Annotated in this window: 103 protein-coding genes, 4 tRNA genes and 1 other RNA gene (2 of these 108 running past the window's edge); 65 read left to right on the forward strand and 43 right to left on the reverse strand. The window is 42.7% G+C overall.

Going from position 1 to position 115,343, the window contains the following annotated elements; genetic code table 11:
- The 3 genes from I6E84_RS05980 to I6E84_RS05990 all read left to right on the forward strand — a co-directional run.
- On the forward strand, window positions 1–145 hold the 3' portion of the coding sequence (locus tag I6E84_RS05980; RefSeq protein ID WP_197216797.1) for a type I glyceraldehyde-3-phosphate dehydrogenase. The gene continues 1,019 nt to the left of window position 1, outside the view; the window shows 145 of its 1,164 coding nt (coding positions 1,020–1,164); the start codon falls outside the window, past its left edge; the stop codon is at window positions 143–145.
- A gap of 165 nt (window positions 146–310) precedes the next feature.
- Window positions 311–401, forward strand: a tRNA-Ser gene (locus tag I6E84_RS05985).
- A gap of 83 nt (window positions 402–484) precedes the next feature.
- Window positions 485–575 (forward strand) — tRNA-Ser (locus I6E84_RS05990).
- A gap of 231 nt (window positions 576–806) precedes the next feature.
- On the opposite strand, the gene I6E84_RS14175 is transcribed toward I6E84_RS05990, so the two are convergent.
- Window positions 807–935 carry a hypothetical protein gene (locus I6E84_RS14175; RefSeq protein ID WP_265090851.1) on the reverse strand — a complete coding sequence of 43 codons (129 nt, stop codon included), beginning with the start codon at window positions 933–935 and terminating at the stop codon, window positions 807–809.
- Between the two features lie 364 nt (window positions 936–1,299).
- Here I6E84_RS14175 and I6E84_RS05995 point away from each other — a divergent pair, with 364 nt between their 5' ends.
- Window positions 1,300–1,470, forward strand: a complete 171-nt coding sequence (locus I6E84_RS05995; RefSeq protein WP_197216799.1) for a hypothetical protein — start codon at window positions 1,300–1,302, stop codon at window positions 1,468–1,470.
- Window positions 1,471–1,585: 115 nt separating this feature from the next.
- On the opposite strand, the gene I6E84_RS06000 is transcribed toward I6E84_RS05995, so the two are convergent.
- The 4 genes from I6E84_RS06000 to I6E84_RS06015 all read right to left on the reverse strand — a co-directional run bounded on the left by I6E84_RS06000 (window position 1,586) and on the right by I6E84_RS06015 (window position 4,454).
- Window positions 1,586–2,275: a hypothetical protein gene (locus I6E84_RS06000; protein ID WP_197216801.1), complete on the reverse strand. Its 690-nt coding sequence runs from the start codon at window positions 2,273–2,275 to the stop codon at window positions 1,586–1,588.
- A 389-nt stretch (window positions 2,276–2,664) separates the two neighbouring features.
- Window positions 2,665–3,399: a hypothetical protein gene (locus tag I6E84_RS06005; RefSeq protein ID WP_227681320.1), complete on the reverse strand. Its 735-nt coding sequence runs from the start codon at window positions 3,397–3,399 to the stop codon at window positions 2,665–2,667.
- Between the two features lie 435 nt (window positions 3,400–3,834).
- Complete coding sequence (locus I6E84_RS06010; RefSeq protein WP_110924297.1) at window positions 3,835–4,188, reverse strand: CopG family transcriptional regulator; 354 nt, start codon at window positions 4,186–4,188, stop codon at window positions 3,835–3,837.
- A gap of 190 nt (window positions 4,189–4,378) precedes the next feature.
- Window positions 4,379–4,454 (reverse strand) — tRNA-Asn (locus I6E84_RS06015).
- Window positions 4,455–4,993: 539 nt separating this feature from the next.
- Between I6E84_RS06015 and I6E84_RS06020 the strand changes: the two genes are divergently transcribed.
- The 13 genes from I6E84_RS06020 to I6E84_RS06080 all read left to right on the forward strand — a co-directional run bounded on the left by I6E84_RS06020 (window position 4,994) and on the right by I6E84_RS06080 (window position 19,511).
- Window positions 4,994–5,338 carry a DMT family transporter gene (locus tag I6E84_RS06020; RefSeq protein WP_197216803.1) on the forward strand — a complete coding sequence of 115 codons (345 nt, stop codon included), beginning with the start codon at window positions 4,994–4,996 and terminating at the stop codon, window positions 5,336–5,338.
- 1 nt (window position 5,339) lies between these two features.
- On the forward strand, window positions 5,340–5,915 hold the full coding sequence (locus tag I6E84_RS06025) for a TetR/AcrR family transcriptional regulator (RefSeq protein ID WP_197216804.1): 576 nt from the start codon (window positions 5,340–5,342) through the stop codon (window positions 5,913–5,915).
- Window positions 5,916–6,225: 310 nt separating this feature from the next.
- Window positions 6,226–7,740 (forward strand): betaine-aldehyde dehydrogenase, encoded by a 1,515-nt coding sequence (betB, locus tag I6E84_RS06030; RefSeq protein ID WP_227681321.1) that lies wholly within the window; start codon window positions 6,226–6,228, stop codon window positions 7,738–7,740.
- A 126-nt stretch (window positions 7,741–7,866) separates the two neighbouring features.
- On the forward strand, window positions 7,867–9,564 hold the full coding sequence (gene betA, locus I6E84_RS06035; RefSeq protein ID WP_197216805.1) for a choline dehydrogenase: 1,698 nt from the start codon (window positions 7,867–7,869) through the stop codon (window positions 9,562–9,564).
- A gap of 429 nt (window positions 9,565–9,993) precedes the next feature.
- A complete protein-coding gene (gene betT / locus I6E84_RS06040; RefSeq protein ID WP_110924292.1) occupies window positions 9,994–12,039 on the forward strand; it encodes a choline BCCT transporter BetT in 2,046 nt (681 codons plus the stop codon).
- A 196-nt stretch (window positions 12,040–12,235) separates the two neighbouring features.
- The gene (locus tag I6E84_RS06045; protein ID WP_197176029.1) at window positions 12,236–12,724 is read left to right on the forward strand and encodes a M48 family metallopeptidase; all 489 of its coding nucleotides are present in this window, start codon (window positions 12,236–12,238) and stop codon (window positions 12,722–12,724) included.
- Window positions 12,725–13,053: 329 nt separating this feature from the next.
- The gene (locus tag I6E84_RS06050) at window positions 13,054–13,476 is read left to right on the forward strand and encodes a tetratricopeptide repeat protein (RefSeq protein ID WP_110924290.1); all 423 of its coding nucleotides are present in this window, start codon (window positions 13,054–13,056) and stop codon (window positions 13,474–13,476) included.
- A gap of 68 nt (window positions 13,477–13,544) precedes the next feature.
- Complete coding sequence (locus I6E84_RS06055) at window positions 13,545–14,678, forward strand: flavin monoamine oxidase family protein (RefSeq protein ID WP_197216806.1); 1,134 nt, start codon at window positions 13,545–13,547, stop codon at window positions 14,676–14,678.
- 8 nt (window positions 14,679–14,686) lie between these two features.
- Window positions 14,687–15,616, forward strand: a complete 930-nt coding sequence (locus I6E84_RS06060; RefSeq protein WP_197216807.1) for a DMT family transporter — start codon at window positions 14,687–14,689, stop codon at window positions 15,614–15,616.
- 202 nt (window positions 15,617–15,818) lie between these two features.
- On the forward strand, window positions 15,819–17,579 hold the full coding sequence (locus I6E84_RS06065) for a potassium transporter TrkG (protein WP_197216808.1): 1,761 nt from the start codon (window positions 15,819–15,821) through the stop codon (window positions 17,577–17,579).
- 58 nt (window positions 17,580–17,637) lie between these two features.
- On the forward strand, window positions 17,638–18,342 hold the full coding sequence (locus I6E84_RS06070; RefSeq protein WP_197216809.1) for a potassium channel family protein: 705 nt from the start codon (window positions 17,638–17,640) through the stop codon (window positions 18,340–18,342).
- A 55-nt stretch (window positions 18,343–18,397) separates the two neighbouring features.
- Entirely contained in the window at window positions 18,398–18,940 is a 543-nt protein-coding gene (locus I6E84_RS06075; protein ID WP_197216811.1) for a DUF3124 domain-containing protein, read from the forward strand.
- A gap of 157 nt (window positions 18,941–19,097) precedes the next feature.
- A complete protein-coding gene (locus I6E84_RS06080; protein ID WP_197216813.1) occupies window positions 19,098–19,511 on the forward strand; it encodes a PaaI family thioesterase in 414 nt (137 codons plus the stop codon).
- 209 nt (window positions 19,512–19,720) lie between these two features.
- On the opposite strand, the gene I6E84_RS06085 is transcribed toward I6E84_RS06080, so the two are convergent.
- Together I6E84_RS06085 and I6E84_RS06090 are read right to left on the reverse strand one after the other, a co-directional pair.
- Entirely contained in the window at window positions 19,721–20,038 is a 318-nt protein-coding gene (locus tag I6E84_RS06085; RefSeq protein ID WP_197216815.1) for a hypothetical protein, read from the reverse strand.
- Window positions 20,039–20,167: 129 nt separating this feature from the next.
- On the reverse strand, window positions 20,168–20,521 hold the full coding sequence (locus I6E84_RS06090) for a hypothetical protein (RefSeq protein WP_197216816.1): 354 nt from the start codon (window positions 20,519–20,521) through the stop codon (window positions 20,168–20,170).
- 342 nt (window positions 20,522–20,863) lie between these two features.
- Between I6E84_RS06090 and I6E84_RS06095 the strand changes: the two genes are divergently transcribed.
- The 3 genes from I6E84_RS06095 (at window position 20,864) to I6E84_RS06105 (ending at window position 25,148) form a co-directional block, all read left to right on the forward strand.
- Entirely contained in the window at window positions 20,864–22,081 is a 1,218-nt protein-coding gene (locus I6E84_RS06095) for an acetamidase/formamidase family protein (RefSeq protein WP_197216817.1), read from the forward strand.
- 429 nt (window positions 22,082–22,510) lie between these two features.
- Complete coding sequence (locus tag I6E84_RS06100) at window positions 22,511–23,686, forward strand: M20 aminoacylase family protein (protein WP_265090852.1); 1,176 nt, start codon at window positions 22,511–22,513, stop codon at window positions 23,684–23,686.
- Window positions 23,687–23,834: 148 nt separating this feature from the next.
- Complete coding sequence (locus tag I6E84_RS06105; RefSeq protein ID WP_197216818.1) at window positions 23,835–25,148, forward strand: DUF3100 domain-containing protein; 1,314 nt, start codon at window positions 23,835–23,837, stop codon at window positions 25,146–25,148.
- A 181-nt stretch (window positions 25,149–25,329) separates the two neighbouring features.
- On the opposite strand, the gene I6E84_RS06110 is transcribed toward I6E84_RS06105, so the two are convergent.
- Window positions 25,330–26,004: a GntR family transcriptional regulator gene (locus I6E84_RS06110; RefSeq protein WP_110924279.1), complete on the reverse strand. Its 675-nt coding sequence runs from the start codon at window positions 26,002–26,004 to the stop codon at window positions 25,330–25,332.
- Window positions 26,005–26,332: 328 nt separating this feature from the next.
- Between I6E84_RS06110 and madL the strand changes: the two genes are divergently transcribed.
- The 10 genes from madL to I6E84_RS06160 all read left to right on the forward strand — a co-directional run bounded on the left by madL (window position 26,333) and on the right by I6E84_RS06160 (window position 34,576).
- The gene (gene madL / locus I6E84_RS06115; RefSeq protein WP_197216819.1) at window positions 26,333–26,734 is read left to right on the forward strand and encodes a malonate transporter subunit MadL; all 402 of its coding nucleotides are present in this window, start codon (window positions 26,333–26,335) and stop codon (window positions 26,732–26,734) included.
- A gap of 78 nt (window positions 26,735–26,812) precedes the next feature.
- Entirely contained in the window at window positions 26,813–27,571 is a 759-nt protein-coding gene (madM, locus tag I6E84_RS06120) for a malonate transporter subunit MadM (RefSeq protein ID WP_197099928.1), read from the forward strand.
- Window positions 27,572–27,592: 21 nt separating this feature from the next.
- Complete coding sequence (gene mdcA / locus I6E84_RS06125; protein ID WP_197216820.1) at window positions 27,593–29,248, forward strand: malonate decarboxylase subunit alpha; 1,656 nt, start codon at window positions 27,593–27,595, stop codon at window positions 29,246–29,248.
- Window positions 29,249–29,270: 22 nt separating this feature from the next.
- Window positions 29,271–29,588 carry a malonate decarboxylase acyl carrier protein gene (mdcC, locus tag I6E84_RS06130; protein WP_110924275.1) on the forward strand — a complete coding sequence of 106 codons (318 nt, stop codon included), beginning with the start codon at window positions 29,271–29,273 and terminating at the stop codon, window positions 29,586–29,588.
- Window positions 29,581–30,468 (forward strand): biotin-independent malonate decarboxylase subunit beta, encoded by an 888-nt coding sequence (locus I6E84_RS06135; RefSeq protein ID WP_197216821.1) that lies wholly within the window; start codon window positions 29,581–29,583, stop codon window positions 30,466–30,468. Before mdcC ends, I6E84_RS06135 begins: the two co-directional genes overlap by 8 nt.
- A 4-nt stretch (window positions 30,469–30,472) precedes the next feature.
- Window positions 30,473–31,189 carry a biotin-independent malonate decarboxylase subunit gamma gene (gene mdcE / locus I6E84_RS06140; protein ID WP_197216823.1) on the forward strand — a complete coding sequence of 239 codons (717 nt, stop codon included), beginning with the start codon at window positions 30,473–30,475 and terminating at the stop codon, window positions 31,187–31,189.
- Window positions 31,190–31,220: 31 nt separating this feature from the next.
- Entirely contained in the window at window positions 31,221–31,946 is a 726-nt protein-coding gene (gene mdcG / locus I6E84_RS06145; RefSeq protein ID WP_197216825.1) for a malonate decarboxylase holo-[acyl-carrier-protein] synthase, read from the forward strand.
- Window positions 31,873–32,760, forward strand: a complete 888-nt coding sequence (gene mdcB / locus I6E84_RS06150) for a triphosphoribosyl-dephospho-CoA synthase MdcB (RefSeq protein WP_197216827.1) — start codon at window positions 31,873–31,875, stop codon at window positions 32,758–32,760. The genes mdcG and mdcB overlap by 74 nt, the downstream gene beginning before the upstream one ends.
- Window positions 32,738–33,646: a malonate decarboxylase subunit epsilon gene (gene mdcH / locus I6E84_RS06155; protein ID WP_197216829.1), complete on the forward strand. Its 909-nt coding sequence runs from the start codon at window positions 32,738–32,740 to the stop codon at window positions 33,644–33,646. Before mdcB ends, mdcH begins: the two co-directional genes overlap by 23 nt.
- Before the next feature lie 126 nt (window positions 33,647–33,772).
- The gene (locus tag I6E84_RS06160; RefSeq protein WP_197099933.1) at window positions 33,773–34,576 is read left to right on the forward strand and encodes a sulfite exporter TauE/SafE family protein; all 804 of its coding nucleotides are present in this window, start codon (window positions 33,773–33,775) and stop codon (window positions 34,574–34,576) included.
- A 404-nt stretch (window positions 34,577–34,980) separates the two neighbouring features.
- Here I6E84_RS06160 and I6E84_RS06165 read toward each other — a convergent pair whose 3' ends face one another.
- Window positions 34,981–35,931 (reverse strand): EamA family transporter, encoded by a 951-nt coding sequence (locus I6E84_RS06165; RefSeq protein WP_197216831.1) that lies wholly within the window; start codon window positions 35,929–35,931, stop codon window positions 34,981–34,983.
- Between the two features lie 273 nt (window positions 35,932–36,204).
- Here I6E84_RS06165 and I6E84_RS06170 point away from each other — a divergent pair, with 273 nt between their 5' ends.
- The 3 genes from I6E84_RS06170 to I6E84_RS06180 all read left to right on the forward strand — a co-directional run bounded on the left by I6E84_RS06170 (window position 36,205) and on the right by I6E84_RS06180 (window position 39,712).
- Window positions 36,205–37,386, forward strand: coding sequence for an alpha/beta fold hydrolase (locus tag I6E84_RS06170; protein ID WP_197216833.1), 1,182 nt, complete (start codon window positions 36,205–36,207; stop codon window positions 37,384–37,386).
- Between the two features lie 137 nt (window positions 37,387–37,523).
- Window positions 37,524–38,744: an L-lactate dehydrogenase gene (locus I6E84_RS06175; protein ID WP_197216835.1), complete on the forward strand. Its 1,221-nt coding sequence runs from the start codon at window positions 37,524–37,526 to the stop codon at window positions 38,742–38,744.
- The gene (locus tag I6E84_RS06180; RefSeq protein ID WP_197216837.1) at window positions 38,741–39,712 is read left to right on the forward strand and encodes a dihydrodipicolinate synthase family protein; all 972 of its coding nucleotides are present in this window, start codon (window positions 38,741–38,743) and stop codon (window positions 39,710–39,712) included. Before I6E84_RS06175 ends, I6E84_RS06180 begins: the two co-directional genes overlap by 4 nt.
- Before the next feature lie 8 nt (window positions 39,713–39,720).
- Here the strand turns inward: I6E84_RS06180 and I6E84_RS06185 are convergent, their stop codons facing one another.
- The gene (locus tag I6E84_RS06185; RefSeq protein WP_197099938.1) at window positions 39,721–40,329 is read right to left on the reverse strand and encodes a Crp/Fnr family transcriptional regulator; all 609 of its coding nucleotides are present in this window, start codon (window positions 40,327–40,329) and stop codon (window positions 39,721–39,723) included.
- A gap of 637 nt (window positions 40,330–40,966) precedes the next feature.
- On the opposite strand from I6E84_RS06185, the gene I6E84_RS06190 reads away from it, so the two are divergent.
- Entirely contained in the window at window positions 40,967–41,644 is a 678-nt protein-coding gene (locus I6E84_RS06190) for a hypothetical protein (protein WP_197216839.1), read from the forward strand.
- A gap of 203 nt (window positions 41,645–41,847) precedes the next feature.
- Here the strand turns inward: I6E84_RS06190 and I6E84_RS06195 are convergent, their stop codons facing one another.
- Window positions 41,848–42,753: a LysR family transcriptional regulator gene (locus I6E84_RS06195; protein WP_197216841.1), complete on the reverse strand. Its 906-nt coding sequence runs from the start codon at window positions 42,751–42,753 to the stop codon at window positions 41,848–41,850.
- 182 nt (window positions 42,754–42,935) lie between these two features.
- Here I6E84_RS06195 and I6E84_RS06200 point away from each other — a divergent pair, with 182 nt between their 5' ends.
- Window positions 42,936–43,649 carry a pirin family protein gene (locus tag I6E84_RS06200; protein WP_197216843.1) on the forward strand — a complete coding sequence of 238 codons (714 nt, stop codon included), beginning with the start codon at window positions 42,936–42,938 and terminating at the stop codon, window positions 43,647–43,649.
- Between the two features lie 183 nt (window positions 43,650–43,832).
- Entirely contained in the window at window positions 43,833–44,441 is a 609-nt protein-coding gene (locus tag I6E84_RS06205) for a nitroreductase family protein (protein WP_197216848.1), read from the forward strand.
- A 210-nt stretch (window positions 44,442–44,651) separates the two neighbouring features.
- On the opposite strand, the gene I6E84_RS06210 is transcribed toward I6E84_RS06205, so the two are convergent.
- Together I6E84_RS06210 and I6E84_RS06215 are read right to left on the reverse strand one after the other, a co-directional pair.
- The gene (locus tag I6E84_RS06210) at window positions 44,652–44,930 is read right to left on the reverse strand and encodes a peptidylprolyl isomerase (protein WP_197216849.1); all 279 of its coding nucleotides are present in this window, start codon (window positions 44,928–44,930) and stop codon (window positions 44,652–44,654) included.
- Between the two features lie 266 nt (window positions 44,931–45,196).
- Window positions 45,197–45,273, reverse strand: a tRNA-Val gene (locus I6E84_RS06215).
- Between the two features lie 311 nt (window positions 45,274–45,584).
- On the opposite strand from I6E84_RS06215, the gene I6E84_RS06220 reads away from it, so the two are divergent.
- On the forward strand, window positions 45,585–46,562 hold the full coding sequence (locus tag I6E84_RS06220; RefSeq protein WP_197216851.1) for a glutathione S-transferase family protein: 978 nt from the start codon (window positions 45,585–45,587) through the stop codon (window positions 46,560–46,562).
- 91 nt (window positions 46,563–46,653) lie between these two features.
- Here the strand turns inward: I6E84_RS06220 and hemB are convergent, their stop codons facing one another.
- The 5 genes from hemB to I6E84_RS06245 form a co-directional block, all read right to left on the reverse strand.
- Window positions 46,654–47,661: a porphobilinogen synthase gene (gene hemB / locus I6E84_RS06225; protein ID WP_197099950.1), complete on the reverse strand. Its 1,008-nt coding sequence runs from the start codon at window positions 47,659–47,661 to the stop codon at window positions 46,654–46,656.
- A gap of 399 nt (window positions 47,662–48,060) precedes the next feature.
- Window positions 48,061–49,875 (reverse strand): efflux transporter outer membrane subunit, encoded by a 1,815-nt coding sequence (locus I6E84_RS06230; RefSeq protein WP_197216853.1) that lies wholly within the window; start codon window positions 49,873–49,875, stop codon window positions 48,061–48,063.
- Window positions 49,872–53,117 carry an efflux RND transporter permease subunit gene (locus I6E84_RS06235; RefSeq protein WP_197216855.1) on the reverse strand — a complete coding sequence of 1,082 codons (3,246 nt, stop codon included), beginning with the start codon at window positions 53,115–53,117 and terminating at the stop codon, window positions 49,872–49,874. Before I6E84_RS06235 ends, I6E84_RS06230 begins: the two co-directional genes overlap by 4 nt.
- A 35-nt stretch (window positions 53,118–53,152) precedes the next feature.
- A complete protein-coding gene (locus I6E84_RS06240) occupies window positions 53,153–54,580 on the reverse strand; it encodes an efflux RND transporter periplasmic adaptor subunit (RefSeq protein WP_197216857.1) in 1,428 nt (475 codons plus the stop codon).
- A gap of 737 nt (window positions 54,581–55,317) precedes the next feature.
- Window positions 55,318–56,343, reverse strand: a complete 1,026-nt coding sequence (locus I6E84_RS06245) for a polyprenyl synthetase family protein (RefSeq protein ID WP_197216859.1) — start codon at window positions 56,341–56,343, stop codon at window positions 55,318–55,320.
- 837 nt (window positions 56,344–57,180) lie between these two features.
- On the opposite strand from I6E84_RS06245, the gene rplU reads away from it, so the two are divergent.
- The 3 genes from rplU (at window position 57,181) to lolA (ending at window position 58,915) form a co-directional block, all read left to right on the forward strand.
- Window positions 57,181–57,492 (forward strand): 50S ribosomal protein L21, encoded by a 312-nt coding sequence (gene rplU, locus I6E84_RS06250; RefSeq protein ID WP_110922591.1) that lies wholly within the window; start codon window positions 57,181–57,183, stop codon window positions 57,490–57,492.
- A 91-nt stretch (window positions 57,493–57,583) separates the two neighbouring features.
- Window positions 57,584–57,841, forward strand: coding sequence for a 50S ribosomal protein L27 (rpmA, locus tag I6E84_RS06255; RefSeq protein ID WP_021813611.1), 258 nt, complete (start codon window positions 57,584–57,586; stop codon window positions 57,839–57,841).
- Window positions 57,842–58,231: 390 nt separating this feature from the next.
- Window positions 58,232–58,915 carry an outer membrane lipoprotein chaperone LolA gene (lolA, locus tag I6E84_RS06260; RefSeq protein ID WP_110922592.1) on the forward strand — a complete coding sequence of 228 codons (684 nt, stop codon included), beginning with the start codon at window positions 58,232–58,234 and terminating at the stop codon, window positions 58,913–58,915.
- A 137-nt stretch (window positions 58,916–59,052) separates the two neighbouring features.
- Here the strand turns inward: lolA and scpB are convergent, their stop codons facing one another.
- The 8 genes from scpB to mrdA all read right to left on the reverse strand — a co-directional run bounded on the left by scpB (window position 59,053) and on the right by mrdA (window position 67,133).
- Window positions 59,053–59,652 carry an SMC-Scp complex subunit ScpB gene (gene scpB, locus I6E84_RS06265; RefSeq protein WP_197216947.1) on the reverse strand — a complete coding sequence of 200 codons (600 nt, stop codon included), beginning with the start codon at window positions 59,650–59,652 and terminating at the stop codon, window positions 59,053–59,055.
- 216 nt (window positions 59,653–59,868) lie between these two features.
- Window positions 59,869–60,708, reverse strand: a complete 840-nt coding sequence (locus tag I6E84_RS06270; protein WP_197216949.1) for a segregation and condensation protein A — start codon at window positions 60,706–60,708, stop codon at window positions 59,869–59,871.
- A 28-nt stretch (window positions 60,709–60,736) separates the two neighbouring features.
- The gene (locus I6E84_RS06275; RefSeq protein ID WP_197216861.1) at window positions 60,737–61,822 is read right to left on the reverse strand and encodes a tryptophan--tRNA ligase; all 1,086 of its coding nucleotides are present in this window, start codon (window positions 61,820–61,822) and stop codon (window positions 60,737–60,739) included.
- A 124-nt stretch (window positions 61,823–61,946) separates the two neighbouring features.
- Window positions 61,947–63,038, reverse strand: coding sequence for a lipid A biosynthesis acyltransferase (locus I6E84_RS06280; RefSeq protein WP_197216862.1), 1,092 nt, complete (start codon window positions 63,036–63,038; stop codon window positions 61,947–61,949).
- 322 nt (window positions 63,039–63,360) lie between these two features.
- Window positions 63,361–63,747 carry a 30S ribosomal protein S9 gene (gene rpsI, locus I6E84_RS06285; protein ID WP_110922597.1) on the reverse strand — a complete coding sequence of 129 codons (387 nt, stop codon included), beginning with the start codon at window positions 63,745–63,747 and terminating at the stop codon, window positions 63,361–63,363.
- 10 nt (window positions 63,748–63,757) lie between these two features.
- Entirely contained in the window at window positions 63,758–64,186 is a 429-nt protein-coding gene (gene rplM / locus I6E84_RS06290; protein WP_010199223.1) for a 50S ribosomal protein L13, read from the reverse strand.
- 253 nt (window positions 64,187–64,439) lie between these two features.
- Window positions 64,440–65,129, reverse strand: a complete 690-nt coding sequence (gene rsmD, locus I6E84_RS06295; protein WP_197216864.1) for a 16S rRNA (guanine(966)-N(2))-methyltransferase RsmD — start codon at window positions 65,127–65,129, stop codon at window positions 64,440–64,442.
- Between the two features lie 24 nt (window positions 65,130–65,153).
- Entirely contained in the window at window positions 65,154–67,133 is a 1,980-nt protein-coding gene (gene mrdA / locus I6E84_RS06300; RefSeq protein WP_197216866.1) for a penicillin-binding protein 2, read from the reverse strand.
- 480 nt (window positions 67,134–67,613) lie between these two features.
- On the opposite strand from mrdA, the gene I6E84_RS06305 reads away from it, so the two are divergent.
- From I6E84_RS06305 to adk, 6 genes are all read left to right on the forward strand, one after another.
- Window positions 67,614–68,945, forward strand: coding sequence for a hypothetical protein (locus I6E84_RS06305; RefSeq protein ID WP_197099958.1), 1,332 nt, complete (start codon window positions 67,614–67,616; stop codon window positions 68,943–68,945).
- Between the two features lie 233 nt (window positions 68,946–69,178).
- Window positions 69,179–71,209: a heme lyase CcmF/NrfE family subunit gene (locus tag I6E84_RS06310; RefSeq protein ID WP_197216868.1), complete on the forward strand. Its 2,031-nt coding sequence runs from the start codon at window positions 69,179–69,181 to the stop codon at window positions 71,207–71,209.
- Window positions 71,209–71,868 (forward strand): DsbE family thiol:disulfide interchange protein, encoded by a 660-nt coding sequence (locus tag I6E84_RS06315; RefSeq protein ID WP_197216870.1) that lies wholly within the window; start codon window positions 71,209–71,211, stop codon window positions 71,866–71,868. The genes I6E84_RS06310 and I6E84_RS06315 overlap by 1 nt, the downstream gene beginning before the upstream one ends.
- A 65-nt stretch (window positions 71,869–71,933) precedes the next feature.
- Window positions 71,934–72,428 carry a cytochrome c-type biogenesis protein gene (locus I6E84_RS06320; protein WP_245905654.1) on the forward strand — a complete coding sequence of 165 codons (495 nt, stop codon included), beginning with the start codon at window positions 71,934–71,936 and terminating at the stop codon, window positions 72,426–72,428.
- Window positions 72,425–73,705 carry a c-type cytochrome biogenesis protein CcmI gene (gene ccmI / locus I6E84_RS06325; protein WP_197216874.1) on the forward strand — a complete coding sequence of 427 codons (1,281 nt, stop codon included), beginning with the start codon at window positions 72,425–72,427 and terminating at the stop codon, window positions 73,703–73,705. The genes I6E84_RS06320 and ccmI overlap by 4 nt, the downstream gene beginning before the upstream one ends.
- Window positions 73,706–73,924: 219 nt before the next feature.
- A complete protein-coding gene (adk, locus tag I6E84_RS06330; protein WP_110922605.1) occupies window positions 73,925–74,581 on the forward strand; it encodes an adenylate kinase in 657 nt (218 codons plus the stop codon).
- A gap of 234 nt (window positions 74,582–74,815) precedes the next feature.
- Here the strand turns inward: adk and secB are convergent, their stop codons facing one another.
- The 4 genes from secB to rsgA form a co-directional block, all read right to left on the reverse strand.
- Entirely contained in the window at window positions 74,816–75,268 is a 453-nt protein-coding gene (secB, locus tag I6E84_RS06335; protein WP_110922606.1) for a protein-export chaperone SecB, read from the reverse strand.
- Window positions 75,269–75,451: 183 nt separating this feature from the next.
- Complete coding sequence (gene grxC / locus I6E84_RS06340) at window positions 75,452–75,715, reverse strand: glutaredoxin 3 (RefSeq protein ID WP_197216876.1); 264 nt, start codon at window positions 75,713–75,715, stop codon at window positions 75,452–75,454.
- 268 nt (window positions 75,716–75,983) lie between these two features.
- Window positions 75,984–76,439, reverse strand: a complete 456-nt coding sequence (locus tag I6E84_RS06345) for a rhodanese-like domain-containing protein (RefSeq protein WP_110922608.1) — start codon at window positions 76,437–76,439, stop codon at window positions 75,984–75,986.
- Window positions 76,440–76,581: 142 nt separating this feature from the next.
- Entirely contained in the window at window positions 76,582–77,685 is a 1,104-nt protein-coding gene (gene rsgA, locus I6E84_RS06350) for a ribosome small subunit-dependent GTPase A (protein ID WP_110922609.1), read from the reverse strand.
- Window positions 77,686–77,913: 228 nt separating this feature from the next.
- Here rsgA and orn point away from each other — a divergent pair, with 228 nt between their 5' ends.
- Window positions 77,914–78,501, forward strand: a complete 588-nt coding sequence (gene orn, locus I6E84_RS06355; protein WP_197099964.1) for an oligoribonuclease — start codon at window positions 77,914–77,916, stop codon at window positions 78,499–78,501.
- 106 nt (window positions 78,502–78,607) lie between these two features.
- Here the strand turns inward: orn and I6E84_RS06360 are convergent, their stop codons facing one another.
- Both I6E84_RS06360 and I6E84_RS06365 read right to left on the reverse strand, forming a co-directional pair.
- Window positions 78,608–79,462, reverse strand: coding sequence for a UDP-2,3-diacylglucosamine diphosphatase (locus I6E84_RS06360; RefSeq protein WP_197216878.1), 855 nt, complete (start codon window positions 79,460–79,462; stop codon window positions 78,608–78,610).
- Window positions 79,463–79,564: 102 nt separating this feature from the next.
- Window positions 79,565–80,080: a peptidylprolyl isomerase gene (locus I6E84_RS06365; protein WP_194197192.1), complete on the reverse strand. Its 516-nt coding sequence runs from the start codon at window positions 80,078–80,080 to the stop codon at window positions 79,565–79,567.
- A 273-nt stretch (window positions 80,081–80,353) separates the two neighbouring features.
- Here I6E84_RS06365 and I6E84_RS06370 point away from each other — a divergent pair, with 273 nt between their 5' ends.
- The 5 genes from I6E84_RS06370 (at window position 80,354) to I6E84_RS06390 (ending at window position 86,298) form a co-directional block, all read left to right on the forward strand.
- Window positions 80,354–82,093, forward strand: coding sequence for a glutamine--tRNA ligase/YqeY domain fusion protein (locus tag I6E84_RS06370; protein ID WP_197216880.1), 1,740 nt, complete (start codon window positions 80,354–80,356; stop codon window positions 82,091–82,093).
- Between the two features lie 145 nt (window positions 82,094–82,238).
- Window positions 82,239–83,012 (forward strand): phospholipase D family protein, encoded by a 774-nt coding sequence (locus I6E84_RS06375; RefSeq protein WP_197216882.1) that lies wholly within the window; start codon window positions 82,239–82,241, stop codon window positions 83,010–83,012.
- 217 nt (window positions 83,013–83,229) lie between these two features.
- Entirely contained in the window at window positions 83,230–83,868 is a 639-nt protein-coding gene (locus tag I6E84_RS06380) for a peroxiredoxin (protein WP_197216884.1), read from the forward strand.
- Between the two features lie 337 nt (window positions 83,869–84,205).
- The gene (locus tag I6E84_RS06385; RefSeq protein ID WP_197216886.1) at window positions 84,206–84,868 is read left to right on the forward strand and encodes a glutathione S-transferase family protein; all 663 of its coding nucleotides are present in this window, start codon (window positions 84,206–84,208) and stop codon (window positions 84,866–84,868) included.
- A 440-nt stretch (window positions 84,869–85,308) separates the two neighbouring features.
- Entirely contained in the window at window positions 85,309–86,298 is a 990-nt protein-coding gene (locus tag I6E84_RS06390) for an META domain-containing protein (RefSeq protein ID WP_197216888.1), read from the forward strand.
- 89 nt (window positions 86,299–86,387) lie between these two features.
- Here I6E84_RS06390 and ruvC read toward each other — a convergent pair whose 3' ends face one another.
- Complete coding sequence (ruvC, locus tag I6E84_RS06395; RefSeq protein ID WP_045446965.1) at window positions 86,388–86,972, reverse strand: crossover junction endodeoxyribonuclease RuvC; 585 nt, start codon at window positions 86,970–86,972, stop codon at window positions 86,388–86,390.
- A 258-nt stretch (window positions 86,973–87,230) separates the two neighbouring features.
- Between ruvC and I6E84_RS06400 the strand changes: the two genes are divergently transcribed.
- Window positions 87,231–87,854, forward strand: coding sequence for an FxsA family protein (locus I6E84_RS06400; protein ID WP_197099972.1), 624 nt, complete (start codon window positions 87,231–87,233; stop codon window positions 87,852–87,854).
- 138 nt (window positions 87,855–87,992) lie between these two features.
- On the opposite strand, the gene ssrS is transcribed toward I6E84_RS06400, so the two are convergent.
- Window positions 87,993–88,188: non-coding RNA, 6S RNA (gene ssrS / locus I6E84_RS06405), on the reverse strand.
- A 245-nt stretch (window positions 88,189–88,433) separates the two neighbouring features.
- Between ssrS and gpmI the strand changes: the two genes are divergently transcribed.
- Both gpmI and I6E84_RS06415 read left to right on the forward strand, forming a co-directional pair.
- Complete coding sequence (gpmI, locus tag I6E84_RS06410) at window positions 88,434–90,092, forward strand: 2,3-bisphosphoglycerate-independent phosphoglycerate mutase (RefSeq protein ID WP_197216889.1); 1,659 nt, start codon at window positions 88,434–88,436, stop codon at window positions 90,090–90,092.
- A gap of 247 nt (window positions 90,093–90,339) precedes the next feature.
- Entirely contained in the window at window positions 90,340–91,821 is a 1,482-nt protein-coding gene (locus tag I6E84_RS06415) for a S41 family peptidase (protein WP_197216890.1), read from the forward strand.
- A gap of 174 nt (window positions 91,822–91,995) precedes the next feature.
- Here the strand turns inward: I6E84_RS06415 and I6E84_RS06420 are convergent, their stop codons facing one another.
- The 3 genes from I6E84_RS06420 to I6E84_RS06430 all read right to left on the reverse strand — a co-directional run bounded on the left by I6E84_RS06420 (window position 91,996) and on the right by I6E84_RS06430 (window position 96,332).
- Complete coding sequence (locus tag I6E84_RS06420) at window positions 91,996–93,660, reverse strand: sigma-54-dependent transcriptional regulator (RefSeq protein ID WP_197216891.1); 1,665 nt, start codon at window positions 93,658–93,660, stop codon at window positions 91,996–91,998.
- Between the two features lie 230 nt (window positions 93,661–93,890).
- Window positions 93,891–95,660 (reverse strand): sensor histidine kinase, encoded by a 1,770-nt coding sequence (locus I6E84_RS06425; protein WP_197216892.1) that lies wholly within the window; start codon window positions 95,658–95,660, stop codon window positions 93,891–93,893.
- Between the two features lie 36 nt (window positions 95,661–95,696).
- Window positions 95,697–96,332, reverse strand: coding sequence for a response regulator (locus tag I6E84_RS06430; RefSeq protein ID WP_197216893.1), 636 nt, complete (start codon window positions 96,330–96,332; stop codon window positions 95,697–95,699).
- Between the two features lie 414 nt (window positions 96,333–96,746).
- On the opposite strand from I6E84_RS06430, the gene I6E84_RS06435 reads away from it, so the two are divergent.
- The gene (locus I6E84_RS06435) at window positions 96,747–97,808 is read left to right on the forward strand and encodes a serine hydrolase (protein WP_197216894.1); all 1,062 of its coding nucleotides are present in this window, start codon (window positions 96,747–96,749) and stop codon (window positions 97,806–97,808) included.
- An 81-nt stretch (window positions 97,809–97,889) separates the two neighbouring features.
- Window positions 97,890–98,558 carry a thiamine phosphate synthase gene (locus I6E84_RS06440; RefSeq protein WP_197216895.1) on the forward strand — a complete coding sequence of 223 codons (669 nt, stop codon included), beginning with the start codon at window positions 97,890–97,892 and terminating at the stop codon, window positions 98,556–98,558.
- 28 nt (window positions 98,559–98,586) lie between these two features.
- Here the strand turns inward: I6E84_RS06440 and I6E84_RS06445 are convergent, their stop codons facing one another.
- Entirely contained in the window at window positions 98,587–98,916 is a 330-nt protein-coding gene (locus I6E84_RS06445; protein WP_197216897.1) for a TraR/DksA family transcriptional regulator, read from the reverse strand.
- Between the two features lie 389 nt (window positions 98,917–99,305).
- On the opposite strand from I6E84_RS06445, the gene I6E84_RS06450 reads away from it, so the two are divergent.
- From I6E84_RS06450 to ruvB, 5 genes are all read left to right on the forward strand, one after another.
- Complete coding sequence (locus I6E84_RS06450; RefSeq protein ID WP_197216898.1) at window positions 99,306–100,508, forward strand: phosphoglycerate kinase; 1,203 nt, start codon at window positions 99,306–99,308, stop codon at window positions 100,506–100,508.
- A 256-nt stretch (window positions 100,509–100,764) separates the two neighbouring features.
- Window positions 100,765–101,130, forward strand: coding sequence for a hypothetical protein (locus I6E84_RS06455; RefSeq protein WP_110922626.1), 366 nt, complete (start codon window positions 100,765–100,767; stop codon window positions 101,128–101,130).
- A 454-nt stretch (window positions 101,131–101,584) separates the two neighbouring features.
- On the forward strand, window positions 101,585–102,622 hold the full coding sequence (gene fba / locus I6E84_RS06460; RefSeq protein WP_197216899.1) for a class II fructose-bisphosphate aldolase: 1,038 nt from the start codon (window positions 101,585–101,587) through the stop codon (window positions 102,620–102,622).
- Window positions 102,623–102,704: 82 nt separating this feature from the next.
- Window positions 102,705–103,328, forward strand: a complete 624-nt coding sequence (gene ruvA / locus I6E84_RS06465) for a Holliday junction branch migration protein RuvA (RefSeq protein WP_197216900.1) — start codon at window positions 102,705–102,707, stop codon at window positions 103,326–103,328.
- A 175-nt stretch (window positions 103,329–103,503) separates the two neighbouring features.
- A complete protein-coding gene (gene ruvB / locus I6E84_RS06470) occupies window positions 103,504–104,484 on the forward strand; it encodes a Holliday junction branch migration DNA helicase RuvB (protein ID WP_110922844.1) in 981 nt (326 codons plus the stop codon).
- Between the two features lie 128 nt (window positions 104,485–104,612).
- Here ruvB and I6E84_RS06475 read toward each other — a convergent pair whose 3' ends face one another.
- The 4 genes from I6E84_RS06475 to I6E84_RS06490 all read right to left on the reverse strand — a co-directional run bounded on the left by I6E84_RS06475 (window position 104,613) and on the right by I6E84_RS06490 (window position 109,058).
- Window positions 104,613–106,274, reverse strand: coding sequence for an ABC1 kinase family protein (locus tag I6E84_RS06475; RefSeq protein WP_197216901.1), 1,662 nt, complete (start codon window positions 106,272–106,274; stop codon window positions 104,613–104,615).
- A 52-nt stretch (window positions 106,275–106,326) separates the two neighbouring features.
- Window positions 106,327–107,031 (reverse strand): SCP2 domain-containing protein, encoded by a 705-nt coding sequence (locus tag I6E84_RS06480; RefSeq protein WP_197216902.1) that lies wholly within the window; start codon window positions 107,029–107,031, stop codon window positions 106,327–106,329.
- A gap of 101 nt (window positions 107,032–107,132) precedes the next feature.
- Window positions 107,133–108,008 carry a bifunctional demethylmenaquinone methyltransferase/2-methoxy-6-polyprenyl-1,4-benzoquinol methylase UbiE gene (gene ubiE, locus I6E84_RS06485; RefSeq protein WP_197216951.1) on the reverse strand — a complete coding sequence of 292 codons (876 nt, stop codon included), beginning with the start codon at window positions 108,006–108,008 and terminating at the stop codon, window positions 107,133–107,135.
- Between the two features lie 336 nt (window positions 108,009–108,344).
- Window positions 108,345–109,058, reverse strand: a complete 714-nt coding sequence (locus tag I6E84_RS06490; RefSeq protein ID WP_110922632.1) for an FFLEELY motif protein — start codon at window positions 109,056–109,058, stop codon at window positions 108,345–108,347.
- 238 nt (window positions 109,059–109,296) lie between these two features.
- Here I6E84_RS06490 and I6E84_RS06495 point away from each other — a divergent pair, with 238 nt between their 5' ends.
- Both I6E84_RS06495 and I6E84_RS06500 read left to right on the forward strand, forming a co-directional pair.
- Window positions 109,297–111,009: an ATPase gene (locus I6E84_RS06495; RefSeq protein ID WP_197216903.1), complete on the forward strand. Its 1,713-nt coding sequence runs from the start codon at window positions 109,297–109,299 to the stop codon at window positions 111,007–111,009.
- A gap of 535 nt (window positions 111,010–111,544) precedes the next feature.
- Window positions 111,545–113,152 carry an inorganic phosphate transporter gene (locus tag I6E84_RS06500; RefSeq protein WP_110922634.1) on the forward strand — a complete coding sequence of 536 codons (1,608 nt, stop codon included), beginning with the start codon at window positions 111,545–111,547 and terminating at the stop codon, window positions 113,150–113,152.
- 99 nt (window positions 113,153–113,251) lie between these two features.
- Here I6E84_RS06500 and I6E84_RS06505 read toward each other — a convergent pair whose 3' ends face one another.
- Window positions 113,252–114,904 (reverse strand): aminotransferase class I/II-fold pyridoxal phosphate-dependent enzyme, encoded by a 1,653-nt coding sequence (locus I6E84_RS06505; protein WP_197216953.1) that lies wholly within the window; start codon window positions 114,902–114,904, stop codon window positions 113,252–113,254.
- Between the two features lie 365 nt (window positions 114,905–115,269).
- Here I6E84_RS06505 and msrB point away from each other — a divergent pair, with 365 nt between their 5' ends.
- Window positions 115,270–115,343 carry the beginning of a peptide-methionine (R)-S-oxide reductase MsrB gene (gene msrB / locus I6E84_RS06510; protein WP_194197216.1) on the forward strand. Its footprint extends 352 nt past the window's final position, so only the first 74 of its 426 coding nucleotides appear in the window; it begins with the start codon at window positions 115,270–115,272; its stop codon lies beyond the right edge, outside the window.

Genomic DNA, 115,343 nt, shown 5'->3' on the forward strand with positions numbered 1-115,343 from the left:
TATCATCGATGGGCAGCAGTTGATGCAAGTGGGTGAGCAATATAAGGTTTTTGCTTGGTATGATAATGAGTGGGGCTATGCCAATAGGTTGCTAGATATGTGCCTACATCTGGCATCTAATAAAAAACCTATAGTCAATCCTTGATAAAAGAGTAACAGCATCAATCTTGCTTGAAGTATCACCTATACATCTATATTCAGTTGCCTTGACGCTCTTTTAAACGGAATTAATGATAGCAGCAAAATAATTTAAATTCGTTAAATTAATTGCTTGCATTCTCATGTTATATCGCTATAATAGTCCACCAATGGAGACGTGGCAGAGTGGTTGAATGCACCGGTCTTGAAAACCGACAAGGGTTTGTAGCCCTTCGAGAGTTCGAATCTCTCCGTCTCCTCCAAATTTGAAAGCCGCAATCATTATTAATGATTGCGGCTTTTTTTGTTGCATTTTTATTTTATATCGTTATAATGATGCACCTATGGAGACGTGGCAGAGTGGTTGAATGCACCGGTCTTGAAAACCGACAAGGGTTCGTAGCCCTTCGAGAGTTCGAATCTCTCCGTCTCCTCCAAATTCGAAAAAAGCCCCAATCACTAATGATTGGGGCTTTTTTTATATGCTTTTATAATGATTTTCTCAATGACGTTGTGTAATTTGCGAATTTATTCTGCACTAATTTGAATCTCATTCTGCACTAAGTTTTTGTAATTAATTTTGCACTAGATAACCTACTAAAAATTAATGCAATGACGTTAGGAATGCCCGCACCATTATTGAGTATTGCACTACTGCTCCGTTCTATTTATGCTACTTGTTTCCAACAGTCTAATGTTTTAAATGGCTGCATCTTGTTGTGCGGCTGACCGTCGCCATTACAACCTACATAACCTTCTTCGTCATCTGTGGTATCTACTGTCACTTGATACAGCATCTTGCGATATAGGCCATCATCCAGCCCAGTTTATTTTTTCCGATATGCACAAGCTGTATCATCTTCTTTTTTTGAGGAGATTGTTTATTAGGAGCAACCATAGCAGACCTCACATAACCATATGATTCAATAGATGTTTATTATTATATCTAAAATGCAGTGTTTAGAGTTATGAGCACAAATCTTTTAAACTTTGATTCTAAACACAAAGAACCCGCTATCAGATGCGTGATAGCGGGTTCTTATGTATTAGGTGGTAGGCTTAAGTTAAGGCTTTACATTCATTGTGGTATGGCATAAATTAAAAACAGCTTATAAGCTCCAGTTATCGGCATCTTGTTCATTAAACTATAAGGAAGCAAGTATGAGCGATCCAAAAAATAGTGGTACAAATTCAGAAGGTAGAATAGGACCTGGTGTCGAGTCAGACCAAGGCGGTAAAATTCGCGTTTCTATAGGTGATGCTGCAATAGGGCAAAGCCCAACCACAAATAGACCAGCACCACCAACACCAGATCACAACCCAAATAAATAAATTTTTTAAAACTAGTAGGGTAAAAATATGAGCAATCCAAATAGTGGCAATTCAGATGTAGGTCGTAAAATAAAGTCAGACCAAGGTGGTTCCATTGGCAAGCCTAGAGCTGACACTACAGTAGGTCAAAGTACCACATCAAACAGGCCGCCACCGCCACTGCCAGACCACAACCCAAACAAATAAGTCCTTTTGATATTTCCTTTTTTGCATCTCGTATATATCTTAATTCTAGAAGGTGTACATCAGCACGAGGGAAATAAGTAATCATATTTCCATACTCAGGACCACGCTTAACGTCAGTAACCTCTAGCCACTCTGTACCGCCTATGCTTTTAGTATGTGTAACATAAAAAGCTATACCGTCATCGTCCATGATGAAAGGTGCGAATACGTCTCCATAAAAATCACTAGTATGATTGCATATATACTGTTTACCGTCTTTGTGGATTACCTTTATTAGAGTTGCCTCTATGCCTTTATAAGAAGACAATGTTTTCCATACATCACCTGAACTGATTGTATGACTAACTTTGCTACGATGCAAAAAATCCGTCCAGCCAGCTTCGGCAAATTTTACCCAAATAAAAGCAATAATCGGTCCAGATAGTACTGCTAAATAAGCCCAGTTTGAGTCACACAGTTGTATGGTAAGCGCCGTTGGCAAACCTAAGAGTAATACCAACATCCAAACATCAGTAAGCTTTTCAGTATTTCTATAGTCGCGCTTTAGTACAATATAGCCCCAATAACCTGCCACTAATGTGGCTTGTATTTGCAGTGGCAACTGTAGTAATTCTTGCATAAGAATCCCCTAACATTTGACTAGGGCGTGTCCTCAATTCAATTGATAGTTATCTAAATGGGTTAAAAATGGCTAAATCTTGCCAAATGGCGTCAAATAGCTGACTAATATCTCGATATTAGTCAGCTATTTTCCTTGTTTGACTGCGATTTATCTCATTTTTATCACCATTTTTAAAATGAGGACACGCCCTAGTATTATTGCACATACCGAGAGTACAATTTAAAAATGATACGCAATAAAAAAACCCGCTAACGAGTAGCGGGTTTTTTATCTTGATCGCTCGTCGCAATATTATCATAATTGCCTTGCCTATCCTCAATGCTGTAGCGAAATTGGTTACCCATTTGCCGTGTAATCACGATTATGCTCACTTGCAACGACATCCTTTATTTCATTAGCGACTCATCAAACTCCACGGTTTGTCCGTCCTCTAACTTTAAAACACCTTCGCTAATCATGATGGTCAAGTCCTTGGTGTTTTTTATGGCACGCATAACGTTGATGTCTTCTATGCTACTCTCGATGATGATTTTGCCAGACTGCTCGGGTTGAATGGGCGGAGCAAACTGTGTCGAGGGCACATTGAATCTTTTGCCTTTCGTCAGCTTCGCATCTTGCATGATTAGCGTCCCTTTAAAGCTTTGAATAGCGACCTGACCGTGGTTTGATAGCATGAACTGTAGTTTTACTTGGTTTAGGCTATCGTCGTCGCTGGTCTTGACTGGCAGTAGGGCGATAGGGTAATTCTGTGCATTAGCGGTTGCTGCTTGCTGACCCTTGACGATAGGGCTTTTCTTACCCGTAGGATTGTTTGGATGTAAGCGCTCGTATTCACGCTGCTGTATGAGAGCCTGTTTGATAGTGGTACGTGGCATCGCGCCTGACTCATAAGCGCCGCTGAGCTTCATTCGCAACATATAGCGGCTAAGGACTTGCTGATCAGCCTTGGGTAGCTGCTCAAAGGTAGTACCGAGCTTTTTTTGCCACTGGTCAGAGTTGGTCGGTATTGTTTTTTTGTTTGGATCGGTTTGTGGCTGTGAGCACGCAGAAACGACTGGCAGCACTGCCAAAGCAACCGCTAGTAACAACGCTTTGTCTACACGCTGATATAAACCCATCATCGTACACCTCCTTGTAAATCCCTATGAAAAATAAAGAGCGATAATATAGTCACGTTTATATAAATCTGCTACATCGTCATCTTCGCTTGGTTTTTTGATATCGACATTATATTGAACCGACTATAGTGGTCTTTTTATTAATATACCTCGTTTGAAGATTGCTTGTGTTTAATTATCGCTAAAGAGAGTATGGAAATAAAACAGATATGTTCTTATGTTTGTGACAGCAGAAAGGGGTAGGAAGAGTGTTAGTCAAAGCGGATGATGTAAGGACTAGCAAAGGATATGTTTACGATGCTCATAAAAAAAGACCGAGTGCGATTAGGCGGACTCAGTCTTTTTTTATTAAAAGCCGTCAAAGCTGACGATTAATAGTGGTTTTGAATGGTTGTTATTATTCAATACCCATTGGCATGTTGCTTTTAATGTAGCTGGCTAGTTATTAGTTTGGTCATTAGCTTGATCATTTTCTTGTAGCTCAGATAATGAGTGCGTAATATTATTATTATGCGTCACAACAATAGCTTCATCAATAATATGCTGGCTAACACCGCGCTTACGTAGTGTTTCGATAAAAACTTCATCATGGGCTAACGTATAATCCTGATGATCACGATCAAGACCCTGACGAATATATAGGCGGATAAGACCTTGAATACGTTTGAAACCTAAATCCGACGAAGTCGCTTCTAGTAGCGAAATCATTTCTTCAGACAGGCGAATGCTGACTGGACGCATGATTTTTTGTGGATGATCAGAAAATCTATTTTTTACACGTACAGGTATCATAATAAACCATTACTTTTAGTGAGTAGGAGTAAAGCGCTCAGACAAAAATTAACCCAATCAATACTTCACTTACCATACAACAAAAATGCACAAAAGAACACAGTAGCCATGCGAATATTATGACCATCACATATATAAATGGCGACCATAAAAAAACCTTCATCAAGTAATGATGAAGGTTTTCAGTATATGGCTCTCCAACCTGGGCTCGAACCAGGGACACACGGATTAACAGTCCGTTGCTCTACCAACTGAGCTATTGGAGAATAAGTTGTCATAACAGTAAGTTTAGTAAGCATTATATAAGAACAATTGCTTATCTTGTTTGCGTTATGTGGGGCGTATTTTAGCCAAGTCATCATAGGCTGTCAACCTTATTACGCCATTAATTATCAATATTGTTGTAATTAATTCAAAATAGCTCGTTATCGCCTGTTAAATGGGCAGTTCTGGTAGATAGGTGAGTCTCAAGTTGTTATTTATTGGCTCGGTCATCGATAATTTTATTAAGTGCCTTGACCAAAGAGAAAGGTGGTTCTAATAGTAGTCGAAGTAACCTTGCATCCGTCTTTGCGCTTAGGTTTCAAGCCTATATTTGATTAGACAACTCGCCTATCTTTTTGAATATTAACGCAATACATACATCACTTGAAACAAAAAACTTATGAGTTAGCCCTTCACATTGCTAGAATATGTCTATAGAATACCGACCGTACGGTATCTTTAATACATGCTCAAACAATTTATTATGACCAATTGATATTGAATCGAGAAATATGCTTGATTCGAAAAAGGTATGTTAAATATGAGTCCTACCACTATTGCTTATGGTTATTTGGCCATTGCCATCATTTGTGAAGTGATCGGCACTACTTTTTTGATGAAGTCAGAGCAGTTCACGCGTTTGGTACCGACGCTCATTATGGGTTTGCTTTATGTCATCTCATTTTACTTGTTGACGCAGACCCTGAAGACCATACCGCTTGGTATTGCCTACGCGCTGTGGGGCGGACTCGGAATCGTACTAACCTCGCTTGTTGGCTTGGTGTTTTTTAAGCAAAGCCTTGATACAGCGGCAGTGGTTGGTATTTCTATGATTGTAGGCGGTGTGATGGTGATGAATTTACTCTCTAATTCTGTGGTGCACTGATATGGAAATTGAAAACGCTCATAAACGTAAAAAACAACCAGAAGTTATTCGTCGCGCGCTGCTCGATCAGGCCGCACGAATAACGCTAGAGCAAGGGTTGTCGAAAGTCACTTTCCAAGCCGTGGCAGATGCAGTTGGGGTGACCAAAGGCGGCATCATGCATCATTTCGCCACTAAAAACGCGCTCATTCTTGAAGTATTTCATGATGCGATGGCGAAGTTTGAGGCAGAGGTGGATAGCGCAATGGCGAAAGATCCAGTGCGCTATGGCTCTTTTACCCGTGCTTATATAGATGCCACGATCAGTCTAGGCGAGAAAGGGCAGGAAGAATTTGACAGTCAAGCGACGCTATACGTATTGATGCTAGGTGATAGTGAGCTGCGTGAATTGTGGGCCAAGTGGTCAAATGAGCAATTGAAGAAGCATGAAGCAACCGATAATACTGAGACACTATGTATGGTGCGTTTAGTCGCTGATGGGATTTGGCTTTCTGATTTTTCAGGTATCAATATCTCGGATAAGAAATCGCTACGTGAGCGTCTAATAAAAATGACGCAACGTGGCTTTGATTCATAAGCATGATGTAGCACGTTAATTAAAGTGCCGCACCCAAAAATTTATTAAAGAACAATTGATAATCACATAACGATTTTTAATCACGTAACGATTTTTAATCACGTAACGATTTTTAATCACGTAACGATTTTTAATCACGTAACGACTTTTAATCACATAACGACTTTTAATCACATAACGACTTTTAATCACATAACGACTTGTCATCATACAACGATGCAACTTTTATTTTTAAAACTGAAACCATGACGAAATTATTCGGTAGGCGTGATTTTATAGCGCTTGTACCAGTCGTCGTAAGGAGCACTCCATGACAGCTACTCATACAAACTCAAATAACTTAACAGACATTATCGACTTAGAACAAATACAAACCGCTTATATCAATGGTCGTTATCTGGCTGTCGATGAGTCTTTGGCTACTTTTGAAGACATCAACCCAGCGACAGGTGAGTTGTTGGCTACCGTTCAACAAACGACCAATGAGCAAATCGACGAGGCTGTGAAAGCAGCACAAAAAGGTCAAAAAGTTTGGGCGGCGATGACATCAGTTGAGCGTGGTCGCATTCTATTAAATGCAGTAGCCATACTGCGCGAACGCAACGATGTACTGGCATTGCTTGAAACCAAAGACACAGGTAAAGCGTATTCTGAAACCAAGTATGTCGATATCGTTACGGGTGCTGATGTCGTTGAGTATTATGCGGGTCTTGCACCAATGATAGAAGGTCGTCAGATTCCACTACGTGATACCAGCTTTGTTTATACTCGCCGTGAACCACTTGGCGTGGTTGCTGGTATTGGTGCATGGAACTATCCAATTCAAATCGCGATGTGGAAGGCAGCACCAGCACTAGCTGCTGGTAACGCGATGATCTTTAAGCCGTCAGAAGTGACACCGTTAACGGCATTGAAACTGGCAGAAATTTTGACAGAAGCAGGTTTACCAGATGGCGTATTCAACGTCGTGCAAGGCAATTATAAAGTGGGTGAGGCATTAACTCAGCATCCTGATATCGCTAAAGTCTCGTTTACCGGTGGCGTACCAACGGGTAAAAAAGTCATGTCGAGTGCGGCAAGCTCATCTCTTAAAGACGTGACATTAGAGCTGGGTGGTAAATCGCCATTGATCATCTTTGATGATGCAGACATCGATACGGCTGCGGACATCGCGATGATGGCGAACTTCTATAGCAGTGGTCAGGTATGTACCAATGGCACGCGTGTGTTTATTCCTAAAGCGATGCAAGCTAAGTTTGAGCAGGCTATTTCAACGCGTGTTGAGCGTATTAAGTTGGGTGATCCAATGGATGAAAACATCAACATGGGCCCACTAGTCAGCTTCCCGCATATGGAAAGAGTACTTGGCTATATTGAGCAAGGTAAAGCCAGTGGTGCACGACTGCTAACAGGTGGTGACCGTGTGACAACAGGCGAATTGGCAAATGGCGCATTCGTTGCCCCGACTGTATTCACTGACTGTACTGATGAAATGACTATCGTCCGTGAGGAAATATTTGGCCCAGTAATGTCGATATTGACTTATGAGACTGAAGAAGAAGTTATTCGCCGTGCCAATGATACCGAATATGGATTGGCAGCTGGCGTCGTGACTGATGACTTGACCCGAGCACATCGAGTCATCGCTCAAATTGAAGCAGGTATCTGCTGGTTAAATACATGGGGCGAGTCAGCCGCTCAAATGCCAGTCGGCGGTTACAAGCATTCAGGTGTTGGCCGAGAAAATGGCATTGAAGCCCTTGAGCATTATACTCAGACCAAATCTATCCAAGTAGAGTTGGGTGCGTTTGAATCTGTCTTTTAATTACTTTTATTGAGAAAGTTTTTGATCAGTTTTTTAATCAGTAAAGTAGTTCAGTAGAGATAATTTGTTTTTTATTCGACTTTACTGATAGTAAATGATTTATTTTTCAATATTATGGAGCGTTTTATGACATCAACCACACCTGAGTATGACTACATCATCGTTGGCGCAGGATCAGCAGGCAATGTGCTGGCCACGCGTTTGACCGAAGATGCCAACATTAAGGTGCTGCTACTAGAAGCGGGTCGTCCAGACCATCGCTTAGATTTTCGTACGCAGATGCCAGCAGCGCTCGCCATGCCGTTGCAAGGAACAACCTATAACTGGGGCTACAAGACAGATCCTGAACCGAATATGAATAATCGCGTCATGGACTGCGGTCGCGGTAAAGGACTTGGCGGCTCGTCACTGATTAACGGTATGTGTTATATCCGTGGTAACGCACTAGATTTTGATGATTGGTCTAAGATTAAAGGCCTAGAAGATTGGACGTATCTGGATTGCCTGCCTTATTTTAAAAAGTTAGAAAACCGTGATGCTGGCGAGAATGACTATCACGGTGTAGGTGGCCCTGTTGAGATGACCACTTCAAAACCTGGGGTCAACCCACTGTTTCAAGCAATGATTGAAGCAGGCGTGCAAGCTGGCTATCCAAGTACCGACGATTTAAATGGCTATCAGCAAGAAGGTTTTGGGCCAATGGATCGTTTCGTGACGCCTAATGGTCGCCGCGCTTCAACGGCTCGTGGTTATCTTGACCGTGCTAAGCCACGCAGTAATATCACGATTTTGACGGGTGCGCTAACCGATGTGATCTTGTTTGATGGCAAACGCGCTATCGGTGTCAAAGTCGAGCATCAAGGTCAAACCAAGAACTTTCATGCCTCTCGTGAGGTGATTGTCTCATCTGGTGCGATTGCTTCGCCACAATTATTGCAGCGTTCTGGTATTGGCCCCGGTCAATGGCTAAAAGATTTAGGTGTCAATGAGATTCTGGATTTGCCGGGTGTGGGTAATAACCTACAAGATCATTTAGAGCTGTACATGCAGTATGAATGTAAGCTGCCAGTGTCGATTGCACCTGCCAATAAATGGTGGAACAAGCCCGCCATCGGTGCAGAGTGGTTATTCAATGGTACGGGTCTGGGCGCGTCAAATCAGTTCGAAGGTGGTGGTTTTATTCGTACCGATGAAAAATTCACCCATCCTAATATTCAGTACCATTTTTTACCACTCGCGGTACGTTATGATGGTCGTAGTGCGGTTAAATCGCATAGCTTCCAAGCGCACGTGGGCTCATTACGCTCGCCAAGTCGTGGCCGTGTCAAGCTGACATCGAAAGATCCAAGCGCTCATCCAAGTATCTTGTTTAACTATATGTCTCATGATCAAGACTGGCAAGAGTTCCGTGCTGCCATGCGTATCACTCGTGAGATTATGCATCAGCCAGCGCTTGACCCTTATCGTGGTCGCTCGATTGCACCAACCGATGATCTAGTGACCGACGCGCAGTTGGATGAGTATGTCCGTAACCACAGCGAGACGGCTTATCATCCATCTTGTACCTGTGCGATGGGCGAAGACAATGATTCGGTCGTCAATGGCGAAGGTCTGGTACATGGTATCGATGGTTTGCGAGTCGTTGATGCCTCTATCATGCCCAACATCATCAGTGGTAATCTCAACGCGACCACGATTATGTTGGCAGAAAAAATTGCCGATAAGATGCGCGGTGTGCAGCTACCACGTTCGACGGTAGATTATTTTACTGCTAATGGTGCACTATTGAGAGCTGAGCCGATGCGTGCTTATGGTTCTGTTTAAATTAAATATTAATAAACAACTGTCTAGATATATGATATATAGTCGATTTAATTCAAAAGCAGTACAAGGCAGCCGAGTGTAGATGTATATTAAATACTTCAAGCGAGGTTAACGCAGTAATACTTTTATAGTGAAATGACTATAGTGTTTATGAATAATGTTGATAAGAAGGCCTTTTGATAAAGGTCTTTTTTATCCCCTCTACTGTTTTAGAAAATGAATACGATTAAGATTGGTTTTTTAATCACTTACCTTGTTGCTTAAGTGCTAATTATTGAAGTAGCAATTACTGAAATGATCATTACTTAAGTAGCAAATCTTTATTTATTGGTACTGCTTTGTCCGTCATAATCTTATGACTGATAGTCATAAGATTATGACGGACAAAGCAATATCAGACCCTGTTTAATTTACCTATTGAGGTCTTTTATGTACAGCTCGCCATCAAAGGATGCGGCAAAACCCCTGACTCTAAATAAGACGGTTTTTTTAGGCTCAGCTATTATTTCTATTTTATTGATAATTTGGACGATTGCGTTTCCAACTTATAGTGAGACATTGTTAAGTTCGAGTATGTCATGGATATCAGAGAGCTTTGGCTGGTATTACATGCTGGTGGTTGCCGCTTACAGTATATTTTCCTTGTTTGTTGGTTTCTCCAAGTACGGTGATATCAAGCTTGGGCAAGACCACGAAAAAGCACAGTTTCCTTTCCTAGCATGGGCGGCGATGCTGTTCTCCGCTGGTATCGGTATTGATTTATTGTTCTTTGGTGCCTCTGAGCCTTTGATGCATTATTTGACACCGCATACTGGTTTAGAACCTGCCAGTGCCGAGGCCATGCGCGAAGCACTTGCGCAGACCTTTTTACATTGGGGGCTACATGGCTGGGGTATCTATGCCTTGATCGGTATGGCATTGGCATACTTTGCTTATCGTAAAAACATGCCATTGGCGCTACGTTCGCCGTTGACGCCTATCTTTGGTGAACGACTCATCAAAGGCTGGCTTGGTGATGGTATTGATACCTTTGGTGTTGTTTGTACCTTGATGGGTATCGCCACCAGTTTAGGTATTGGGGTATTGCAGGCCAATGCTGGACTGACCCATGTCTTCGGTATCGAGTCTAGCAAAACGGTTCAGACAATTATTATCGTCTGTGTTGTTGCGGCGGCAGCTGTCTCTGCGATGACAGGTGTTGAGAAAGGCGTACGCCGTCTCTCTGAATTCAACATGCTATCGTCGATATTGCTATTGATTGCGATATTAGTAATGGGTAATACGGTCTATTTGCTCAATACCTTTACTCAAAATATTGGACAGTATTTCCAAACCATTATTTTCAAAACCTTTGATGTTTATGCTTATGACGGTCAAGCTGGTGCTGATTGGAAGTCAGGTTGGACGATATTTTTCTGGGCATGGTGGGTCGCTTGGGCACCGTTTGTAGGATTATTTATCGCACGTATTAGTCGTGGTCGTACCTTGCGTGAGTTTGTCTTTGGCGTGATGTTTATCCCGCTCGGTTTCATCTTTGCTTGGTTCTCTATCTTTGGTAATTCAGCGATAGACTTGGTTGCCAATGGTGCCACTGAGCTTGGCGAAATCGCTGTTAATGATGCAGCGATGGGTATGTTTGCTCTGTTTGAGCACTTTCCTTACAGCGATATTTTATCATTCGCTGGTGTGATTATTGGCCTTATCTTTTTTGTGACCTCAGCGGATTCAGGCGCGTTAGTATTAGCGAACTTGAGCTCAAGAGGCATGACCAATGACACAGATGCCCCTGTTTGGTTGCGCTTGTTTTGGGCAGCGGCAACAGGTTTTATCACTTTAGGACTATTATTTGCCGGTGGTTTCGCCTCATTACAGTCAGTATCTGTCATTGCAGGCTTGCCATTCTCGCTCATTCTCGTGCTCTATATGGTATCGATGTGGAGGTCATTAAAAGAAGAAGGCAATAAACGTAAGGCCAGTACGATTGGTACAGCTAATGTGCTAGATAGCGGTAAGAGCTGGAAAGCACGCTTGCAACGTATTGTCAGTTTCCCTAAACATGCACAAGTGGAACAGTTCTTACAAAATGTGGTCAGACCTGCCATGACGGAAGTTGAAAAAGAGTTTGCGGCAGGCGGTCTAAAAACATCTTTGGATATCCGTAACCCTGCACATATCGGACAAGATATAGACGAAGGCATGGATGAGAGTAGCGGTCAAATAGATGGTCTAAAATTGCGAGTTGGACATGGCGATGAAGATGACTTTATTTATGAAGTTAACTTGATTAAAGCGGAACGTCCTAACTTTACATTGAGCACCTCAACTAAGAATGCAGAGTACTATTATCGTGCAGAAGTGTTCTTAAGCGAAGGCTCGCAAGAGTATGACTTGGTTGGCTATTCCAAAGAGCAAGTATTGGTTGATATCCTAAATCAATACGAGCGTCATTTACAGTATCTACACTTAGAGCGTTAATTGATTTATCAACACGTTCTGAATATTTAAGTAAATATATCGTAAAAAATAACCCCATAAGTTGAATTCAGCTTATGGGGTTTGTTTATGCCTCACAACCTAAATGATGACACGCTCTAATAAAGCGCACCAATATAAGGTAAAATTCATTTAGACCGCGTCGATACGTGGTAACGCATCAGTAAAGGATAGGTTCGTGACCAAATTAAAATACATCGCTCATTATTCTGAGCAAGTTCAAACCCAAGCCGCGCTACTCATTAGCGATGGTAACTTGGGCGCCTATCTAGAAAAAAAGTATCCCACTCAGCACCAAATAAAAAGTGATAAGGCTCTTTATCAGTATATCAATGATATTAAAAACCAGTATATGCGCAAAGTGGGACAGCTATCGAATGTCAGCTATAGCAGCAAGTTAAAAGTTCTCAAACATGCGCTAGGTATTCATACCACCCAGTCTCGTATACAAGGCAGCAAGCTCAAATCGCACAACAGCATCACGGTGGCCAGCTTGTTTCAAGAAGCGCCGCCTGAGTTTTTGCGCATGATCGTCGTGCATGAGTTGGCACATTTTAAAGAGCATGAGCATAACAAAGCGTTTTATCAATTATGCTGCCATATGGAGCCTGAATATCACCAGTTTGAGCTAGATACGCGGCTTTGGTTACACTGGCGAGAGTTGTAACCTGAATAGCAACCTTAATAAGATTCATAGCAATGCTAATAACAGCCATATAAATATTGTGTCCTTTTCTGCAGCAATCATCTGAGCCGCTAGTGTAGGGCGTGTCCTCAATTCAATTGATCATATCTAAACGGGCTAAAAATGGCTAAATTTTGCCAAACATCGTTAAATAGCTGGTTAATATCCCGATATGACCTGCGCTATTTTCCTTGTTTGACTGCAATTCATCTCATTTTTATCACCATTTTTAAAATGAGGACACGCCCTAGAATTACGTTATAATCCTAACCAAATAATCTATACCCCAAGTCAATAAAAGGTTGTAAGCAATGATTAATACCAAAATATATAAATCTATTTATAAATTGGCAGAAGAATTACTAGAGGCTGACCGTATCGGTAATCAAGAAAAATTTGATGCGTTTTATGCTGAGTTAAAAGCCGTCTGTACGGATAACGAAAACACAGACAAAGATCATCCAGAGCAGTGGGAAACGCTTGCTGACTTTACAGAAGATTTGGACGAAGCACTGGTCATTTATGACAAAGCACTGGCCAAAGCCACGGCGATCAATTCAAAGGATCATCTGTCGTCGATTGCTTTTTCTATGGCGGTGTTACAGCTTGAGACAGGTAACAAAGAAGCGGCTATTCAAAGTCTACAAAATGCCAAAATCACGGCAAATAAGATTGAAGATAAAGAGTTTAAAGTTGAGATAGATGAGATGCTGACTAAGTTGTTGGGTGAGTAGTTTCACTCGAACAATTTTGATCGAGTAGTCCTGATTAAATGTACTTGATGAGATAGGACGTATTTGATATGCAAAACGTACCAGTGGTGATAGTCGGTGGCGGATTAAGCGGATTGTATGCCGCCTTTTTGTTAGAACAAAAAGGTATCGACTATATATTGATAGAGGCTCGTGATAGATTGGGCGGACGTATCACTGTTGCCAAATCATCAGTAGCTCAGAATGCTAGCAGTCAAAGTGGCGATCATGAAAAATCAAACGATGGCTTTGATTTAGGGCCGTCGTGGTTTTGGCCAGAGTATCAGCCGCAGCTGAGCAGTCTTATCGAAGCATTAGGTTTACCACGTTTCGCTCAGTTCGAAGAAGGCGATATGATGGTAGAACGTGGTGCTAGTGAGTTGCCTATTCGTGCGCAAGGTTATCAGAGTTCGCCACCATCTATGCGCCTCGTGGGTGGACTGACGGCGCTAACTGATGCTTTATACGCTCGCTTGGATGCCAAGCGTATCGTAACAGGACAGACAGTAAGACGCTTAACCAAGACTGGTCAGCATATTAAAATAGACAGCGAATATGATTCTGAACATATCAACGCTGGTCAAATAATCACTTATCAAGCGCAGCATGTATTACTTGCGCTACCACCGCGGTTGGCTGTTAGTAATATCGTATTTGAACCTGCTTTACCGCAAGATTTAGCGATAGAGTGGCAAGAGACCGACACTTGGATGGCACCACATGCCAAGTATGTGGCAGTCTATGATTCGCCCTTTTGGCGAGATAACGGTCTCTCGGGTGCAGCACGAAGTGCGATAGGGCCGCTTACTGAGATTCACGATGCCTCACTAGTGGAAGGCGAAGGCGCTGTGTTTGGTTTCTTTGGTGTTCCCGTTAAGGTACGCCAAAACGTTTCAGAGATGGCGCTAAAAGCACATTGCCGAGCGCAGATGGTACGTCTATTTGGTGTACAAGCAGACAAACCAAAGGCTGAATATATCAAAGACTGGTCTCAAGATGTATTTACCGCGACAGCTGCCGATGCGAGTGGCTCAGGGCAGCATGCTGTAGCCCCGCCATCAAAACCAAAGACAGGCGAGTGGCAGGATTGTCTAACAGGTTGCGGTAGTGAGTGGTCAGAGGCGTTCCCTGGCTATGTCGCTGGGGCTATCGACGCGGCAAGCAAAGCGGTACAAAGCTTATAGGATCGTTGATGAGTGAGCCTACGGAACAGCAAATATCTCGCAATAGAAACACATGGCTGATTCCTTTCGCTTGCTTGTTGACTGGCGGTGCACTCACCGGTATCTCAACCAATTTGGCGAAATATGCAGGCGACATTGGCCTTACGCCATTAGGGTTTTTGTTTTGGTCGATCACTGGTGCGGCCTTCATTTTATCAATTGTTGCACTAGTAAGGCATGAGCCACCGCCGTTTAGCAAGCGTAGCTTTGAGTACTATTTTATCGCTGCACTGGTCAGCGTTGCAGGGTCCAATTTACTGCTGTTTTCTGCTATCCCTCATGTCGGGGCAGGTTTCGTTGCGCTGACTATCTCGCTACCACCACTTCTTACCTACCTCGGGGCACTGGCTCTACGCATAGAAAAATTCAACATCATTCGTGCTACTGGCGTGGCTACCGCACTGATTGGGGCTGGAGTATTGGCTGTGTATAAATTCTCTGCACCAGATGCCAGTATTTTTTGGATATTAATAGCGCTTTGTGGCCCTGTCTTACTCGCCATTGGCAATATATATCGCACGCTACGCTGGCCTGATAAGGCATCTCCTAGCGCACTTGCTCCAGGTATGCTGATTGCGGCGGCATTCCTGCTAGGCTTATTCAGTATGATGTCTGATTTTTCTATCGATATACCACGAGAAGGGCTGTTGCCACTAGGTTTAATCGCTGTCCAATCTTGTGTGTTTGCTGGTCAGTTTTTGTTGTTATTTCTGCTGCAAAAAACAGGCGGGCCAGTGCTATTAAGTTTGTTAGGCTCGGTAGGGGCCATTGTCGGTGTACCTGTCGCTATATTTCTGCAAGGAGAGCAGCCACCAGAAGGCTTATTCTTAGGGGCTACATTAATAGCCATTGGCGTAGCTCTAGTGACATGGGGTGGGGTGAAAATGGCACGACCGTAACAGGAAATAAAATTAAATAAATGCGTATTCAGCGACAGAGCTATTAAAGCCTCTATGTGCTTGCGAGCATTCTTTCACCTGCTTTGATTATCAGTACCTGCTATGGTTCAATAATTGGTTACGATTAACTTAAATCACTTTTTGTAGATACGATGAAAAAGGAGTATAAGTATCGTGGTTATTGTTGTCATGGACTCAGGCTATGAATGCAGCCACACGTTATCGCTTATTGAACAATTTTACGATTCTCATTAGTGTCATCGGAGTAGCTATTGCTCTATTCGATAGTGGTTTCACACTACCGACGTGGCTACAGCAAGTGTTCCATATTTTTTATCTGGTGATTATATTTTTAAGTTTTATAGTGACTGCTGGTCGCTATATCTACACAAAAAAACCGCTAACCTTCAATAAAGTTGCTGTCTTTGACACATTGACCAGCATCGCAATTATCATTCTATTAACCGCGCATTTCACAGACCTAGTGCGCTCGGGATTGTCCGCTGCGGTTGATGGATTTGTTGCAATCAAAATAGCCGTGTTCGTCACCTTTATCCGCGAACTCTCTGATCATAACTTCAATCTCAATCGTACCTTTCTGCACCCCGCACAGTTTTTTATTCTGAGCTTTCTCGTAGTGATATTGGTTGGCGCGCTACTACTAATGATGCCTAATGCGACGACGCAGCCACTGTCTTTTATTGATGCGTTGTTTACTGCGACCAGTGCGGTTTGCGTGACAGGGCTTATCGTCGTCGATACGGCTACCTATTTTACGACTTTCGGGCAAGTTATCATCATGGGGCTGATACAAATCGGTGGCTTAGGTATCCTGACCTTTGTGACGTATTTTAGTTACTTTTTTAAGGGTGGTGTCAGCTATGAGACGCAAGCAAGTATCAGCGAGATGTCTTACATGCGCGGTATGGGTAATGTGGTCTCGACACTCAAGTCTATCTTGTACGTCACCTTTGCCGTCGAGGCAGTGGCGGCAGCGTTGATTTATATTAGCATCTACGACATCCCCGATATGAATTGGTCTGAACAGTTATTCTTTTCTGTCTTTCATGCGATTTCTGCCTTTTGTAATGCTGGGTTTTCTACCTTTAGCGCTGGCTTGTATGATGATTCACTACGCTTTAACTATCCACTACAGCTGATCCTTGCGATGACATTTATCTTTGGTGGCATGGGCTTTACCATCGTGGTCAATGTTTTACGGTATTTGCGTCATCGTGCTCAGCGGCTGATATATCGTCATGACCAGCGCTACATTTATCAGCCTTGGCTACTCAATATTAATAGCCGCATTACTTTGATTACGACAGGCGCGTTATTGCTGGTCGGTCTGATCGGCGTGATGATATTTGAATACAATAACGTGCTCGCTGAGCATAGCAGCTTCTTTGGTAAGCTAGTGACTGGCTTCTTTACGGCGGCTACTCCGCGTACGGCAGGGTTCAATGTCATTGATATGGGTGAGCTTACGTTTCCAACGGTGATGCTGACGATATTTCTGATGTGGATTGGTGCTTCGCCAAACTCGACAGGTGGTGGTATCAAGACCAGTACTTTTGCTATTGCGCTATTAAATACGTTGAGTCTGGCGCGTGGGCAGACCAAAATAGAGATATTTAAACGGGAAATTGCGGAGATTTCTGTACGCCGCGCATTTTCTATTATGTGGTTGTCGCTACTGGTCATCGGTACGGGCGTGACACTCATTAGCTATGATCAGCCAGAGCTTGACTTGATTAAAGTGGTGTTTGAGTGTTTCTCAGCTTACAGCACAGTGGGGCTCAGTTTGAACTTGACGGCAGACTTATCAGATTTCAGTAAAATCGTGGTTTCGGTCATTATGTTCGTTGGGCGTGTCAGTATGCTGACGATATTTATTGCGCTGCTCAAAAATATGCGCCAACGCAATTATCGCTATCCCACTGAAGAGATTACAATCAATTAAACCGTCACGAACTGGCTGTTTTATGCTCAAAAAATACTAAAGAAAGGTCATAAATATTATGAGATATATCATCGTAGGGCTAGGAAATTTTGGTGCATCGCTAGGCGCGGCGTTGACCAGTCAAGGCCATGAAGTGATTGCCATTGATAGTAGTATGCAAAGGGTAGAAGCCTATAAAGAAGTCATCTCTCATACCCTCTGTATGGATGCCACTGACGAGTATGCTGTTAGTGGATTACCCATCGTTGATACTGATATTGTCATCGTAGCGATTGGGGAAGACCAAGGTGCGAACGTCATGGCAACGGCACTGTTTAAAACCTTAAAAGCCAAACGTTTAATCAGCCGTAGTATCAACCCGTTGCACGAAAAAGTCCTACAAGCTATCGGTGTGGATGATTTGATTCACCCTGAAAAAGAAGCGGCCAATCGCTGGGCCAAACGACTATCGCTACGCTACTTTGTTGATTCGTTTGAGTTGAGCGATAACTTCAGTATGGTAGAGATTAAGATTCCAAACGTTCTAATCGGTAACACCGTTGACGAGTTACAGTTGGAGCAAAGGTTCAATATCCGATTGCTTAGTACCATGCGCTATGAGTATTATGAAGACAGCTTTGGTCGTACGCAGAGTAAGCCTAGTATTCAAGGTTTGGCGACGCCTGAGCAAGTATTGCAAGAGCGAGATGTATTGGTTATTTATGGTGCCAATAAACACATCAACCAGTTCTTACGTAGTGTGGGTGTAAAAATAAAGGTGTAAAAATCAAATAACGGTTTGCCAATCGCAGTGATGCTGAGGCCACAGGGAAATTATTATGAATAAGCGCAGAGTATCCGTTCTATTGATTGCTGTGATGGCACTACTGTCAGGCTGTGATGAGTCCGCACAAGACCCGAACGTCCTTCTGTCCGAGCATCAAAAAGATCCAATTGAAGCATTAGAGATTACCTCAGACGTGGATCACAGTCAGTTCGGTTATAAACAAACCTTTTATGTGCCGATTTATTCTGATATTTATACCGATAGAGACGCTCGCAAAGTGTTACTGTCGGCGACGCTGAGCGTGCGTAATACGACGTTCAAAAAATCGCTGTATATCAATAAAATTGATTATTACGATACAGATGGTGCACTGGTAAAGTCATATCTAGACAAACCCATTGAGCTACCAGCGATGGCCACGCTCAATTATATCGTCGAAAAAGAAGAAGATAGAGGTGGCTCAGGTGCCAACTTTATTATCGAAGTCGAAGGCATAGATGAAACGGTGAGACCAGTTATCGAAGCCGTCATGATTGGTAACTTTAGCAATAAAGGATTTGCCTTTAGTACGGAAGGCACGCCAGTGGTACATTAGTGGATAAAGTGGGCAGGTCATCATCTATAAAACTAAAAGCGCGCAGTAGCAAAAACTGATGGGCTCTTTTGGTAGTCAGCGATAACGATATAAAGCTATTCAGTCAAATCAAGGTATTAAGTGCAGTAACAAGGACCATTCAATTCAAGGAAGAATTATGTCTGCAACCAAAGAAGAAATCAGTGCCTTTATGGCATTGGAGTTTCCACAAACCAAATGTGTCGTCGAGGCAGTCAGTGAAAAAGGCGCGATCTTATCGCACGAAATTGGTGTAGATGAGCTGCGCCCTGGTGGCACAGTCTCTGGCCCCGTCATGATGGCCGTTGCTGATGTCGCCATCTATGTGGCGATACTCGGAAGAATCGGCATCGTCCCACTGACAGTAACGACAAGCCTGACCATCAACTTTTTGCGTAAACCATCAGCAGATGCTCGTATTATCGCCGAATGTACCTTGATGAAAGTAGGGCGTATGCTGATAGTAGGTGAGGTGTCTCTTTATTCAGAAGGCTCTGATGATGCCGTGGCTCACGTAGTCGGCACCTATTCTGTACCGCCCAAACGTATTTAGCTCTTTTCATAGCAACCTATCACTTAAGAAACCTATCACTTAAGAAACCTATCACTTAAGAAACCTATCACTTAAGAAACCTATCACTCAAAAAATAGGTGCTCTTCCAATATTTGGATACTAGGGCGTGTCCCCATTTTTAACCCACTTAGATCACTATTGATTGAAGTGAGGACACACCCTAACCACTTATGACTTCTAAGAGGTTTTTAGTCATGTAGTATATCGGTGTTGTGTTTTTCAAGATCTCTAAACTGCTTACTCTCTCTAATCAACGTTGAAAATTTCGACTTATTACTAAAAGCAGTGAGATGTTCGTTCTCTCTCTTCAAATTGCCTTCTTTGGATAACGCTTTTTTAATCAATGCTGTTTCAGTAGTAGACGTGGTTTCAGATAACTCTGTCTGAAAAAACTCTGAGCCCAGTGGCAATATAGCAACCGCAGAAGTCACCGGCATGATGGTCGATCCAAATACGGCTAAGCCCAGTAGTAACTGTTGATTGGTACGAGTCAGTTTGTATTTCATGATAAAACTCCTTTTACACAGAAAATAGGCTACTACGTTGCTAGCAGAATATAGCGTAACCAGTATTAGAGCGTGATATTGGATGTCTGTTAAAGATACCTGATATCACAGTCGAGATTTTTTGCTTAATTAAGATTTATGATTTTTGTCGTATTTACTGTCTGTCGATTTATGGTCAGATGTTACGTTTTTAGACTTGCTAGGTTGTTGTTGTGCTGTAGATTTTTTTGGCGTGACAGCTTTTGTGTTTACAGACTGCTTTTTATTATTGGTCTGGTCAGCCTTTTTGACGACTTTAGCCGCTGGTTGTTGTTTGACAGTCTTTTGATTTGTAGATTTATTTTTCTGTGCAGACGTGTCGTCTTTATGGTTTTGTACTTGGACGCTATGCTTTGATGAGTCGTGTAGCGCCGCATTGGCTGATCCCATCATTGCAACGCAAGTAGAAGTCGCTAGCATTAGGCTTATTATTATTTTTTTCATTATTTTTATTTCCTATTGAGGTAAAACATAGTGGCAACGCGTTACACGTTCGATAGAAGAGATGATAAACGATTGCAATGTTACGTATATTTATGAAACTTAAAGAAAGGTAACGATTGTCATTAAGTATTGTTCGAACATACCATGTGGCATTTATATGGACATGCACTAAAACCATTCTTTTTATATATAAAAGCACCTCACTGGAGCAGTAAGTTGTATCAAAACAGTGCTTTTTCTACTCAAATTAAGCGATAAGACGGATTTTTCTGTGGCATAAAACTTGCGCTACCCTAGATGTAAGACAATGTTGTTATGTTTCATTTATCAAGGGTATATTCTATGTTTAAAAATACAGTTCTTTCATTATTCGTTCTCAGTGCACTAGGCGTATCAGCCGCTCAGGCAGAAGACTTTACTGTGCTTAAGCAGATGTCAGATAAACCCACGCAGCTAACAAATGGCGAATACAAAGGGAATTATTACGTACCTTCGACTCTAGATACGATAACGTGGGGATATTTGCCGAATAGAGATGCCAAACCTATCATTTCTGTAGCCTCTGGTAGCGTGGTAACGTTTGATACAGTCTCACATGAAGGCTTACTCGAAGATCAGGGACGTGATGCCGCCAAGTACTTTAAGTCCAAAGGGGTCAAAGATGACTTTATCTTGGATGAAGCAAAGAAAATCACGCAATCCAAATTAGATCATGACTTTGATAAAGATGGTCCGCATATTGTGACAGGACCGATTGAAATTAAAGGCGCGCAACCGGGCGATATTTTAAAAGTAGACGTCATCAAAGTTGAGCCGCGAGTGCCTTATGGCGTTATCTCTAATCGCCATGGTAAAGGCGCATTAGCAGGAGAGTTCCCAAAGACCCCAAAACAAGCCAATGCTTCCGCTGCTCATCCTGAGCGTTATGGCAATGTGTCCGTGTTTACCCCGATAGAAAAAAATGCCAAAGGCGACTATGAGGGTGTGCTAAAGACCGACTCTGGCAAATCTATCCGTTTTCCGCTTGAGCCTTTTATGGGTTTGATGGGCGTCGCAGCCAATACCTCAGATAAAGTACACTCTGTGCCACCTGCTATGTATGGCGGCAACATCGATATCAATGAATTGGGTGCAGGTTCAACCGTTTACTATCCTGTGCAAGTTGCTGGCGCGTTGTTTTACACAGGTGACAGTCACTTTGCACAAGGCGATGGTGAGGTTGCGTTAACGGCGCTTGAAGCCTCTGCGCGTGCTACGTTCAAATTTACCTTGTTAAAAGCTGGCAAGGATAAAATCCCTGGTAAAGAAATTGTTCAACCTTTAGCCGAAAATGCGGAGTTTTGGATCACACCAGGGCTAGATGAAGATTTGGATGAAGCGATGAAAAAGTCGACTCGTGAAGCCATCCGCTTTTTAAATCAAGAGTACGATATTGATGAAGCGACCGCTTATGCTTACCTCAGTGCTGCTACAGATTTTGAAGTATCACAGGTCGTGGATAAAACCAAAGGCATCCACGCTAAAATTCGTAAAGCAGATTTTAAAGAGTTCGATAAGTAATTTGATAAATGACAGCAAGGTTATCATCAGCTAGTTAGAACTCTTCTAGTTAGAGCCCTTGAAGGCAGCATGATAGCTCTCAAGGGTTTCTAATTGAGTGATTAACAAGCAGTACAAAGTCCAAGTTACTGGTTATTTGTTGACTATAAATCAAGCTAATACATTCACAGACGGGCATTTCGTCCAAAGTTGTGACAGTTAGGTTTCTCAATACGTGTAGATAGGCTAATATACTGTCTTTAGAAAAACAACAAAGCCACATCTATATCTGGTTATACAAAATAAGCCACTTTGAGTGGCTTATTTGTTTTTCTAAAAACTACTATCAGTTCGCGTATTTTAGCGTGGCTACTGTGATGTGAAGACAGCAATCGCCTGCATCAGTTTTACATGGTTTTTATCAATAAATAATCTCAAAGGAGAGAATCAATGTCAGTTTCAATGTCGGTTAATGACGCATTGCTGGACGAAGTCAAACAATGGCGTAAACAGATTCATAGCCAACCTGAGCTAGGATTTAAAGAATTCAAAACCTCGTCATTTATCGTTGATAAGTTACAGTCTTTTGGGATTGAGGTTCATCAAGGATTGGGTGGTACTGGCGTTGTCGGCACATTAAAAAACGGCACAGGACCTACCATTGGTATAAGAGCCGATATCGACGCTTTGCCCATCGAAGAGCAAAATGACGTTGAGCATAAGTCTACGCATGCAAACTGTATGCATGCCTGTGGCCATGATGGTCACACTTCAGTCTTGCTAGGTACGGCTAAGTATCTGAGTGAAAATAAGAATTTTAGCGGTACTATTCACTTAATTTTCCAACCTGCTGAAGAAGTCTTGGGCGGTGCCAAAGCCATGATTGATGATGGCTTATTTGATAAGTTCCCAATGGATGCAGTCTACGGGCTGCATAACTGGCCGGGTCTGCCTGTGGGTCAAATCGCCGTAAATGATGGACCGATGATGGCGTCTTTTGATACGTTTGAAATTACTCTAACCGGTAAAGGCACGCATGCTGCCATGCCGCATTTAGGCGCTGATCCTATTGCAGCGGGTGCCGCGCTTATTACAAACATCCAGTCGATTATCTCGCGCCGCATATCACCATTGCAGTCAGGCGTCATCAGTGTCACGCAGATGAATAGTGGTGACACGACCAATGTCATTCCTGATGTTGCGATTTTGAAAGGTACGGTACGTAGTTTTGATATGGATGTACGCCAGTCGCTACAGAGTTTGCTCACAGAAATGGTGACGACGTTGCCACCGTTATATGGCGTCACAGGCGAGATGGATTATCATATCCGTTATCCAGTGACCACCAATGACAGTCAGGCTTATCTCGAAATAAAAAATGCAGCGACCAAAGCATTGGGTGCTGACAAGGTAAACACGGACGTAGAACCATCAATGGCTTCTGAAGATTTCTCATTCATGAGTCAAGTCGTAAAAGGCGCTTATTTTTGGTTAGGTGTTGATGGCAGTACGCCGTCTAAACCTTTGCACAATGCAGCCTATGACTTTAATGACGATGCTATTGAAACCGGTATAAAGGTTTGGGTGTCTCTAGTTGAGTCTGAATTACCGAAAACATCTGCATAAGAAAAACTTTATAAAAACTCTTGATGGACATTTGCTTCATAAAAAGCGTCTTCGTAAAAAGTTGCTTCGTAAAAAATTTCTTCATAAAAAATCGCTTCGAAAGTTGAACGATTAAAATATACAGTAATCATATACAAAGAGAATTGATATGAATAATAATAGCGTGTTGTCACCGACAATGACAAAGCACCTACTGGATTGGAAGCTGCATTTATTGGTCATTGCTGTGTCATTACTGGCAGAATGGATCGGTATTATCAAGATTCCTATCGGCATTGGTATTTTGGTATTACTGCCTCTACTTTATGCTTTTATCTTTGCAATTCTACTCAACCCAAACGTCATTCCTTCTATGAAGGCGGTCATAACCAAAAAACGCGCCAAGTTTGCCAGTTATGCCATTCTTTTAAGCATCATGCCTTTCATTGCAAAGTTCGGTGTGGGCGTTGGTCCTAATATCGAAGAAATCATCGCGGCAGGTCCTGCATTGCTATTACAAGAGCTGGGTAATGTAGCGACTGTACTGATTGCACTACCGGTTGCGGTATTGGTCTTTGGTATGGGAAGAGAGGCTATCGGTGCAACACACTCGGTTGCTCGTGAGCCTAACGTGGCATTGATTGCTGATAAATATGGTCTCCAAAGCGCCGAAGGTATCGGTGTGATGGGCGTCTATGTGATGGGTACTTTGTTTGGTGCCATTTACTTTTCATTGATGGCGGGCATCATTGCCTCTATGGATATCATGGATGTTCGAGCGCTCGCTATGGCTTGTGGTATTGGTAGTGGCAGTATGATGGGTGCGTGTTCTGCTGCGTTGGCAGAGACAGTGCCAGATCAAGCTGAGACCATTACAGCATTTGCAGCAACTTCTAACTTATTAACCTATGCTACCGGACTATTCGTTAGCTTATTTGTCGCGCTACCTTTTACAGAGTTTTTATATAAGGTCGTTAGCAAATTTAAAAAGAACACTGCAGACGCTACTACCGACACAGATTTCGGTGCGGTTATGGAAGAGCCTGCCGTATTGTCGATGGGACAGACATTCATCTTGCTAGCTGTGATATGTGTGGTGCTGCTACTCAGTAACTGGGTAGGGCAAGGCGTTGATCCAATCGATGGATTACCTGCCATGCTGATTCTGTTTGCTTGCTGTGTGGTCGGCATATTACTCAAACGAGTCATCCCTTTCAACGTGCCTGCTATCGCATGGATATCGATTGTGGCTATCCTTATATCCTTGCCACAGTTTCCGTTTAACGCCTATGTGTTGGAAGAAACTGCGAAAATGGGTGTATTACAATTACTGACACCTGTGCTTGCGTACGCTGGTTTTGCTATCTCGCAAATGGAAGTGGATTTATTCAAAAAATCTGGATTTAAGATTGCAGTGGTTGCGATACTGACCTTTACAGGCACGTTCATCGGTTCGGCTATGATTGCACAAGTGATGCTGTAGTAAGTACTCACTTTTAGATCTGATATTGAACCGACTGTAGATTAATCGTTCAAACTAAAAAAACCCGAGGATTTAATGAACTTAAATCTTCGGGTTTTTGTTAAATAGATAATGGAGGTGTTTTTGCAGTGATTTTGGTAGGAATGTAGGAGCCTTTTTCTAGAAAAAATTATTAAATCGTCTAGTCTTTAGTATTATCAGGACTCATCGTTGCCACCAAGTCTGTAAACTTCTCTCCCTGAACTGACACGTGCTCTTTAATCAAACGCTCAGCCAAATCTTCATCAGAATTGATAACGGCATCCACGATGCTTTGATGTTCCTCAAAAGAGTGCTGCATTCGATTGTTTACTCGCAACTGTAGTCGTCTATAAGGGTGCAGTCGGTTATGTAAGTTGCTGGCTTGCTCTATCAGAAAACTGTTATGACTGAGTTGATATAGAAAAAAATGGAACTTTCTATTTGCTTCATAATAGCTTTCTGTATTCCCTTCCATCAAATACGCTTTACATTCATTATGCAGCGCCAATAGCTCAACTTTCTCTTCCTCATTGATTCTTCGAGCAGCCAACCGTCCACACATACCTTCAAGATACGCCATCACCTCAAACATCTCAAACAGCGTCACGATATTTAGTGTAGGGATAATTGCGCCTCTACGAGGGCGGATTTCTACCAAACCTTCAGATGCTAAAAGCTTTAGAGCCTCACGGATAGGTGTTCTTGATACCTCATATTTTTCACAAAGTTTTGCCTCATCAAGTTTAGTACCAGGTGGAAGACGACCGTAAATAATTTCATCTTCTATCTTTTTACTAACTTGTACAGATAAAGGTAAGTCGTCAATTAAACTCATAAATACTCCATTTGTATACAATAAGTGATTTAATAAATACAATATGGTTGCACTTTCAAACCAACTGTATTAGATTATATCAAACAAGTGGGTGGTAGGTGGTAGATCCTTACAAAGGTTTTGAGCTTTATCAAGGCTGATATTCTTTGTGAAGGGGAGGGGGTAGATAGGGAAAGTCAAAGAACCTCAAAAAGTATTACCAAACGACAGTTACCCGTACTTGGTTCTCTATCTGGTTGTTATCAATTGAGGTTTTTATTTTATGCAGCCCGTGTATCAAGTTAAATACTACTAAAGCGGCTGTCATTCATATCCAAGGAAGGTTTTTATGATCATATATGGTACTGCTTTGCTAGCAGTTTGTTATCTACTCGGGGTGTTCCTCGGTGGGCTATTGGGACAAATACTAGGTGTCCAAGCCAACGTCGGCGGTGTAGCAATCGCAATGATTCTATTAATTATCGGTAAAGAGCTGCTTGCCAAAAAAGGTATGCTGCCGAAATCTACGCAGTTTGGAGTTTTGTATTGGGCAGGAATGTATATTCCTATTGTAGTTGCAATGGCGGCCAAGCAAAACGTAGTCGCTGCACTATCTGGTGGAATGGTAGCAGCCGTTGTTTCTGTTATTGCGCTGACTGCGACCGTGTTCGTTGTACGTTGGCTTAATAACATAGCCAACGATTACGACACATTCACATGGGACGATGATAAAGAGGTAGTTGTCGAATAACTCTTATCTATAAATGAGAACTATTAATAATATACGAAAATCTACGCAACTAATTAAAGCGCGAAATGGAGTAATTAAATGGACTTAATTATACAGACGCTCACTAAAAACGCCTTCGTCACTGCTATTGCAGTAACAGGTCTGGTGATGCTTTTCTCTCAAATATTATCTAAATATCTAACTAGAGGCAAACTACAGTCATCTGCTATTGCTATCACCCTCGGTTTGATTGCCGCTTACTTTGCAGGTCTATATACAACTGGTAGCAAAGGCATTTCTGATATTGAAATTTTCTCTGGATTCACCCTCTTAGGCGGAGCGATGCTTCGAGATCTTGCTATCTCATCCACTGCATTTGAGGTAGATGTCAAAGAACTAAAACGTGCTGGAAAAATTGGCGTGATTGCCTTGTTATTAGGCTGCGTTATCCCGTTCGTGGTAGGCGCTGGTGTTGCATGGACATTAGGTTATAGAGACGCTATTTCTATGACGACTATTGGGGCGGGTGCGATGACCTATATTGTGGGTCCAATTACAGGTACTGCTGTTGGTGCAAGCTCTGATGTGATTGCCTTGTCTATTGCGATTGGTTTAATCAAAGCCGTATTTTTTATGATTTCAACGCCATTGCTTGCTAAGTTCATGCAACTTAAAAGCCCTCGTTCAGCCATGATTTTTGGCGGCTTAGTGGGTACGACGAGTGGTGTGGCAGCTGGGCTGGCAGGTACAGATGTAAGATTAGTTCCCTATGGCGCATTAGTGGCTACGTTCTACACAGGGCTAGGGTGTTTATTAGGGCCATCTATATTTTTCCTAACTTTAAATGCCATATTTTAATAAGTAGATAAAGGAAGTCTTATGAAAACGAATATTAAAGAAAAAACATGGGATATACAAAAAAAGCGACGGGCTACAAAGCTGAATGAAGCGAAGCATAAAGGCTTGGAAAAACTGGTACCGAGTAATAGAACGATTGAATTACTGGAAACGGTACTGGTGCCTGAAGATAAGGTCTGTATAGAAGGTAACAACCAAAAACAAGCTGACTTCTTATCGGAGTGTTTGTCTCAGTGTAATAATGAAGTGCTGAATGATTTGCACATCTTACAGTCCGTTTTAGCACTTCCGAGTCATATCGATATCTTTGAAAAAGGTATTGCGAGTAAGGTCGACTTTTCCTTTTCTGGGCCACAAGCATTAAGACTGGCAAAGCTGGTTCAGCAACAAAAAATTCAAATTGGCTCTATCCATACCTATCTAGAGTTATATGGTAGATATTTCATCGATTTAATACCAAACGTGTGCTTGATCACGGCACATTCTGCAGATGCTGAAGGTAACCTATATACGGGCCCAAATACCGAAGATACGCCAGCAATTGTAGAAGCCACAGCATTCAAAAGTGGTATTGTCATTGCACAGGTAAATGAGCTAGTAGATAACGTACCACGCGTTGATATTCCTGCGGACTGGGTGGACTTTTTCATTGTGGCACCTAAGCCCAACTATATAGAGCCTTTGTTTACACGTGACCCTGCTCAAATTACGGAAGTACAGATACTGATGGCAATGATGGTCATAAAAGGTATCTATGCACCTTATCAAATTAAACGCCTGAATCATGGTATCGGCTTTAATACGGCTGCCATTGAGTTGCTGTTACCTACTTACGGGGCAGAATTGAACCTTAAAGGTAAAATTTGTACTAATTGGGCGCTCAATCCTCATCCTACTATGATTCCAGCGATAGAAAGCGGGTTTGTCGACAGCATTCATAGCTTTGGCTCAGAAGTAGGGATGGACGAATACATTCAAAGTCGCCCTGATGTGTTTTTTACGGGCAAAGACGGCAGTATGAGATCCAACCGTGCTTTTAGTCAAACAGCAGGTTTGTATGCTTGTGATTTATTTATAGGGGCAACTTTACAGATTGATTTACAAGGTAATAGCTCGACAGCGACGGTAGATCGCATTGCAGGTTTTGGCGGGGCTCCTAATATGGGGTCAGATCCACATGGACGTAGACATTCTAGCTATGCATATCTCAAAGCAGGTAAAGAAGCGACAGACGGACGCGTGGTAAAAGGTCGGAAGCTAGTGGTGCAAATGGTAGAAACTTACCGTGAGCATATGGATTCTGTCTTTGTTGAAGAGCTTGATGCATGGCAACTACAAGAAAAGATGGGAAGTGATTTTCCACCTATAATGATCTATGGCGATGATGTCACGCATATCGTGACCGAAGAAGGGATTGCAAACTTACTATTGTGCCGCACTCCAGAAGAGAGAGAGCAAGCGATTCGCGGCGTAGCGGGGTACACACCTATCGGTATGCAACGAGATCATGAAAAAGTCAAAGAGTTAAGGCAGCGTGGGATTATCCAGAGACCAGAAGATATTGGCGTAGATGCTTCAAAAGCGACGAGAGATCTATTGGCAGCCAAATCTGTCAAAGATTTAGTGAAGTGGTCCAATGGTACTTACTCTCCACCAAGTCGTTTCAGAAACTGGTAAAAATAATACTAAGGATATAACTATGAATGTACTTAATTTCGACTTCATTTCACAACCCATCGAAAACATCAAAAAAGAAGTTATTTGCGGTGTGGTTGGGTCAGGCAACTTAGAAGTATTAGTAACACCGCTAGCGAACAATGAAAGTAGCAAATTCATTATTGATACCTCAGTCGCAGGCTTTGATCATATTTGGGAGACTGTGTTACAGGATTTCTCTAGTCGTTATGCAGTAGGCGGATTGGAGTTTAAGGTCAATGATATGGGCGCGACTCCCGCAGTAGTGAGTCTACGCTTAAGCCAAGCGATTAATATCTTAGAGGAAGAATCACATGGATAATTCAAATATTCAACAAAGCTTTTATGAAAAGACGGCACGTAATCGAATCGCCAGTATTGTTGATAAGAACAGTTTTCAAGAAGTTCTTAAGCCCAGTAGCATCCCTGTGAGTCCTAATCTTGCCTCGTTAGATATCGTAGGCAGTTTCGATGATGGTGTCATTATTGGGCAGGCAAAAATTCAAGATGAGCCAATATACATGATTGCTCAAGAAGGCAAATTCATGGGTGGTGCTGTAGGGGAAATACATGGGGCAAAAATTGTCGGCATGTTACTCAAAGCTATTCAAGAAAAGCCTAAAGCCATCATATTTTTGGTTGATTCAGGTGGTGTTCGCCTTCACGAGGCAAATGCTGGTTTGATTACGATTTCTGAGATTATGCGTGCGATGTTAAAGGTTCGCAATGCGGGCATTCCTATTATTACCGTCATCGGTGGTACGAATGGTGCCTTCGGTGGTATGGGTATATGTGCGTGTCTAAGTACACATGTCATTATGACAGAGGAGGGGCGTCTGGCTCTTTCAGGCCCTGAAGTGATTGAAACCATTAAAGGTGTAGAAGAGTTTGATTCTAAAGACAGAGCTTTAGTATGGCGAGTGACAGGTGGTAAGACACGTTATTTGCTCAATCATGTCGAATTTTTGGTAGAAGATGATGTAACTGATATTACTCAAGGGATTGTTGAGGCTCTGCAGCAACCTGCTATTGATTTGGACTTAGCGTATTTACAGCAACAGCAAGCCTCATTGCAAAGCCAATATGATAAATGGTTTGGTGAAAAAGACAGCATACCAATTTGGCAGTCGATGAATATAGACAACCCTGAATCTATTTCCATGCTGAGCGCTCAACAGATTAGAGCTATTAAAAAAGGATAATATCATGCAAACGAAAACAATTTTAGAAGCGTTGTTTCCTAACGAGCTTGAGTATCACATTGAGCATTCAATGATACGAGGTAGTGCAGAAACCAAAATGGGCAAGGTTGAAATCATTGGTACCGTTGATTCCGCTGCTATGAACCAACTGATTGCAATGACGCTCGCCAATGAGATATTAGATGTCATAGCACAAGGCAAAAAAACGCCTATCGTATTTATCGTAGATACGATGGGGCAAGACTCATCGAGAGCTGACGAGCTGTTATGTCTCAATAGAACGTTTGCTCATCTGGCATCTTGTGTTGATCTGCTCAAACGCAGCGGTCATCCAAATTTAGCCATTGTTTTGGGTGAGGCGGTCAGTGGTGGATTCTTGTCTTATGGTCTCATGGCAAATCAAGTATTTGCCATGCAATCAAGCCAAGTGAAAGTGATGGATTTAAATGCGATGTCGAGGGTGACTAAGATACCGTTAGATAAGCTGAAGTCATTATCACAGACATCTGCCATTTTTGCCCCAGGTGTAGAGAACTACTATGCAATGGGCGCCGTTAATGATATCTGGAAAGCGCTTGATGAACATTTGGTCGAAAACGCTCTTGAATCCCAACTGACACATATTGATGATTTTCTTACAGATAATCGCCGGCAAGTGGCAGAAGAAAGAAAAGGGCGTTTGTTATGCAATGATATTGTTCAGTCAGTTTTGACCGCTTAATATTAAACAGGTCTTTATAGAGGTGAGATGTATGCAACGTCATGATTTAGTTTACTTACAGCGCCATGAGCCATATGGCTTTATGAATGCATCTCTACCTTTATCGGTGACCATGGCTGTTGGTAAGATGATTGAGTCTCAACAACCACTGACGGCTTGTAGACAAGATATAAGCGATGTGATCAAGGTTGCGACCAGTTATATAGAGGACGGTCGTAAATATCGATTGGCACTAACGCTATCTACAACTCCTAAAGTTATCAAGCCATCTTTAGCGCTTGAGGCTTTGATACCTCAGTTACCGAAAGCGATTCAAAGGTCTACTCAAAAATTTATTGAACGCTGTGCTGATTTAAATTGTGATGTGCGTGTCTATGGCTCCTTTGCCAATCAATATTTTACGGGTTTACCTTTTGTGAAACCAACATCAGATTTGGATATTTTAATCGTTGCACACAGCAATAATATTGCACAAATATTATTAGCAGTGGAAGCCTTTAACCTGCTTGCGCAATCTGCCGTGGGTTTAAAGATAGATGGGGAGATAAGGTTACATGGATGTAACGACGTATCTTTTAATGAGCTAATCTACGCCATTATGTTTGATGTCCCAACCGTTTTAGTAAAAACCCTTTGTGATATCAAACTTCAAAAAATAGACGTATTACTAGGATGGAATACTGATGAATTTGAACACTTTATTAGATCGAACAAACAAGCCTTTATTGCCCACACAGGCAGTCTGGCAGCAGATTGATGAATTAGCATGTGAAGCTTTATATGATGAATTAAGTCTGGAGAATAAACCAGGATTGGTCTGTCCTTCGGGTAACGGTAGCCATACAGATATGAACCACCTTACCTTTATTAATAGTATCAACTCTTTGAAAGGGTATTTTTCCACGTTGAGTCAGTTTGGCCATGATGACAGACCGTTTGATGATTTAAAAAATATGGGAATTTATCAAGAAGCAAAAATGAGAGAGGCGACCAAAAATATTAATACTCATAAGGGTGCAATATTTAATTTAGGTTTTGTCTGTGCAGCGATTGGTAGATGTATACAAGCAGAAATACCATTAACCGCTAAGAATATCTGTGAGCAACTTGTGGATCGGTGGCAGTTTGATTTAACGACTCGTCTACAGCGTGAGCCAGATAGCCACGGTCAAAAAATGTTTAAGAAGTACGGCATAACTGGTGCTATTGAGATGGTTTCTAATGGCTTTGAGATTATTTTAACTGACGTTTTGCCATGCTTCTATGACACTATCTATAGCACTCGAGATTTTGAAAAAGCCAGCATGCAGTCATTAATGACACTGATATCCGTATTGTCAGATACTAATATCGTGTGGCGAGGCGGGATAAAAGACTTAGAAAATGCGCAAGTGTTAGCGAAGCAGTTTTTGCAAGCAGGGGGCGTACATCAATCAGATTGGCGCCAAAAAGTAAGTAATATCAATCAGTATTTTATTCATAATAACCTCAGCCCAGGTGGCAGTGCTGATCTATTGGCTGTCACGATATTTTTTTATAAGGTGGAAAATGAATTTAATTATCCTATTTAGTGGGCAAGGTCTACAAAGCCAAAAGCACGTAGATGAAATACTGGCCTATGCCTCGGAGCATGAGCAATCCGTTCTAAGCGCTATAGCACCAGAGTTATTCGATGAAAATTCTGATAGTGATAAGTTGTTTGATAACAAAGTTGCACAACCGTTTATTTATGCTTTGCAATATTATCGATGGCATCAGCTACGTCAATTGATTGCAGCACCAACGGCTTTTGCTGGGTATTCTTTGGGAGAGGCAAGTGCCTTTTGTTGTAGTAGCCAACTCACATTTGAGGGTGGGTTAGATTTAGTTAGTCAAAGAGCCAACCTCATGCAGCAAGAAGTGACAGAGTCTAGCGGGTTATTAGCAATTAAAGGTGTGCCTGATAGTAAGCTGGATCAATTGCTTGAAGAAAGTAAAACCTATCTATCTATCAAGATTAATAGAGACCAATTCATTATAGGGGGTCACAAAAAAAATCTTGAACAGGCTACACAAATTGCCCAGACATTGGGTGCGCAAAATGTGCAACTGCTAAATGTGTCAGTGCCGTCGCACACGGTAATGATGCAGGGTGCGTCGGCGAAGTTCCGTAAATATACAGAGTCATTGGCTTTATCTGCTATGACAACACCGATTGTTAGTGCGACTGAAGGTATAAGGTACAGTGAGACAAATCAAGGTTTAGATATCTTGTCACGTCAAATCGATCATGCATTAGATTGGTACTGCTGTATGGAAAGTATTAAAGAATATCAGCCAAGCATGGTGATAGAGATAGGCCCGGGAAATGCTTTGTCCAGAATGGTAAATAACTTGCTACCGCATGTGCCTTGTAGGAGTTGGGACGACTTTCGTAATGTAGATGGTCTAAAAGACTGGATAGAAAGAAATCGTTAATGTGCTAGCCGTAAATTTTAGAATACAGAGCCAGATATCTGGTTTTTAGAATATTGTTAATAAAGCTATCAGGTCAAAGTAAATCTTAATGATTTACTTTGACCATAATCAAGAGGTAGGATCTAGATGTTATATGTGTGGTTTATTATTGCAGGGGCATTCGCAGGCGTTAGTGCTGGCTTGTTTGGTGTGGGCGGCGGCATGATTATTGTCCCAGTACTCGTATGGATTTTTACGGCGTATAATTTTCCTCCTGAAGTTATTACTCATCTAGCGATTGGTACTTCTCTTGCGACGATTGTTGTGACCTCTATCAGCTCACTAACGGCTCATAATAAACGTGGTGGTATACGCTGGGAGGTCTGGCGTCATATGGCCTTGGGTCTAGTTATTGGAAGTTTGGTTGGCGCAGGCATTGCTGATATGATTGAAGGTCAGATGCTACAAATTATTATTGGTATTGGTGCATTACTAATGGCGCTAAAAATGTTGTTCTTCTCTAATCAAGAGTCAGTAGAGAAGCCATTACCACCTGCTAGTGTACAGTTTGGGGCGGGTACGGGTATTGGTATGGCATCGTCTATTTTCGGTATTGGCGGTGGTAGTTTGACCGTTCCATTTTTAAATTGGGCAGGCCTGCCAATGAAGCAGTCAGTTGGGACTTCCGCTGCCTGTGGTTTACCGATTGCTTTAGCTGGTGCGGTAGGCTTTGCATGGTTTGGTCAAGACGTGGCGAACCTTCCTGAAGGTACGATAGGCTTTGTGCATATTAGTGGCTTCTTATGTATTTCGGTGGCGAGCTTTGCGATGGCAAAAGTTGGTGCCAAGCTTGCCCATGTATTACCGGCCTTAATGCTTAAGCGTGCCTTTGGCTTATTATTGTTAGTGGCTGGTGGACAGTTACTGTTAAGTGGTATTGGCGTATTGTAGGTGGTTTATAAGCCAGCTATTAATCCAATAAGAATCATAGCAATGGATTAAGCGTCTATGTAGGCTATCCATTAAAAGCCAATTTAATAAGTAAAAGTATAGTAGACAGCTCAATTAGGAAAACTGACAAGAATTTTTCTATTATTAAAAAAATGTGAATGGCGTTTCAATCACATAGACCAAAAAAGCCATTCACATCAATCAAGCAGAGATGAAATTATTACTAAGATACCTATTTGAGGCATTGCCAAAGCTCTTACCCTTGTTCAATACCCTAAAAACCTAGACCCACCCTCAATCCAATTATCTTACGGATACCGATAGCGTGCAGAACACGCATGCGCATCCAAATCCTCATGTTGAGCTAATATATCAGCAGTTTTGGCTAACGGCTTGCTACCGCTTTATACTGATTGAAGCTTATTCTTTAGCTTCATATTTGCCAATAACAAACCCGACAAGATCAATATCATCGCCAGCATCTTCCACCACGTCACTACTTCCCCTGTGAGTAACACGGACGTTGTCATACCAAATACGGGTACTAATAGAGCAAACGGCATCACCTTAGAGGCTGTGTTTTGGCTAAGTAGATGTGCCCACAGTCCAAAACCAATCAATGTTGAGACATACACGATAAACCCAAGCGATAACCATGACTTGAGCGATGCGTCTGTGAACGTCGCCAACTGCCATGCGTCAGTCTCAAATATGAGAGAAGACAGCGTCAAGATTACACAAGCAATTAGACCGCCCCACACCACTAGTGCTAGCGCAGATAATGCAGACGCTTTGTTTTTACCAGTGGTAGGCGAGATGTTAGACACGCTTGATTCATGCTGCGCGGACTTTAAGGTTGCTTGAGCCGATGCTTGCTTTGATGCGATATTGCCAAAACTCCAGCCTATGGCTGCAATCAATATACAGACAAATCCAGCCAATGGCATATCACCGCCAAGGTTTAGCGCAATCACGCCCAATCCTAGTAGGCCAACTATCATACCGATGATTTGCATGCGATTTACTGCCTCACCCAGCATGACATATGCTAGTAGCACGGTGATAAAAATCTGAATTTGTAGCAATAGCGCGGTCAAGCCTGCCGACGCACCCAAATGCATAGCAGTAAATACAAAGGCATATTGCATGACAAACGTACCGATGGCATAGATAAATAATGTACGGTTGAACTTGGGTGGCTTAAGAAAAAAAACCAGTGGTATAGCGGTAAAGAAAAAACGTAGGGCCGTGAGCATCAGTGGAGGAAAGCTGTCGAGCCCCCACGCAATAAAGGTAAAGTTCACACCCCAAATAAAGGTAACCAGTACAGCTAATGCAGTATATAAAGGGGTCATATAATTGGCCTAAAAAATGATGACTGGTTATTAGAATTATATTCGAGAACATATCATCAGCCATTCTATCACTAGGAACATTGGCAAATTAGCTAAGCGTAAAAATATAACGCATAGGCTTATTCTTAAATTTATTTATCTCTCATTTATTGAGGAATTGTCGTGTGCGCGACAAACTTCTAAGCGCTGTTATGAAATTATGGTCTGTAAGCAAGGAATGTCTTCGACGACAAGCCTTAACTTATCACTAAATAAATTAATCAGGGATGAATGATGAATAGTAATAAAAATGCTTATGGTACCGATACGCTTGATCCAAAAATCAGATCGCGTTTTATTGATAACAATAATGGTTTAAATGTTCATATTTTAGAAGCAGGGTTTGAAGAAACAGAGTCTGAGAAAGGAAGCCGACCAGTTGTGCTGCTTTTGCATGGTCATCCAGAGCTGGCCTATAGCTGGCGCAAGCAGCTGGTGCCTTTGGCTGACCAAGGCTTTCACGTAATTGCGCCTGACTTACGCGGTAGTGGCAGAACGACAGGGTGGGAGACAGGTTTCGACTGTAATCTTGACCAGTTTAGTTTATACAACAACGTACAAGACATGATTGGATTGGTATATGCATTAGGCTATAAATCAGTCGCCGCCGTTGCAGGTCATGACTTTGGTTCTCCTACGGCAGCACTATGTAGTTTTATACGTCCTGATATGTTCAAGTCTTTAATCATCATGAGTACGCCTTGGCCAGGCACGCCGCAATTTCCATTTAATTCAGCCAATCTACCAAAAGATGCCACAAACTATGATCCAACCTTGACCAAAAGTATGGAAGAGCAACTTGGCTCTTTAGTACCAGCTCGCAAACACTATCAAATGTACTTTGCCTCGCCTCATGCTAACGATGAGATTATGAATGCACCTCAGGGAATTCATGATTTTATGCGGGCATACAATCATGCCAAGAGTGGCGATTGGCAAGAGAACAATCCGCACAATCTACAAGCTAAAACGCTTGAGGAGTTTTCTAAAATTCCAAAATACTATGTGATGGATCTGGATAAAAGCATGCCTGAGCAAGTCATGGAGTTTATGCCAACCCAAGCGCAAATAGATGCCTGTGAATGGTTACCTGATAATGAGCTAAAAGTGTTCTCTGACGAATTCACCCGCACGCAATTCCAAGGCACTATGAATTCTTATCGCTGTGCCACCAATCCAAAATATTTCCATGCGATAAAAACCTTCAGCGGTAAATCTATCGATGTGCCCGTGGTATTTATAGCAGGCGAAAAAGACTGGGGGCCGTATCAAAGCTATGGCAACTTTGAAGCGATGAAGGCGAGTATCGCACAGCTAGAGATTCACTTTGTAAAAGGCGCAGGACACTGGGTGCAACAAGAGCAGCCTGAAGCAGTGAATGACATCATGATTGAGTTTCTCAAAGATAAAAAATAACAGCGCAAATACTTGGCATTGCGGTTCATTATTTGAATCTGCAATGCTCACTACGTGGCTGATTTTAAATATGGCTGGCTTTAAAGGTAGCAGGCTTTAGAAGTAGCTGACCTTAGAAGTGGCTTGGGAGAAAAACAATGAGTAAATATGATGTCGTGGCTATTACGACCAATGATTATAAAAGACAGGCCAAACAACGCTTGCCCAATTTTTTGTTCGATTACATAGAGGGCGGCGCAAATGCTGAGCAAACATTGCAAGCGAATACAGCAGACTTTAAAAGGTATACGCTAAGACAGCGAGTCATGCGAGACGTGTCTGCCGTTGATACGTCGACTTCTCTTTTTGGAGAGTCTCTGTCTATGCCGTTAGCACTAGCCCCTGTCGGCATGGCTGGACTGTTTGCAAGGCGTGGAGAAGTACAAGCGGCGAGGGCAGCAGAAAAGAATGGCATACCATTTACGCTGTCTACCGTGGCGATATGTTCTTCTGAAGAAGTGCAAAGTGCGACCAATCAGCCTTTTTGGTTTCAGCTGTATATGCTGCGTGATAGGGCACTTGTGCTAGATATGCTGCACCGTGCTGCTGCATCAGGTTGTAAAACGCTGGTATTTACGGTTGATTTGGCGCTGCCTGGTATGCGATTAAGAGACTATCGAAATGGTATGTTAGGTGGTTCTACAAAAGGAAAAATCTCTTACCTAACGCAGTTATTTACGCGGCCAGGATGGTTGCTCGATATTGGCATTTTGGGAAAACCACATAGTTTAGGCAACCTGAAACACAAGGTTGAGAGTGCAAGTGACCTTGATCGATACAAAGCGTTTGTAGAGAGTCACTTTGATCCAAGCGCCACATGGAAGGATATTGCATGGCTTCGTAATAATTGGAGTGGCAATATTATTATCAAAGGTATCATGGATGCAGATGATGCGAAAGCAGCGGTCGATGCAGGTGCAGATGGCATTGTTGTCTCCAATCATGGCGGCCGTCAGCTAGATGGTGTCTCGTCTACCATTGATAAGTTGCCGAGCATAGCGAACAGCGTCGGGCAGCAAACCAAAGTTTTATTGGATGGTGGCATACACAATGGTGTCGATGTCGTGAAGGCCATAGCACTTGGGGCAGACAGTGTCTTGATAGGACGCTCTTGGGTATATGCGATGGCAGCGCAAGGAGAGGCTGGCGTGAACAAGCTATTGGCTCTCTATCAGCAGGAGATAGCTGCGATGATGGGATTGATGGGGGTAAACCGTATCGAAGAGCTCAATAGCGATGTCATCGAGCGATTCAATCAATCAACCAACCACTTAATAATTCGCTCAGTTAAACACCCTCTATTTGGAGAAGCCATATGACTTGCATGACCACTAAGACCATGACACATGGCGTATATCCCGTTGTTCATACGCCATTACATGGAGATGAAAGCATTGATTTTGACGGTTTAAAAGCGTGTTTAGAGTATTACAATCAAACAGATTTACCGGGCGTTACTTTGCTTGGAAGCGGTGGAGAGTTGCCTTATTTTTCAGACAGTGAGCAATATGACATTATTAAGGCAGCTTTTAATTATCTAAACGGTAGCAAGGTGATTATTGCTGGTGTCCATGCATATAGCAGTATGCAGGCGATAGACAAAATAGCCTCATATAGCGCTTACGTTGACTACATATTGCTATTGGTTCCTGATTATTATCAAAGCACTTTTGAAGATTATCTACAAACATTGGAATGCATTGCGCAACACTCTGCAAAACCTATCTTGTTTTACTATTTCCCGCAAATCACCCAAAAGTCATTTACGTCAGAACAGCTAATTACCATTCTTTCAATCGACAATATTATTGGTATCAAGGACAGCTCTGTACATATTCCGACGGCCAAACGCATCTTGTCTAATGTACCTGACACACTATATTTTAGCGGGCTTAGCTTGTTATTAGAGCCCATGATAAAGCTGGGCGCAGTAGGTGCAATTTGTCCTATTGCCTCGGTACTGCCACAGCAAGCACATGAGTATTTTTGTGCCATTAAAAACAGCGATAAAAATCTCACAAAATATAGAGCACCATTAAAGCGTATGTTGCCGATTGTGAATGCATTAAATCTATCGGAAAAAACCCAGTATCTGGCGTTAAGTCTGCTTAGTGCTAGCCCCGTCAAGTTAATAAAAAATGTGACCAGCTCTCACGCTAAAATCAAAGAAGCTCTGAGATTTAAGGGCTTGCCTATTCAAAGAACGGTTAGAGCGCCTTTACCCAGTCTATCTGACACAGAAGCTGAAAAAATTGCGCTAATTATGGATGATTTGGCATCGCTTTGATCGCTTGTTTAATTAGCATCGTGATAGGCTTTTGAGAGTGCATCCATATTGTTGATAACGATTTTTCCGTATTGAATACAGATAAGCTTGTCCCTCTCCATTTGTTTGAGCTCTTTACTAACGCTCTGCCGAGAGACACCTACCATCCTTGCCAAATCTGCGTGTGAGATAGTGATTTCTAGCTCATTGTTTTGTGCTATTTTTGAGCTTTGATTGAGCACAATTCTGTATATGCACCGTGCTAGCCTTTGATGCAAAGGGAGCGTTAGGTTGTCAGTATTAACCTCAAAGGCCACTCGCATTCGGTGAGAAAACATGATTAGGAGCTGAGTATTTATCTCAGGGTGCTTATGGTTAAGTCGAAAAAAATGCCTCTTGCTCAATACATTGACGACAGAATCACCTACTGAATAGGTATTGGTCGCTCTAGGCAACTCATCTATCAGTCCCTGCTCACCAAATGTTTCTCCTGACAACAGCGTACCGATGACAACTTCTGTGCCATCTTGGCTATATATATTACATTTTATTTTACCCGATACTACTTGGTACAGCTCGTTCGATGCCTCCTGTATACGGAATAATGCCTCGCCGTCAGATAGCGTTCGTTGAGTCATCGCTGAACGAATATCCTCTTGAATATCTGCATGGAGTTTTTCAAACCAGTTATAAAATATTAGCGTATTCAGAAGAACGCCCTCATGTGAGTTGAGACTATTAATCTAACATGTTTTGGTTTAAACCGTTTTATACGTTTATAAATGATGAAACAGGGAAATAATGATTAGCCAAATTTCTAATGACTTAAAAATGGAGGTAGAGTTCAAAGAAAGGCTCTTAATTTTAATTATTTTTATGAGCAGGTCATAATAAATACAATCACTTTGAAAGTCTGTTTGCAGCAGCAATGGACAAGTTTAGCTGCGTTAAGGCGAGATAGTGGGTGATCACATACCTACAAGCATAAGACTACGAAGAATTACCCAACCTAGCACTTATGGAGGGAATGATATGCTAAGTCCTTTAAATCAAAGGGACCGCAGTAGGGTAGGTATTACTATACATAATCTGAGAGATTGTGTGGTTATTGACATACTTATTATAAAACCATTCTAATAACGATCTGAGTTAGTTGTCTAATGCACTTTAATAGAGCTAGAATAAATGGCTAGGTTTTGCTCGAAGATAAACGATGCTTGCTTGATGAGATAAATGGAATTGGCTTTGTAAAAAATAATATCAAGGGATGTTTATATGTTATTGAAAATTGTATTAGGGCTATGTGTGATATGGATAGCAATCTCATTTGGAAAAAAGCTGATCCTACGCAATAAAATACAGAGAAAAGAAAAGGAAGAACGGCTGCTATCTACTTTGAAGCAACACCTAGATAGCGATACTATTGAGTCTAAAAAAGAAATTTTAGAATTTGATGCGTTATGGAAAGAGAGGCTTAGCTCTTTGCTTATTATAGATTCTAATATTTGGATGAATGAAGAGCATGAAGCATTATTTGAAGAGTTAGAGTGGGTCATGGAAAGGTATCTAAACACTATCAAAATGTCATCCATCCAATTTGACCATATCGTAAACTTAAAGCATTTATCTGACAATAATCCCCAAAGTACGCTTGGCCAGTATGCATTTGCAAGAATTGAAAAACTTCAAACAAAGGGCTTAATCGACATTATTCCTATGCAAGTCGCAGCAAGTGAGCACGTGGATTCTGACGTTATCCCATTCTTAGTAGAGGTTTCAAAAATATATCCTACTACAACACTACTAAGTGATGATAAAGCGCTAGTAGTTCGAGCGAGTCAAATCATGAATGACCAAAGTGCATCTGATTTTATGTCAATCATAGGGGCCGATTTGTATTCCTCAATCAATAACTATCGTGAAAACTTGGAATTTATTGAATTAGGTTTGTAGTACAGTCAAATCCATATAAATCCGCTACATCGTCATCCTTGCTAACCATACTAATATATAACTTGCACTCGGTTTCCTTGTGTTGAACTTATTTGAATTCACCTACATTCAAGATGTTTTTTAGTTAGAAGTTACTACAAATTCGAATTGTCTTCTTTAAGTTTATTGAGCTTCTTGTGCTTTAACTTGATGAACTGGAAAGGCTAGCACTCATCCCAATAGGGGTTATCACCGAAACGCTCAGCAATAAAATCAATAAAATAGCGGCATCGCTGAGATAAAAATCTATTCTTTGGATAGACTGCATAGGCAGTTAGCGTGGGCAGTTGATATTGCTGCAAGATGGGCATTAGCTCGCCACTAGCTATGGCTTGGTAAGCAATAAAAGTAGGTAAAAAGGTAATGCCATGGCCTTTCACTGCCATTTCACGCATAAAATCACCATTATTTATTTTTATTTTTGAGTTAATTTCCACTTGATGTTTTTTGCCTTGTTCATCTATCAATTCTATCGTGCTAGATTTGCTCAGACTGTATTGCAAAAATTCATGATCCGCTAAATCTTCTACCGTTTTAGGTGTGCCCATTTTATCTAGATATTCAGGACTGGCACATAGGGTATGACGAATTAACGATAGGCGTTTGGCCTGATAGCTGGAATCTTGCATCTCTCCAATACGAATGGCCAGTTCAAACCCTTCTTCAACTAAATCCGTATGCCGATCAGAAAAATCCAATTCAAAATTGAGATTGGGATGTTGATTGGCGTATTCATCAATGACATCCTTTAGATGAAGCAAGCCAAATGATAACGGTGCGGTCATCTTTAATGTGCCTTCGATACGAGTCGGCGCACCACTGGCCGCTTCATTCAGTGCATCAACCTCATTCAGTATATTACTCACTCTTTGGTAATACTGCTCACCTGCTTGCGTCAATTTCGATTGGCGTGTGGTTCGGCTGATTAACTGACTGCCCAAGCGCGTCTCTAACTCCTTGAGACGGCGGCTGACAGCGGACTTGGCGATATTTAACTGCTCTGCGGCTTTGGTAATGCTGCCTGCTTCGACAATGCGCACAAACATGGCCATGTCTTCTAGTTGTCCCATTTTAGCCACTCCTTGATTGTTCTTTAAATAAGAACTGATATTTGCAATTATTGATGTTTATCTATAGTTAGACAACAATTATAATATATCCATCACTCAAACAAGTTAACTACTCAATATTTATCATTATTTAACTTCTGAATAACTAAGTTAATCAATAAGTTAATAACTAGGGATAAATGATGCAAACGATCTATCATGCGGCAGACTCTCGTGGCAGGGCCAATCATGGCTGGCTAAAAAGCAACTATACCTTTAGCTTTGCTAATTATTACAATCCAGAACGTATGGGCTTTGGCGCGCTACGTGTCATTAATGATGACTTTGTGACTGGTGGCCAAGGTTTTGGTAAGCACTCACACCGCGATATGGAAATTATTACTATTCCCTTATCAGGCAAGCTCAGTCATAGCGATAACATCGGTAATGAAGGTATTATTGCAACGGGTGAAATACAAGTCATGTCAGCCGGCACAGGCATTACTCATAGTGAGATGAATGACAGTGTGGATGAGGCTGTGCAGTTTTTGCAAATATGGGTGCTCCCTAATAAAATTAACGTCACCCCTCGTTATCAGCAAATGCGCATGGGTGATATCATGCAGCCGAATATGTTCAATCAAGTACTATCGCCAAACGCTGACGATGCAGGTGTCTGGATTCATCAAAATGCATGGTTCAGTATGGGTGGTTTTGATAAAGGCGTGACAGCGTCTTATCAGCTAAAAGATGCTAATAATGGTGTTTATCTCTTTGTCATTAGTGGAAAAGCCACTGTAAATGGTAAGACGTTAGAGACTAGAGATGCGCTTGGTATTTGGGATGCTCCGCAATTCACTGTGGATATTGAAGAAGACGCCAAAGTGTTACTCATGGAAGTACCGATAACTGCTTAATACTTTTCTACTCTCATTATTTGTAATACACAAAATGTTAAATGGCGAGATTGAATCTAGCACCAGACTTTGAGTACGGTATCTTGGTTTCAAAGGCTAATGGCCACTTATCCTAATGCACCAATACTTTATCCCAACGCATCAATATTTAATTTTAATTCATAAAAACTACTGGAGAAAACCATGTCAAATTTACAAGATTTACAGCAATTAGCAGAAAAACGCCGTTCAATCTACGCGCTAAGCAATCAATTGCCAGTATCGAATGATGAAGTAGTAAGATTGGTTGAGCATGCTATTCTGCACACGCCATCAGCGTTCAATTCACAGTCAACGCGCATTATCGTGTTGTTCGGTGAGGAGCATCAAAAGCTATGGCAAATGACGGAAGATACCTTACGTGATATCGTCAATGACGATGAGAAGTTTGTGTCAACCAAGCAAAAAATTGATAGCTTTAAATCGGGTGCAGGTACTATATTGTTCTTTGAAGATCATGCAGTGGTGACAGGTTTACAAGAAGCGGCACCGTTATATGCTGACAAATTCCCAGTGTGGTCTGAACATACCAGTGCCATGCATCAGTATATGATCTGGATGGCATTATCCAGTTTAGATATCGGTGCAAACTTACAGCATTACAATCCTATCATCGATAGTCAAGTTGCCGACGCTTGGAATGTGGATAAGGACTGGGAATTGGTTGCACAGATGGTATTTGGTGCGATCGAGCAGCCTGCAGGTGACAAAGCGTTTAAGCCTGTAGACAGTCGCTTAAAAGTGTTTGGCTAATAAATCTTAGCTTTGAAGACCGTAAAGATAATGAACCCGCTATGATATCTATTCATAGCGGGTTCATTGGTTTTTATAAGTGATAAGCAATCAGAAGATTACTGTCATTTTAAATACAGACATTTTAAATACAGACATTTTAAATATGGGTCTGAATGATGTTCAGGGCATACTTCAGTTAGATTGCAATCGAAGCTCCGAATCTAACACTTATGTTCTATAAAGCACTTTAACCACGTGCCAGCCAAATTTGGTTTTTACTAAATGTGGGGTGTAGAGTTCACTGCTGAAGCAGACTTTATCAAATGCCGGCACCATGTCGCCTTTTTGAAATTCGCCTAAGCTGCCACCTTTCTTGCCTGATGGGCAGTTTGAGTGCTTTTTAGCCAGCACATCAAATTTAGTGCCCTTTTTAAGCTTGACAATAATGTCCTCAGCCACTTCTTTGTGTTTTACTAAAATGTGTAATGCGCTAGCGGTACGAGCCATAATGTAAACCTTTCATAAAATATCGATTATCAAGATATTATATCACGGCTCATCTTGGTTGCTCATTTCAACTGTCGGCTCTACTTTATCAAAAGTAATGGAGCGACAAGTTATGCAGCCAAAATGGAAAGTCCGTATGTAGCTCACTGAGTTGGAAGGTACTACAAAGCAAATAAAGTCATTGGATTATGTCTTTTGGGTTTGAAGTTCCGCATATATTACAGACAAAAAAAAGCCCCAATCGTGAGATTGGGGCTTTCTAAATTTGGTAGGCATAAGCAGACTCGAACTGCTGACCTCTACCATGTCAAGGTAGCGCTCTAACCAACTGAGCTATACGCCTATTTAGGTCATGCATTTTAGCAAGTTTTTCAAACTTTGCAAGCCTTTTCTATCAGAATATCGCCTTATTATTATTATATTTAGAAATGAGACATAGATTGACTAACTTAAAATGATTTTTATGTATTTTTACTAAATATTTAATTAAATTGGTTTAGTTTTTATTGTTAATTAAAGTGCGAAATCAAATGAAGAAGCATCTATAACTGCTATGATATCTCTGGAAACGAAGTGATTATCATCATGATTATAAGTTGAAACCAATCATATTTCACAAAAGTTAAATAAAAGTCAGAGAAACCGGAGAATAAGATGGGTCTATTGGTAGATGGGCAATGGCAAGACAAATGGTATGACACAGAATCTAGCGGTGGGCGTTTTGAGCGTGAAGATGCAGGCTTTAGAAACTGGGTCACAGTAGATGGCAGCGCAGGACCATCAGGGGTAGGCGGTTTTAAAGCTGAGCCTAAGCGCTATCATTTATATGTGTCTTTGGCCTGTCCTTGGGCGCACCGTACTTTGATTTATCGTAAGCTCAAAGGCTTAGAGGATATGATTTCACTGTCTGTCGTTCATCCGTTTATGGGTGAGAATGGTTGGACGTTTGCAGCAGGAGAAGGGGTTATTGCTGATCCATTGAACCATGCATCGAATGCCTATGAGATTTATATCGCGGCAAAACCAGACTATACAGGGCGCGTCACGGTACCTATCTTATGGGATAAGAAAACCAATACCATCGTTAGCAATGAGTCGTCAGAAATTATCCGTATGTTTAATTCAGCTTTCGACGAAGTTGGTGCTGTAGCGGGTGATTTTTTACCGACCGACTTATTAACAGAAATAGATGAGATTAATGACTTTGTCTATTCTGCGATAAATAATGGAGTATATAAAGCAGGGTTTTCGACTACACAAGAGGCTTATGAAGAAGCCGTGACCGCACTATTCGACGCACTAGATACGTTAGAGGTACGCCTGTCAGGTCAGCGCTATTTGGTAGGCAATACCATAACAGAGGCCGATTGGAGACTGTTTACGACTTTGGTGCGTTTTGATGCTGTGTATGTCGGGCATTTTAAATGTAATCTGCGTCGTATCGTGGATTACCCAAATCTGTGGGGATATCTGCGTGATTTATACCAAGTGCCAGGTATTGCAGAGACAGTGAATATGGTGCATATCAAGCAGCATTACTACACCAGTCATGCCAATATCAATCCCACGCGTATCGTTCCTATTGGCCCAGTGATTGATTTTAATGAGCCACATGACCGTGCACGTCTATAGTTTTATTTATTAAAAAATATTCAAAAAAAGCCCCAACTGCTTAATAGTAGTTGGGGCTTTTTTTGTGAGATTAAATGTAGTTTAACTATTATTAAGCATTGTTTAGCTGACGTGCTGCTTCTAGGGCAAAGTAAGTCAAGATACCATCAGCACCGGCGCGGCGGAAGCCAATTAATGATTCTAGAATTACCGCGTCGCTCAACCAACCGTTTTGAATGGCTGCCATGTGCATCGCGTATTCACCAGAGACTTGATAAGCAAAGGTTGGTACGCCGAAAGTATTTTTAACTTCGCGAATCAAATCTAAGTATGGCTGACCAGGTTTAATCATCACCATATCAGCACCTTCATTGATGTCCATGGCCACTTCATGCAACGCTTCTGCACGATTGCCAAAATCCATCTGATACTGTTTCTTATGACCGCCTTTTAGGTTGCCCGCACTGCCGACGGCATCACGGAATGGGCCGTAATAAGAAGAGGCGTATTTAGCCGAGTAGGCCATGATAGCGGTATTGACAAAGCCTTCAGATTCTAGGGCATCACGCATGGCTTTGATACGGCCATCCATCATATCGCTCGGTGAGATAATATCCGCACCTGCGCGCGCATGTACCAATACTTGCTTCACCAATACTTCGACGGTTGCATCATTGACCACATAACCGCTGTCATCGAGCAGACCATCTTGACCATGTGAGGTGTAAGGGTCTAAAGCAACGTCTGTCATGACCACCATTTCTGGTACGGCATCTTTCACCGCTTTTACCGTACGTGCTGTCAGGGCATTTTCGTCATATGCTGATCTGCCATCTGGTGTCTTTAGTGAGTTATCAATCACAGGGAAGATATCGATGGTCGTAACACCTTCTGCTAATAGCTCTTTGGCATATTTAATCAGTAGGTCAATGGATAGGCGCTCGACACCTGGCATACTCGCAATCGTTTCGCGCTGGTTTTCGCCTTCTAATACAAAGACGGGAGCGATGAAATGCTTAGGATGTAGTTCAACTTCACGAATCATCGCTCGCACGTTATCGTTATAACGTAGACGGCGCAGGCGAGTAGCAGGGTATTGGCGATTAAAAGTGTAAGTCATCATAATTCCTTATTTTAATTACAATCAGGGTTATTCGGATGTTAACTGCGTCAGGCTCTGTTAGATCTGCTTTATAAAGCAGTCTAATTTTTTATAGAATTCATGTAGGCAACAGTGTGTTCGATAAAATGTCACTATAGTCATATCATTATATAAGTATTACTGCATTAACCTCGCTTGAAGTATTTAATATACATCTACACTCGGTTGCCTTGTACTACTTTCAAATTGAATCGAACATACTATAACCAATAGTCGCTACCGAAAGCAAAAAGCCCCACCAAGTCGGTAGGGCTGATTGTACGTATCGACTGTCAATGTGATGATATCGTTACGTCACAAGATGATGATTGTATGATTTAAGGCCTAACAATCTTTGTAACGTGAGCCGACTCTACATTATTTGTTAATTAAGCGTGTTTCTTCAGTGATCACACCTACGGCAGTATCTTTTTTGCCATCATCGTTAACATCGACAACAGCAGTAGGGGTAAAGGTAGTCGTTTCTACAGGTTGTGCTTGTTTGATAGCCACGGCTTCTTGCTGAGAAGCAACACGTGCCGAACCAGCCGCATCGATAGCCTTGGTCGCTTTTGCCTTATTGGTATTGGCAGCTACATTGGCGATTTGCGCTAAATTAGTATGTTGCGGCACAGGGATAGCAGTCGGGATGTCTAGATTTGAACCACCACCAAGTACTTGATATAACTCAATCTGGCTAATGATTTTTTGTAGCTCTAAATTCAAGATACCTTGCTGAGTTGAGAACAACGAGCGCTGTGCGTCGAGAACGTCTAGATAGTTAGAGATACCAGCTTTGTAGCGAGCATTGGCAATCTGATACGTCTGGTCAAAGTTATCCTGCAAGCGATACTGTGCGTCGAGCTGATCACCCAATGTGGCACGTGTCGCTAGTACATCTGATACTTCGCGGAATGCCGTTTGGATAGAGTTCTCGTAGCTAGTCAGCGTTTGCTCACGTTCAATCTGCGCCACATCGTAGTTGGCATCCAAGCGACCAGCATCAAAGATAGGCACGCTAATGCTAGGGCCAAATGACCAGCCAACTGAGCCAGTGTTAAATAAGTCGTTCAAGCTACCACTACTGACACCAATGCTACTGGCTAGACTGATAGACGGGAAGTAAGACGCACGCGCCACTTCGATATTGGCACCAGCGGCTTTTAGATTGTATTCCGCTTGCAGTACATCTGGGCGATAGCGTAGCAGCTCACTAGGTAGTCCAGCATTAAATATCTGCTGGTTAGTGATGTTGGTAACAGACGCGTTCGGAATAAGATTGCTAGGTATAGGCGCGCCGACTAAGTACTGCAAAGCATTACGGGCTGTTAACACACTGCTTTGTGCACTCAACATCGCAAGATTGGCGTCTTCTAATGAGGCACTGGCTTGCAAGGAAGCAAGCTTGTCATCGATACCAGCTTCAAAGCGCTTGGTAGTAATAAACAGCGACTCTTTACGACTTTCATAAGTTTTAGAAGCCAGTTCAAGCTGTGCTAGGCTATAGCTTAAGTTAGCGTAGCTTTGAGCAATATTACTGATTAGACTGATTTGAGTGGTATCTTTTGCGGCAGTGGTGGCCAAAAAGTTCTGTAAAGCCTGATCTTTTAGGCTTGAGATTTTACCCCAAAAATCCAGCTCGTAGTTTGCTAAGCCTAGATTGACGTTGTAGCTGCTACTAGGGTTACGATCCACGCTGTTTTGAGCGCTGCGAGAGTAACCACCACTACCATCAATCGTTGGCAAATCACTAATATCAGTGATTCGATATTGCGCACGTGCTTTTTCGATGGCTAGGCGTGCATTCTCAAAGTCTTTATTGTTTTGAAGACCGAGCGCAATCAAACTCTTTAAACGCTCATCGCTATAGAAGTTCTGCCAGCGTTGACTGGCGATACTTGCCTGATCAGCACTACTGACAGTTTCTTTGTCATATGCGCCATAGGCTTGCTGAACCGGAATATTAGGTTCAGCAAGTACAGGCCGCATATCCGCTTTTGGGATAGTGTTACAGGCAGCCATGCTTATTGCTAAAGCGGTTAGGCCTATTAGACGACTGCCATTTCTGCGGGCGCTAGATAGTGATAAAGGGGTAGAGGTCATGGGGCGCTCATCTGTCGTTGCGCACGCGCTGGCAGTAATACTGACTGCCGCGTGTGCTGAGTTTGAGGTAAAAAGAGAACGAAAACTCATTGTGTATTATCTCCTAAGTTCACAGGCTGATAACTCTTAGAGAGAGTCGGGCTTTGTGGATCACCGTTTGGTGTATGCGGCGTATTACCACCATCATCTCTGTCATTTGGCTTATTATTCTCATACTTATGAGGGAAGATGCTACGTATCCAAATATAGAACATTGGAATAAAGAATACACCTAATAATGTCGCACTGACGACCCCACCAACCACACTGGTACCGATCGCACTTTGACTGCCAGAGCCAGCGCCAGTGGCTAAGAATAATGGTATAACACCAAGACCAAAGGCAAGCGACGTCATAATAATTGGACGTAAACGTTGACGTGCGGCTGTCATCACGGACTCTTTGAGACTATAACCAGCCTCTTGATAATCTCTCGCAAATTCGATAATTAGAATAGCATTCTTAGCAGACAGTCCGACTACGGTGAGCAGACCTACCTGCAAATAAACGTCGTTGGCGAAGCCACGCATCCATGTAAATACCACCGCTCCTAAAACACCAAGCGGAACGACCAATAGGACAGAGAACGGAATAGACCAGCTCTCATACAAGGCGGCTAGACATAAGAATACCACTAAGAGCGAGATTGCATATAGCAATGGAGCCTGAGCACCTGATTTTTGCTCTTCAAGTGACGTGCCTGTCCACTCATAACCGACGCCTTCCGGCAGATTGGTTATCATCGTCTCTACCGCAGCCATTGCTTCACCCGTACTGAGTCCAGCAGCAGCAGCACCCTGAATGTTCATAGAAGGGAAACTGTTGTAACGGGTCAGACGCGGAGAGCCTGACTGCCATTCACTGCTAGAGAACGCATCGAATGAAATCATATCGTTATTGTCATTACGTACGTACCACTTACCAAGATCGTCAGGGTTGGTACGACTACTCGGCTCGCCTTGTACATAAACGCTCTTAATACGACCACGATCAACGAAGTCATTGATATAACTTGAGCCCCATGCGGTCGAGATAACGCTATTGATACTGGACATCGACAAGCCATAAGCAGCGGCCTGTTCTTGATTGACATTGACCTTGAGCTGCTGTGCATCTTCTTGACCGTTAGGACGTACACCAGAGACTTGGTCGTTTTGAGCGGCCATGCCCAACAACATATTGCGGGCTTCGAGCAGCCCTTCATGACCGACGTTTCCGGTATCCTGTAGCATCAAGTCAAAACCACTGGCATTACCAAGTTCAGTAATAGCAGGCGGTACAATCGGGAATACTTGTGCCTCATTAATCTGAGTAAAGAAATAACCCATTGCCCGGCCAGCCACAGCTTGCGCGGTATTTTCATCACCTGGGCGGTCATCCCAATCTGACAAGCGTACAAACGCCAGACCCATGTTTTGGCCTGATCCGGCAAAACTAAAGCCTGCAACGGTAAAGACAGAAGCAATATTATCGGTTTCTTGAGTATCGTAATAGTTTCTAACTTTATCTAGTACGTCTTGTGTTTGATCGAGTGTAGAGCCAGATGGGAGCTGAACTAAGGTAAACATAATACCTTGATCTTCTTCTGGCAAAAACGAGCTAGGAATGCGTAAAAAGACCACCGTCATAATACCAATAATGGCAGCATAGCCAATTAAATATAACCATTTACGACCGAAGCTTTTACCCACAAAGCGCTCATAAGAGATGCTTGCTTTAGAGAAGCTACGGTTAAACCAACCGAAGAAACCTTTTTGAGTGGCCATATTACTCTTGTCATGGCTCTTGCTACGTTTAAGCAAGGTCACACACAGGGCAGGGGTAAAGATAAGGGCAACTAAAGCCGATAGTACCATGCTGGTAATTAAGGTAATGGAGAACTGACGATAGATAGCACCAGTTGAACCGCTAAAGAACGCCATAGGTACAAATACTGCTGATAGAATCAGAGCAATACCGACAACAATCTTACTAATTTCACCCATCGATTGAATGGTAGCATCTTTGACAGAAATGTCAGGATCTTCTTCCATAATCCGTTCGACGTTCTCTACGACTACGATGGCATCATCGACCAGTAGTCCGATAGACAGTACCATCGCAAACATGGTCAGAACGTTGATACTAAAACCTGCGATATACAGCACACACAAGGTACCGAGAAGTACCACAGGTACAGCCAGTGTCGGGATAATCGTTGCACGCCAGTTCTGTAAGAAAATGAACATGACGATAAATACAAGCACAATAGCTTCGATGAGCGTATGTACTACTTGTTCAATAGACAACCGAACGAATGGTGTCGTGTCATAAGGAGTAACCGTGGTTAGGCCAGCAGGAAAGCTTTGTTCCAACTCAGCCATACGAGCACCAAGTGCTTCGCGCGTATCAAGTGCGTTAGCGCCACCTGCCAAGGATATACCCATACCAGCGGCTTCTTGACCGTTAAATAGTGAGTCAACACTGTAGTCTTGACTTCCAATCTCAACATCTGCCACATCGCTTAAGCGTACTTGCGCGCCTGAGGCATCCGTTTTCAATAGTATGTCTCTAAATTCATCAGGTGTTTGTAGGTAGCTTTGTACTGTTACAGTTGCGTTGATAACCTGTTGTTCAGTGTCAGCGGGCGCTTGACCTAACTGGCCTGCAGAGACTTGCGCGTTTTGTGCACTGACGGCAGTAATGACATCAGAAGGCATCAAGTTATAGCTACGTAAGCGTGCAGGGTCTAGCCAGATACGCATCGCGTAGGTAGAACCAAACACACGAACTTCACCAACACCTTCGACACGGCTGATCTGATCAACGATGTTTGAGTTAATGTAATCGGCGATATCACGGCGATCCATACTGCCATCTTCAGAGATGAATGCTTGCACCATCAAAAAGCTGCTAGAGGATTTGTTGACCGTGACACCTTGACGCTGAACGGATTCAGGTAGTGAGCTTGTTGCCGCTTGAAGCTTGTTCTGTACCTGTACCTGAGCGGTATCAGAGTCAGTACCAGTCTCAAAGGTTAGCGTCACTGATGCGCTACCGTTTGACGAGCTGGTTGATGACATATACATCAAACCATCAAGACCTTTCATTTTTTGTTCAATGATCTGAACCACTGAGTCTTCGACGGTTTGCGCACTGGCACCAGGGTAATTTGTGCTAACTGTAACAGTCGGCGGTGCAATACGTGGGTACTGTTCGATCGGTAGATTAATGACCGATATCACCCCGATGAGCATGACTAAGATAGCCAATACCCATGCAAAAATAGGGCGATTAATAAAAAAACGTGACATAGTATATCCCTAAGTCTTCCTATCTTTGAATGGAATTAGTTAGCTGCATCTTCCGCAGGTTTCTTGGCCGTGTTGCTCTCAGCAGGTTTCTTGGCCGTGTTGCTCTCAGCAGGTTTCTTAGTTTCTGTTGCTGCTTGCTGCGGTGTTTTGGCCGAAGTACTAGCAGGCGCGCTATTTCCAGTTGATGCTGGTGTAGCGTTTTCTACAGGTTTGGCAACGACTTCTTGATCAGGCTTAACTTTTGAGCCACCTATGACGACCAGTTTTTCACCTTCTTTGAGACCGTCAGTTACTACCCAATTACCGTTATAAGTACCATTCACTGTGACAGGGCGTACTTTGATTTTATTGCTTTCATCAACGATATAAACCTGAGTCTCACCTTTGACAGAGCGTGTGACCGCACTTTGTGGTACCAGTACCGCATTGTTGATCACACTTTGGGTCAAGCGTGCGCTGACATACATACCTGGTAGTAGAATACTGTCACTATTTGGGAAGATTGCACGTAAGGTGACAGCACCTGTTGACTCATCAACCTTTGCTTCAGACAGGGCCAGTTCGCCACTGACAGGATAAACCGTACCATCTTCTAATACCAACTCAACGGTATTCAAGCCCGCTTGAGCCTTGCCAGCAGAAATCTGTTGACGCAGTTTAAGTAGCTCGGATGAAGACTGGCTGATATCGACATAGATAGGATCTAGGCGTGAGACAGTCACTAGTGGATCAGCTTGACTTGCGCTAACCAATGCACCAGCAGTAAAGCTCGAACGATCGCTACGACCTGATATTGGGGCACGTACTATAGTGCGGTTTAGATCTAATGAGCTGGCTTGCAAACCAGCTTTTGCGCTTTCAATACCTGCTTTTGCACTTTCAATACCTGCTTTTGCTTGACCAATAGAAGCATTGGCACTTTGTACAGCAGCTTGAGCCGTACGGACAGTGGTTACCGCTTGTTCATATTGTTGTTTAGAGATGGCATTGATTTCGACCAATCCGCTCAAGCGCTGCAAGTCGTTTTGAGCTTGAGACAGTGTGGCTTGTTGGCTAACCAGATCAGCTTGTGCATTGACACTATTGGCCACTGCTGTCTGATAGTTGGCCTCTGCCTGTTGTACGGCTGCTCGACCACTCGTCACAGAAGACGCATAGTTGTCTGTATTAATACGATAAAGTGGTTGACCTTTTTTGACTGTACTTCCCTCACGGAACAGTATTTCGTCAATGACGCCATTAACCTGTGGGCGGACATCTGCAGTCTGATAGGCTGAGGTACGACCAGAAAAGGTTTGTACTTGTGGTACGGTTTCAAAGGTTACGGTCTGTACGTTGACGACGGAGGGTGGCATTTGCTGCTGTGCGGCATCCCCAGCGGCATCTTCGTTACTGTCACAGCCCACCAGTACAGCTCCAGATAGTACAGCTGCTATTACAAGCGCAAGATAAGAGTGCTTCATCAATGTCCTCGTCAATAATATAATTGCGGTATAAATAAAAGAGTAATAATCATTAGTAGCGTTCGAGATATTGTTATTTGTTCTATGACAATCAATGCTAAGCGTTATGAATAATATACATAGGCGTTATAATATTGATTGTTTAATAAATATAAAGATGGCTATTGGTACTAAATATATAATTAAATAGTTAGATTTAGCCAATAAACATAGTCCGCTATTATAAACTAAAGGGTTAACCCCACAGTCAAGCTAATAAAAACAGATATTCTGAAAAAGAAAGCCACATTTGTTCTCATGAACTGTACAAACATTGAAGGGGTAAGCATCACAAGAGATAACGTTTACCAAAGCGTAACGTTGTGACAGCGCAATATAGTGTTGTTTTTTTGTTATATAGTCTATTTTTATATACATATCTGAGATTGTGCTTAAGAAATGTTGCGCAGACAGCAAAAATGTGATTTTAGCAATACCTAAAAACATCTTTAACCTGAGCGAACGTACATGGTGTATCAATCAAAGCCTCTTGATCAAACATTATCCGACCGTCAAAACAATTCTTACACGATTATAGTACTGCGAGGATTTATAAAACTTAAAGAAAGGTAACGATTCAGCTAACATACCGGTTCTTAAAAGTATGAATTGTTAGCTTTCCATGCATTAGTCACTAAAAATGCTACCCAAAAAGGAGCCGTCTTAATCAATCAATAATAAAGACGACTCACATTTAATTATACTAATCGAGCGCTAGCAAGTTCAGTCAATTGATATAAGCCTGTGCGATAGCGGTTGTCAGGTAAAGTACTAAGGGCGTCTTGAGCCAGCTTGGTTTCTTCCAACGCGCGCTGTTTGCAATAGTCTAGAGCGCCTGAACGACGTACCAAGTCAATAAGTTGTTCAGCGTTTGGTGTCTTGCCTGTCTGCACAGCAATACGTAGCTGCTCATAGCCTTCGGTGTCGCTGTTTTTTAGCAGCTCAAGTGCTTTGATGGTTGGTAGCGTAGGTTTGCCTTCAGCAAGATCATCGCCTAGGTTTTTTCCCATCACTTCACTATCGCCACTATAGTCGAGCACATCATCGATAATCTGAAAGGCGTTGCCAAAGTGTTGACCAAAATCACCCAATGCCGCCATGTGCTCTGTTTTATCTTGCAAGATAGCCGCCCCTTGTGTGGCCATCATAAACAGACGCGAGGTTTTGCCATCGATAATGCGCAAATAGTCATCTTCTGTGGCAGTAGGATTATGCTGATGCTGTAGCTGCAACACTTCACCTTCAGCAATATCACAGGTGCCATCTGAAAAAACTTGCAACAATGGTAAGCTTTGAAAGCCGACCAACAGATTGAAGGCTCGGGCAATCAAATAGTCACCGACCAGTACGGCTGTGGCATTATCCCATGTGGCATTGGCGGTTGGCTTGCCACGACGCTGACCTGACTCATCAATGACATCATCATGAACGAGCGTAGCGGTGTGCAGCATCTCGGTGATTGCTGCTAAATGCATGGCTTTTTCTGATGGATTGTCATTGAACATGCGTGCACACAACAACGTAATCAGCGGGCGCATACGTTTACCGCCAGCATTAATCACATGTTGCGAGACGCTCATTACCAATTGAACTTTGGAATTAAGACTACCGAATACTTGCTTGTCCATGATTTCAAAATCATCAGCCACGATACTTTGGATATCAGCATAGTTAGGTGTTGATTGAGTCATTGAATCTGTATTATTTGAAGGGGTACTGGTCATAATAAATAGTCATATTAATAAGAGTAGAAAGAGTTTTTAACCTTGACGCTTTTTAAACTTGAGGCTATGGCAGGTAAGGCGTTTTTCTATAATAGCATAGCTCTGTCTCTAAATTGTTGGTTAAAGTATTTAGAGAGCAGCGCGATTATCCTTTATACCATACCTATAATACATAGTTATTGGCATAACACATTAAAATCAATTTAAATGATAACTATGTAAATCTAGCTATCTCTGTTGTGTTTTTATAGGCAGGCATGAGTGATAAAGGGCTATAAGTAACTGATTATATAAGTTATAATAACGGCTGTTAGGCATAAACTGTTATTCATTATTTTTATGCTGGCTGTTTTTTATTGAGTAGTATCTTAGATACGTTCACAATCAACAGCTTATATAGTAATAACGGATACGGTTATTAGGGTCTGTTGAACATTCAAATGTGGTGCTGGCGGTCACTATTTTTTAGACAATATGCAGTGAAATTTTTGATGCCTAGTCATTCTAGGTTAGACAATTTCGCCATATATTGGCAAAAAATAGTACTGCCCCAAAGGGCTGATGCTAAAATCCCCCCAAACGTTGTTACAAGCCTAGCTAAGGTCTCGACATTATCGTCGACTTGCGCCTAGTTTGGTGAAATTTTAGCGATCAGCAGCCCTAATATTTGAATGTTCAACAGACCCTAGTGTAACCACCTTACAAAAACAAGATGCGCGGCTTGCTTTTATGAGCAAAAAGCCGTAAAATCTTGCCTTTAATTTTTCCCTGTCGTGTTCGTCGTAAAAGCGTTGGTATAACATCAGCCACGGCACACGGGTTAAACGGAGTCATACAATGTACGCAGTAATCAAAACTGGTGGTAAACAGCACCGTGTAGTCGTCGATGAATTGCTTAAAGTTGAACTACTAAAAGCAGAAAAAGGCGAAACAATCAAATTTGAAGACGTGTTAATGGTTGTTGACGGCGATAACGTCAAAATCGGTCAACCTGTCGTTGAAGGCGCTAGCGTAGAAGTTGAAGTTGTTGAGCATGGTCGCGGTGAAAAAATCCGTATCATCAAGCACAACCGTCGTAAGCATTATCACAAAGAACAAGGTCACCGCCAATGGTACACCTTGTTAAAAATCAAAGCCATTAATGCCTAATTACCCATTTAGCAATTATTGCTAAACAGGGCACTAAATGCTTAAGAGTTATCGCATCAGCGGTAAGTCAAATTAACAAGGAGATTTTCTCATGGCACATAAAAAAGCTGCCGGTTCGAGCCGTAACGGTCGTGATTCAAACCCAAAAATGCTAGGCGTAAAAATCTTTGGTGGCCAAGCTATCACAGCTGGTAACATCATCGTTCGTCAACGTGGTACAGAATTCCACGCAGGCGAAGGCGTTGGCATGGGTCGTGACCATACTTTATTTGCACTGAATGACGGTGTTGTAAAGTTTGCGACCAAAGGCAAATTTAATCGTCGTTATGTGACGGTTGAAAACGCATAATTATCTATTTAGGTCGTTTTATTCTTTGAATGAAATGATCAGATAATTAAAAAAGCTCCTATTGCCTTATGGTAGTAGGGGCTTTTTTTACGTGTATTCATTCTTATTGAAGCTTGCCAGAAGTAGTGAAAAATAATAAGAAAAACGGCTCATACCACTTAATAGTGTGTAACCAATGCGGTTACAAGCGTGTATGGCAGGCGTAGTAATGATTGCAAATCATGACTAGGCGCGCAATAAAAAAACTGGCACACTGTTGTCATTGTTTATGGGCACCAGTTTTATATTGGTCAGATAAGCACTTATAGAAAACAAAAAATTTAATGAGATGTTTTACTTTTAAGCGACTATTTTTTAAAAGCTACTAGGCTTTTTTAGAGAGGATTTATAATGACTTTATCAATGAACAAATCAATCAAACAAAAGATGATGAACGGTGCTCTAGCGGGTGTATTAATGACATCACTTGGCGTGGCAGCTCCTATGATTGCGATGACGCAATCGGCAACGGCAGCCCCTGCAGATAACTTGACCGCTGCGAAGCGTTTGAACACACTTTTGACCAACACTAAGAGTATGACAGCCAACTTTACCCAAACGACTAAAGGGGCAAACAGTGGTACGTTCAGTGGCTCTATGAGCGTTCAACGTCCGAACAATTTCCGCTGGGAAACGAAGTCGCCATCACAGCAGATAATTGTTGCTAATGGTAGCTCAATGTGGGTTTATGACAAAGACTTGGAGCAAGCGACCAAGCAAAACGTCGATAGCCAAGTGGGTAACACACCAGCACTATTGCTATCAGGTGATCCGAGCAAAATTGATCAGAACTTCAAAATCACTCAGCCATATTCTAATAAAAACTACTATGTGCTCTATCCAAAATCAGACAGTGCTAGCTTTAAGAGCTTATCAATGAGCTTTAGCGGTGGTAAGCCAGTAATGATGGTATTAAATGACAGCCTTGGCCAGACCACATCGATTAAGTTCAGTAATATCAAACTGAATCCAAGCATCAGTAGCAGTCAGTTCAAATTCACACCACCAGCAGGTGTTGATGTTATCAATCAGTAAAAATCAATCACGACGTTATAGTTAGTGATTTAGTAAAAAAGGACAAATCTTAAATGATTTGTCCTTTTTTTGGCAGTAAGTAGGGCTGTAAGATTATATCTTTACAACGATATTGTGCGTTGAGTATATTCAAAGATTTAAGACATTGCTTTGATAGCATTCATATCTGGCATCGGTGGTAATGCATCCAAATCACTCAATCCAAAGGCGTCCAAAAATTGCGGTGTGGTGTGTAGCAATGCAGGACGACCTAACGTATCTTTATAACCGTCTTCCTTGACCCAACCCTTATCAAAGAGCTGCCTGAGTATGTTGCTTGATAGCGTCACACCGCGTACATACTCTATGTCACTACGGGTGACGGGTTGTTTGTAAGCAATGACACTTAACGTCTCCAGTAACGCTTGGCTGAGGCGTTCCTGACGTTGTGGAAAGACGGTCTGAATGAGGGCGCTGTAGTTATCTGCTATTTGTAATCGATAGCCACTAGCGGTCTCGTGTAAGCTGAGTACACCCGTTTCCAATCGTGTTTTTAATAATGCGAGCGCTTGTTTTAGCTCTTTGGTAGACAAAGCCAGATGCTTCTTTAATACAGTGGCAGTTAGTGGCGTTTCTGAAGCATGTAATAGTACTTCGATATCTCTGCTGATACTTTCAAATCTTTGTAGCTGATCATCAGGTAGTGATGAGCGTTCGGCTGCTGATATCGATTGTTGTGTCTTGTCGTTTAATGCCATGTCGTTTGGTGTTATGTAGTTTGGTACTGTGTCATTTAGTGTCATGTCGTCAATATCTACCATCGAGAGTACGCTCTTTTATAAGTATTGTATTTTTAATATAGGGCAGGTTAAACATAGTCGGTTCAATAGCATCTAGATACAAGGAAAGCGAGTGAAAGTACGACAAGTAGCAGACTAACACCGTATCCAGTTTACAGAGGATCGATTATATGGCTAAGCTAGCCACTGCAAGGTCAATGGCCCAATGTGTGAGTCGTTTTCGGAATCATTATCAGCAGTGGGGCTGCTTGCTACATCAGCATGCACCACACCGACCAACTGCCGTTTTATTAGCTCTAATACCGCGACGAAACTGACCACCACACCTATCTTACCTTGTGCTTTGTCCAGTAACTCATAAAAAGAGCGTGCACCATCAGTACTGAGCTGCCGACTGATACTTGCGATACGATCAGCAAGTGGTACAGCATCGACTTTAATATTGTGCATCTGATAGTCGGGCTGTAGTTGCATCTTAAACAAACTATCAATCAATAAATTTGGTGAGTAGTTTGGCAGTTCGGTATTCATGATTTCTTGACTGGGCATACTCACCATGGCCAAAAACACATCGCGCTCAAGACGAACCAAATTGTCTAGGCGTTGACTGGCTACCTTAATCTGAGCGTAGGCTTCAAGACGTTCAATCAACTCTGCCTTTGGGTCGCGCTCATCGGTAGGTGCTTCTGGTTTAGGCAGTAATAGCTCTGTTTTGATGGCGATTAACGTCGATGCCATCAATAGGTAGTCACCTGCCAATTCAAAATGCTCAGTATCTAACTCACCAATGTATGCCAAATACTGCTCAGTGATGGGCAATATTGGCATTTGGGTCAGGTCAACATTGTTCTTTTTGACCAAATACAACAGAAAATCCAATGGACCCGCAAACTGTTCTAACCAAATCGCAAAGGCTTGCGGGGGCACATATAAATCTTCTGGCAAATGTTGTACTGGCGTCTGATAAATACGCAACGACATATCATGAGCGTTGGTAGAGGATACCGGTATCATTTCTGGTACATGGTCTGTCTTCAATGGATTACTTAAGCTTGGCAAGTGGACGAATACCAATGGCACGGCGAGTCTTGTCTAATTGCTTACGGCTATGACGACGGGCTTTTTCTGCGCCCATTTGCAATATTTCTTCTAGCTCTTTTGGATTGGCCATTAGCTCTTGATAACGTTCGCGGAATGGTGCGATTTCGTCATTGATTTTGTCAAATAGAGCTTTTTTTGCATCTCCCCAACCAATGCCAGCTGCAAACTTCTCACGCATGTCAGCAATTTCTTCAGGCGTCGCAAAGGCTTTATAAATCTCAAAAATAGCAGAGTCATCAGGATCTTTTGGCTCTTCAGGCAGCTGCGAGTTGGTGACGATTTTCATGATGGCTTTATGCATCTGTTTCTCGGCGCTGACTTGCGGATTAGCATCACCGAACAGAGGAATGGTATTGCCATAGCTCTTGCTCATTTTACGGCCATCAAGACCCGTCAATAACGGGATATCATCATCGACGACAGCTGATGGTAGCGTAAATAGGGGTTTATAACGATGGTTAAAAGTACCAGCGATATCACGTGCCATTTCGATATGCTGTACTTGGTCGCGGCCAACAGGCACATGAGTAGCATTGAACATTAATATATCGGCTGCCATGAGCACAGGATAGCCGAATAGCCCCATATTGATACCTTGATCAGGATCGACGTCTTCTTTGTCCATATTGATATCGACCGCTGCTTTATAAGCGTGAGCACGGTTCATTAGCCCTTTGGCACATGAGCAGTTCAATACCCAAGCCAGCTCTGGAATTTCAGGCACGTCTGACTGACGATAGAAGGTCACACGCTCTGGGTCCAGACCACAGGCAATCCAAGTCGCGGCAATCGCTTTGGTTGACTCATGAATGATAGTGGGATCGTAACAGCCAATAATGCCATGGTAATCTGCCAAAAAGAAAAATGCTTCATCGTCACTGTTTTGAATAGCTTGGATGGCTGGGCGAATCGCACCAACGTAGTTACCCAAATGTAGAGTGCCAGTCGGTTTAATACCAGTCAATACGCGCTTTACAGCTGCTGTTTCGGTAGAGGTTTGGTTGTTAGATGTACCATTACTAGTCATAGGAAATCCGTTATTTCGTTTATCAAATTATTATAAATGCGTTGTTATTTATGAGTCGATCATAGTGAAAATATTGACCACAAAGTATAACAAACTTTTCGACCATTTTTCTTTGGAATAACGGTTACTTGTAGATATCCGTGCGACCTGCCGGACCGTGTTTAAAGCGCCGATGAAACCACATCCATTGGGTGGGATCGATACGAATGAGTCCTTCTAAGACTTCATTAACCTGAGTGGCGTCAGCAACTTCATCATTACTCGGATAGTTACTTAACTCAGGCGTAATCGTCAGGTGATAATGCGGACGTTTGCCCCTTGGTAAATTGTCCGGCGTTTGACGATAGGTATGTAGTGCCATGAACACTGGGGGATGGGTCTTATCGCCCAATTTAGCCATACGGCGTGAGGCAGTAATAGTGGCTGCTGGCACACCGAAAAATGGTGCCATCACACCTTGTTTAAGACCGTAATCTTGATCAGGAGAGTACCAGATAACGTGTTTTTCCTTGATGGAGGTGACCAAACTGCGCATATCTCTACTGGAGATTTGCTTACCAAATATATTGGTACGACCGTTATAAATGAGCCAATCTAATAAAGGATTATTTTGCGTACGATACATACAGTCTAAGGCAAAGAACTGAGCACAAAATAAGCCACCCAAATCAAGCATCGTATAGTGGGCACCGAGTAAGATAACTGGACGGCCCTCATTTTGCGCATTGACCAGATGCTGTAAGCCTGAAATAGAAACCGTGCGAGTAAAGACATTGGGACGAAACCAAGCGCATAGGGTTTCAAATACTCCAATACCTTGATTGACAAAGACTTGCTTGGCCATCAGTTCACGTTCAACTTCTGGCTTTTTTGGAAAAGCCAGCTTGAGGTTAATCAACGTATCACGTCTGCGTGAGCCTGCTATTTTATAGAGCAAAACACCCAGTTTACGACCTAGCCAAAATTGATAGCGCAATGGTAAGTAAATCAGTGGCAATACCAAAGCGAGCAATAACCAGATACCCCAGTACTTAGGCGATAAAAACTGCCATTGAAAGGGTTTCTTATCGGCTTGCGCTGTACGCTTATGGGTTTGCGTAATCGTGGGCGTACCAGCAGGGAGTGTTGGTGACTTAGCCGACGGCTGTATGCTCGGTGAGGGCATACTGTCTTTTGAAGGTTGTTTACTGGGATCGTATTGTTCAGGCGCTTTCATAATATCCTTTTGCAGCACTTTTATGGCATCGGGTTATAGCATCTTATAGCATTGTCGCTATTGATGAAAAGTTATTATGATAATGGGGTAGTGGCTACGGGTTTACAAGTTGGTCTTTGGCAAAGTAGGTCTATAAAGATGCGATGGATTGGCATATCTATAAAATATGAAAGATAACGCTCTATCTAATCAATAGCCATAAAAAAACCTTACAAGCTGCGAACAGCTTGTAAGGTTTTGCAAATCTACTCTTTCATTTAATGCGAATACTGCCGCTCTGAGATAAAGACAACAGTCGCAAAAAGATAAGAGATAGCTTTGATTAACGTTTCGAGAATTGTGGACGTTTACGTGCTTTACGTAGACCCAATTTCTTACGTTCAACTTGACGTGAGTCACGAGTAACAAAGCCAGCTGCTTTTAGAGCAGGTTTCAAAGCTTCGTCAGCTTCGATTAGTGCACGAGTGATGCCGTGGCGGATTGCGCCAGCTTGACCACTAATACCACCGCCTGCAACAGTTACATATAAGTCATATGCGTTAGCAGAGTCTAGTAGTTCTAATGGTTGACGTACTACCATGCGTGAAGTTTCACGGCTGAAGTATTCGTCAAGTGGCTTGCCGTTAACGACAATGCTACCAGTACCTTTTGATAAAAAGACACGAGCAGTAGAAGTCTTACGACGACCAGTTCCGTAATTGCGTTCCATAAGTGTATCCTTAGATGTCTAGTGCTTTAGGTTGCTGTGCTTCATGTGGATGTTCAGTACCCGCATATAGTTTCAGCTTCTTGATCATCGCATAGCCAAGAGGGCCTTTTGGAAGCATACCCTTAACTGCTTTGTGTAGAACATCTTCAGGCTTATGTGCAAGCAATTTACTGAAGTTAGTTTCTTTGATACCACCTGGGTAGCCACTGTGACGATAGTATTTTTTGTCTTGCGCTTTTTTACCCGTTACCGTGATTTTGTCAGCATTGATGACAACAATAAAGTCACCAGTATCAACGTGCGGCGTAAAAGAAGGCTTATGCTTGCCACGTAAGCGAGTAGCAATTTGAGTGGCTAAGCGACCAAGGGTTTTGCCGTCAGCATCTACGACATACCAGTCATGGGTCACTTCAGCTGGTTTTGCACTAAGTGTTTTCATGATAAAACCTTAAAATTAGAATTCGTTGAGAGTTTAGCTGGGAACGGGGCTCTCAAAAAACAGACTGCACATTATAAGCAGTAGAGCCTACGCTTGCAAGCTGCATTAGGGTTTATTTTTGCCTTATATACATTTAACTGCAGCGTTTGGCCAGTTTTAAGCGGTTTTAGACATTTTTAGTGGGTATTAAGTGATTTATCAAACATGACAAATGACATAACCGTCAATGTTACGTTTGGTAATCACCGTGCAATTATGACGATGATAGCCGATAAAGTCCAGCGACAACTTGTCCAACTTTGGTTTGTTTCAAACATTCAAACGCCACAACCTTTAGGGTTGTCTGCTCTTGAGCAGTTAAATTATTATTCAAAGTATTTGCCAATTGCTGTAGTTGACTCTCTAAATCTTTGTCAGCTTCCAAATAAATGAGCGTGTCAGTATCGATTAATGATTGAGTAATTAGGACTGTCAAAATTGGTTGCCACAGATCCTGAGCGTAAGGTGGGTCAATGAACACGATATCAAAAGTTTGCGGGACGATTTGCTGTTGTATTAAGACTTTTTCTGCTGTACCAGTGATGATTTTGTGGCTGTCAGCATCAATACGTAGCTGTAAAGCGCTTTGGCGTAGCATATCGCTTTGCGCATTATTTATTTCAATGAAAGTGCAATGTGCAGCGCCACGAGACAGCGCTTCAAACCCCAGTACGCCACTTCCAGCACAGCTATCGAGTACATAAGCCCCATGAATATCAGCCAGTAGCCAGTTAAACAGTGTCTCTCGCAGACGGTCTGGGGTCGGGCGTAAACCTTCTGCGTCGATAAAGCTCACGGTGCGGCGTTTAAATTGGCCACCAATGATACGTACATCGCCACCAGCAGATGCCTTTTTTGTCTTGTGGTTTTTCTTAGTATCGCGGCTACTCATAGACTTTTTCATGATATTTTCTCGCTGACCGTTTTTTTATTCAGGCGTTGCTGCTTCTGTTACAGTTTCAGTTTGCTCTTTTAGGGCTTGCTCTTCTTTATCACGCAGCGCATCACGTAGTGCTTTATCAAATGCCTTTTGACGTTTGATGGCTTTTAACTCATCAGCTGTTGGCGGCAGTATAGGATTGGTTTTGCGTTGTAATACCCAGTAATCGAATAAGGCGCGACCGATAGGTGCAGCGACTTTACTACCGCCACCACCATTTTCGACCAATACGGCAAGGGCAATCTGAGGATCTTCTACTGGCGCAAAGCCATTAAACCAAGCATGATCCCAATAGCGTTTGTCTATGGCGGACTTGTCATAACGTTTACCTTGCGCAATCGATTTTACCTGCGCCGTACCCGTTTTACCTGCAATGCGATAGCGCGGTGTGTAGATACCTCGCCCAGTACCGCTTTTGATCGTGGCTTCCATCGCGTCATGCATGCGTAACCAGTCAGAGGGCTTGCCATTATAGTCAATCTTACCATCTGGTTTGGTGATAACTTTGACCTCTGCTGCACCATCGCTATTTTTTAATAAGTGCGGCGTAATATGATAGCCCTTATTCGCCGTCATGGCTGTGGCGTTGGCAACTTGTAGAGGGGTGGCTAGGAAATACCCTTGACCGATACTGACTGAAATGGTCTCACCTGGTAACCAACGTCTATCATAAGTGTCTTTTTTCCATTTTGGCGATGGCATGATGCCTGCTCTTTCATTAGGCAAGTCAATGCCTGTTTGCTGACCAAACCCAAAGCGTGTCATCCAATCGTGTAGGCGCTGAATACCCATTTCATAGGCCAGTTTGTAGTAATACGTATCCACCGACATCATGATTGATTTTTTGAGATCTACTGACCCGTGGCCACCGCGCTTCCAGTCGCGGAATCGATGTGAGTCTCCCGGTAGGCTAAAATAACCGGGGTCATAAATAGTGGTTTCCCAATTACGCAAGCCATAATGGATACCGCCCAGCCCTTCAAAGGGCTTAATAGTCGAAGCAGGCGGGTACATACCTTGTAACGCACGATTGTACAATGGCTGATCAAGGTCATCGCGCAAATCACCGTAGTCTCTAAAGGAGATACCCGAGATAAAAGGGTTGGGGTCATAGCTTGGGTTACTGACAAAAGCCAATACGTCGCCATTTTTTGGATCGATTGCGACAATGGCACCGCGACGACCATCCAGCTGCTGTTGGGCGATCGTTTGTAAGCCATAGTCCAAGCTCAACGTAATGTCGTTACCCGCTATAGGTGGCTTGGTATCTAGCTGACGGACAATATTGCCAAGGGCATCCGTTTCGACCGATTGATAGCCCGGCTGCCCAAGCAAGATGTCTTCATAGTAATCTTCGATGCCAATCTTACCGATGAGGTCAGTACCAGCATAGCGTTCTTTATCAATACGTTTGCTTTCTTTGTCATTGATACGACCGACATAGCCAATGACGTGTGCAAATAGTTTGTCATAAGGATAAGAGCGCGTTAGCTTACTCTGAATGCTGACACCACGAAAAAAGGGCTTACGTTCACTAAACTGTGCCAGTTGTGCATCAGTCACGTCGATTTTGATCGTGACAGGGTCATTTTTGCTTTTGCTCAGGCGCGCCAAAATATCAGTAATGTCTTTTTCTGTCAGATCAAAAATAGGTGCGAGTAGCTGTAATGTACGCTCTGGATTTTCAACTTCGTTGGGGCTTAACATCGCCGTAAATACGGGTTGATTGTCCGCGAGTATGACCCCGTTACGATCATAAATGTAGCCACGGCTAGGCGGTGCAGATATCAGCTTGATTCGATTGTTATCAGCTTGTGTGGTGTACTTGTCATGGGCGTAGACTTGTAGGTAGCCATAACGCGTTATCAGGCCGCCTAAGCCAATGAATATTAAAAACCCAAAGACAATGATACGGTTGGTAAAAATTCGATTGACCTGATCGGTGTTGGGAGTTATCGGTTTATTCATATAAAGTCAGAGCCCAAACGGTCAGTAAGTCAATTAAAGAGAAATAAGATAGGCGGGGTCGTTAACCAAAGTGCGGTGAGCAAAAAGGACAATACAAAGGATTTCAAACACATAAGCGATATGGTTGGAAATGATGACATATACAATCTGTCTATAGATATTCGTTGTCACTTAATCACAAATTATAACAGAACAAACGCGAGGACGCAGTACTTCACTGTCTGTTTTGTCTTTATTATTGGCACATCAATGATAGCTTATATTTCTGCGTTTGCCGTCTGAGGTGAACGATAAAACGTGTCATGTCTGGTCACAACTTGGCTAGGGTCTACGTGTGCTAATGGATAGCAAGTATGCTAAAATCAGGCGGTTTATTTTATAGTCATTATTATGGGTAGAGCGTGTGTTTGTGCAGCGTTCTAATGTGCTAACGGTATGTTATTAGCAACGACAATCAACCTGTCAGGGACAAGATAAGTCATGGACACAACTTCATTGTGGCAGGCGATAGCTGAGCACCCAGAGTTCTTTGCCATGCTAACCATTCCGCCGGTAACGGCATTCGTTACTTGGATACATGTGTGGATGGCGCTCAAAATGCTGTTTTATCCGGTTAAGTTTTGGGGTATTCGTATTCCTAACTTTCCGTTTTTTGGGTTGCCGGGTATTGGCTGGCAAGGTATCGTACCGCGAAAAGCTGGCAAGATATCAGGTGTCATCGTTGATCAGACGCTGTCAAAACTGGGCTCGCTTGATGAGTTCTTTCAGGCGATGGAACCTGAGCAGATGGCCGTCTTTATCACTGATACAGTCGATAAAAACCTTGAGGCACTGATTGATGAAATTATGCTGGATCATTCGCCTGCGCTGTGGGGCAATCTGCCTTATGCGTTAAAGCGTCGTGTCTATGCCCAAGCACACCAAGAGCTGCCCAATATTATGCAGTCGTTGGTGACAGACTTGACCCATAATGTCGAAGACTTGGTTGATATGCGTAAGATGATCGTCAACACGATGGAGGGTGATCGTCGGTTGATGGTTAATATGTTTTTAAAGGTAGGCCAAAAAGAGATCGATTTTATTTGGCATATCAGTGCCTTGATTGGTTTGATTTTCGGTCTTATCCAAATGTTCATATTTTTGGTAGTACCGCAGCATTGGACAGTGCCGTTTTTTGCAGCAATTTGGGGCTTTCTCACCAATTGGATCGCTATTTGGATGGTTTTCAATCCGGTCGAGCCACACTTTATCCCCTATGTTAAGTTTTTTACTGTACAGAGCCATTTCCCATTTATAAAACCACAGATACCGCGTATTGATCGATACCGTCTACAAGGTGGCTTTATGAAACGTCAGGAGGAAGTCTCTGAAGTTTTTGCTGAGATTGTGGTAAAGGATTTGGTCACGCTTGAAAACATCATGAATGAGATGATGTATGGTGACCGTGCTGTGCAAACACGTGAGCTGATGAAGTCACATTTATATAAAGTATTAGAGTCGCCGGTGATTAGTACGACGTTGCGCGTGGGATTGGGTCGCCGTGAGTATGGTCAATTAAAAAACACGATTATAGATAAATCCATTGTCGCAACGATGGTGCCACTGCGTGATCCTGAGCTGAATGAGAGCCGAGCGAGTAAGATATTTGGGCTATTTCGTGATCGTATCCGTGCATTGACGCCAAATGAGTTTCAAAATTTATTGCGTCCCGCTTTTCGTGAAGACGAGATGACGCTGATTGTATTGGGTGGTCTGACAGGGTTTTTGGCTGGTTGGCTGCACCTTATTTTGGTCTTTTTTCCATCGACTTAACCAGATATTAAATTTTATGCGCTTTATACACATCGCATACAGAGTGGATACAAAAACGTGACAAGTTGGCGCTAATGTACCATGCTGTAAGCGTCTCAAGCTGCAAGGGCTAGTGACGCTCACCATCGCACTCATAAATATAGCAGTCACAAATACTGGATGCTTATAACGTCTTAACATTCTAATCCCTCAAATAAACTATGACCGTATCAAGGTAAACAAGGTTAGACCGTATGTTAATCACAGAATTGGGTTATTTTGCCTTGCTCGCCGCCTTTATGTTGGCGATTTTGCAGGTAGTATTACCGACCATCGGTATTATGCGCGACCACGTTGCATGGCAGCGTCTAGCGCCAAGTTTGGCATGGGCACAGTTTGCCGCAATGATTACCTCATTTGCCGCGCTGATGGCAGGCTTTTATTACAATGACTTTAGCCTCGTCTATGTCACTCAGCATTCCAATACTCTGTTGCCTTGGTACTATAAGTTATCAGCAACGTGGGGCGGACACGAGGGTTCATTGCTGCTTTGGATGACCATTATGGCCACTTGGTGTGCGCTGGTCTCTTATTTCAGCCGTGGTCTACCATTGTCTATGCGTGCGCGAGTATTGGTGATATTAGCTGGCGTGCAGATGATGATGCTAGCGATGCTTATCTTTACCTCATCGCCGTTTGACCGTACATTGCCTAATTTACCTGTTGATGGTGCGGATCTAAATCCTGTACTACAAGATTTTGGTTTGATTATTCATCCACCGATGCTTTATATGGGCTATGTGGGCTTAGTCGTGCCATTTGCTTTTTGTATGGCTGCATTGTGGGAAGGTCGTTTAGATGCGGTATGGACACGCTGGTCGCGTCCATGGGCGCTAGCTGCTTGGGGCTTTTTGACCGTGGGTATCGCACTAGGCTCATGGTGGGCTTATTATGAGCTTGGCTGGGGTGGTTGGTGGTTCTGGGATCCAGTAGAGAATGCATCACTGATGCCATGGTTGGCAGGTACGGCATTGCTACATTCGCTTGCTGTTACCGAAAAGCGCGGTGTGTTCAAAGCATGGACTATTATGCTAGCGATTTTTGCCTTTGCACTCAGCTTGCTGGGCACATTCCTTGTGCGCTCAGGCGTTATTACCTCTGTGCATTCGTTTGCCGCTGATCCAACTCGTGGTCTTGTCATCTTGGTGATTCTTGGTGTGATTATCGGTGGTGGCCTGTTGATGTTTGCTGTACGCGGCTGGCGCTTGACGGTCGAAAGTCAGTATCAGTTAATTTCACGTGAGTCGTTCTTAGTTATTAATAACGTCATTCTTTTGATTTCGACGTTGGTCGTATTGCTCGGCACGCTATATCCTATTATTGCTGATTCCTTCAATTTAGGACAAGTCTCTGTCGGCCCTCCGTATTTTAATGCGCTATTTGTCCCATTAACTTGGTTGATATTAGTTGCGATGGGTATGGGCTCTAATATTCGCTGGAAAAAAGACAGCCGTCCGCTATTGGGCGCCGGCATGGTGATTGCGGCAAGTAGTGTTGTATTGGCAGCAGTTATCACGTATTTCACTAGCCCGTCTGCGATGCTCAACATTGGCGTCACGTTGGCAGTCAGTTTTTGGGTGCTGTTCTGGATGGTGGTGGATTTCAAAGATAAAACCAAAAATGCCCCGAGTTTCTTTAAGGGATTACGTCAATTACGTCTGAGCTATTGGGGTCAACAGACCGCTCACGTTGGTGTGATTGTGGCGGTTATTGGTATTGCCTTTACCAGCACGTTGAGTATCGAGCGGGATGTCGCGCTTGGACCAAATGACAGCGTTCATGTCCAAGGCTATGACTTTACCGTTAAAGGCTTTAGTGAAGTAAAAGGCAGTAACTTTGATGCGACACAAGCTGAAGTTGAGATTACCAAAGACGGTCAGGCGGTGACGACACTGTACCCTGATAAACGTAATTACATCATCAGCATGATGCCAATGACAGAAGCGGCTATTGATGCGAGTCTAATGCGTGATGTCTACGTGGCACTTGGTGAACCTATCGCAGAAGATAGTAATGAATGGGCCTTCCGTATCTACGTCAAACCGCTTATCCGTTGGATATGGCTTGGTGCTTTAATCATGGCCTTTGGTGCGCTGCTCAGCATGTTAGATCAGCGTTATCGTATTAAGAAAACCAAAACGCCTGCGCAAATTGCGGCAAACAAATCAGGCTTTACGACAGTGGCCGATTTGGATTCGCCAGTAATAAAGATGGGGGATAAGTAATGAGTACATCAAATCATTCTTCTGACCCAAGTCCGAAAAAAGACAAGGCAAGCAACACAAAAACCATGAACAAAAAACAGTTTAAGTTATGGTTTGTTATTCCGTTAATTGTATTCCTTGGTTTTGTCGTCATGTTATATATGCGTTTGGGTAAACCAACGGATATCGTTACCAATACGGCACTTGAGCGCCCAGTACCAACATTTGAGCTGCCACTGTTATCAGACACTAGCCGCATCATGACCAATGAGAATTTGCCTGATAAGCCCTTTCTAATGAATATTTGGGGCTCTTGGTGTCCAACCTGTATCATTGAACACCCGTTTTTAATGCAATTAGAAGAGCGCGGTGTCAATCTGGTCGGTGTCAATTATAAAGACGATATTGGCGATGCGTTAGGGTACTTAAACCGAGGTGGTGATCCGTTCTCGATGTCCATTCAGGATCTGTCTGGTCAGTTTGCATTAGACTTGGGTTTGACGGGTGCGCCTGAGACTTTCATCGTCGATGGTGAGGGTATTATTCGTCAGCATATTATCGGTGAGATCAATGAAAGCAATTGGCAAAGTCGTATCACGCCTTGCTTGATGGTACTCAATGAAGCCAATGATAAAAACATCAGTCCAGAGCTGAGTCAGGTTCAGGAGGCGTGTCAATGATCGCTTACCAAGTAAAGAAGGTGACGCTACAGTTAGCAGGCTTTATCATTGCTTGTCTCTTAAGTATGAGCAGTTATGCTGCAATTGAGGTCTATGACTTCGATTCTCCGCAGCAAGAAGCTCAGTATCGTGGTCTCATTGAAGAGTTTCGTTGCCCCAAATGTCAAAACCAGAATCTTGCAGGTTCTGATGCACCGATTGCTCAGGATTTGAAGCAAAAAACCTATGATTTGATAAAAGACGGTCGTAGTGATGGTGAAATTCGCGCTTATATGCAGGAACGTTATGGCGACTTTATTAGTTATAAGCCGCCCGTACGTCCATCAACGTGGATTTTATGGTTTTTTCCGCCATTATTGCTCATCATTTTGGTCGCAGGCTGGTTCTGGCAAAGCAAACGGCGCCAGCTTGTGGCTAGCGGAGAGAGTGGGGTGACAGTAAATAATACTGCTACGGCGCTATCTGCTGCCGAAAAAGCTGAACTTGATCGCTTGTTATCACGTGCTGATAGCGATGATAAGAAAGATCATGACATCACAAGTCTCGAGGACAAAAAATGACCATATTCTCTACTGTGGGCTTATTTATTGCTCTAAGCTTACTTACAGCCTTAATACTTGCTGTGATTACTATCATACCGTGGTTAAGATCGCCTCGTTCACAAGAAAAACAAGTAGACAATCAGCTATTAGATATCAACGTTGCGGTGTTCCGCGAGCGTTTAGCAGAATTAAAAACCGATAAAGATAGTGGCACTATTGACGACAGTCACTATGAGAATCAAAAGCTTGAGCTTGAGCGTCAGCTGTTAGATGCTCAGCGTGAAGTCACACCGATGGTCACACCTGGCGTTAAGAGCCGCCTGATTATTATCGTTTGGGTACCTGTATTGTCGGCTCTGGCGTATGTTATGGTCGGTGATCGTACCCCTGTGTTTGAGCTGTGGGCAGCCGAAGACAAAGTCAGCCAAGTTGCTGATGATTTACTGACTGGTAAGATTGATCAGCCACCATCTTGGGCGATCGAAGATGGTCAGCAGCTCATTAGTGCTATGCAGACCAATGTCTATCGTCATGCCGATGATCCTAATCGTTGGATGCGCCTATCGGAGCTTTTCTTATCATTAGAAGCGACCGATTCGGCACTAGAGGCATTGTCACGTGCTTACCGCTTAACGCCCGACAACGAAGAAATCGCGACTACCTACGCACAGATTAGCTTTTTTGCTAATAAAGGCCAGTTAGATTCTAATACTCGCCGAGTGTTAGAGGGCGTATTGGCTAAAAATCCTGCGCATGAAGGCGCGCAAATGCTCATGGCAATGGGTGAGGCACGCAGTAGTAATTTTGACCAAGCACAAGGCTGGATTAGACGTCTACGCGAGAGTATTTCTGCCAAGCCTGGCGACCATACCCAAGCGCTATCGAGTTTGGATGAGTTAAGTGCCAGTGTGAGTGCTCAGAAGCAGCAAGCATCTGAAGGCGTCGAAGTCACCGTGAAAGTGAATGCAAGTCTATTGCCGTTGGTTAAGGCTGACGATGTACTGTTTGTGGCGATACGTGATGTGAAAGGTGGTCCACCATTTGCAGCCAAGCGGTTACCAATTAGCGTCATTAAACAAGGTGAAGCCAATATTAGCCTAAGTGATTTGGATGCTATGATGCCTGAACGTACTTTGAAGTCTGCTCGAGACGAGAAGGTTCAGTTAGCAGTCATCGCACGCATCAGTCATAGCGGTACTGCTAGTGCTGAGTCAGGTGACTTGTCAGGCAATCCAGTCGTGATTGGCCCTGAACAAACTGAGGTCAACGTAGACATCAATCAGCAAATCCCTTAGCTGACTATCTGTTGCTGTCAGCCCCTATGACACAAGCGCTGTTGTCCAACACAGCAGCGCGCAACAGCGTTATATGAACAGGTAAGTCATCGCAACTTATCACCCCAAATAATTAAAATACTTGAGCTTTGCAGGGCCACGAGGTAAGGTAGCCTTGCAAACAACCAATCCCAACGTTGTATTAGTCCCAAAATCCTATTTATTAAGGAGAAACGTGTAATGATGCGTATTATTTTGCTAGGTCCACCAGGCGCCGGTAAAGGTACCCAAGCCCAGTTCATTTCGAAAGAATATGATATCCCGCAAATCTCAACTGGCGATATGCTGCGTGCAGCAATCAAAGAGGGTAGCGAACTTGGCAAAAAAGCCAAAGACATCATGAATGCGGGTGGCTTGGTTTCTGATGACCTTATCATTAACCTAGTGAAAGAACGTATCGCTAAGCCTGATTGTGTCAACGGTTGTATCTTTGATGGTTTCCCACGTACGATTCCACAAGCTCAAGCGCTTGCAGATGCTGACGTTGCGATCAACCATGTGGTTGAAATCAGCGTTCCTGATGATGAAATCGTCAACCGTCTGTCTGGTCGCCGCCAGCATCCAGGCTCAGGTCGCGTTTATCACGTCCATCACAATCCACCTAAGCAAGACGGTCTTGATGATGTGACTGGCGAAGCGTTAATCCAGCGCGAAGATGATAAAGAATCTACGATTCGTGATCGCCTAGCGACTTATCATGAGCAGACATCTGCACTTGTTGGTTTTTATCAAGACAAAGCCAGCAAAGGTGCTGATGCGCCTAAGTATGATAAGTTCGATGGTACTCAAGGTATCGATGACGTTAAGCAGCAGATTTTGTCTGCGCTAAAAGGCTAATTATCAATTTTAGCTAATTGATATAGTCATTAAAGACCCTGTTTAATAGCAGGGTTTTTTTATGGCTAATGATCTTGTATCTGATGGTTTTATATCTCACGAATCTATTTTTCGTAATGGCCTGTTCATTTAGAATTAAAAAGCACCCACAAAAAAACCGCTCACTCATCATAAGTAAACGGCCTTTTTATCAAAATATGTGACTGATAAAGCTCGCATATTTCTGATTAAAGCTTAGGCATTACCTTCAGCACCAACTTGTGCTTGCTGCTGGCTTTGTGCGTAAGCTTGATCAAAGTTTACTGGTGCTAGCAATAACTGCGGGAAACTACCACGTGTCACGATGTCACTGATGACTTCACGAGCGTATGGGAATAGCACATTAGGGCAGTATGCACCCAGGATTTGACCGATTTGGTCTTCTGGAATATCTTTTAATAAGAAAATACCCGCTTGATGAACTTCAGCGATAAAAGCTGCTTCATCAGCATTTTTAGCCGTAACGCTCACAGTCAAGATGATTTGATAATGATCATCATCAAGTTTTTCAGCATTGCTAGATAGGTTGATATCAAGCTCTGGGTTCCACTCTTTGGTGAATACACCAGCGCCTGGCACTTCAAGTGACATGTCTTTTACATAGATGCGTTCTAGTGCCAATTGCGGTTGTGCTTGTTCGTCAGCCATGGTAATTCCTCTAAAATTGAATCAAATAATTGGGAAAATGGTCATTTTAATCAAAGTTCATTGTAATATAAATCGAGACTGAATCTCGACATTTTTATCAATACTTTTTATTGCTAGTCTTGAACCTACCTCTTTCTCTCTATCTTTGTATAAGTAGAGGTGGGTTCAAAAACAGACAGCAGATTAACCCGCTAATAGCTCGTCAAGTTTGCCTTGTTGGTTCATCTGATTGAGCTCATCGAAACCACCGACAAAGGTATCACCAACGAAGATTTGTGGCACAGTGCGATAGTTATTGGTTTTTTTCATCAGTGCTTGGCGCTCTTCGCTACTCATGTCATGCATGCCAATTTCTTCATATGCAACGCCTTTTGTTTTTAGCAGTTGCTTGGCGTTTGAGCAGTATGGGCAGATAGGGGTCGTGTAGACTTTCACAGATACGGTCATGATGAATCCTTATTTATTTAGAAGGTAAACGTTTTATTGTAATCCGATACCAGTACATAAATTGATATTAAAAATATATTTGGTGATGCTCATTATTAAAGTGGGGATGAGCATATCAAATTCAAGATGCTGGCGCATAAAAGCGCTGAGGGTAGCATAAATGCCACAAACAAAAAAACACCTATCGATAAGGTGTCTTTTTTTAAGCGTATCAATCAGATATCAATTGATGCCCACTGAGCATTTTTCTAAATAGTCATAAGATTTGCTATTTATGCAAACTCGGCTTGGCTTTGCCTTTGTTCTTTGGCTTGACATCTTTTACACCAACCAACGGCATGCCAGCACCTTGCCAACCACCAACACCACCTTCTAAGCGGTAGACGTCATCTTTACCGATCATCTGAATCGCAGCGCCTGCTTGCACACCCATATCACAGATAATAATGACGGGTTGCTCAATGGCACGAATTTCTTCTATGCGGTCTTTGAGATCAGTGAAAGGTATGTTGCGGCTGCCTTGGATATAACCTGACTCAAACTTCTTTTTGGCACGAATATCGATCAGCTGCGCATTTTGCGAGTTAACCATCATACCAAGGGTATTAGGCGATATTTTTCTGCCGCTACGTTTGTTTTCAATAGCAAAAAACAGCACGGCAAGTACGGCCAATATACCAAATAAAAACGGGTGGTTGCCCACAAAATCCAGCGCACGATCCAAACCATACCTCCAAAAAATAAGTGTTCTGTTAAGCCGAGAAGCCAGCCCAACGATATTGAACAAGGCGCTATTATACCGATTAGACCATCCATAGTAAACGTGTGATGGTCAACCTAGTGATGAACGATTAGTAAGGCCGCGATTAATAAGGTTTAGTATCGGCCTCTTCTCTAAGGGTCACGAGGTTTTCGACACGGCGCTGCAATACTTCACCATCAGCCACGGCTTGCCATAATGCGCAGCCTTTGCTGTTGTGAGTGTGACGACAGTCACGGAACTGACAGTAGCCTGCTAGTGGTGCAAGCTCAACGAAGCCCGAGATGATGTCATCTGGACTCAAATGCCAAATACCGTATTCACGGATACCGGGCGTGTCAACGATGCCACCTTGGGTTAAGTCATCTGGATTAAACGGTAATAAGCGGCTGGTGGTGGTGGTATGTTGACCGAGCTTCGAGTTTTCAGAGATGATGTTTACCACTTGACCAGATTCTGGCAGTAGCGCATTGATTAAACTGCTTTTACCAACACCAGACTGTCCGGCAAAGATAACCAGTTTTTTATCTATGTAGCGTTTTAGCTCGTCCAGTCCTTCTTGCTCATCACTATCAGCGACGTTTTCAGGGCAGTCGACTGAGGTTAAGACGCTCTCATAACCAAGTGCTGCATATTGTGCCAATAGCTCATTGGTATCGACACCGTTCTCTTGCGCCAGTAAATCGGCTTTGTTCAGCACCAATAATGGCTTTACGTCAGCAAGATGACAAACCACTAGGTAGCGATCAATCAGTGTGGGTGCAGCAGCAGGCAGAGGTGCGAAGACAATGGCCAAAATATCGACGTTGGCAGCGACAGGTTTAAGCTTATGATAGCGGTCAGGTCGAGAGACTAGCGAGGTGCGTGGTTTGACGGACTCGATACGTCCAAAGCCTGTATTGGAGTCGGCATTCCAGCGTACTTGGTCACCAGCCGCTAGCATCGGCAAATTGGTACGCACATGGCAGCGCCAGATATCACCCAACTCAAGCGTTTGCCAAAACGGCTCAGGATCATCAGGCCCAATCTCTGGCTGCTCAGGTATCACAGCAGGCAAACTGGTGACTTGTACTTCTAGTTGCTTACCGTAATGCGCCATGACCACGCCATCCATCAAACTGTCATCGATGCTGTCTTGACTTAACAATTGCTGCTTGTCGATGCGACGAATCTGCTGTTTGGTCAGTTTGCGTTGCCGGATTAATGCCATGGGTTTGAACCTATTAAAAAAATATTGCTAAGTGTAGCGTGAAAATTTGCTAACATACAGCCTAAAGCGCCTATACCAGACGGTGGTTTTGTAATGTTTTAAGTTTTTGAGGCGTTATGAATCCGTCAGCGCAACATAATATCATTTGAGCATGACCATTTATATGTGGTTTATTTAGTTCAAATTGCCCCAAAGTTGTTCCAAGCTTGATTGACCATAGGACAAAATATGAGTACCGATGACCATCCCAATAAAATCAAAATCAGAAACCAAGGCAAAAAAGGGCTGGTATGGATTGACCTAGAAATGACAGGTCTTGATACCGTCAATGACGAGATTATCGAGATTGCCACTGTCGTCACTGACGAAGATTTGAATGTATTGGCAGAAGGCCCTGTGTTTGCCATTAAGGTATCTGATCAAGTCTTAAATAAGATGGATGACTGGAATACCAAGCAACATGGTCAGTCAGGATTGGTCGACCGTGTGCGTCGCAGTACGGTGACATTGGCAGAAGCTGAAGCTGAGACCATTAAGTTTTTAAATAAATGGGTCGATAGTGGCAAGTCGCCAATGTGTGGCAACTCAATCTGTCAAGACCGTCGCTTTATGGCACGCCAAATGCCAGAGCTTGAGCGCTTCTTCCACTATCGCAATCTAGATGTGTCGTCTATCAAAGAGCTTTGTTTCCGCTGGCGTCCTGATATCTTAAGAAACTTTGAAAAAGGCGGCAGTCATTTAGCCCTAGATGATATACGTGACTCTATCCGTGAGCTAAAGCACTATCGTCAGCATTTCTTTAAGTTAATTCCTTAAAGCGGAAAGTGCTCTAGATACAAGCGAGCAGTTGCGAAATAGTAAAAAGGGTCTGTTGATAGTTCAACAGACCCTTTTTGTTTTCAAAATATATTCAAAAATCACATCAAACGAGTGCTTTAAACTCAAATAATCCAAACTCAGTATCATTATTACTAAAGCTGTCATTTGTATATTCGGTGCTTGTCACTGCACCAATAACGGCACTGACTTTCGGCTGGCGTGTTTCTTTATCTAGTAGTCGCCAATCACCTAAGACATAACGCATTTTATCATTGGCAGTTTGATGAATATCTGGACGATGAGTGTGCCCGTGTAATAAGGCATCACTATCAGCCATCACTGTACTGACTGCGTCTGCATTGACATCCATGATATGGGTGGCTTTATTAGCGTTATTTCTTTGACTTTTTTGCCGCATGTTATCTGCAATCGCCAAGCGCTTTTCTAATGATTTATTTAGCAAATACCATTGAGTCAATCGGTTGCGCATTATCTTGCGAAAGAACTGATATTTTTTATCATCGGTACAAAGCGCATCGCCATGCTCTAATCGGTATTTTTGCTGTCCGACAGGTAAGGTGTATGGCTCATAAATGAGCTCACCACCGAATAAATTACAGAATGGTTGATCTAATAGAAAATCACGATTGCCATGCATCACCAAAATCTCACAGCCAGCCACTCGCAGTGCTTTTAACTTTACGATAAGCGGGGTGAGCCAATGGGTTTGGCGTTCATCCTCTGACAACGATAGATAAACATCATCACCCAGCCATACTTCGAACCAATCACCCAAGATGAATAGACGCTTGAGAGCAGGCAAGGCAAGGCAATCATCAAGCAGTGCCAAAAAAGCCTGCACTAAGGCAGGCTCTTCAGGCGATAAATGCAAATCGCTAATCAAAACTTGCCGCACCTCATGAGGGCGGGTCGTGATTAAATGATTAAAAGTTTGCATTTATCTTTATCCTCGTGACTTAGCAGAATGCTTTCTTAAAAAGTTATTCTAATAAGTGCTTATTGAGTAAATATGACTACTTAGACTGCTAATGAGAAACAATTACTGAGTAATGATGGTCGCTGAGTTGATAACGACTGGCTCTTTTGGTACATCAGCATGCATACCGAAACGACCTGTTGGTACGCCGCGCATTTTTTCGATGACATCCATACCGCTTGTGACTTTACCAAATACAGTATAGCCCCAACCTTGCATATTTTTGCCAGTGTGGTTTAGGAAATCGTTGTCTTTTACGTTTACGAAGAACTGGCTGGTTGCTGAATGCGGATCTTGCGTACGTGCCATCGCAATCGTACCTTTGTCATTCTTTAGACCATTATCTGCTTCGTTTTCAACGGGAGCATTGGTTGGTTTTTCATTCATTTCAGCGTCCATTCCGCCGCCTTGAATCATGAAACCATCAATGATGCGATGAAAAATCGTACCGTCATATTGACCAGATTTTACATAGTTCAAAAAGTTTTCTACGGTTTTTGGTGCTTTTTCTTCATTGAGTTCGATAACGATCGCACCCATACTGGTGTCAAGTTCTACTACTGGTGGCATGTCTACCATGTGATATTCCTCTTTGATTGCAGCGCCTTAAATGATGCTGTCAAGTGGTGGGTAAAAAGCTGGTTAATAAAAAGTCATGGGTAGTCTAACGGCTTTTTTAGTCTGTGTCATGTATCAGGCTGTTAATGCGTTCGCAAAAGCTGATAGAATAACGCAACTTTAACTTTTTATTATCATTTTTGATAACCTGTTTTTAATAGTTTGGTTTGAATTTTCCATGATGTGTGATGGCATGCATCATGAACTGACAATTTGCGTTAGGAGCAATACCCGATGAGTGAGAACTCAAGCAATAATGCACAAAAAGACGAACACAAAAACGACTTTATTCGTAATATTATTCGTGACGATATCAAAGCGCAAAAACAGCAACAGATTGTGACGCGTTTTCCGCCTGAGCCAAACGGTTACCTACATTTGGGTCATGTAAAATCTATCTGTTTAAACTTTGGCGTGGCTAAAGAATTCGACGGTGTGTGTAACCTGCGTTTTGATGACACCAACCCAACGGCAGAAAAGCAAGACTTCATCGACAATATCGAAAACGATGTGAAATGGCTAGGATTTGAGTGGTCAGGTGAAGCGCACCATGCATCAGGCTACTTTGACCAGTTGCATGCATGGGCAGTACAGTTGATTGAACAAGGTGATGCGTATGTTGACTTACAATCGCCTGAACAGATGAAAGAGAACCGTGGCTCATTCAATGAGGCAGGCACGCCGTCTCCGCAGCGTGATGCCAGTGTTGAAGAAAACCTAGCGCTCTTTAATGATATGAAAGAGGGCAAGTATACTGAAGGTAAAGCCGTGTTGCGCGCCAAGATTGATATGGCAAGCCCAAACATGAACATGCGTGACCCTGTCATCTACCGTGTCATGCATCAAGCGCATCATCAAACAGGGGATAAATGGTGCATCTATCCTATGTATGATTTTGCCCATCCGCTCTCTGATGCGCTCGAAGGGATTACTCACTCACTATGTACGCTAGAGTTTGAAGACCATCGCCCGTTCTATGATTGGGTCATCGAAAAAGTTGGCTTTGCCACGCCGCCGCGCCAGTACGAGTTTAGCCGCTTGAATGTGGACCATACGTTGACCAGTAAACGCAAACTTAAGCAGTTGGTTGATGAAAACATCGTTAGTGGCTGGGATGATCCACGTATGCCAACCGTCGCTGGTATGCGTCGCCGTGGTTATACGCCAGAGGGTTTACGTGACTTCTGTGAACGTGTGGGCGTGACGAAAGTAGATAGCGTGGTTGATTTTCGCTTATTAGAGTTTAGTATTCGTCAGTCGTTAGAGACGACGACTGCCCGTGGTATGGCAGTACTCAAGCCATTAAAAGTGACCATCACTAACTTTGCAGAAGCGGTTAGCAGCTGGGACTCTCTAAAAGCGGATAGCGTCAACGCGCGTTTTGATGATGCCGCACAAACCTTATGGTTGACTCAGCCGAACCATCCCAATGTCGATATGGGCGAACGTGAAATCCCATTCACTGAGACGATATATATCGATCAAGGCGATTACGAGATTGAACCGCCAGCAGGCTATAAGCGCTTGTCACCAGAAAAGCCAGAAATTCGTCTGCGTAATACCTATGTATTGGCAGTGACTGAGCATATTACGGATGAAGCGGGCAATGTGGTTGAGCTAAAAGCCACCATTGATCCGACTACGTTGGGTCAAAATCCTGAAGGCCGTAAGGTCAAGGGTGTCATCCACTGGGTATCGGCCAGTCAAGGTGTTCCAGCAACCGTGCGTATGTATGAGCAGCTATTTAGTGTTGAAGACCCAAGCAGCGTTGCTGATGTCCATCAAGCATTGAATACCAACTCGTTGACTGAACTTAATGCCGTGGTTGAACCATCACTTGCCAATGCTGACGCTGGCACGCGTTTTCAGTTTGAGCGTGAAGGTTACTTTATCTCTGATAGCGAAGACCACAGCACGGATAAACCAGTCTTTAACCAAATCGTTAGCTTGCGTGATAGCTATAAACCTGCTTAATGCATAACGAGCGATGCAAAATGTGTTCGTTTTGAGACAATACTGAACAATAGTAGTTTGCAAGCCTGCCCATTTCTAGTACGCTAGGGATGGGCTTTTTTGTGCATCTGTAAAGTTGAGTATCGTAATATTTAAGGAAATGAGAATGGCAAAGTTTTTGAACAGTAGTGGTACGACTTATCATTTAGAAGAGTTGATTAAAAATGCCTCTGATAGGCTGATTATTATTAGTCCGTATTTAAAGCTTAATGAGCGCATTAAAGAATTATTAGAAGACCGTAATCGTCTCAAAATTGATATCAGAATCGTTTATGGTAAAAATGACCTACACCCTGAAGAAATAAATTGGCTCAAAAACTTAACCTTTATTCGTACCAGTTTTTGCAAAAATCTGCATGCTAAATGCTATCTGAATGAAAATGAGTGCATTATTACCAGTCTGAACCTTTATGAGTTTAGCCAAGTCAATAATAATGAAATGGGCGTGCTGATTTATCGTAATGAAGACAGTAAGCTTTATGCTGATACTTATGAAGAAGCCCAACGCATCATCCGAATCAGTGATGAAGTGAGAATGTCGCTTGAAAAAGTGACTGAAATTGAATCTGGAACCGATGCTAGCACTGATAAAAAATCCGCGTCTAGTCATGCTGCGGTAAGTGCTAATAATGCTAATACAACGGCAAAATCTACCACAGAAGCGGCGACACCGAATTATTCTAGATTGACGACTGCCAAGCTTGCTAAAGAACTGGGGTTTAAAACTCAGGCGTTAAATGATAAGTTGTTGGCAGCAGGTTATTTAGAAGCGCAAGATGGCGAGCTAGTATTGACTGATGCTGGACGAGCAGCTGGTGGCACTAGTAAAAAGGGCAAGTTTGGTGAGTTTTGCTTATGGGATGCAGGGATGGTCATCTAGTTGACCCTCTAGAAATGTATGGGTTTATTTATTGCCAAATAGAATAACCGTATTACAATCCGTCACAAGACATTCATAACCAGTTTGTTAAGATAAAGTCAGTTTTTACTGAGGCGCTCTGTGTTATATTTGATCACGGAGCACGTCGATGATAATAATAGAGCGCGAGGCCGACGTGTCGATATAAGCGTTCATCAACATAGCTAAGGAATAGAGCATGGCACATTTACGTTTAGGTGATACCGCACCGAATTTTGATGCAGCAACCACAGAGGGTGATATCAATTTCCACGAGTGGGCAGGCGATCATTGGGTGGTGTTTTTTTCGCACCCAGCTGATTTTACCCCAGTATGTACCACTGAGCTTGGTCGCGCCGCTGCCCTTAATGGCGAGTTCCAAAAGCGCAATGTCAAGCCGATTTGTATCTCTGTCGATAGCTTAGAAGACCACAAAGCATGGGCGAGTGATATCGGTGAGACCCAAGGGACAGAGATGAATTTCCCAATCATCGCTGACCCAAATAAAGAAGTCGCTGAATTGTATGACATGATGCATCCAAATGCCGATAGCACTCACACTGTACGTAGCGTATTTATTATTGACCCAAGCAAAAAAATTCGCCTAACACTGACGTATCCAGCCAGCTGTGGCCGTAACTTTGATGAAATCATCCGCGTCATTGATGCGATGCAGTTGTCAGATGAGTACAATATCGCGACGCCAGTAGATTGGAAAGACGGTGATGATGTGATTATTCCACCAAGCGTGAAAAACGAAGACATTGCTGCCAAATACCCTAAAGGCTATACAGAAGTTAAGCCGTATCTACGCACCACACCTGCACCAAATAAGTAAGTTGAACGAACTTGCCCTATAGTGATAAATATTAAGCCCTGTAACGTAACGTTATGGGGCTTTTTGCTGTTCGTGTAACAACCAGCGTTAGGTTTTACTATAGTTAAAGAATTCTAAAATGGCTACAAGGCAGCCGATTTCAGATTGTACAAGTAGGACATCTAGGGACGATAACGCCGTAGCGGTTTAGCAGTTCGCTGACTATATGATGGCAAAAGAACCATATATTATGTCTAGGTAATATCGTCTTTGAATGATATATTTTTAATGAGCGTTACCTACTATAAAAACCAACAGCCTTCATTCACTTTTCAATCCATATTTTAAGGAGTTTGCCATGAAAAAACTATACGTCACCCGTACTGCACCGAATCCACGTAAAGCACTTATTTTATTAGCATCAAAAGGTATTGATGTTGATGACATGGACGATATTGATGTCATTGATATTGATTTTGCTGCTAATGAGCAGAGTTCAGATGAGTTCACTGCAATGAACCCGATGCGTACTGTGCCAGTGCTCAAGTTGGGTGATGGTACCGTACTCAATGATTCACAGGCCGTTTGCGAATATCTCGACCGTGTCTATGGTGAGCGCTCTGTGATGGGTAACGATGTCATACAACGTGCACAAGTTTGTTCTATGCGCCGCATTGCAGAGTTTGAGGTGTTATATAACTTCATGTTAGCGTTTCAGCACAGTAATCCCGCTAAAGCCCAACGTGTTGAGCAAGTGCCAGAGTTTGTCGCACCCTCTATCGCACGAGGGGTCAAAACACTCGCGTATTTTGAAAACATACTAGAAGGCCGTGAGTATTTGGTCGGTGAGCAATTGAGTTTTGCAGATATCGTGCTCTATTTAGGTTTAGATTTTGGTAAAGTGCTCAAAGTTGATCCCAATGAGCAAGGTGAAAATCTTGCCCGTTTTTATCACATGATGAATGAGCGTTTTAGTATCAAAAACATGGCAAAAGCCAAACCTACTCACGAAGAAGACTGAAGCAAACACTAAGAATTAAAAATCATTTATAATCAGCGGTCTTAGGTAGTTGATAGTAATGTCAATTGCCTAAGACTATTTCTATGGATGTATGACAAGTAAGAATAACCCGTAAAATAGTAGTTATACCAAACCCAAGAAGTACGATTAGCTGCGTCAAACTCGTTTAGTCTACAATGCGTAGTACTTGCACTTGTTTTCCTTGCTACTCTAATTTTTGTGGATGGTATTACTATGACTACATAAAATTAAACACTTTGTTACAACCGCCATAGTCATCAGCGCTATAGTGGTGAAATCATTACGCTTTTTGTATTAGATACGGTTCGCTATCTGACCCTAAAATTCGTAATTTAGCCTCAAAGAGTTGATGGTTTAAAGCATAGTTCTGCAAAAAGGATAATCGCGATGCATGTGAATGGCCAAAAGGTATGATTGTTATGACATCGTTTGTTAGAAAACAGCCTGTTCGTTTGGGGTCGCTACCTCGTTCGGTATTGCTACTAAGTATGCTAGCCACCAGTTTGGCATTAAGTGCTTGCCATGGACCTTCTGACGAAAATGAAGGGCCAAATGATACGGATGTAGCGGCTAGTGAAGTCACTAATAACGGTGCGGTTAATCAAGATGCTAGTAATACCGATGCGATGGATAAAGAGTTGATAGCCGATAAGATGAGTGTTGAAGATGTAATGATTAGCAATCTTTCACGCTATCGTTGGACACTGATATCTGCAACGGACAGTCATGATCAGCCATTAGATATGTTAATGCAAATCACAGACCAAGTGCGACTGTCACTCAACCAGTATCAGGGTCAGAATACCTTAAACTATAGTGTTGGTTGTAACACCATAAGTGCGACTTATCAGTTACAGGGTTCTGCTTTAACCGTTGAAGATAGCATGAGCACTAAAATGTCCTGTGGCGATCTTAATAAGGCTGAAGACAACTTAAGTACGCTGATGCAAGGTGATAGCGAACTGGTATTGGCGATAGCTAACAATGCTAGCGTTGACAGTCTCAAAAGTGATATACCAATATTGACACAGACTATCAGTGATGCCGCTACTTTAGTTTGGCAAGGAAAGCTGACCCCACAAGCCAGATATAGTAGTAAGGGCGAGGCTGTATTTTGGGCAGTAAGTGCAGACATGGTAGCGTGTGCTGATAATAACCCACAGATGTGTTTACGAGTGAAGCCCGTTACTTATAACAGTCAGGGCATTAAAATAAATGAAGGTAAATGGCGCGTATTTATTGGTGAAATCGATGGTTATCAGCATGATGGCCAGCATGAAGAGGTGTTACGTCTACAGCGCTATCGATTAGACGGCAGCGATACGGCAGAGGATGATACTTCCAACACATCAGATGAAGAATATGCTTATGTATTGGATGCAGTCATTGAAAGTTCAGTAGTAGAATAGATTCGTTCATTATCGTTATGAATATATTGGGTTAATGATTCAAAAAACACGCGTCCATGTTAAGCGTGTTTTTTTATGGTTTTTTATATTTAACGTAAATTACCTAAATCTTCTTCCGTTAAGCGCCAACGGCCTTTCTTTTTAGAAGCACCGCGTCCACGCATAGCGCTATTCAATATCAGTTTGTTCATTGAATGGCTTGAGTGTGCGTGACAGATGGCGCAGGCGAGTCCATCGGCAGCATCTTGCTGTGGTACTACATCTAGAGACAATATACGGCAAACCATCTCTTGAACTTGCTCTTTTGCCGCTGCACCATAGCCGCAGACGGCTTGCTTGATTTGGCGGGCAGTATATTCTGACACTTCTAGGTCCAGTGCTACCATGGCAGCAATCGCTGCACCTCGCGCCTGACCAAGCTTAAGCGCAGAGTCTGGATTTTCAGCCATAAACACCTGCTCAATAGCCGTATAGATAGGCTCGTCTGCATATTTTAAATGATGTTGGGTGATCCGTGTCAGACCATTAAAGATACGCTTAAGTCGTTCAGGCATCTCTTTGGTATCCGTACGAATAGTACCTGCATCGATATAAGTCAGTTTGTCGCCGGTTTGTTGAACAATTCCATAACCCGTCATGCGTGAGCCTGGATCAATCCCGATAATAATGGCCATAATATCCCGTCTTGCTTACATTTTATTTTATATTCAATCCTATATAAATCGGATAGGGAGTCAGACTCGCTCAGCCTACTCTCGTAGCACTTTTACTTACCGTCCTTGTATCCAAATTATATTGTACCGACTATATGGCTTAAAAATTAGCCGTAAGTTTGATAGTATAGCAATCAATCCCCATATACATCATATGTTAGCCATCTTAATTTGCATGGCGCTCAATTTATTGGTTTTTATTTTATAGGACGACACTTTATGGGTCAGATAGTTGGTATTGCCATCGTTTGGTTTATTATCGAGATGCTGCTTTGGTATTTGCTTGCTCAGTTTATGAGTGGTTGGTGGGTGTTTATGTGGTTTATCATTGCCGCCGTCATCGGTATCTCACTGTTGCGTAAAGGAATGGCAGCACTGAATCCAATGGCACAGCAGATGAAAGCTGGTGGGATGACGAATCCGTCGATGCGTCCGCAAGAGTCGACCATGATTAAAAGTGTCGCGATGGCAGCAGCGGGTGTCTTACTGCTCATACCAGGGGTGCTCAGTGATTTGCTCGCATTATTGGTCGTATTGCCACCAGTACAGAAGAAGCTTAAAGACTTTGCCAATAACTATGTCATGAACAATCAGCAAAAAATGATGGAAATGATGGCGAAGCAGATGGGTGGTCAAATGGGCGGCGGTCAAAATCCGTTTGGCGGCATGGGTGGTCAAAACCCATTCGGCGGAGCAGGCGGCACGAATGGCCAAAATCCATTTGGTCAGCAACAACAAAACCCGTTCGGCGATGTGTTCAAACAGCACACGACTGTGGACGGTACAGCAAAAAATATTCCTAAAGATGTGAAAAAAATCACAAAATCAGCCAATGATGAATAGTGTATCGTCTATAGACTAGGAATACAGAAAAAGTCATAAAAAAAGCCCCTTTCGTCGATGACAAAAGGGGCTTTCTGTTGGTTGTAACCGTACTATCGTAAACTTATTTGTTATGAATAAAACGGTCAATAACCGAATGAAACAACCGAAGTGCCGCTGTAAGATGGTGACCCATGAACCGTGAAGTTCAGGGCGGATGCGTCATCATCTCTGCAGGTTTCCTGATACACCGCAAGCGGTGCAGGCATACACAATGAGATGATAGGTACCACATCCTGGTAAAGCATTATCGGCTCAGGGAATAAACATCTACTAGCCAACACTTCAGAATATAATTATCTTAACCAATGAATTGAACGATTGCAAGTACGATTTACAGATTGATACGTAGGGTTGATGATTACAAGATTCATGTCGAGTTTTAACCCTTTTTCCAATGATGCAAGAGCATACTAGGCGCTTAATTACTAGTTAAAAATAGCGATTTTTCAGCTATTTTGAGATGTGTGTTAATATAGAGGGCTTTAAACATCCTAGTACAGCATCATAGGCGTTCATTCACTTGAGGAGCGGTAATTCATGACCCATAATCACCAACAATCAGAATTTATCAACGATAGTCAGGCTCAACTCAATAATAAAAAAGACAGCGATAACAATAAAAAAATACCGCATGTCTTAATGATATTAGATGGTTTTGGGCATCGTGAAGACGATAAGGACAATGCAATTGCTGCTGCCGATATGCCAAATCTTGATAAGATTTATCAGCAGTATTCACACGGATTGATATCTGCTTCAGGAGAAGACGTTGGTTTGCCAGACGGTCAATTTGGTAACTCAGAAGTTGGGCATATGAACTTGGGTGCTGGCCGTGTTCTTTATCAAGACTCAACTCGTATTTCAAGTGAAGTGAGTAATCGTGAGTTTTATAAAAACGAAGCACTAGTAAATGCCGTAAAAGCGGCAAACGAGCTTGGTGGCAACGTGCATATTATGGGGCTGTTGTCGGACGGTGGCGTGCATTCGCACCAAGATCATATCGAGGCGATGTGCCATTCAGCACTTGTCCATGGCGCCAAAAATGTCTTTGTGCATTGCTTTTTAGATGGCCGTGATACACCGCCAAAGTCTGCCGATAAATACATCAATCGTTTACGTACACATATCGGCAAGCTCAATGAGCACTATGAAGGTGGTCGAGTACAGATTGCGAGTATTATCGGACGTTATTATGCGATGGATCGTGACAATCGTTGGGATCGCGTACAAAAGGCCTATGAGCTTATCACTGAAGGTAAGGCTGATCGCTTGTCGACCCGAGCTGACGGTGCTGTACAAGCCGCTTATAAAGCACGTGAGACAGATGAGTTCGTTAGTCCTACTACCGTAATCGGACGTGATGAAGTGCCATACACGGTTGATGACAATGATGCTTTAATTTTTATGAACTTCCGTTCTGACCGTGCCCGTGAACTTGCACAAGCATTTGTACTACCGGATCATGAGTTTTCTGGATTTGCACGTAATAAACAACCTAGATTGGCAGCTTTTGTGATGCTGACCAAGTATTCAGACGTTTTAGCAGATAACTCAAAGACTAGCATCGCGTATTATCCAACGTCATTGACGAATACACTTGGTGAATATCTGCAAGATCAAGGTAAGACACAGCTACGTATCGCAGAAACCGAAAAATATGCTCACGTGACATTTTTCTTTAGTGGTGGCCGTGAGGATGAGTACAACGGTGAGACACGTATTTTAGTGCCTTCTCCAAATGTTGCCACTTATGATTTGCAGCCTGAAATGAGTGCGCCTGAAGTGACAGATAAGTTGGTAGAAGCGATTGAATCTGGTAAATATGACGTGCTGGTCGTGAACTATGCCAATGGGGATATGGTTGGACACACAGGTATCTTTAATGCTGCTGTACAAGCGGTAGAGGCGTTGGACGTATGTGTGGGTCGTGTTGCGACTGCAGTGCGAGCAGCTGGAGGTGATATGTTAATCACGGCCGATCATGGTAACTGTGAGCAGATGCAGGACTATGACAGCGGTCAAGTACATACTCAACATACTACTGAACTGGTACCTTTTATTTATGTTGGTGACAAAAAGTTAAAAGTGCGTCATGGTGGTAAGCTGAGCGATATCGCACCGACTATTTTGGCACTGATGAATATCGAAGCACCAATTGAGATGACGGGTGAAAGCTTATTATTACCAGTATCGTAATTGATAATTAAAAGATTTTAGCCTTCGTATTCTGATAGCAGATTATCGTTGTTAGACACTAAAGTCTTTGGACACTATAAAAGGAAAGATATCTATTATCTTTCCTTTTTTTGATACATTTTGCCTAAGTTATTTGCAATACTATTCTAGTCTTAAACATACGCTTGATGTTATGTTATGAGGCATATTTGATAAATATATCTATAATAATAACGTTGTACATTCTATTATTTAAACGAGTTCTCTTATGCATCCTACCTATTCTGTGCGATCGTCTGTCTCTAAGCGATTGGGTAAACCAACGCTGAAGCTACCTGCCACACCAACTTTTTTTAAGCCTGTATTCATGATAGGTTTACTGGGATTGAGTACTTTTAGTGTATACGCACAGGCAGCAATATTGCCTGAGAACGATGCACGTAACCCTACAGCCAACCTACAGCTGATCAGTTTAAATGATGACGAGATAGCGGCCAAAAACGACACTAATAATTTATCAGATATTGCTGATATGCTTGAAGCTGCAGACGATGCTGATGACTCAATAGATAGTGTGCCAGATGAAAGTGCTTTAACTGACGATACGGAAGATATCGATACCAGTATTCCTTCTGACGTTGCACAAGTATCACTGAATGCCATTTCTCCAGAGACGCTTAAGACGTTCGTCGCAGTAGTGGATTTAGTGCGCCGTGAATATGTAGATACGGTGAATGATGAAGAGCTATTTAGCAATGCGATGAGTGGTATGCTGACCAAGCTTGACAGTCATGCTGAGTTTTTAGATGCTGAGGCTTACGAGAATCTACGTGCTTTTACAGAAGGTGATGTGGGCGACGTTGGTATCAAAGTCACTTATCAACCTGTGGCTGGCTACTGGGTAGTTACAGACGTCGATGATGACTCACCTGCTGATAAAAAAGACATCGCTGTTGGTGACTATTTGCATCAAATTGGCGATCTCAAACTGGATGCTAATAAAGAAAGTAATGATATCAAGCAACTCCTAACAGGGATTGCGGGTACGCAAGTGGATATCGTAACCTCGAGAGCTGGACGCCGCAAACATACCACTACTTTACAGCGTAATAATAGTCACCCTCAAGTCGTTGAAGCAAAGCTCATCAATGGTATTGCCGTTATTAAGTTGCCTGCCTTTCAAAATAATAGTCGTGAAAAAATGTTGGAAAGCTTGATTGATTTAGAGGCACCTGTATCTGGTATTTTGTTAGACATGCGTGACAATCCAGGTGGTGTATTAACGTCAGCGGTGAGCGTTGCCAGTTTATTCATGACTGATACTGATGTGGTACAAGTGAAAGCTCGTCAAAGTGACACACGGACTCTATCGACTCAAGGTGCCGCATTATTTGAATCACTGCCAGTTGTTGTTTTACAAAATAGATATTCGGCATCAGCAGCAGAGGTATTGTCTAGTAGTCTACAAGCACAAAAGCGAGCCACTATTGCTGGTGAGGTCAGCTATGGTAAGGGGTCGGTACAGTCAGTCATCCCGCTCAATGATGAGCAAGCCGTTAAATTGACAGTTGCTAACTATATGACAGCATCTGGCAAAAAGATAGATGGTATCGGTGTAAAGCCTGATGTCACATTGTCAGGCAATGAGGGCACATGGGAGCAGCAGGCACTCGATATACTACAATCACAAAAGTTAGGTTCAGGTATTCGTTTTATCCGAAAGCCTACTGAAAATAACAAAGCGCTATAGGCCGAAGGCAGTTGGCTAAGCGCTACTCATTATAGGTAGGCTATAGAGTCAAATCATCACTATAGTCAATCCTCTATAAAAGAGTGACAGCGTTAACCTCGCTTGAAGTATTACATATACATCTGCACTCGGTTGCCTTGAATCTCTTTTGAACTGAATCAGCTATATAAAGGTTTATGATTCAGACTCATCCTCAGATATTTCTAATTTTTTCATGCGGTAGCGCAAAGAGCGAAAAGTCGTACCTAATAGTTCGGCAGCCTGAGTTTTGTTCCATCCGGTTTTTTTGAGCGCAGTAATAATCAGTTGCTTTTCTTGCTCTTGTAAGTAAGTTTCTAGCCCTTGAACGGGCAGTTGTCCATCAGATAACTCGCTTAGATTGACCTTTGCATTGCCTTCTTGCTGGGTAGAGTCAGGTTCGATGAACTCTTCGTCGCTAGGAGCTGTTGTGGAATTGAATATTTCTGTTTGATTAACTGATGAACGCTGTCTCATAGCAGGGAAGTGCTGAGTAGTAGTGCGATAAGGGTGCAGGTTGGTTGGTATCTGTTGGATCTGCGGTGCTATTGCTTCATGTGTTGGTTGGATGGTTTTTTCACCCGCTTCTAGCGTTCCACCCACTACCTTATCGTTTAACTCAGTTTCTGGTATTTGCGCATGACTGATATCAATATCTGTAAGACCTAAGTGATTGACGTCAATGTGTGAGCTCTCTGCTAGGGTCACGGCTCGCTCAAGGATATTGCGTAGCTCACGGACGTTGCCAGCAAAGTCATGATGCTGCAAGCGCTCGCAAGCCTCATTGGTTAATGATGGTGGCGTCTCTAACTGCCATTCATTAGTAATCATGGCCAAAAAATACTCAGCTAAAACAGGTATGTCGTCACGACGTGCATTTAGAGTAGGGAGTTTTAGTTCAATCACATTGATACGGTAGTATAAATCTTGTCGAAATGCGCCATCTTGTACCAATTGACTTAAGTCTTTATGAGTTGCGGACAAAATGCGAATGTCTACTGGCACTTCCTTAGTATCACCGATGGCTCTTACTGTTTTTTCTTGAATGGCACGCAGTAGTTTTACCTGCATTGCGAGTGGCAAGTCTGCTACCTCGTCTAAAAATAACGTACCACCATTTGCTTGTTGGAACAGTCCTTGTTTGTCAGCGACAGCACCAGTAAAGCTGCCTTTTTTGTGACCAAAAAACTCTGACTCCATGAGCTCTGAAGGTATAGCACCGCAGTTGACTGGCACAAAGCTACCATCTCTACGTGGGCTTAAATCGTGAATCAGTCTGGCAACCACTTCTTTGCCTGTACCCGATGCGCCTGATAAAAAAACAGGCGCTTGTGAGCGTGCCAGTTTTAAAATAGTTTTTTTCAGAGGATGCATCACGGCAGAATCGCCGATGAGTCTGCTATCTAACATTTTTTGCTCAGGTGAGGATTCAGGTGTGGCACTTGCTGCATTGTCTTGGTGTATAACCTTTAAGGCATTTTCGACCAGTTGGCGTAAGCGCGGCAGCTCGAGTGGTTTATTAACGAAATCAAAAGCACCAAGTTTGAGTGCCTCAATCGCTAGATCCATACTGCCGTGGGCAGTAATCACAGCTATTGGAGTGCTAGAGCTGTCACTTATTTCTTTTACTAACTCTAACCCTGACCCATCAGGGAGGTTTAAGTCGGTCAAGCAAAAATCATAGTCATTGTCTTTCCAGAATGATCTTGCTTGTGACAACGTATATGCGACATCACTTTTGATGCCCATTTTGGTCAAAGTAATTTGCATTAATCGGCACAAATCTACTTCATCATCGACGACTAGCGCGGTTGTTGTCATACATTATCTCATTGTGTTCAATAGCTATAGTCTGTCCTATATAATTCAGGTACGATGTCAGGAGCGTTCAGTCTACTGTTTGTAGTACTTTCTCTCGCATTTTTTGTATTTGAATTATCTTAAACCGACCATATAGAATTAAAAAAATAAATAGTAAACTTTAAAATCAACATAACTCAATGGTAAAAATTTACCACAGGATAAGACTGCTACTCACAAAACGTTCTTATTCACGTTGTTTTATGCATTGTGCTATACGTACTAGCATTGGCAGAAGGTGCTATCAAGCGAAAACATGTTTTCTTATGCTCAGGTATATAAAGTAAACGAGTCTGGTTGGCCTCACAAAATGCTTGTGATAGGTACAGTCCTAAGCCTGTACCTGCTTGATCTGTAGTAAAGAACGGATTAAATAAATGCTTTAAACTTTCGGTGCTCACGCCAGCACCATCGTCTAAAACATCAATTATAACATCGTTGTCGGCACAATAAATCTCGATTTCTACATAAGCATGAGGGTTAGCATAGCTACTATAACGTAGGCCATTATTGATTAAATTGATCAAAACTTGTTCTAATTGATGAGTGTCGAATGATATAGTAGGTTGTGTTTTTACTCGTAAAAAAATGTCATGTCCTTGAAAATAATTTTCTAAAAATGTTGGCATCCACTCAGCCAATACGATCGATTGTTGACTGGCTGCTTGCTGGCGCGACAGTTTTAATACATCTTCTATAATACGATTGACGCGCTTGGTTTGCGCAAATATCATCTTATAAAGCTCATAATTACCGGACAGGTCATCATTTGAGTTACTAACCGCTGTGCTTCCATTTGTGGTATTGCTTTCCTCGATCTCTATCACATCTTCCATTAATAGCTGACTGGCCTGAGAAATAGCCGCTAAAGGGTTTCTTATTTCGTGAGCAATACTGGCGGTTAACTGTCCTAGAGATGCCAGCTTTAACTGTTGAGCACTAGCTTGCTCACGGCGTAAATCTTCTAGCATTATTAGCTTGCTACCATCCGTTAGTGGAATGATATGTACACGTAGTTTACCAAATATAGAGGCATTTGCTACTGCAGGCAGGTCGTACGTAAAGGTGCACGATTGACCTGCTAAGACCGACAAGCAGGCATGCAAGAGTTGGGTGTGTTGTTTGCTAAGCTGTTGCTCAAAGTTAGTTAATAATTCGGTATAGCTCTCATGTCGTGTACTACTATCTGCTTCGTCAGATACGCTTGGCAATGTTATTGGCAATGTTATTGGTGAATTATAGGGAAGGCTAAGTAATTGATGAGCGGCAAGGTTAGCTAATACAACATGCTGTTTATCGATGACAATGACACCATTAGCCATTTGTGTGATGACTTCTTGATTGATGACATTCAGTCGCGCTACTTCTTTGGCATGACTCGCTGCTACTTTTTCTAGCTGTACTAAGCGATAGGAGATCGACCAACTTAATCCACCAACTGCCAAAAAGCTGGCAGACATGAGTAAAGCATTACCTAAATTGGCCAAATTCATACTATTTGCAATGGCATAAAAAAATTGCTGATAAATGACAAAGATAATAGCAAGTAGCGTAATAATTAGTGCTTGTGAGCTGTGTAATAGCATAAAACTCGCTGCGACTACTACCATGTACAGCATGGTTAACTGTAAATCAGGCGCGCCAGCTGTGTAAAGCAACAAGCTTAATATAGTAACGTCTAAGACCAAGCCAAAGGCTAGTTGACGTCGCATCTTTTTGTGCACGACATAAAACAGTCCTAGCAGGATTAAACTCAGTAAAATATAAAAGCTGAGGACGGTTTGTTGCAAAAAGCTTGGTAGAGAGACGATATTGCCAGTCTGAGCAGTGATATACACCATCAACATAGAAAATAGGCCAACGATGAAGCGGTAACTACTATAGATCAGCCCTAATCTGCGTAACTGTATCAGCGGAAGGGTTTCATCTTGATGCAAATAATGCGTAATAGCAGGCTTCATAAATTGACCATGGCAAAGAAAGAGTGGTTAAATGATTTATGGTTGGATAAGACCGTGACGAATGGCCAAATGAGTCAATTTAACATCGCTGTCAACACCGACTTTTTCGTAAATACGATAGCGGTACGTATTGATGGTTTTAACACTGACGAATAACTGATCGGCTATTTGTTGAGGGCTTTGACAGTTAACTACCATCATAGCCACTTGCTTTTCACGGTCACTTAACAATTCAAACGGTGAGTTGGCATTGTCTGATAATAGAACATCGGCCAATTGTTCAGCAACATCTTGACTGAAATAGCGTCCGCCTTGATAGATTTTTTTGACTGCTCTTATCATCTCATCAAGTGGTGTACCTTTAGTGATATAACCGTTGACACCTGCTTTGATGAGCATTGAAGGATAGGGCTGTGCTGACATACTACTGACGGCTAATATTTTAACGCCTATATCAAGCTGAATTAAACGTTTGGTTGCTTCGAGGCCACCGATATTAGGCATGTTGACATCAAGTAATATCACGTCAGGGTGCAGCTGTTTAGCCAATTTAATAGCCATATCGCCACTATCAGCTTCACCGATGACTTCGATGTCGATACTGTCTGATAACATACGGCTAATACCCATTCTCACCAAATCATGATCATCTACTACCAATACTTTAATCATAACGATACTCTTTATATTTTTGTCAGAATGAAGGTGTTGACTGATGTTAAATGACAAGTAGTTTCAAGTCATCTGAACCATTTTTAGTTCTGAAAACATCATATACTGCTAACATATTGTGTCGTTATCGCTACGCAATATAACGAAATATAAACGGTTGCTTTGTACGCGATGAACATATGTTTCTGAAATGTGAAGCATTGTTTCTATAGTATCAAGTGGTTGTAGCGAAATTTGAATTAGGTCAAAATAAACTACTAAATCAGTTTGATAGATTAAACTTAAATGCAATCCATGATACACTAAAAATACAAAAACTCTATATGAGTACTCATAAACACATCCATAAAGGCTACGTACGTTTGTGGCGTCAGGCAGTGTATAACTGGCGTGATAACGACAGCAGGGGGCATAATGAAGCAACTACCATTAACCAAACAGCAATTAATCGCTGCTATGATTTCATTGAGTTTGGGCAGTGCTGCACAAGCCGCACTTACGATTAATGGTAGCGCTGACAACGGTTCTAGTGCCCGCATGAGTTGGGGCGGTGCGGACAGTCTATCTGAAGCACGTAATATCATGTACAAGTCTAACAGCTCTACTATCAAAAAAATTGATAATGGTTCTGGTTCAACGACTTCTAATAGTTTTGGTAGTAGCAGTAATAGTTACAATACCACTTACCGCGGTGCATTCGGTAGTAGTGATATGATTCCTATCAGCACTGACTCTCGTAGTGTCGCTGTCATTGATGCCGAGACTGGCGAGTCTATTTACGAAAAAGATGCTGATGTTGCACGTCCGATGGCCAGTATTACTAAAGTAATGACTGCCATGGTTGTACTTGATGCTGGTCTCGATATGCGTGAAGAGATTACTCTTGATCCAGAAGACTTCGTCGGTCCTAAGCGTGCAAGCTCGAACCTAAAATCTGGCGATCGTATGAATCGCGCTGAAATTTTATTGATGGCATTGATGAAATCAGAAAACCCTGCTGCAAAAAGTCTAGCCCGTAACTATCCAGGTGGCTATAATGCCTTTATGCGTGCGATGAACCGTAAGGCTCAAGACTTAGGCATGACGACCGCTTTCTTCGGTGACCCAACTGGTCTCGATAAGCGCAACGTTGCTTCGCCAAAAGATCTTGTGAAAATGGTACGTGCTGCTGGTAATTACGATGTGATTCGTCGTTTCTCTACTACTAAGAGCTATGACTTCTTTGTCTCAAACTACTCAAGTGGTAACCGTACATATAAAGCCAATAACACCAGTAGTTTGGTCCGTGATGGCAGTTATCCAATCGGTATCTCAAAAACAGGATTTATCAATGAAGCGGGTCGTTGCGTAGTAATGGAAACTCGTGTCAATAACCGCCCAGCGATTATCGTGATCTTAGGGGCGAACAGCTCAGCCACGCGTTGGGGTGATGCCAAAAATATTCTTAACAGTTTAGCGACACGTCGTACAGTGTAAGCTTATTGGTTTGGTACTTATAAAAAAGCTGTTATGTGATATAACAGCTTTTTTATTGTGTGAATATTAAGGACACATTGTATGATCCAGTCATCAAATTTTTTAACGCCAAAGCTATACTTATTGACCAATGATGATGAGTTTTCACTTCTCTATCAAAAGTTAGAAGCAGCATTAGCAACTGGCTTAATTGCGCTACTACAAATCAGGCGCAAGAAGATACTCGCATTACCCGATGGTGACTCGCAACTATATGATGAGGCGCTACAGATCGTTGATTTGGCCAATGTGTACAAGGTTCCAGTTGTCATAAATGATGATATTGGCTTAGCAGCGAAGCTGAGTGTCGGTGTGCATCTGGGTCAAAAAGATGGCAATGTTAGTGATGCTAAACAGACTTTAGCACCGGATCAGATTATCGGCCGTACTTGTCATCGTGACTCAGCATTAGTTAAAGAAGCAAAAAGTGATGGCGCAAGTTACGCTGCAATGGGTGCAGTCTTTACTTCTACAACTAAACCAAATGCCGATATCGTATCCCATGAGCAGCTTGTTTTGGGTTGTCAGCAAGGCATAGACATGTGTGTGATAGGTGGTCTAACGGCTGAAAATATCTCGACTCTAGCAGGGTTACCTATCAAATATGTCGCGGTAGTAGGCGATATTATGGATTTACCAGTCGCACAAATCGCTGAACGTTGCCAACAGTGGAAGCAGGCATTTTCTAAGTGGGAAAAGCCTGCTTTATAGTCTATTTATTGAAAATAGAAGCCAAACGTTATTCAGCATGTTCCATACATAGTGTGGCGTAGGGTAGGGCTTCTAAGCGTTGAACTTCGATCTGCTTGCCGCATACCTCACACTCGCCGTACGTACCGTTTTCGATACGGCTTAAAGCATTATCGACATAAATTAAACTTTGACGAGCTTCACCCATGAGGTTTTTGCGCATGTCATTTTGACGATATGAGATGGCTTGGTCGTCCCAGTGCTCATTGAGATCGTCTTGTGGGTTTTTAATGTGGTCTTCAATTTTATCGATTCGAGTCTCATACTCGTTTTTTAATGTTAAGAGATTCTGTTTGGCAATATCTAAGTTGATGGTCATTGTACTCTCCTAATAGTTTATTTTTATTATCCACACTTCTATCGTAGAGATGCTGACGGTTAAGTGCCACCACAAAATGTTACTGGGCCTTTAATAAGAGTCCAATAATAAGATTCAAAGAATAAGCGTTAAGTTTTTGGCAAGTTCCGTATGAGCTTTTGACAGAAAACTGGTAGAATGCACCGCCGTTAATTTTCGCCTAAACAGATATGTTGATAATCGAATAACGAATATAAAAAATTATCACAAAGGTAACGCTCAACTCAAGAATATGAAGATCGATATAGACAACAGTTGGTCGCCCCTCTTTTATAAAAATCATGTCATAACACATGTTATAGCAATAGTAACCGTAAATTAACCAATAGATTGATGCATAGGAGCAGGTAATGAATTTTTTGCGTATGAGTGAGCTGAGCTTGACGGATAAAGTCGTGTTAGTTCGAGAAGATCTAAACGTACCTATCAAAAATGGTAAAGTTACGAGTGCTGCTCGTCTGCAAGCAAGCCTACCTACTATAAAGATGGCACTAGAAAAAGGCGCTGCTGTTATCGTTTGCTCACATCTAGGACGTCCGACTGAAGGCAATCCTGAAGCAATATATTCATTAGCGCCTGTTGCTGATTATTTAAGCGAAAAATTAGCAGCGCCAGTGAGCTTGAATCGTGATTATTTGACGCAAGGTGCTTCTATCAAAGCTGGTGAAGTCGTACTACTAGAAAACGTGCGTTTCAATGAAGGCGAAAAGAAAAACGATGCCGCTTTAGCAAAAAAATACGCAGATTTATGCGATGTATTTGTGATGGATGCTTTTGGTACGGCACATCGTGCGCAAGCATCGACAGAAGGTGTTACTCAAGCCATGCGTCAAGCGGGCAAAACAGTCTGTGCAGGCCCTTTATTAGCTGCTGAACTTGATGCACTGAGTCTAGCGCTTGAGACCCCAGCTCAGCCGATGCTGGCTATTGTCGGCGGCTCGAAGGTATCAACGAAATTAGAAGTTTTGCACAGTTTGGCAGAAGTATGCACACAGATTATTGTTGGTGGTGGTATTGCCAATACTTTCTTAGCTGCTCAAGGTCATAGTGTTGGTGCGTCATTGTATGAAGCGGATTTAGTAGATACGGCTCGTGACATCATGAGTAAAACTGAGATTTTATTACCTGAGTACGTCGTAGTCGCTGATAAAAATGATATCGACTTCGCTGACTTTACTGGCTCACTGCAAAAGGCAGCCGCAACGATTAAGTCTGTTGATGCGATTGGTGACAATGATATGATATTGGACATTGCACCAGAGAGCGCAAAGCAGCTTGCCGATGCGATCATCAATGCAAAAACGATCTTGTGGAACGGCCCAGTGGGTGTGTTTGAAGTAGATGCTTTCGGCCAAGGCACGCATATAGTGGCAAATGCTGTTAAAGCTAGCCAAGGCTTTTCAATTGCTGGTGGTGGCGATACATTAGCAGCAATCGATAAATATCAAATTGCTGATGGTGTCAGCTATATGTCAACAGGCGGCGGTGCATTTTTGGAGTTTGTAGAAGGTAAGGTGCTCCCAGCGGTTGCTGCTTTGCAAATTGAAGCTTAATTAAGTCGATGTTACCTAGCCGTTTGGTAACATTAGACGTACAACTAGAGCTAAGTATCTCATGTAGGCTATCGACATAATGTAATGGCTATCGCTTTTTTAGTCTGTCTTCAGACCAGTTATAAGCAATAGCCGTTGATTATTAAGTCATTATTATTTGTATCTATACTTAAAATTATTATTGCATGTCTCATTTGCACTCTATAAAATAGTGCCACCATGTATTTTGACATGTCTTATTTACGAGAGGTTTATTATGTTAAAACGTCATTTGTTACTTGCTAGCGTACTTGCTGGTACTTTTGCAGTTACTGCATGTAGCCAACAGACAGAAGAAAACGCTGAAGCGACTACTGAGTCTGCTGCTGACGACATTTCTGCTGAAACTGAAGCGACTGCTGCTGACGCTGAAGCGGCTGCTCAAGATGCTGGTACTGAAGTTACCGAAGGCGCAGAAACTGCTGGTGCAGCTGCTACAGATGCATTGCAAAACACTGGTGATGCTATCGCTGAAGGTACTAGTACTGTCGTTGAAGGTACTGCTTCTGCGGTATCTGAAGGCGCTACTGCTGTTGCTGAAGGTGCAGACGACATCGCTGTTGACGCTGAGCAACAGTACTAAGCTAAGTAACAAGCTAAGTAATAGGTCACTTCATTATTGATTTATTGACGCGCTATTGATTGAATAAATCAATAGGTTAGTAACGAACATAGATTTCTGTATTATAAGCCCTCATGATATATTAGAGAAGCCTTGGTGATTACCAAGGCTTTTTGCATTTTTATGATTAACTTAAATTTTTTATAGAAACCAATACATGAGCTGACTCCTTGCAGAATGCGCTAAAATAAAGTGTAGACTAAACATATAAACAAATAGTCAGGCAACGACTACGAAGAGAGAGCAATTTTTGTTATAATCATCGCGTATTCATTGTCCTGAAATGATTAACGATTATGCTGATTGGCAGTGCTATTACTGTTATCAAGCAAAGCTTTTTGCTAATGGCTTTTAAAGCCATCATTTCAAGAGCTATTTTTAAAATACTATTCAAAACTCAATCAGAGAGCGTTTTATGGCCTTAATATCTTTACGTCAACTTCTAGATCATGCCGCTGAACACAGCTATGGTGTTCCTGCCTTCAACGTCAACAACCTAGAGCAGATGCGTGCAATTATGATGGCTGCAGATGCCTGTGATTCACCTGTTATCGTTCAAGCCAGCGCTGGCGCACGTAGTTATGCAGGGTCAGCATTTTTGCGTCATTTGATTATTGCTGCTATCGAAGAATGGCCACATATTCCAGTCGTTATGCATCAAGATCATGGCATGTCACCAGCGATTTGCCAACGTTCAATCCAGCTTGGTTTTTCATCAGTGATGATGGACGGCTCGCTTGGTGAAGATGGTAAGACGCCAATGGATTATGATTATAATGCTAGCGTCACGCGTGAAGTCGTCAAAATGGCGCATGCTTGCGGTGTGTCTGTAGAAGGTGAAATCGGTTGCTTGGGCAGTCTTGAGACTGGTATGGCAGGCGAAGAAGACGGCTCTGGTGCAGAAGGCGTATTGGATCATGAGCAACTATTGACCAGTGCTGACGAAGCTGAACAGTTCGTTAAAGACACCAACGTCGATGCGCTAGCTATTGCTATCGGTACAAGCCACGGTGCGTATAAATTCACGCGTCCACCTACAGGTGACATCCTGTCTATTGAACGTGTAAAAGAGATTCATGCTCGTATTCCTAACACTCATTTAGTTATGCATGGTTCATCATCAGTACCGCAAGAGTGGCTAAAAGTCATCAATGAAAATGGCGGTAATATTGGTGAGACCTATGGCGTACCTGTTGAGCAAATCGTTGAAGCAATTAAGCATGGTGTCCGTAAGGTTAATATCGATACAGATCTACGTTTGGCCTCAACAGGTGCTATTCGTAAATTTCTTGCAGAAAACCCGAGCGAGTTTGATCCGCGTAAATACTTTAAAGCCTCTATGGTAGCGATGTCAGACATCTGCACCAATCGTTTTGAAGCTTTTGGTTCTGCTGGTCAAGCGCATAAAATTCGTCCAACCAGCCTCGAAGGTATGGTTGATTTTTACCAGTAAGATTTGTCTGGTGAAAAGTCGCGGACAATAATGTGGCAGCTGATATTTTTTATACGATAGCCTATGTAAGAGGTAGTGAGTGATGATTGGATTGATTACTGGACAGGTGCAATACTTAATGGCACCAACCGCTTGTATCATGACGACCTCTGGTGTTGGTTATGATATTGAGCTGCCATTGCCTTCATTTTGTCAGCTACAGCTTAATGAGCAGGCAAGTATTTGGACGCATTTCCATGTGCGTGAAGATGCGCAGCTGATCTATGGCTTCATTGATCGCAAAGAGCGAGATGTCTTTCGTCAGTTGATTAAAATAAATGGCGTTGGGGCAAAAATGGCATTGGCGATGTTATCTGCGATGTCGGCAGCTGAGCTCAAAATGCACGTTGAGCAGGATTCAGAGACAGCCCTGACTCGTATTCCAGGTATCGGTAAAAAGACGGCGCAACGTTTGCTGATTGAACTAAAAGACAAGCTGAAAAATATTGAAGTGGATAATAGCAATTTAGAATTCGCTATTCAGCCTGCTGAAATTTCTGCCGAAGACAACATCATCGCTGAAGTAGAAGGCGCTCTGATTAGCTTGGGGTATAAAGAAAAAGAAGCTCAGCAAGCGATCAAAGCCGCTAAGAGTAACGGCGATGTCTTTGCAGATACGCAAGGATTGTTAAAAGCTACCTTACAGCAGCTATCAACGTTTAAGTAATTTTGGCTGCTGTTGCTATTAATAGTTGTATCAGAAAGTATTGAACAAATAAGCGACATTAATTGTCGCTTATTTTCGTTTTGGCAGATAACTTTTGATGTTTTGCATGACTTATAGGTGGCGTTTGGTTATGCTATTTATTACCTAATTTTTTAATATAATGATAAAAACTATGATGCAAGATCGTTTGATTAATCCGCTAGAAGGAGCAGGGGATGCTCCTGATTCCAATATTCGACCAGCACTATTGGCTGAATACATTGGCCAGCCGGTCGTACGTGAGCAGATGGAAGTGTTTATTGGTGCAGCGCGAGGCCGTAAAGAAGCGTTAGATCATACCCTTATTTTTGGTCCGCCAGGTCTAGGTAAAACCACGCTTGCCAATATTATTGCTCGTGAAATGGGCGGTAATTTGCGCTCGACCTCAGGGCCAGTGCTTGAGCGTCCAGGTGATTTGGCAGCCATGTTAACCAATTTAGAGGAAGGTGACGTACTATTTATTGATGAGATTCATCGGCTGAGCTCGGTCATTGAGGAAATATTATATCCAGCAATGGAAGATTTTCAGCTGGATATTATGATTGGTGAAGGGCCTGCTGCTCGTTCTATCAAGCTTGATCTGCCTCCGTTTACCTTGGTCGCAGCGACCACCAGAGCAGGGCTGTTGACGTCACCACTACGTGATCGCTTTGGTATTGTACAACGATTAGAGTTCTATAATATCGCTGACCTAACGACGATTGTCAGTCGTGCAGCACGTTTGATGCGTGTGCCTATGAGTGAGGATGGCGCGGTAGAGATTGCCCGTCGTGCGCGTGGTACACCGAGGATAGCCAATCGATTGCTACGCCGTGTTCGTGACTATGCCGAAGTCAGGGGCGATGGTAGTATCAATGGTGCGATAGCGGGCAGTGCGCTAGATATGCTAGCTGTTGATAGACGCGGTCTCGATCATTTAGACAGACGCTATATCGAAATATTGCATGAGCGTTTTGATGGTGGACCTGCTGGAGTCGAAGCGGTAGCAGCAGCGATGGCTGAGGATCGTGGTACACTCGAGGACGTGATTGAGCCGTATCTGATTCAACAAGGCTATGTGTTGCGTACGGCACGTGGTCGCGTATTGACTCAAATGGCGATTGACCAAATGCTATAGTATTCAGTATTCAGTATTTAGCATAAGAAATGCACCTGCTTCTCATTAAAAGCAGGTGCATTTCTTTGTTTGAGTCTAAAGTTACGAGGCTTTTTCTAAACTAAGTAAATAAAAGATAAAGCTGGTCTTTAAGCCAATATACGCCAAACAACTACCAAGACAGCCAGTATATAAAATATAGGTGATAGCCAGCCGATGACTTGCGTAGCAATAGCAATAAATATAGCAAACCCTGCCAGTGCTAGCCAGTCACGACGACGGTCGTTAAGCATGTCAGCACGAATTTGCTGTATTTCTCGTAGTTGACTGTCTTGACGTGATCCTTGTGAAGCAAGGCTTTGTAAGCCTTGATCCAACAGTTTTGGAATATCAGTGGTAGACAGTAATATCTCGGGTAATTGCTGACGAAGCTGCTGTAAGTTGCGCATAGGATCTAGCTGCTCTTTGATCCAACTGCTTAAAATTGGCTTGGCAAGTGACCAGATATCAAGATCAGGATATAAATCGCGACCCAGGCCTTCGACATGTACCAATGTTTTCAGTAAGAGCATGAGTTGCGGTGGAATGCTCATATGATGACGGCGTGCAATGTCTAGAATCTGCATTAAGACACCAGCAAAGTCGATATCATTAATGGATTTTTTTAGCATTGGCCCAACGGTGCGCTTCATATCGCGCATCAAGGCGTGTTTGTCAGTATTTGGCGGTATCCAACCTGCTCGGCTCACAATATCAACCATTGCCGTAAAGTTATCATTCATGACTGCCAACAGCATACGCGCGACGATAAGTTGATCGTCTTTTGATAAAGTGCCCATGATGGCGCAATCTAGACCGATATAGCGTGGCTCATGACCTAAATCGACCGCTGCCATACCTGCGTGTAGTGTTTGAATTGGTGGTGTCTCTACAAACACATTACCCGGATGCATATCGGCATGAAAGAAGTTATCACGGAAGACTTGAGTAAAAAATATCGTTAAGCCTTTTTTGGCCAGTGCCGCACGGTCATAGCCCAGCTGGTCAAACATCTCAACTTGTGAGATGGGAACGCCTTGAATACGCTCCATCACCATCACATTTTTGGCCGCATCATAGACTTCAGGTACATACATCAATGCTGAACCCAAGAAGTTATTGCGCATTTGAGTAGTATTGTCTGCTTCAAGTGTCAAATCCAACTCGTTAAGCATGACTTGACGGTAGTCTTCGACAATATCAATAATATGTACGGCACGAGCCGCTTCGATACGAGCAGATGCCCAGTTGGCTAACTCACGTAGTAGCTCAAAGTCCGCAACAATGGTGGTACGGATATCGGGACGAACCACCTTTACGACGACTTCACGGCCATCATGTAGGGCAGCAGTATGAACTTGAGCGATAGAAGCGGCGGCAAGCGGCTTGATATCAAAACGTGCAAATAGTGTTTCGATAGATTGACCAAGACCGTTTTTATTATCTTGAATTTGTACAATAGCAATCTCAGCCTCAAACGGTTTGACCTTGTCTTGTAGCTGAACCAGTTGCTCAATAATCTCAGGTGGCACTAAATCACGACGCGTAGAGAGCAGTTGTCCAAGTTTTAAAAACAGCGTGCCCATATCTTCAAGCGCATATTTAATCGCATTTGGTTGATGTTTTTTACCCCAAGCAGCTGGATGCATACGGATTAGACGTGCTAAAGGTTGCAGCTGCGGTGCTTCTTCGACCGAAAAATGGGTATCAATGCGATACGTAGCGGCGATACGCCAAAGCTCAAATAAACGGGCGCGATGAGATAATAGCATGAGATATATGTACTCTAAATAAAGTCAGAAATAGGGTGGGCGTAGCGATTGTCTATTGATGAAATGAGTTGTTAAGGAAGCGTACTTGTTCATCTTTGATAGCCGCAAGTTTGGCCTCTTCACGTTCGACATCAGCACGTAGTTTTAGGAGTTGTTGCTTGAGGTCATTCACTTCTGCTGTCTCAGCTGGATTAGGAGAGCTATTACCCGCTACGTCATTTGCCCAATCACTGACATCGTTAAAAGCACGCTTAGCACCATGACGCCAGCTACCTTTGAGCTGTGAGATAAGCAGATGCAACTGACTCGCCATTGGTTTACCAATGAATGGCTCAAGTTGTCCGGCAACATCAGGATCAAAGCCTGCGACCAACTGTTTGAGCTGCATTAGCACTTTATAGTCACCAGCGATAGGTAAGTTACCTTCCGCGCCGCGCATCAGGTTGAGCAGTTGAGCGGGGTTTTCTACAGTAATGGTACAGTCTGGCTGACTGTGACCTAGACGTGCTCGTTCCATATTGGCTTTTTGGCGCTCATTCATTTGGCCGCTTGGCTCAAATACGCTATCAGTCGTGACGGGCTCAAAACGTAAACGCTCATGAGTAAACAGCACATCTAGATTGATTTCAGGCATGCCCATATTCAGTCGTAACACTTTGCCAGCAAGTGGTACCAGACCTGCTTGAGTAATCTCATCACTAGCAATGGCAAGGTTGATTAGCTTTTCGGCACCAGCTAATAGGAGGACAGTCAGCATAAGGCTCTCGCATCGTTAAATGAGCGCCTTTGCATTAGCTGCATCAGCGCATAGTATGTTCGTGTCAGGCTCAATAAGATCTTGCTCATCGTACTTTAATGTTATGCCTTAAAGCCACGATGTACGGCAACGATACCAGCAGTTAAATTATGATAATCACAATTTTCAAAGCCCGCTTGTTGCATCATTTGTTTCAGCGTTTGCTGATCAGGGTGCATGCGAATTGACTCTGCTAAATATTTATAGCTTTCTGAATCGTTGGCGATGATTTTACCCATCAATGGTAGTGCGGTGAAAGAGTATAGGTCATACGCTTTTGATAATGGCTCAAAGACAGGCTTTGAAAACTCTAATATCAACAAACGACCGCCCGGCTTCAACACGCGATACATGGCTTTTAGCGCAGCATCTTTGTCTGTGACATTACGCAGACCAAAGCTAATGGTCACTAAGTCAAAGCTTTCATCATCAAAAGGCGCAAGTGTCTCAGCATTGGCCAATACGAAATCAACATTATTACAGCCCGCATTGATCAGACGCTCACGACCCACTTCTAACATGGCCGCGTTGATATCAGATAATACTACGTGACCATTTCTACCGACTTCACGGCTAAAGACTTTGGCCAAATCCCCAGTACCGCCCGCGATATCAAGTACATGTTGACCTGAACGCACACCTGACAAGCTGATGGCATAACGCTTCCATAGACGATGGATACCGAAAGACATTAGGTCATTCATAATGTCATATTTTTTGGCGACAGAGGTAAAGACATCAGCTACGCGCGCCTGTTTTTCTGCTTTATTGACTGTTTTATAACCAAAATGTGTTTCTTCTTCGCCATCAGTATCAGAGGTATGTGGATTATTGATGTCATCACGCTGATTAAAAAGCGTTTGTTTAGCTGCTTCTGCCTTTGCAGAGACACTTTCTACTTTGCTATGGCTATTATCGATGGTGTCATTGGTTGGCATAGTCGTTTGTTGGCCTTGTGGTGTTCCAGTTGGTAAGTCTTGGACTTGCGTAAAGTCATTACTCTTTGCACTGTTGTTCTGGTTTTTTACATTGGCTGTTGGCAGAGTCTCTACGTTAGCAGTTTGTGCTGCTAGGACTTGGGCTGTGATATTTTGATTGTTGGCGATACTATCTTTTACCAGCTGATCTTGTAAATGACCGTTGGTTGTCGTTGGTTGGTTGAGATGCGTATTTTTATTGTTTGCAGTATCGGTCATGGTGTTGTCCTATCATTCATTTTATGATTGTCTTTCTAAGAGATATAAGATGGCGGTGACTCAGGTGTATTATGTATCCTATGATACACCAAACGTCATTGGCTTACCGCCATTATCCGTATCATGGACTTGGTCAATAATTATCAGCTCACGCTCACAAAAAGGCTCGATAAAATCACTCACGCTTTTGAGCGGCTTCATGGCTTTAAATCCTGTATCAATGAAGTCATAGAGTGGCTGAAAATTGTAGCGATACGCAGTGCCTTTAGCTAGGGCAAAGGCTTTTTTGAGCATGAACGAGTTCAAGTGCTTATCAGTGCGGTAGCATACCTCTTTTAGGTTACGAATCTGTACTCGGCGCTCGTCAGCTTCATCGACAGCACGATACGCAGCAAGCATATTCTCTTCATTAACTGGTAACGCTGCAGCGACCAGCCATTGAGCCAAGTGCAAGTCTAGTTCTATTGCTAAAATCGCCGCTTGGATACCCATGCTCCCTGCTTCTAACGCAGACTCTTTAGCTAGGCGCTCAAGTTTTTGAGCTTTAGGTAGAATGCGTGCTAGCTGCTTGGCTAGTAATTTGAACTCATCACCGCCGTATAGCTGCGTTAGAAAATAATCTGCCATCAGTTGATTCTTTGGCTGTTCAAAGAGGTCGCTGTGCGTGTGTTTAATCCGTGTTTGTTGCCATGATTGTACGTCTTTGAGCTTGGCATCTAATGCCAAATCTTCATGATAGGGCAACGCCCAAAAACGTGTCAAATGCTGTTGTAAATCGGCTAAAGCGGCCATAGTACGTAAACCTACAAATAAGTAAAAGTAGTAAAAAGAATATAATCAAAATGATAATTTATACTTAGTGTCTTACACTGATAAATAGTTATTAAAGCATGTATTCTAGATGGTGTTCACAATAAAAGAAAATAAAGTAGAATACAAATGTCAAACTGTTACATAGCATCGTTATTTACTCGATTAATCGAATGCTATGATTAAAGGACTGCGTTTTAAATCATAGGACGATTAGGTTATGAGCAAACATAATAATACGACTAAACCAACCGCGCTAGAGTCAGTCAGTGCGCAATTTAGTGAGCAGGTTGTCGATCAGCGTCTGACGTCTAATCCCCTTAGTCAGTTTTCTATGGATACAGATTCTCTGAGACTGGCCTTGGTTACCGCTCAATACGCTCTACGAGCAACGCGGCAACAGACGCCGCCCACACTCAATAAGCCAACAGGTTTGTTAGTATTGGTCAATGGGATGGAGCAGGCAGGTAAAGGAACGGCGGTTAAGCAGCTGCGAGAATGGGTTGATCCTAGGTTGCTTAAGGTTGAGGCTACGATAGGTTCTCGTCCATTGGCGTCTCAGCCTATTTGGCAAGCGCATACTCACGTGATGCCACGTCATGGTGATGTGATGGTTTACTTTGGGAACTGGTACGCCGATTTGCTCTACAACGCTATGCGAATGGCAACATCAGATAGTGATAATGAACAGTCAAAAAGCAAGCAGTCAAAAAGTAAAAATCCAAAAGATAAAAAATCGGTCAACGTGAAGTCGCTGCCTATCGCTAAATGGCAAGACTATCTAGAGCAGCAACTCATCAAGCTACAAGCCTTTGAGCAAGATCTCGTTGCCAACCAAACTAGACTATTAAAGTGCTGGTTTCATGTCGATATCGAAACCCTACAATCACGGCTGAACGACAAAGAAGCTGATCCACATTTTTTATATCAAATTGACTGGAATAGTCAAAAGGTTATCGAAAAATTCAATGAAGTGGCCGCAGCCTTACTACGACAGCAAGATGACTGGGTCATTATCGATGGTGATGATAAGTCACAAGCGGCCGATAATTTTTGTCATGAAGTGCTACATGCGATGCAAACTGCACTAGTGAGTAGTAAAGCAAGCTCTACTGAGACGGCTAAAAAGCAAACCTCATCCGATAAATCAGAATCTAATGACCAGACAAAAACAGCGCTAGAGCTAGAAGCGTTTAAATCAGTAAAAATACCGAAGCAATTAAAGCGCATCGTTGATGTAGACATAGATAAGTCTGACTACCGAAAAGCATTGGCAGAGAAGCAAGCGCGTTTTGCTGAATTGCTACGCGCGCGCAATGGTCGGCATGTGGTATTTGCCTTTGAAGGCATGGATGCGGCTGGCAAAGGTGGGGCAATTAAAAGGTTGGTCGCGCCGCTCGATCCACGTGAGTATCAAGTTTATAACATTAGCGCGCCAATGCTGTATGAGCTGCAACATCCTTACTTATGGCGCTTTTGGACGAGACTACCTAATGAGCAAACCGATCATATCAGTCGTGTCGCCATTTTTGATCGGACTTGGTATGGACGTGTACTGGTTGAGCGTATCGAAGGGTTTGCAACGCGTGATGAGTGGCAGCGCGCTTATGATGAGATCAATCGTTTTGAAGCGGACCTAGTCACCGCAGGCACGATAGTTATTAAGTACTGGCTGGCAATTGACAAAAAAGAGCAGCTTAAGCGTTTTGAAGAGCGTCAAGAGACCCCTCACAAACAATTTAAACTAACGGATGATGATTGGCGGAACCGTGATAAATGGTCTGATTATGTGCAATCTGCCGCTGATATGTTGGCGTACACAGATACCAAAAATGCTCCTTGGTGTGTCATCGCTACTAATGAAAAGCGCCAAGCACGATTGGACGTGCTAGATCACGCTATTGAGCAGTTATCTTCAGCATATGATAGCTAGTACTTGTTTTTATACTGGCTTTTATACTTGGTTGGCTTGTATCACTTTTAAATTGAATCGACTATAGTCAGCCATAAATAATAGAGTTGTATCGCTCAAATACTGGCAGTTACAAATCTCGCAATATCATCATGCATTATGCGCTCATATTTAATATAATAGAGCGCGTAACAGCGTCTGCTAACTAACAATTTTAATTTAGCAAATAGCGCGTTTGGGTTATTTAATACAGATACCTTAATAATTACGACAGAAATTGTTACAATAGCCGCTAGTAGCACCACAAATATCACTATGAAATATCTAAGCCGCAAGATGCTGTAATCAGACGATTTGGCAATATAACTTGCGGCTTTGTGACATGTTGAGGGATGCGTTCTTCGCCTTGGCCATAGTTAGTTTAAGACCATTTAAAAGCATGTTGCGTGTTTCATGTATGCTACGCCATAAGATGCCCCAACAAGCCTTATGAGTAGCAGCGCAATGTTATCAACCTCATATAATTTCAATCAGCTTACGCAGGACGTATTAACGTATGGGTATTAGTAGCAGTTCTACAGAGTCAGTCAAAACCGTTGGCTCGATGAGAATAAATCTATTTTTTGGCATTTTATTGGTTGCGATGACCAGCTACTTTTTGTGGTGGGGTCTAGATTACACGATGCGTCAGCAAACGACGCTATTTATTGTGGCGACTGCTTTTGGTGTCTTTATGGCATTCAATATCGGTGGTAACGATGTCGCCAACTCATTTGGTACTTCAGTAGGTGCCGGGACGTTGACTATCCCTCAAGCATTGGGTATCGCCGCGATATTTGAAGTGTCAGGTGCTGTGCTGGCAGGTGGCGAAGTAACCGATACGATTCGAAGCGGCATTGTCGATCTAGATGGCCTCTCAGTCGCGCCCAACCAGTTTATTTATGTCATGCTCTCAGCACTTATTGCTGCTGCATTTTGGCTGTTATTTGCGACCAAAAAAGGTCTGCCAGTTTCGACCACACACGCGATTATCGGCGGCGTGGTTGGTAGCTCCATTGTATTAGGTATCACCTTAGGTGGTACTGAAATGGCGTTATCAACTGTGAATTGGGGTAAGATTGGTACTATCGCCATCTCTTGGGTTTTATCACCGTTACTAGGCGGCGTTTTGTCCTATCTGCTATATGGACAGATCAAGAAAAATATCATTGAATATAATGATAAAACAGAAGCCTATATTGCGACGCTAAAAGGTAATAAAAAAACCTTAAAGCAAAATCATAAAGAATATCTGGACGGTCTGACAGAGTCTGAGCAGTTGGCTTATACGTCAGCTATGTTACGCGATCAAGAAATCTATAAAGATGATGACTGTGTCGTTGAAGACTTAGAAACGGATTATTACAAAGAGCTGTATGAGATTGAAAACGAACGCAGCAACCTCGATACGCTAAAAGCATTGAAGCAATGGGTGCCTATAATTGCGGCTATGGGCGGTGCAGTCATGGCCTCTCTGGTTGTCTTTAAAGGTCTAAAGAACGTCAATAATGGTATGACGACGTTGCAAGGCTTTTTAATCATGGGAATGATTGCAGCGCTAGTATGGCTGGCAACCTATATTTATACCAAGAGTATCCGCGGCAAGCATAAAGAAGACTTGACCAAAGCCACCTTTATTATGTTTAGCTGGATGCAGGTCTTTACGGCATCAGCATTTGCTTTCAGTCATGGCTCGAACGATATTGCCAATGCGGTTGGTCCTTTCGCTGCCATTATGGATGTTATTCGTACCAATAGCATCTCGACTGAAGCGGCAGTACCACCTGCGGTCATGTTGACTTTTGGCGTGGCATTGATTGTGGGTCTTTGGTTTATTGGTAAAGAAGTGATTCAGACGGTCGGTACCAATCTCGCGAAGATGCATCCAGCTTCTGGCTTCTCAGCTGAGTTGGCTGCTGCTGCTGTCGTGATGGGTGCATCAACCATGGGTCTGCCTGTATCAAGCACGCATACCTTGGTAGGTGCAGTACTGGGTATCGGTATTGTCAATAGAGATACTAACTGGAAGCTTATGAAGCCGATTGGCTTAGCATGGGTTATTACCCTTCCTGCAGCAGCCTCAATGTCTGCAATTAGCTATCTGATATTGGTAAATATCTTCTAGGACTAATGCTATAGAGTTCACCAATAAAGCCTATCTTAGCATCATAAAAAACGCTTATCAGCATCATGCCGATAAGCGTTTTTTGTATCAAATACAGGTTTAATCAGTGCCAAACTGCTGGCGTTTTTTGGCAAAGAAGCGATCTAAGCGATCCATTGCGTCTTCTAATTCATGTAGATTGGGTAGGAATACTAAGCGAAAATGATCTGGTCTGTCCCAGTTAAATCCAGTACCTTGTACCATTAAGACATTTTCTTCAATCAGTAAGTCCATCATAAAGTCCATGTCATCCGTGATAGGGTAGACGTCAGGATCTATCTTTGGAAAACAATAAAATGCGCCTTGGGGCATGGTGCACGAAATACCTTTGATAGCGTTGAGACGTGTTACAGCCATTTCTCGCTGTTTATACAAACGACCTGTCTTGGAAGTAAGGTCTTTCATACTTTGGTGGCCACCCATCGCTGTTTGGATGGCATATTGCCCCTGAACATTAGAGCACAAGCGCATAGATGCGAGCATGTCTAATCCTTCGATGAAGTCTGTTGCGTGTTGCTTGCGACCAGAGACCATCATCCAGCCTGCACGGAATCCAGCGATACGGTGCGACTTTGATAAGCCATTATATGAAAGGACAAGCACGTCGTCAGTCAGCGTACTCATTGGTGTATGTACGGTGTCATCATAAAGAATACGATCGTAAATCTCATCGGCCATAATAATTAGATCGTGCTCTTTAGCGACGTCGATAATTTGTAATAGCAGCTCATCGCTATAAAGCGCACCAGTCGGGTTATTCGGGTTAATAACCACAATACCCTTTGTCTTGCTGGTAATCTTAGACTTGATATCCTCGATATCAGGATGCCAGTTGTCTTCTTCGTTACAGCGATAGTGCACTGCCGTACCACCAGACAGATTGGCTGCTGCTGTCCATAGCGGGTAGTCGGGCATTGGAATGAGCACTTCATCGCCATCATTCATCAACGCTTGCATGGTCATGACAATCAGCTCAGACACGCCATTACCCAAATAAACATCACGCACATCAACAGCTGATAACAATCCTTTCGATTGATAATATTGCAATACCGCTTTACGTGCAGAAAAAATCCCTTGAGAGTCTGAATACCCAGTCGCTTCTGCTAAGTTCATCGCCACATCACGCAAAATCTCATGCGGCGCTTCTAGACCGAACGGTGCTGGGTTGCCGACATTTAGTTTTAATATGCGCTTGCCTTCCGCCTCCATCTTATTAGCAGTCTGTAGTAGGGGACCACGAATGTCGTAACAGACATTCTGTAATTTATCAGATTTTTTAATTGTATTCATAGAGTGACCGCTCTTAGGATTTTGTTGTGAGTTTTTTTGAGCGTTAGAGGTTGTAGAGACTGTTTTCGATTGATCTTGGTCTGTATGATTGGGCTGCATGTCTACAGGTAAAGAAACAGATGAATCGTCATTCTTGCCTGAACCACCTTTTATGGATTTTGTCGTAGCACTGGCTTCGTTTTGAAGTTCGCCGCGCAGTAAATAGCCTTCGCTACAGCCTAGGATGCGTGCTAACGTCGGCAGTTTAGACGAGACAATACCGTTCGTGCCACGCTCCCAGTTAGAGATAGCGCCACGACTTACCTTTGCGCCTGCTGCCGTCATCGCTTGTGCCAGTTGTTCAGCGGTAAAGCCTTTCTCACGGCGCAGCTGTACAAGTCGCTCAGCTTGTGTACTTTTATTCTTATCACTAGCCATAATCAGTTAAGCCTGTGTTCATCAATAGGTTTGTAATAAACGGATTACTTTAATTGAAGAGTAATGTCTATGTACTAATGCAAGATATTATTGCATAAATAATAGCAATGCAAGTTAACTTTGAAATTATTAGAAAAATGAAAGTAAATCTTGCATTTATAAGTATGTGAGACAGTTTTATACTAAAATGACACATGATTACCTATTACTAATTGCTTTACCAACATAATATTATTGTAATATATGCCTTGAATATTGGAGTAGTAAGCAATAGATAGGGCGCATCGTTTTTAGAAAGCAATAACGATAAAACTCAAATAGTAGCAACATAAAATATTAGATAATACCTATCTAACTAAGGGTAAATTATGCAAGATAATCAACTTAGCAAAGAAGAAATCAGCCAGTTAACAGAAGCTGACTGGAAAGAGCGTTTAAGCGC

The organism is Psychrobacter sp. SCQQ22 (assembly GCF_015864605.1).
GTDB lineage: Bacteria > Pseudomonadota > Gammaproteobacteria > Pseudomonadales > Moraxellaceae > Psychrobacter > Psychrobacter fozii.

Bases quoted from the DNA above. Each gene is read 5' to 3' on its own strand.
- I6E84_RS06200 (WP_197216843.1), top strand. From the start codon at position 42,936: ATGCAAACGATCTATCATGCGGCAGACTCTCGTGGCAGGGCCAATCAT.
- I6E84_RS06450 (WP_197216898.1), top strand. From the start codon at position 99,306: ATGAATTTTTTGCGTATGAGTGAGCTGAGCTTGACGGATAAAGTCGTG.
- I6E84_RS06100 (WP_265090852.1), top strand. From the start codon at position 22,511: ATGTCAGTTTCAATGTCGGTTAATGACGCATTGCTGGACGAAGTCAAA.
- I6E84_RS06415 (WP_197216890.1), top strand. From the start codon at position 90,340: ATGCATCCTACCTATTCTGTGCGATCGTCTGTCTCTAAGCGATTGGGT.
- I6E84_RS06010 (WP_110924297.1), bottom strand. From the start codon at position 4,188: ATGATACCTGTACGTGTAAAAAATAGATTTTCTGATCATCCACAAAAA.
- gpmI (WP_197216889.1), top strand. From the start codon at position 88,434: ATGACCCATAATCACCAACAATCAGAATTTATCAACGATAGTCAGGCT.
- fba (WP_197216899.1), top strand. From the start codon at position 101,585: ATGGCCTTAATATCTTTACGTCAACTTCTAGATCATGCCGCTGAACAC.
- I6E84_RS06075 (WP_197216811.1), top strand. From the start codon at position 18,398: ATGAATAAGCGCAGAGTATCCGTTCTATTGATTGCTGTGATGGCACTA.
- mdcH (WP_197216829.1), top strand. From the start codon at position 32,738: ATGAATTTAATTATCCTATTTAGTGGGCAAGGTCTACAAAGCCAAAAG.
- I6E84_RS06320 (WP_245905654.1), top strand. From the start codon at position 71,934: ATGAGCAGTTATGCTGCAATTGAGGTCTATGACTTCGATTCTCCGCAG.
- I6E84_RS06175 (WP_197216835.1), top strand. From the start codon at position 37,524: ATGAGTAAATATGATGTCGTGGCTATTACGACCAATGATTATAAAAGA.
- I6E84_RS06430 (WP_197216893.1), bottom strand. From the start codon at position 96,332: ATGATTAAAGTATTGGTAGTAGATGATCATGATTTGGTGAGAATGGGT.
- betA (WP_197216805.1), top strand. From the start codon at position 7,867: ATGACATCAACCACACCTGAGTATGACTACATCATCGTTGGCGCAGGA.
- I6E84_RS06195 (WP_197216841.1), bottom strand. From the start codon at position 42,753: ATGGGACAACTAGAAGACATGGCCATGTTTGTGCGCATTGTCGAAGCA.
- I6E84_RS06310 (WP_197216868.1), top strand. From the start codon at position 69,179: ATGTTAATCACAGAATTGGGTTATTTTGCCTTGCTCGCCGCCTTTATG.
- rsgA (WP_110922609.1), bottom strand. From the start codon at position 77,685: ATGGCATTAATCCGGCAACGCAAACTGACCAAACAGCAGATTCGTCGC.
- I6E84_RS06170 (WP_197216833.1), top strand. From the start codon at position 36,205: ATGAATAGTAATAAAAATGCTTATGGTACCGATACGCTTGATCCAAAA.
- I6E84_RS06280 (WP_197216862.1), bottom strand. From the start codon at position 63,038: ATGAAAGCGCCTGAACAATACGATCCCAGTAAACAACCTTCAAAAGAC.
- betT (WP_110924292.1), top strand. From the start codon at position 9,994: ATGTACAGCTCGCCATCAAAGGATGCGGCAAAACCCCTGACTCTAAAT.
- I6E84_RS06005 (WP_227681320.1), bottom strand. From the start codon at position 3,399: ATGATGGGTTTATATCAGCGTGTAGACAAAGCGTTGTTACTAGCGGTT.
- ruvC (WP_045446965.1), bottom strand. From the start codon at position 86,972: ATGGCCATTATTATCGGGATTGATCCAGGCTCACGCATGACGGGTTAT.
- I6E84_RS06375 (WP_197216882.1), top strand. From the start codon at position 82,239: ATGGCAAAGTTTTTGAACAGTAGTGGTACGACTTATCATTTAGAAGAG.
- I6E84_RS06180 (WP_197216837.1), top strand. From the start codon at position 38,741: ATGACTTGCATGACCACTAAGACCATGACACATGGCGTATATCCCGTT.
- rplM (WP_010199223.1), bottom strand. From the start codon at position 64,186: ATGAAAACACTTAGTGCAAAACCAGCTGAAGTGACCCATGACTGGTAT.
- ruvB (WP_110922844.1), top strand. From the start codon at position 103,504: ATGCAAGATCGTTTGATTAATCCGCTAGAAGGAGCAGGGGATGCTCCT.
- I6E84_RS06165 (WP_197216831.1), bottom strand. From the start codon at position 35,931: ATGACCCCTTTATATACTGCATTAGCTGTACTGGTTACCTTTATTTGG.
- lolA (WP_110922592.1), top strand. From the start codon at position 58,232: ATGACTTTATCAATGAACAAATCAATCAAACAAAAGATGATGAACGGT.
- I6E84_RS06210 (WP_197216849.1), bottom strand. From the start codon at position 44,930: ATGGCTCGTACCGCTAGCGCATTACACATTTTAGTAAAACACAAAGAA.
- mrdA (WP_197216866.1), bottom strand. From the start codon at position 67,133: ATGAATAAACCGATAACTCCCAACACCGATCAGGTCAATCGAATTTTT.
- I6E84_RS06305 (WP_197099958.1), top strand. From the start codon at position 67,614: ATGGACACAACTTCATTGTGGCAGGCGATAGCTGAGCACCCAGAGTTC.
- I6E84_RS06110 (WP_110924279.1), bottom strand. From the start codon at position 26,004: ATGAGTTTAATTGACGACTTACCTTTATCTGTACAAGTTAGTAAAAAG.
- I6E84_RS06205 (WP_197216848.1), top strand. From the start codon at position 43,833: ATGTCAAATTTACAAGATTTACAGCAATTAGCAGAAAAACGCCGTTCA.
- rpmA (WP_021813611.1), top strand. From the start codon at position 57,584: ATGGCACATAAAAAAGCTGCCGGTTCGAGCCGTAACGGTCGTGATTCA.
- I6E84_RS06270 (WP_197216949.1), bottom strand. From the start codon at position 60,708: ATGATACCGGTATCCTCTACCAACGCTCATGATATGTCGTTGCGTATT.
- I6E84_RS06065 (WP_197216808.1), top strand. From the start codon at position 15,819: ATGAATGCAGCCACACGTTATCGCTTATTGAACAATTTTACGATTCTC.
- secB (WP_110922606.1), bottom strand. From the start codon at position 75,268: ATGGCTGACGAACAAGCACAACCGCAATTGGCACTAGAACGCATCTAT.
- I6E84_RS06425 (WP_197216892.1), bottom strand. From the start codon at position 95,660: ATGAAGCCTGCTATTACGCATTATTTGCATCAAGATGAAACCCTTCCG.
- rsmD (WP_197216864.1), bottom strand. From the start codon at position 65,129: ATGAAAAAGTCTATGAGTAGCCGCGATACTAAGAAAAACCACAAGACA.
- rplU (WP_110922591.1), top strand. From the start codon at position 57,181: ATGTACGCAGTAATCAAAACTGGTGGTAAACAGCACCGTGTAGTCGTC.
- I6E84_RS14175 (WP_265090851.1), bottom strand. From the start codon at position 935: ATGCTGTATCAAGTGACAGTAGATACCACAGATGACGAAGAAGGTTAT.
- I6E84_RS06390 (WP_197216888.1), top strand. From the start codon at position 85,309: ATGACATCGTTTGTTAGAAAACAGCCTGTTCGTTTGGGGTCGCTACCT.
- rpsI (WP_110922597.1), bottom strand. From the start codon at position 63,747: ATGGAACGCAATTACGGAACTGGTCGTCGTAAGACTTCTACTGCTCGT.
- I6E84_RS06275 (WP_197216861.1), bottom strand. From the start codon at position 61,822: ATGACTAGTAATGGTACATCTAACAACCAAACCTCTACCGAAACAGCA.
- hemB (WP_197099950.1), bottom strand. From the start codon at position 47,661: ATGACTTACACTTTTAATCGCCAATACCCTGCTACTCGCCTGCGCCGT.
- I6E84_RS06220 (WP_197216851.1), top strand. From the start codon at position 45,585: ATGGGTCTATTGGTAGATGGGCAATGGCAAGACAAATGGTATGACACA.
- I6E84_RS06135 (WP_197216821.1), top strand. From the start codon at position 29,581: ATGGATAATTCAAATATTCAACAAAGCTTTTATGAAAAGACGGCACGT.
- adk (WP_110922605.1), top strand. From the start codon at position 73,925: ATGATGCGTATTATTTTGCTAGGTCCACCAGGCGCCGGTAAAGGTACC.
- madL (WP_197216819.1), top strand. From the start codon at position 26,333: ATGATCATATATGGTACTGCTTTGCTAGCAGTTTGTTATCTACTCGGG.
- I6E84_RS06025 (WP_197216804.1), top strand. From the start codon at position 5,340: ATGGAAATTGAAAACGCTCATAAACGTAAAAAACAACCAGAAGTTATT.
- I6E84_RS06480 (WP_197216902.1), bottom strand. From the start codon at position 107,031: ATGCTGACTGTCCTCCTATTAGCTGGTGCCGAAAAGCTAATCAACCTT.
- I6E84_RS06160 (WP_197099933.1), top strand. From the start codon at position 33,773: ATGTTATATGTGTGGTTTATTATTGCAGGGGCATTCGCAGGCGTTAGT.
- I6E84_RS06435 (WP_197216894.1), top strand. From the start codon at position 96,747: ATGAAGCAACTACCATTAACCAAACAGCAATTAATCGCTGCTATGATT.
- I6E84_RS06370 (WP_197216880.1), top strand. From the start codon at position 80,354: ATGAGTGAGAACTCAAGCAATAATGCACAAAAAGACGAACACAAAAAC.
- I6E84_RS06500 (WP_110922634.1), top strand. From the start codon at position 111,545: ATGGGTATTAGTAGCAGTTCTACAGAGTCAGTCAAAACCGTTGGCTCG.
- ccmI (WP_197216874.1), top strand. From the start codon at position 72,425: ATGACCATATTCTCTACTGTGGGCTTATTTATTGCTCTAAGCTTACTT.
- I6E84_RS06000 (WP_197216801.1), bottom strand. From the start codon at position 2,275: ATGCAAGAATTACTACAGTTGCCACTGCAAATACAAGCCACATTAGTG.
- I6E84_RS06385 (WP_197216886.1), top strand. From the start codon at position 84,206: ATGAAAAAACTATACGTCACCCGTACTGCACCGAATCCACGTAAAGCA.
- I6E84_RS06420 (WP_197216891.1), bottom strand. From the start codon at position 93,660: ATGACAACAACCGCGCTAGTCGTCGATGATGAAGTAGATTTGTGCCGA.
- I6E84_RS06360 (WP_197216878.1), bottom strand. From the start codon at position 79,462: ATGCAAACTTTTAATCATTTAATCACGACCCGCCCTCATGAGGTGCGG.
- I6E84_RS06365 (WP_194197192.1), bottom strand. From the start codon at position 80,080: ATGGTAGACATGCCACCAGTAGTAGAACTTGACACCAGTATGGGTGCG.
- I6E84_RS06445 (WP_197216897.1), bottom strand. From the start codon at position 98,916: ATGACCATCAACTTAGATATTGCCAAACAGAATCTCTTAACATTAAAA.
- I6E84_RS06050 (WP_110924290.1), top strand. From the start codon at position 13,054: ATGATTAATACCAAAATATATAAATCTATTTATAAATTGGCAGAAGAA.
- I6E84_RS06380 (WP_197216884.1), top strand. From the start codon at position 83,230: ATGGCACATTTACGTTTAGGTGATACCGCACCGAATTTTGATGCAGCA.
- I6E84_RS06095 (WP_197216817.1), top strand. From the start codon at position 20,864: ATGTTTAAAAATACAGTTCTTTCATTATTCGTTCTCAGTGCACTAGGC.
- mdcB (WP_197216827.1), top strand. From the start codon at position 31,873: ATGAATTTGAACACTTTATTAGATCGAACAAACAAGCCTTTATTGCCC.
- I6E84_RS06055 (WP_197216806.1), top strand. From the start codon at position 13,545: ATGCAAAACGTACCAGTGGTGATAGTCGGTGGCGGATTAAGCGGATTG.
- I6E84_RS06080 (WP_197216813.1), top strand. From the start codon at position 19,098: ATGTCTGCAACCAAAGAAGAAATCAGTGCCTTTATGGCATTGGAGTTT.
- I6E84_RS06495 (WP_197216903.1), top strand. From the start codon at position 109,297: ATGAGCAAACATAATAATACGACTAAACCAACCGCGCTAGAGTCAGTC.
- I6E84_RS06240 (WP_197216857.1), bottom strand. From the start codon at position 54,580: ATGAAGCACTCTTATCTTGCGCTTGTAATAGCAGCTGTACTATCTGGA.
- orn (WP_197099964.1), top strand. From the start codon at position 77,914: ATGAGTACCGATGACCATCCCAATAAAATCAAAATCAGAAACCAAGGC.
- I6E84_RS06315 (WP_197216870.1), top strand. From the start codon at position 71,209: ATGAGTACATCAAATCATTCTTCTGACCCAAGTCCGAAAAAAGACAAG.
- I6E84_RS06060 (WP_197216807.1), top strand. From the start codon at position 14,687: ATGAGTGAGCCTACGGAACAGCAAATATCTCGCAATAGAAACACATGG.
- mdcC (WP_110924275.1), top strand. From the start codon at position 29,271: ATGAATGTACTTAATTTCGACTTCATTTCACAACCCATCGAAAACATC.
- I6E84_RS06085 (WP_197216815.1), bottom strand. From the start codon at position 20,038: ATGAAATACAAACTGACTCGTACCAATCAACAGTTACTACTGGGCTTA.
- I6E84_RS06070 (WP_197216809.1), top strand. From the start codon at position 17,638: ATGAGATATATCATCGTAGGGCTAGGAAATTTTGGTGCATCGCTAGGC.
- I6E84_RS06230 (WP_197216853.1), bottom strand. From the start codon at position 49,875: ATGAGTTTTCGTTCTCTTTTTACCTCAAACTCAGCACACGCGGCAGTC.
- mdcG (WP_197216825.1), top strand. From the start codon at position 31,221: ATGCAACGTCATGATTTAGTTTACTTACAGCGCCATGAGCCATATGGC.
- I6E84_RS05995 (WP_197216799.1), top strand. From the start codon at position 1,300: ATGAGCGATCCAAAAAATAGTGGTACAAATTCAGAAGGTAGAATAGGA.
- I6E84_RS06105 (WP_197216818.1), top strand. From the start codon at position 23,835: ATGAATAATAATAGCGTGTTGTCACCGACAATGACAAAGCACCTACTG.
- I6E84_RS06245 (WP_197216859.1), bottom strand. From the start codon at position 56,343: ATGACCAGTACCCCTTCAAATAATACAGATTCAATGACTCAATCAACA.
- ubiE (WP_197216951.1), bottom strand. From the start codon at position 108,008: ATGCCAACCAATGACACCATCGATAATAGCCATAGCAAAGTAGAAAGT.
- I6E84_RS06490 (WP_110922632.1), bottom strand. From the start codon at position 109,058: ATGGCCGCTTTAGCCGATTTACAACAGCATTTGACACGTTTTTGGGCG.
- I6E84_RS06090 (WP_197216816.1), bottom strand. From the start codon at position 20,521: ATGAAAAAAATAATAATAAGCCTAATGCTAGCGACTTCTACTTGCGTT.
- grxC (WP_197216876.1), bottom strand. From the start codon at position 75,715: ATGACCGTATCTGTGAAAGTCTACACGACCCCTATCTGCCCATACTGC.
- I6E84_RS06455 (WP_110922626.1), top strand. From the start codon at position 100,765: ATGTTAAAACGTCATTTGTTACTTGCTAGCGTACTTGCTGGTACTTTT.
- mdcA (WP_197216820.1), top strand. From the start codon at position 27,593: ATGAAAACGAATATTAAAGAAAAAACATGGGATATACAAAAAAAGCGA.
- I6E84_RS06475 (WP_197216901.1), bottom strand. From the start codon at position 106,274: ATGCTATTATCTCATCGCGCCCGTTTATTTGAGCTTTGGCGTATCGCC.
- I6E84_RS06235 (WP_197216855.1), bottom strand. From the start codon at position 53,117: ATGTCACGTTTTTTTATTAATCGCCCTATTTTTGCATGGGTATTGGCT.
- I6E84_RS06190 (WP_197216839.1), top strand. From the start codon at position 40,967: ATGTTATTGAAAATTGTATTAGGGCTATGTGTGATATGGATAGCAATC.
- betB (WP_227681321.1), top strand. From the start codon at position 6,226: ATGACAGCTACTCATACAAACTCAAATAACTTAACAGACATTATCGAC.
- mdcE (WP_197216823.1), top strand. From the start codon at position 30,473: ATGCAAACGAAAACAATTTTAGAAGCGTTGTTTCCTAACGAGCTTGAG.
- ruvA (WP_197216900.1), top strand. From the start codon at position 102,705: ATGATTGGATTGATTACTGGACAGGTGCAATACTTAATGGCACCAACC.
- I6E84_RS06020 (WP_197216803.1), top strand. From the start codon at position 4,994: ATGAGTCCTACCACTATTGCTTATGGTTATTTGGCCATTGCCATCATT.
- madM (WP_197099928.1), top strand. From the start codon at position 26,813: ATGGACTTAATTATACAGACGCTCACTAAAAACGCCTTCGTCACTGCT.
- I6E84_RS06400 (WP_197099972.1), top strand. From the start codon at position 87,231: ATGGGTCAGATAGTTGGTATTGCCATCGTTTGGTTTATTATCGAGATG.
- scpB (WP_197216947.1), bottom strand. From the start codon at position 59,652: ATGGCATTAAACGACAAGACACAACAATCGATATCAGCAGCCGAACGC.
- I6E84_RS06440 (WP_197216895.1), top strand. From the start codon at position 97,890: ATGATCCAGTCATCAAATTTTTTAACGCCAAAGCTATACTTATTGACC.
- I6E84_RS06185 (WP_197099938.1), bottom strand. From the start codon at position 40,329: ATGACTCAACGAACGCTATCTGACGGCGAGGCATTATTCCGTATACAG.